Here is a 115,343-nt window from a genome sequence, read left to right as displayed (position 1 = left end):
GCATATTCAATAATAGTAACTGGCGCATCAACATCTCCTTCAAATCTATCCTTAACTTTTCCTGGACGAAGAAGTTCAGCAACTGAAACTGTTTCACTTTCACTCGCTGAAGCGATTGTTACATTAATCTGCGTAATCATAACAAAAATGAAAACTGTCACAAAAGACAAAAACGAACGACGAACTATCATAAACAATACTTTTCTTTCATTATTAAACGAATAGAGATTTTATCTCTTATATCTTTAAAAAAAAATAAACAACATCTCACGTTCTTATTTACTATTTTTTTCTGCGACAATGCAACATCCAAGTTGATAAAGAGATTGGTACAAACTCTTATCTTCAATATGCTCAAGCATTTTTTCTACACGTTTTTTATCCTGTTCATTTAAAGCTGAATTTATTTTCAAGTGATCAACAGTTGATATTTGTCTTTGCTCAATCTTTATACGATCAACGGCAACATATCCAAAAAAACCATTAATTCTCTGAATTAATTCACTTGTTTCATGCATCAATTTTAAGGCTGAAAATCCTTCACAAGCCACAATAAGCGTTGCAGGCTGGAAAGAATCATCCTGATTTACACGAGATTTCCAAATAATTTTAAGAGGAATAGCATATTCACCAATGTCGTGACCAACAATCTCCGACCAATGTTCTATAAGCGCCATATTAAGCCCCGTCCGTTTGTGTACAATCGGATCAAGGATTCCAGACATCATCTCAAAAAGAGAATAAAAGTGAGAATTTTGAAACTTTTTGCTCATGCTAACAAAATCATTATCAAATCATAAACAGCACTTTTTTCTACTCCTCAACTGATTATATCTCTAAATTAACCTAAAAATAAATTGTAAAAACGAATAACAATAAAATTTCCGCAATAAAATGCCAAAAATGAACCATAAATAAAATAACATATACTTTTTTCTTTACATTTTTACCATTTCATATGATTGAAAACAGTCATGTATGAGATTTCTGCACATCTCCTTTCTTGGTACGACAAACATCATCGACATTTACCATGGCGTATTACCCCTGAAGAACAGGCAAAAGGAATCCGCCCTGATCCCTATCGGGTTTGGTTATCTGAAGTCATGCTTCAACAAACAACAGTTGAAACTGTTAAACCTTATTTTAAGAAATTTCTAAAACTTTGGCCTAATCTTTTTTCTTTATCACAAGCATCTCAAGATGATATTATGAAAGCTTGGGCAGGTCTTGGTTATTATTCACGTGCACGTAATCTTAAAAATTGCGCTGACCAACTCGTTAAAGACTATAACGGTGAATTTCCACAATCTGTGAAGATATTACGTACTTTACCTGGAATTGGAGATTATACCGCGGCGGCAATTTCAGCAATTGCTTTTAATAATTCCGTAGCAGCTGTAGATGGTAATATTGAGCGTGTTATAACGCGCTTATTTGCTATAACTACCCTATTGCCAAAAGCAAAAACCGAAATCAAAAACAAAACACAAGAAATCATTTCATTAAAACGCCCTGGCGATTTCACTCAAGCTATGATGGATCTTGGAGCAACAATCTGTACTCCACGTAAACCATCTTGCCCAGACTGTCCTCTGCAAAGTTTATGTCAAGCAACAAAAATGCAAGCAGTAGAAATTTTTCCAGTCAAAGCGGCTCCCAAAGAACGCTCATTAAAAACTGGAGCTGCTTTTATAATACTGAATAAAAATAGACAAATTTACTTAGAAAAAAGACACAGTAGCAAACTTCTTGGTGGAATGACTCAAGTTCCTAACAATATTGGAATCAATAACAACAATGGATTAGAAAATGCACCTTTTCCTGCAAATTGGCAATTTAAAGGAGAAATTACACATATCTTTACTCATTTTTCTCTGAAACTTAATGTCTATTATGTCGACGAAATGTGTGTAACGAAATCTAAAAACGGTTGGTGGTGTGACATTCATACTCTAGACAAAGAAGCACTCCCAACCGTTATGAAAAAAGCAATTTCTATAGCGCTTCCTTATTCTTTCAAATAAAAATAACTGTATTTTTAAAAACTAAAAACCCTATTCAAAAAAATACGATATGTAATTGAAGAAAAATAAATTTATTTATGAAATACCACTTTTTAACATTTGTGAACGTATTATCATTCTTAAATCATCTATGGAATTCAATTGTCCATTTTTTTCATAATACCAAAATGTCCAACCGTTACAACTTTGTGAAGCCTGAGCCTTTCTTCCCATCATATGGATAGAACCAGCTTCACCACCACATACAATTGTGCCATCAGCTCTTACAATGGCAGATATTTGTTTCTTTCGATCATAAAGAACCATTCCAGGTTGTAATAAACCTGCTTCAAGCAAACTAATGAATGCTATACGAGGTTCAGCTTTTTTACTATTCAAAATTTCCAATTCCGGTTTAGCTAAAGGTTTAACCGCAGCAATTCTTTTATATGCAGCATCAATATAATGTTGTTCACGCTCAATCCCTATGAAATCACGTCCTAAACGTTTAGCAACAGCACCAGTTGTCCCCGAACCAAAAAACGGGTCTAAAATAACATCACCAGGTTTACTAGAAGCCATAATAATACGTGTTAATAGCGTTTGCGGCTTTTGTGTTGGATGTACTTTACGTCCTTCTTCATCTTTTAAACGTTCAGCACCCGTACACAGAGGAAACAACCAATCTGAACGCATTTGTACATCTTCATTTGCGGCTTTTAAAGCATCATAATTAAATGTGTATTTTTTATCTTTTTGATCTCGAACTGCCCAAATAAGTGTCTCGTGAGCATTTTGAAAACGGCGTCCACGGAAATTAGGCATAGGATTATTTTTACGCCAAATCACATCATTTAAAATCCAAAAACCTAAGTCTTGTAATGCCGTTCCAACTCGAAAAATATTATGGTAAGATCCAATCACCCAAAGTGTTCCATTGGGTTTTAGCACACGGCGACAAGCAAGCAACCACGCACGTGTAAAAGCATCGTAAGCAGCAAAACTTTCAAACTGATCCCATGCATCATCAACTGCATCTACAAGCGAATGATCTGGACGATACAAAGCTCCTTCCAACTGTAAATTATAAGGGGGATCCGCAAAAATAACATCAACTGAATGTTTAGGAAGTTTTTCCAATACCGCAACACAATCTCCTTTTAAGATTTTATTGCGCCATTGTGCCTGTGAAGAATTAGAAACTAAAGTTTTTTGAAAAGAAACAGCCGTCATAAAACACTCAACAAAACAAACTAAAATTACTCTGCCATACAAGATGGTATAAGGATCATCGTTATTTTTTCTATCTTGACAAAATAGGGTAAATGTATCGTTAAGGTGTTTTCAAAATTAATATTCATTTTTACTTTTTTTAATGAACAAAATAATTTTATACAAATACACTCTTATTTTTCTTTCTTTTACAGGAGCATTCACATATGTTTCATTTCATTAATTAATAGAGTAAACTTTTAATCACACCTTTATGAAATAAAAGCCAATCCGTTATTATTTTGATGCAAGGGTTCAAGCCATAAATGACATGTAAAGGAATATTTTATGCCTCAGATAGATCTCGTTATTTTTGATTGTGATGGAGTTTTAGTAGACTCTGAATATCTCGCAGCAAAAATTGGATCGCAATTACTTCAACAAATCGGATATAAAATATCACCCGAACAATTAAGCGAGCGTTACGCAGGACTTCTGTTTGTTGATATTCTCAAAAAAATCGAACAAGAAATAGAAAAACCAATTTCTGCTCATCTCATTGATCAAATGTCAACACTTTTTCGAGCACAAATAAAAACAAAATTACATGCCATCGATGGGACAAGAAAAGCAGTTGAAGCTGTTAAATCTCGCTACCCTTATTGTATTTGTTCTAATGCTATGAATATAGATATAAAACAGATGCTCACCGCTGTTAATCTCTATGATCTATTTGAAAATAAAGTATTTTCTGCACCTGAAGTTGGAACTAGAAAAGCAAAACCTGCTCCTGATGTTTTTCTTTTTGCTGCAGAAAAATTACATATACAGCCCCAAAATACTGTTGTTATTGAAGATTCTGTTCATGGCGTACAAGCAGCAGTAACAGCAGGCATGCGTGTCATTGGATTTACTGGAGGATCGCACAGTTATCTTAGTCATTCCAATGCTCTTGCCGATGCTGGAGCCGAAACGGTTATTGCAAAACATGCTCATTTGCCAGAAGTTTTAGAAGCAATGACAATATGGCAAGACTTATCATAATTAAAAATGACTTCGGTATATTATGATTCAAATATTTAGAACTTTTGCTTATTTAGAAATACAAAATAATCTATTTTAAATATTTAAGATTTACACGCTAATACTCAAAAATTTAAGTATTATTTTTTTCATTGTCTATGAAAATTAATAGACATACTACTACCACATTACCTCTTTTATATTGTTACAGAACTTAAACACATATCTTAACTGGTTTGCTAAAGATCAATGAAAGAAAAATTATGAAATATATTAGCACAAGAGGAGAAGCGCCTAACTTAGGTTTTACTGAAACAATTATGACAGGCTTAGCCAAAGATGGCGGTCTTTATCTTCCAGAAGAATTTCCTTATTTTTCACCTGATATATTACGATCACTCCGCGGCCAATCTTATACGACAATTGCTAAAACCATTCTTTGGCCTTTTGTAAATAATGAAATCGATTATCCTTCTTTTGAAAATATGATTGTCGAATCTTATGCTATCTTTCATCATCCAGAAATCTGTCCATTACAACAAATAGGTTCTGATGAATTCATTCTTGAGCTTTTTCATGGTCCTACTTTGGCATTTAAAGATGTAGCAATGCAATTTCTTTCTCGATTAATGGACCATATCTTGATTAAAGAAAACAAACACGCAACAATTATTGGTGCAACATCCGGTGACACCGGTGGAGCGGCCATACAAGCTTTTTCTGGAAAAAAACACTCAGATATTTTTATTTTATTCCCTAAAGGTCGTGTCTCACCTATTCAACAACGACAAATGACTGTTCATCATAACACAAATGTTCATGCTATAGCAATCGAAGGAAATTTCGATGATTGTCAAGCGCTTGTCAAAGCCATGTTTAATGATCATTTCTTCCGCAAACAAGTAGCCCTCTCAGGAATTAATTCTATAAATTGGGCGCGAATCATGGCGCAAATTGTTTATTATTTTTCATCCGCACTTTCCCTTGGTGCTCCAGATAAACTGGTCTCATTTACTGTTCCTACGGGCAATTTTGGTGATATTTTTGCAGGTTATGTTGCCGCTCGTATGGGATTGCCTATTGCGCAATTAGTCATCGCAACAAACGATAATGATATCCTTGCACGCACATTAACAAGTGGCACTTACGAAACACGTCCCATAATCCATACAACATCACCTTCTATGGACATTCAACTCTCTTCTAATTTTGAACGCTTATTATTTGAAAGTTGCGATCGTGATCCAATATGGATACGCAATGCAATGGAAAAATTAAAACAATCAGGTTATTTTCATCTTAACGAAAAACAACTTAAAAACATTCATACCTTATTTTCAGCTGGTACAAGCAATATTTCTGAAACGGCACAAACAATCGATAATGTTTATAAAGAATGTGGTTATCTTTTAGACCCACATACAGCAGTTGCGCTTAAAGTTGCTCGCGAACACAAACAACCTCAGATCCCAATGATTGTTCTTGCCACTGCCCATCCCGCTAAATTTCCTGACACTATTCAAAATGCTTGTGGTGTAAATGCACCACAACCAGCTTGCCTTGATGGTTTGATGGAATGTGAAGAACACTTTACAAGTCTTGTTAATGATGAAAAGATAGTCAAAAGTTATATCTCTTTGAAATCGCGTGCATCTTATTGAGTTAGCTGGATTATGTAATAAAAGATACTCCAATATCTTTTAGCTATTGGTTTTTTAACGGAGTTGTATATACATGAATGTAGATATCAGTCGCCTTAATAATGGTTTGACTATCGCAACGCATACAATGCCACATATTAACAGTGTATCACTTGGAATATGGATAAAAGTTGGTTCACGCAATGAAACTGATTCACAACATGGCATTGCACATCTCTTGGAACATATGGCTTTTAAGGGAACAGAAAATCGCACCGCCTTTAAAATTGCAACAGATATTGAAGATGTTGGAGGTGAAATTAACGCGACAACGAGTGTTGAAACAACTGCCTATTTTGCGCGTGTCCTCAAAGAAGATGTTACTCTAGCGATTGATATTCTATCTGATATCTTAGTGTGTTCAAAATTTGATGAAGAAGAATTAGAACGAGAAAAACAAGTGATTTTTCAAGAAATTGGTGCAACTTGTGATGTTCCCGATGATATTGTGTTTAACCATTTCACAGAAACAGCTTTTCGTCATCAGCCGCTTGGTCGTTCTATTTTAGGAACTCCACAAGCAATTCAATCATTTACATCTTCTGATCTCCATAACTTTATGAATAAACAATATAGTGCAGATCGGATGATCGTTATTGCAGCCGGAGCAATTCAACATGATCGTTTTGTCCGAGAAGTTGAAAGCCGTCTTGGAACTTTTCGCTCTCATTCAACAGCCCCTCTCATCCCCCTTGCAAATTACGTTGGCGGTGACTTTCGTAAATATCGTGACTTAATGGACACACAGATTGTTCTTGGTTTTGAGGGACGAGCATACCATGCACGTGATTTTTATGCCACTCAAATTCTTTCAATTATTCTTGGAGATGGGATGTCATCACGTTTATTCCAAGAAGTGAGAGAAAAACGTGGGTTATGTTATTCCATTTCTACTTTCCATTGGGGTTTTTCAGATATTGGGCTTTTTGGTATTCATGCTGCAACTGGACAGGAGAAACTAAAAGAGCTTTTCCCTATTATTCTTAACGAACTTTCTAAAGCAAGCAAAAATATTCATATGGATGAACTGCAACGCGCACGAACACAATATCGTGCGAACCTTATGATGTCTCAAGAAGATCCTTCAAATCAAACACATCTCATTGCGCGCCAAATGCTTCTTTATGGTCGACCAATTCCAATATCTGAACTGACTGAGCGTTTAGAACTCATCACTCCTTCAAGATTAACTGATTTAGCAAGCCGTCTTTTTATCAATTCCAACCCAACACTAGCCGCCGTCGGTCCTATTGGTTCTCTCATCAGTTTTGATGATTTAATAACAACTCTTTCCTCAAATATTAAACATTCTTCCTAAAGTAAAAATGAAGAAAAATTATTTCCAAACACTTTAATGTACATTTTGTATAAAATATAATAGTGTGCAGTAATGTATAAACATTGAAATAATAAATTTTTCACAAATATTTCTCTTCATTGAATAAGTTTTGGAAATAGCGACTTTAAAAGCCTTCAAAACTATTCAATCAACATTTCATATGATAAAGAATTGGATAAAAAAAGGTACATCCCATAAAATCTAAAAATGAAGAGCTCGTTTTTTTCTTTTTCATTGATCTGCACAAATGTCTCATTTATTTTTGGATAGTAGCTTGTACCTCATTCAAAAAGAAACAATAACCGCTTATTACAAAGAATAAATTTAAAGATATGAATCTGTTTTCTTAAAAATTGAGTTGATAATTCAATAACCTAAACATTGAGAGTGAAACACTGTGAAGAGTTTGCGTAAAGTAATAGATGTCTTTGTTATAATCATTAGCCTTTTCTTTCATCTTACATCCGCGCAAGCAGTTGAACCAGTGAACATTTCTTCTCAAGATGCTGCTATCGATCTATCAAAAGCTATCGAAATTCATCACACTAATAATTCTATTTTTCAAACAAGTACGGCACCAAGACCAGACGGTATGATATGGCGCATTGAAGTCCAAGCAAAGAATAAAAATTTTGCTGGAAACTGGGCAGTTTTTGCACTTGCAAATCCTACAGATGAACAAATTGATCGCCTTATTGTTGCTCCTCATTATCGCATGGCCAATTCTGGTTTTCTCTGGCCAGATCTTGGATCAGCGCGGATTCAATCCATCACACCAAGTGAAGGTTTTTCTCTTGACCGTCAAGCCAGTGCGAACTCAGATATTTTCCGTATTACCTTGAATCCAGGTTCTATCATCACATTTGTTGCAGAACTTAGCTCGGCAAATCTACCACAAATCTATTTATGGCAACCTGAAGCCTATAAAGATACCCTTAATTCGTACACACTTTATCATGGCATTCTTCTTGGGATCTCAGGTCTTTTAGCGCTCTTATTAACTGTTTTGTTTGTTGTTCGCGGAACAGGTCTTTTTCCTGCAACAGCAGCTATTGCTTGGGCAGTTCTCTTCTATATTGGTATTGACTTCCATTTTTTGAATAAATTCTTTGCAATTACACAAGAAACAGAACCAATTTGGCGTGCAAGTACAGAAGTTGCGCTCGCAGCGACACTTTTCATTTTTCTGTTTACTTACTTACGTCTTAATCATTTGCACTACCATTTTAGCTACGGTGCAATCGCATGGATCGTGGCTCTTTGTGCCGTGGGAACATTTGCTATTTATGATCCAACAAAAACAGCAGGAATCGCTCGCTTATCATTTGGTGTCACAACAATACTTGGCGTTATTTTAATTGGATATTTTTCAATCCGTAATTATGACCGTGCAATCATGCTTATCCCAACGTGGCTGTTAATTATTTTTTGGTCTTTTGGAGCTTATGCATGCATAGCAGGATATTTAGATAATGACATTATCCAATCAGCTCTTGCAGGAGGACTTGTTCTCATCATTCTTCTTATAAGCTTTATTGTTCAACAACAAACTTTTTCTAATAATGCTTTTCATGAAGGAATATTTTCTGATCTTGAGAAACAAGCTCTTGCAGCAAGAGGAGCTGGAAATATTATTTGGGATTGGAATGTAGAACGAGATCGAATCTCTATTCATCCAGATCTAACAGCTCTTTTAGGAGTTAAAGCAAAAAAACTCAACGGTACGATGCATAATTGGATTTCATCCTTACATTATGATGACCGTGAACGTTTTCGCGCTGTATTAGACATCGTTCTTAAAAATAAAAAAGGACGCATTGATCAAACTTTTCGCCTTTCTTTTGGTGAGGGCCACTACCAATGGTTTTCTTTGCGCGCACGCCCAGCGCTGAAAAAAGATGGAAAAATTATCCGTGTTATTGGAACTATCGTCAATATTACCAATCATAAAAAATCTGAAGAACGTCTGTTGCATGATGCAATTTATGATGACTTAACAGGACTTCCTAATCAGCAAATATTCCTAGATAGATTACAAAATTATACTTATTTAGCTAAAGCAAATACAAACATTAGACCAACCGTCTTGATGATTGATTTTGATAATTTTCGTCAAATTAATCGCAAATTAGGTACGATTGTTGGTGATACTGTCCTTCTAATAATTGCACGCCGTTTAAATCGTCTCATTAACTTTCAAGATACTTTATCACGTCTTTCTGCCGATCGTTTTGGGATCATTTTACTAAGCGAAACTGAGCCACAAAAAATTGCAGCATTTGCAAATCACCTGCATAAAACAATCTCAGCACCTATTTCACTTTTAGAACAAAAGATAACTCTTTCAACATCAATTGGCTTAGTTACATGGAACGAAAATAGATCCACTGCCAAAGACATTTTCAATGATAGTGAACTCGCAATGATTCACGCAAAACAAACGGGCGGAAATCATATTGAACCTTTCCGACCCAATTTCCGCATTCTAAATCTTGAACATAATACGATGAAAAAAGATATCCATCATGCGATAAAACGCCATGAAATGAAAATCTTATATCATCCTATTCTTAATTTAGCAAATGGACAAATTATCGGTTTTGAAACGATTGTAGAGTGGCACCATGCTCATTATGGGAATTTAAATGTCTATGATTTTATCAATATCATAGAAGACGAACAAATCATTATGGATTTGGCGCAATTTATCATTAATAACGTAATTATTGACCTTACAAAAATACAAGAAAAATTTTCCTATCACTCTTTCTTCATGTCAATCAATTTACCAAGTGCGGAAATGGTTCATTCTAACTTCATCAGTCAACTGCGTTCTTCTATTCTTCGCAATCCTCTTCAAAAAGGAAGTCTGATGATAGAAATATCTGAAACTGTTTTGAGAAAAAATCCAGAGCAATCAGCTCATTTTTTTGAACAAATTAAAGCTTTAGGAATCAATCTCGCATTAGATAATTTTGGAACAGGTTACTCATCGCTGACTTATCTCATTCGTTATCCTTTTGATATGGTTAAGCTCGATCGTTCACTCATCTCAATTGATTCATCTAAGAAAAAACTCGTTCTCAAATCTATTATCAATATGGCTAAAGATCTGAATTTACAAATCATCGCAGAAGGTGTTGAAAATGAAAAAGAAGCTATTTTCCTACGTAAAGAAGGTTGTCAATATGTTCAAAGTACAATTGTTACTAAACCAATTGCTATTGCAGAATTAATTGCTCTCATTCATAATCATTTTCCTTATAAGAATACAATATAAGAGAAAGCACCATAAATAATTCAAGAAATAGTATATGACTTATGCATGACCTATTTCAGAAACAAGATAAGCTGGATCAATCCCCATACGAATAAGACTTTCATCATATTTATTACAAATATCGCTTTCAAAAAGAAAGTTAGACGATGTAGGGCTAATTAGCCAACCATTTGCAGCAATTTCTGTTTCAAGCTGTCCTGCTTTCCAACCAGCATACCCCAATGCAATCAATGCATGTTTCGGACCTTGTTCACAACTAATCGCCTTTAATATATCAAGAGTTGCAGTAAAATGAATTTTCTCCGAAACAGAAACAGTTGCTTCACAGGTGTAATCATCTGAATGAATCACAAAACCACGAAAAGGTTCAACAGGACCACCATAACATACAGGAAATTTTTTTATCGGTTCAGAAAGATATTTTTTCTGAATGCCATCAATGATGCCAAGTTGCAGCAAAAGATCCGGAAAATTTATGTTATGCAACTGATTGAGAATAATTCCCATAGCACCAGAATCAGAATGAGAACAAATATAGATAACCGAACGTATAAAGCGCTTATCATTCATACCAGGCATTGCTATAAGCAACTGTCCATTCAAAAATCTGTCACGTTGTTTCATGAATTTGATACTCTCTATAATCCGTGCACTCAATAACAATTCAGTTAGTAAAAAAGAAGATAAAGCTCAAATGAAAAAAATTCAAATATTTACAAATCCATACCAAATTACCAATATATTTCACCAACAACTTTTCATAATTTTGAGCATAGTATGCATATTTTTAGGATTATTTAACGTTACTGTTAACGCTCAAGAAAAACAGGAATCACAACTTCTAGCAACACCCTGGTATGAAACAAATGGAAATCGTGTCAGATTAGCCATAACGAAAGTTTCTTCTTCTCAAACAAGAAACGGCATTGTTGAAGTTGAACTCAAACCAGGATGGAAAACGTACTGGCGGAATCCAGGCGATTCAGGAATGGCACCATTTTTTAACTTCGATCAAAAAATTGCTTATGAAATTTTTTACCCAACACCACAACTTTATGAAACAGAAAATGATTGGTCCTTAGGCTATAAAAACAGAATCGTATTGCCTTTTACTGTTTCTGAATCAAGTGAAAACCTAAGTGGTTCTTTTGTTATTGGAATATGTGATAAAATTTGTATCCCTTTTACGATTAACTTTGATTTTTCTCCATCTTCTCCACAAAATAACTATCTCTCCACTTCTTTATTAACACACGCTTTAGCGACTTTACCTCGTAAAGCGCAGAATGAATTTAAAATAAGCGCTGAAAAAGATAATAACACCTTATTTATAAAGGTCCCAAATAACGAAAAAAGCGTCCCTTCTCTTCTCTTTTTAGATGGAGGAGAAATGCAAATTGGACCCACAAAAAAAATAAGAGATCATGAAGAATATACGCTCTTTACGGCTCCCATATATTTTGCAACAGACGAACAAAGCCAAACAATATTTTATACAGTTTCTTTTAAAGATCATGCTTTAAGTGGAACATTCGTAATCAAATCGAACTAATATTTTCAAAAAACTAGATCAGAAAACGCCCATTTTCACGATATTCCGTAATTGCTTTACGTGCGAGCGCATCAGCACGCTCATTATACGGATGACCAGAATGACCCTTCACCCAATGCCACCTGATATTGTGGCGAACACGAGCATTATCAAGTGCTTGCCACAACTCTCTATTTTTAACAGTTTTTTTTGATACTGTACGCCAGTTATTCTTTTTCCAATTGTCAAGCCACGTAGATATTCCGTTGCGCACATAAGTGGAATCCGTATAAAGATCAACAGAACAAGATTCTTTAAGGGCATTTAATGCACAAATTGCAGCAGTCAGTTCCATTTGATTATTAGTCGTGTCAACTGATCCACCATAGAGTTCACGTTCATGCCCATTCCAGCACAAGATAGCTCCCCATCCTCCAAGTCCAGGATTTCCTGAGCAAGCACCATCTGTATAAATTTCAACGACTTTTTGTTGATTGCTCATCAAATTTAAAAACCTAATTCAGTTAATGAATCAACATGACTGAAAAAACAAAGTCTCTGCCAATACTCCAATGGATCTTTTTTCACGACAAAACTACCAGACGGTGTATAAAACCAATCATAAAGGCGCGTCAGAAAAAAGCGTAAAGCCGCACCTCGAACCAATAAAAGAATTGCATTTAATTCTAAAGAAACTAATGGTCTGATTGCTTGATAATGTTTTAATAATTCATGCGCCTTCGTAAGATTGTAAGAACAATCCTTCTCAAAACACCAAGCATTCAAACAAATTGCTAAATCATAAGCCAAAAAATCATTACACGCAAAATAAAGATCAATAATACCAGAAAGCTTATAATTCAAAAAAAAGACATTATCGTTAAATAAATCTGCGTGAATCACACCTGTTGGTAAATCTAACGGCCAATTTTTTTCTAAAAAAGTTAACTCCATATCAATTTTTGATCCGAATATTTTAAACAACGCATCTTTTTTCATTTGGCAACGCTGCCATAATGGTTTCCAAGCGTCAATGGAGAGTGTATTTTTACGTTTAAGTGGAAAACCCTGTCCAGCTAAATGTAAATGCGCTAAGCTCGTACCAACTTCACAACAATGGTATATATTAGGATCGCGAACCCAAGCTCCTTCTAAGAAGGTTACAATAGCAGCAGGACGTCCTGCTAACTCACCAACTATTGTTCCATCATTCTGAAGTACCGGTTGAGGACAAGGAATTCCACGCTGACTTAAATGCTGCATCAAACCACAAAAAAAAGGTAAATCTTTTTTTGAAATACGTTTTTCATACAGTGTTAAAATAAATCTTCCTTGTGTTGTCTGAAGTAAAAAATTTGAATTTTCAATTCCTTCTTCGATGCCTTGATAGGATAACAGCAATCCTATGGAATAATGAGTCAAAAATTTTTTCAACTCATTTTGATCAATATTGGTATGAACTGCCATTATTCTGCTTTTACCTTCAATATTTGTTTTTCATCATTTCCCTGTCTAAAACTATCAGAATGACCATTAACAAACGCCATATCTTGAGGCGTTAAAATAACATTACGCAATTCACGATTCACTAAAAATGTCTCTGTTTCCACAGCGGTTTCAGCTAACTCTATTTTAACATTATAACGTTTACGAAAAGCCATAATAATTTCATCAACAATAATTTGAGGAGCAGAAGCCCCCGCTGAAAGACTAACGACAGAAAGAGGTTCTAAACGCTCAAAATCAATTTCATCAGCACGTTGAACTAAAATAGACTGCCGCGCTCCAAATCTTTCAGCAACCTCTACCAAACGTCGTGAATTAGAAGAGTTTGGCGCCCCAACAATTAAAAACAAATCACTTCCTAATGCTGCTGCTTTCACAGCATTTTGCCTATTTGTTGTCGCATAACAAATTGATTCAGCAGCTGGTGGTTCCAAAGCAGGAAAACGCCGTTGTAAAACATCGAGTATTTCTGCCGTATCTTCGATAGAAAGCGTTGTTTGCGTTACAAATCCCAATTTATTCGGATCATTTGGCTGATAATGCAAAGCATCTTCAACTGTTTGAATTAATGTAACCGATTCTTTTTCAAGTTGTCCCATTGTTCCAATAACTTCAGGATGTCCAGAATGACCAATCAATATAACATGACGTCCATAACGTTGATGCCGTATTGCTTGCTTATGAACCTTAGAAACCAATGGACATGTTGCATCAAGATAAAACAAATTATAACGACGCGCTTCTTCTGGTACGGACTTTGGAACACCATGCGCAGAAAATATAACAGGCTGGCTATAATGTTCTTCTGGAATTTCATTCAGTTCTTCAATAAAAATGGCCCCTCGCTGCTGTAATCCTTCTACTACGTAGCGATTATGGACAATTTCATGACGAACATATACTGGAGAACCATATTTTTTTAATGCAAGAATAACAATTTGAATAGCACGATCAACTCCTGCACAAAATCCACGTGGACTACAAAGACGCATTGTTAAAGAAGGAAGTGCAGACATGATTTATCCTTATATTTCTGTGGCGTTTACTTCACCACCACATAATTATTATTATGTTCTACAAAAGTAGGAGCAAAAGAAAAAATAAAATCACATTTCCCATCGAAAAAGCAGGACACTTTTACATCATACTCTCTTTGCATTCTACTGATATGAAATTTTATTGAAATTATTCAAAGTTGAAAAAAATATAAAATAAGAAATTCAATCAAAAGAACTCCAAAAATAGCAGTCAAATAAAACACAGAAAATAAAAACATTTTCTTTGCTATAAAAACAGTGTCACTCTGTGTATTTGTTTTCCACAAACGATAAGCGAGATAAACAAAAATAATCCCTAAAATTGTTGAAAAAATACCATAGATAACTCCTGCAAACCCTAAAATATAAGGCCCAATGGCACATATTGCCATTATAATAGAATAAATTAAAATTTGTTTTTTGGTTGAATTTTCACCTCGCACATTAGGCATCATAGGAATATTTGCGGCATCGTAATCCATAGATGAAAATAAAGAAAGGGCCCAAAAATGCGGAGGAGTCCACATAAAAATAATTAAAAACAATAGAAAGCTTTCAACATTCACTGTTCCTGTCGCAGCAGCCCACCCGACCATCGGAGGAAAAGCTCCAGCTGCTCCACCAATAACAATATTTTGTGGAGTTATACGCTTCAGCCAAATTGTATAAATAACGACATAAAAAAATATTGTAAAAGCAAGAAAAACAGCTGCAAACCAATTAATGAAAATTCCCATCACTACGACTGAAAACGTAGAAAGAATTAAACCAAAAATACACGCTTTCTCTCGGCTAATTTTACCAGTCGGAATGGGACGATTACGAGTACGTTTCATCACTGCATCAATGTCAGCATCATACCACATATTCAGTGCTCCTGCACCACCTCCTCCCACAGCAATACACACAATCGCCAAAAAACCACGAAATAAGCTCATAGAAACAGGAGCCATCAGTAATCCTACTAAGGCTGTAAAAACAACAAGCGACATCACTCGTGGTTTCATCAATGTGATATAATCATAAATATCAGCAACGGGTGGAATCGATTGACCGTTTTCTGCTGATAATTCTCCTGAAACAGACATTACCCTAAAGAACCTTTTCCATCTGAGTCATTCACAAAAAAAACCTTTTATTACATGAAAATGACAAATTAATCTTAGAGTATTTTTGAGAACATACAAAACACCATCTGCACACATTCATTAAAAACAGATAGAAGCGTTTGCAACAAAAACACATTTGTAAAATCAATATTCTTCTTGATATCACAATAAATATCTTACAAAAACAGAATAGATTCTATCGATAGTTAAAAAAAATCTTAAAAAATTTTGCTTCAAAACACACTGCTTTTTCACTTTTCTTCTGTTATTTTGCAGATACATTGATATATTTGGGAAGGTTTGCATTTTATGTTATACTGTTAACTTAATAAATTTACTTTTCATAAAAACCTGTGCATGAGAGTGTAATGATAATTCGGATGCAATTCTCTACAATACTTCATCATTTTCTAAGAACAACCTTTTTTATTGGTATTGCTACTTATCTATTTTATAATATTTTTATTAATCATGCTCTTGCACAAATATCGGATATGCAAAATATTCCTACGCCAAAAACTTACGGTGCTTGGACAAAAATTTGCTCCTTACCACCAGGAACCCCTAATATACAATGCGAGATTGTACAAGATATACGAACACAAGATCGTAGAGATATTACTTTTCGCGTTGCATTTTTCAAACTCCCTAAAAACCAAGGAACGTTAATGCGTGTTTTTGTTCCTATTCGAGTTGAATTACGTCCTGGTGTTGGACTCAAAATCGATAATAAAGATATGGAGAAAATAGAATATCGTCGTTGTTTAGGCGATGTTTGTATTGCTGAATCTCTTATGAAAAAAGAAACCCTAAGACCTTTTTTAGAAGGAAAAATAGCAACCTACTTTATCTTTACAACTCCTGAACAAGGTGTCGGAGGTGTCCTTGATCTTAACGGTTTTCGTGACGCTTATGACGCTTTATCAAAATAATCAAAAGGCATACAAAAATGTTAACGAATGAACACATTTAATAATTTTGTTGTAATTTTTTAAAATAAGAAATGTAGTATCCCAAATAAAATAGGATAACCATCATGAGATCACTGATTGACCAATTTGATATTCCTTCATCAAAATTGCAGTTGCTTGTAGAAGACGCGCTTCATAATGCTGATGATGGTGAACTTTATCTTGAATATACAGAAAGTGAAACTCTTTTATTTGATAATGGCCAACTCAAAAATGGTTCATTTCACCAAGATGTAGGATTTGGCTTACGTGTTGTTTCTGAAGAAGCCACAGGATATGCTCATTCTGGCGAATTATCAGCTGCAGCGCTCAAACGTGCGAGTGACGCAGCTAAAGCTGTTACCTATAATCACACAGGATCTTATAGTGTAGCTCCTCAAAAAACACATAAAACTCTCTATCAACCAAACAATCCTCTCAATACTCCATCTTTTGAAGAAAAAAGTGCTCTTTTACAAAAAATTGATGCTTATTTACGCAATAAAAATGATAAATTGCATCAAGTTACCGTAGCTCTTTCTGGCTCACTACAACATGTTGAAATCCTACGTGCTAATGGTTACTTTGCTCGTGATATCCGTCCTCTTGTACGACTTTCTATCTCTGTTGTTGCAGCAAATGGTAATCGGCGTGAGAGTGGTTTCTACGGATGTGGTGGACGACAGGACTTTAGCCAATTTATTAGTGAAGAAAATTGGAAAACAGCTGCTGATGAAGCCCTTCGCATGGCTCTCGTAAACTTAGAAGCAGAAGCAGCACCCGCAGGAACATTTGACGTTGTTTTGGCTAATGGATGGCCTGGTGTTATGCTCCATGAAGCTGTTGGACATGGTTTGGAAGGTGATTTTAACCGCAAAAAAACGTCAGCTTTCTCTGGACTTTTGGGGCAACAAGTTGCAGCAAAAGGTGTTACTATTGTGGATGATGGAACAATTCCTCAACGCAGAGGATCTCTCACCATAGATGATGAAGGAACACCATCAGGTCGCAATATCCTCATTGAAGATGGAAAATTAGTTGGTTTTATGCAAGATCGGCTTAATGCTCGACTTATGGGTGTTAAGCCAACAGGAAATGGACGGCGTGAATCCTACGCACATATACCAATACCACGAATGACAAATACAATGATGTTAGGAGGAGATAAAACGCCTGAAGAAATTTTATCTTCTCTTAAAAATGGTATCTATGCTGTTTCATTTGGCGGAGGACAAGTAGATATTACCTCTGGAAAATTTGTATTTGAATGTACAGAAGCTTATCGAGTGGAAAATGGTAAAATTATAGCACCAATCAAAGGTGCAACTCTTATTGGAAACGGACCAGATGCTATGAAACGAGTTACAATGATTGGCAATGATAGCAAACTTGATAATGGCATTGGAATGTGTGGGAAAGCAGGTCAAAATGTTCCTGTTGGCGTCGGACAACCTCATTTACGAATTAATAATATGACTATCGGTGGAACAGAATTAGGATAAAATAAATTGAACAAGATTCATTTGAAATTTACTAAAATAATTCAAATGAATTGTTCAGTTTAAACTAAAGTTTCCAGCCCGTTTTCTTTTTACGTTTGCTCAAAGTTGCAACAATTTCAACATGAGGGGACCATAAAAACTGATCGATAGGAATCACTTTTTCAATTGTGTATCCTCCTGAAACAAGAATAGATACATCACGAGCAAATGTAACAGGATTACATGAAACCGCTACAACACGTGGTATTGTCGCCTTCGCTAGCTCATTGACTTGTTCTTTAGCACCAGCGCGTGGAGGATCAAAAACAACACTATCAAAACGCTCAAGTTCCTCTACAGAAAGAGGACGACGGAATAAATCGCGTTTTTCACAAGTAACTGTTTTTAAACCAGAAGCAAAACGTACTGCTGCTTCTAAATTTACTAATGATGCTACATCATTCTCAACAGCATGAACATTCATCCTTTTAGCCATCCGTAAAGTGAAAGTTCCTACTCCAGAAAATAAATCAACAGCATTCTTTGCTTTTTCTAAATGAGATAAAATAATATTTCCCATATTATTTTCTGCTTCACGAGTCGCTTGAAGAAAACCATGAGGAGGAAGTACAACATGCACATCTCCAAAAGAAATTAATGGTTTTTCTTGTTCAAAAAAAATTTCACCTTCAACAGATAAACGTGTAATTTCACTAGAAAGAGCAATCTGTATTATTTTCTGACGAATAACCTCATTGCGAACAATACAACCGCTCACCGCAACATCAAGACCATTTTCAACAGACGTGATCATCATTCGAAACCGTTTAGTGTCATGACTTAAAAGAGCACATATTTCTCTGATAGTATCTAATTTCAATATAATCTCTGAACGTGTCACTGGACATTCTTCAATAACTACAACGTCATGAGACAAATAACGATTAAAACCAATAATACAACCTTCTTTTGTTTTAGAAACTGTTACCGTAATTCGCCGTCGACTATGAGTTTCACATTCAATTAAAGGAGATACAGTGACATTAAGTCCTCGTTGCTTCAGCATATCAACAACCAATTGCCTCTTCCAAGAACGATAAGCATCAGCATGCCAATGTTGAAGCATGCATCCTCCACACCTCTCAAAATGTTGACAAAGAACATCAATACGTTCTAGTGATCGTTTTTTTAATGTAGTGCGTATCTTCTCTGTCTCATGAGAAACAACTTCAACGATCTCTCCTGGTAAAGTAAAAGGTACATAAACTAAGCCTTGTGGAGTTTTAGCACAACCAATACCGTTTGCTCCGATATGGTCAATGATAATATCGTTATTCATATTATTGTTTTTCCCCGAATAACAAATATTCTATATTACCATCACTCCCCGTAATGGGTGAAGGAAGTAAACCTTTTGCAACCCACCCCTCTTGCAGATTTAACCACGTAAAAAGTTCCTCAGCAGTTTTTTGGGCCACTAATGGATCTTTCAATATCCCTCTTTTACCAATATCTTTTCGACCAGCTTCAAACTGAGGTTTAACCAACAAAACTGCTTGCGCTCCTTTCTTTGCTAAAGATAAGGCAGATGGCAACGCAAGCTTAAGAGAAATAAAACTGACATCTGAAACAATGAGATCAATTTCATGACCGTTCAAATGTTCCTTCTTTAAATTTCTAATATTTAAACCTTCTAATAATGTTATCGCATTATTATTGTTTAATAAACGAACATCAAACTGATGATGGCCAACATCAACCGCAATAACATGAGCCGCTCCGCGTTCTAAAAGAACTTGTGTAAATCCACCTGTTGATGCACCAATATCAATAGCCGTCACTTGAGATGTTACAACTGGAAACACATCAAGTGCTCCAATCAATTTTAATGCAGCACGCGAAACATAATGCTGTGCTGGATCATCAACCATAATTTCCGCTTCTTCAGAAATCATTTGCCCAGCTTTAAAAATTATCTTCCCATCAACTTGAATTGTTTTCCTCATAATCGCATCACGTGCTCGAGAACGTGTTGGGAAAAAATTTTTCTCAACCAAAAGAACATCAAGCCTTTTCGTAATTGCCATATTATACTCGGATTTTTTGTATTGTTCGAATTTTACGCCCCAAAGCTGTTAAAACAGTATTGATAATACCTGTTGAATCAAGTCCAATACGTGACAGAACTTTATCTGGCAAACCTTGATTTAAATACTCGTCAGGAAATGTTAAAGTGCGAACTTTTAGGCCATGGTCTAACAATCCTTCTTGCGCCAAAAATTGTAATACATGCGCTCCAAATCCTCCCATTGCACCTTCCTCAATTGTCACTAATATTTCATGTTCGCGCGCTAAACGACGGATCAAATCCTTATCCAAAGGTTTAGCAAATCGTGCATCTGCAACAGTTGCAGATACACCTTCTGTCTCTAACTCATCAGCTGCTTTTAACACTTCAGATAACCGTGTTCCAAAGCACACCAATGCGGCTCTATTTCCTTCACACAAAATGCGCCCTTTACCAATTTCAAGAATCTCTCCTCGCTGCGGCAACTCTGAACAAACACCATTACCGCGTGGATAGCGAAAAGAAATAGGACCTTGATCATAGACTGCTGCTGTACGCACCATATGCATCAGTTCAAGCTCATCAGAGGGAGCCATCACAACAAACTCAGGAAGAGTTGCCAAAAAAACAATATCATAACTTCCTGCATGCGTTGCACCATCTGCACCAACAAAACCAGCTCGATCAATTGCAAAACGTACTGGTAATCTTTGAATAGATACATCATGAACAATCTGATCATAAGCACGCTGCAAGAAAGTCGAATAAATAGCAACAAAAGGTTTATACCCTTCACACGCAATACCCGCAGCGAAAGTCACCGCATGCTGTTCAGCAATGCCAACATCAAACATTTTTTCAGGAAATTTTTCAGAAAAAGCATCAAGACCTGTTCCCGTTGGCATTGCAGCTGTTATAGCAACAATTTTATCATCATGACTTGCTTCTTCGATTAAAGCTTTTGAAAACACTTTCGTATAAGAAAAAGTATTGCTTTGCGTTTTAACCTGCTTTCCTGTAATAACATTAAAGCGATTAACACCATGATATTTATCATAAGATGCTTCTGCAGGCGCATAACCTTTTCCCTTACGCGTTACTACATGCACTAAAACAGGCCCATTGGGATATTCGCGAACATTTTTCAAAACAGGCAGTAAATGTTCCAAATTATGACCATCTATCGGCCCAACATAGTAAAATCCAAGCTCATCAAATAAAGTTCCTCCAACAAAAAAACCCCGCGCAAATTCTTCGGAACGACGTGCCTTATCTGAAAAAAATCTTGGTAATTTCTTGTTTAAACCTTTTAATTTTTCACGTAAACTACGATAAGAAGGGCGGGAAACTAACCGTGCGAGATGCGCACTCATAGCACCAGTGGGAGGTGCAATGGACATATCATTATCATTCAGAATAACAATTAAGCGTGCATCTAAAGCACCAGCATTATTCATCGCCTCATAGGCCATCCCAGCAGACATTGCGCCATCACCGATGACCGCAATGATGTTGCGTCTTTCTTCTTTTTTCAAAGCACTGGCTATTGCCATACCAAGACCTGCAGAAATCGAAGTAGAAGAATGCCCCGCACCAAATGGATCGTACACACTTTCTGAACGTTTCGTAAATCCCGACAACCCTCCCTCTTGACGTAATGTCCGAATTTTATCTCTACGCCCCGTCAAAATCTTATGAGGATAAGCTTGATGACCAACATCCCAAATAATTCTATCATCAGGTGTATTAAAAATATAATGCAATGCAATAGTAAGCTCAACAACTCCAAGTCCCGCGCCAAGATGTCCCCCTGTAATAGAAACAGTATCAATTGTTTCGGCGCGCAACTCATCCGCTAGCTCCACCAAAGCAGATTCAGGCAATGCTCGCAAATCTTCTGGCAAATAAATACGATCAAGAAGTGGCGTTAATGATCGAGACAAATCAAACTCCTTAGCTTAAAAATAATGAGATGATAAATATACGCTCTGAACCACTTTCATGCATAGCATTGTGCATTTTTCATTAAAAACCCTTATTTATCCAAGCTTATCTATCAACTTTCTTTTGTTTTAACTTATTTTATAAGAAAAAACTGCTAAAAATTACTGTCTATATACTCAGTTGCTTTGTCTCTTAAGACTAAATCAATAAAATTATTTAACATCACTCAGAATCAAGTGGCTCTAAACCTTCTGGATGACCTTCATCTGAAAGCTTAATTTTTTCAACTTTAGTTTCAGCCACTTTCAACAATTTCTCACAGTGCTTTTTTAAAGCTTCACCACGTTCATAAATATCAATTGACTGCTCTAAAGGAACATCCCCACGTTCCAAATTTTCAACAATTAATTCAAGCTGCTTAAGCGCTTCCTCAAAGCTTAATGTTTTAATATCTTCCTTTTTTATCTCTTGTTTCATGTAATCCTCATAAAGTATGGATCTTGGATATACGAATCCCAAAACTTTCTAAATCAACATCATCATTGCCTTTAAAAGCATAAACAATAACAGAGCGAATGCCTAAAGATTTCAGAATTTGTGCTCCTAAACCACTTTTTTGCCATTCTTCTCCACGTTTAACTGCTTGTCCATGTTTTTCTAATTCACTTATTTCCATGACCTGATCACCAATACATGATTGGACATCAACAGATTTCTTCCGTAAATAAACACATACCCCGCGTTTTTCTTTTTCTACCATATGCTGCATCATAATAATCATATTCGATGATTGACCAAAAATATCATTGATAATATTCTCGTGATAAAAACATACTGGAATATCTTCACCCTCATGGATATCACCAAAAACGATTGCAATATGCTGAAGCATTTCCCAAGGAAGCTTATAACTTTGAGCGACAGCCGAACCTATAGAAGTTTCAATCTGCATAGCTCCAACCTGCTGGATGATCATCTCTTTACGCTGACGATATGCAATGAGATCAGCAACAGTTATAAGATGCAATCGATTATCTTGTGCAAATTTTGTAACCTCATCTCCATGTTTAATACTACCATCATCATTAACTAACTCTCCAATAACACCAACAGGTGGTAAATGAGCTAATTTGCATAAATCAACAGCTGCTTCTGTATGACCGGAACGCAAAAGAACGCCTTCTTCATGAGCAATCAAAGGGAAAATATGTCCAGGGCGAGCAAAATCATGAGCACAGGCATTAAAATTAGCAAGATTGCGAACTGCCAATGCACGGTCATATGCTGAAATTCCTGTTGTTATACCATATTTATAGTCAACAGAAACTGTGAATTGAGTCCCATGCACTGCATCATTATCACACACCATAGGAGTGAGACCCAATCGCTTAGCTTCCTCTTTTGACATAGGCGCGCAAACAATTCCTGATGTATGACGAATGATAAATGCCATTTTTTCTTCTGTACAATGAACAGCAGAAACAATTAAATCACCTTCATTTTCACGATCATCGTCATCTCTTACGACAAGAACTTCACCGCGTTCAAAAGCTTGAATAGCAGAAACAACTTTTTCCTGATCGTAGGCCATATTTCACCTTTTTATTTAATATAATCAATCTGCCCACGATGCCTTTAGAGAATGGTCAGCAACAATGCAAGTAATGATCACTTCACCAATAATCAATACGTCAACAACATAAATCCCAACACATGGATCGTCACGCTTCCTCATAACAATCACCTACATCGTTACTTTCGACAAAATCGAATAATGAGAGGTCACAATAAATATAAATCATGTCGTTTTTGTTATGAAATATACAATCATTAATTATCTACTCGCTTCTTAAGCACTTCCTCATAGAAAGTGATTAAGAAAGTAGCGTGTTTCTAACACTTCTTGTTTACATTTCAAAGCATTAATTAGCGCTAAAAATGATATAATAGCCAAGCTGAACAATCATTTTTATCAAGAATTATCATTCCTTGACATAACGTTCATCAAATTGCTTTTAACAGATAAAATTTCTAGAACTATGTTATTCTTTGATGACAGAAATATCCGGTGCATCAACAGCTTTCATGCCAATAACATTATATCCCGAATCCACGTGATGAATCTCACCTGTAACAGAACGAGATAAATCTGAAAGAAGATATATGGCAGAATCACCTACTTCTTCAATTGTCACCGTACGACGTAAAGGAGAATTATATTCATTCCATTTAAGGATATAACGAAAATCTCCAATACCAGAAGCAGCTAATGTCTTGATTGGTCCTGCCGATACAGCATTAACGCGAATATTTTTAGGGCCCAAATCTACAGCTAAATACTTCACACTCGCTTCGAGTGCTGCTTTAGCAATCCCCATTACATTATAATGAGGCATAACTTTTTCTGCACCATAATAGGTTAGCGTTAAAATTGAACCACCATTTGTCATTAATTTTTCTGCTCTCTGAGCAAGAGCCGTAAATGAATAAACAGAAATATTCATTGTCATCATAAAATTTGATTCGCTGACATCAATATAACGACCACTGAGTTCATCTTTATCAGAAAACCCGATTGCATGAACTAAAAAATCAAGCTTGCCCCACTTTTTTTCTATTTCACTAAAAACCGCATCAATCGATGCACTATCGGAAACATCACAATGACCACAGACGATTCCCCCAACCTCTTTAGCTAAAGGCTCAACACGTTTTTTCATTGCCTCACCTTGATAAGTAAAAGCAAGCTCTGCTCCTGCTGCACTCGCAGCTTTAGCTATCCCCCAAGCAATAGAGCGATTATTGGCCAACCCCAAAATTAGACCACGCTTGCCGTGCAACAAATTATTATTAGCCATTAGCACTGTCCTATTTTTACTTGAAATCAACATTATTTACTTGCCTATGACATAGGTCAACTTTTTCTTCAAGTAATTGGTTTCAAATAAAACAAAAATTACGTTTCTACACAAATTCAAATTAATTTTCCTGCATTTGCAAAAACTGCTGTAAAGCGACGTCTTTGTTCTCCGGTAGCATAATACGAACGTGTACATAAAGATCGTCTCTTTCTCCGCTTTTTAAAGGAAGCCCTTTTCCCTTCAAACGCAAAACGCGATCAGAACTTGACCATGCAGGAACTGTCAAAACAACACGTCCCTCTAAAGTTTCAATTTCTTTTTTTGCACCCAAAACTGCAGACTTAAGAGAAACCGGTAAATCAAGATGGAGTGCTCGTCCTTCAACTCGAAAACGAGGATGCTTTTGAATATGAATGGTGATTAAAGCATCTCCTGATTGACCATACGCTACTTTTTCTCCTTGACCTTTTAAACGAATAGTTTGTCCTTCTTCAACATAAGCTGGTAATTTAATTTTTACTTTCTTTCCATCAGAAAAAACAGCTTCGACTTTTTCTGTCCCAACAATTTGCTCCAATGTAACAGAAAGGTTAGCACGGACATGCGCTCCTTGTTGAGGTCGATTATATTGTGTGGAATTTGAAAAGCCTCCTCCTCCAAACAAATCACGAAAAATATCACTTGCATCAAAATCAGCCCCCCCTGAAGAATTAAAATCAAATCTCCTTCCTCCTTCTGAAAAAGGATTTTGTCTATTTCTAAAATTTCCTCCGGCACCGTAAGCGTGATGAAATGATTTTCCTTCCGCATCAATTTCACCACGATCAAATTGTGCTCTTTTATCTTCATCACCTATAATTTCATAAGCCTGATTAATCTCAGAAAACTTTTCTTTAGCTCTAACATCATCCCTATTATGATCGGGATGATATTTCTTGGCCAATTTTCTGAATGCAGATTTAATCTCTTGCGGTTTTGCAGTGCGCTGTACACCTAAAACCGTATAGGGATCACGCATGTTACCCTCTCTTTAGCGTTTCGTTTTTTTAATATTAATTCATCTGTTATTAAAGATCATTTATTGTTTCATCAATCTATTTAATGGAGTAATTTTTACTTTATCTATATGTCTATAAAAGTATAGAAATACCAGATGGAATAAATATTTTTATATCTAATATACAGCGTTTTACCTTATGCAAAAGACAAAACATAATCGAAAAGCCAGAAAAACATACGATATCATTAATTTTTCAATAAAAGAGAAAAACTTTACTCTTTAAATAACACAAAATTCAAATAACTAATTTAAGCTAGCGAGCATTCGAAATATCTTATGAACAATCAAATACAGAAAAATGATGACTTGATGCAAACACAAGAGCCTTTTACACTTTTCTCAAATTGGCTTGAAGAAGCAACAAAAAATGAAATAAATGATCCTAATGCAATGGCATTAGCAACAGTTGATGAAACCGGACTTCCTAATGTTCGCATGGTTCTACTTAAAAACTTTAGTTCAGAAGGATTTGTTTTCTATACCAATTATGAAAGTTGTAAAGGACAAGAAATTTTAAAATCTATGAAAGCATCTTTGTGTTTTCATTGGAAATCGCTGCGCCGTCAAGTCAGAATTAGAGGGATTGTTGAAACAGTCACAAACGAAGATGCAGACACATACTTTCAATCACGACCTCGTGAAAGTCAAATTGGTGCATGGGCATCCAAACAATCTCAACCATTAAAGAACCGTTCTATTCTCACAAAAGAAATTGCGAAATATACGGCACGCTATGCAATAGGCAATATCCCTCGTCCGCCTTATTGGTCTGGATTTTGTGTTAAACCTCTTTTTATAGAATTCTGGTGCGATCGCTTATTTCGATTACACGACCGCTTACTTTTCACACGTAGTTCCATTGAACAAAACGATTGGAAAAAACAAAAGCTTTATCCTTAATTTTCTATTCTTTTAAATTCTAAAATAATGTGCTTTTTCTCTCTACAGCAGTACACTGTTTATTTTATACTCACTATTATACGGTTTTATCTTATTGATTCATATCATCATCCAAATGCCTCCACATACTAAACCCGCAAAAACTATAAAACCAACGAATGAGTTAGATTTAAATAGTTTTAAGCATTGTGAAGCATTATTTATATCCAGTACTTTAATTTGAAAAATCATGTGGAGACTTGCCACTAAAAGACCAGAGAAACTCAAAATAGAAACCTGTGCAAGATAAAATGCTAAGCTTGCCATTATAATAAAACCACCATACAAAAATATCAATGCACACTTAGTTCTCTTTCCAAAAAGGAGAGCTGTGGAATGAACACCAACCATAATATCATCTTCTTTATCCTGATGGGCATAAATTGTATCATATCCAATTGTCCACAAGATTGATCCTACATAAAGAACAATTGGTGCCCAGCTCAAACTGCCGTACACGACAGCCCACCCCATTAACGCACCCCAATTAAATGCAACACCTAAAAAAAATTGAGGCCAATCTGTTACACGCTTCATAAAAGGATAAAGTGCAACAGCAACCAATGATGAAAGACCTAAAAAAAAGCTAAACTTATTAAACTGTAATAAAACGCCCAATCCCACAAGACATTGTATAAGTATAAAAATTTTTGCTTGAATTCGACTCACTTGACCTGCTGGTAAGGGGCGAGAACGGGTTCTTGCTACCTGCGCATCAATTTTTTGATCAATAAGATCATTCCACGTACAACCAGCACCTCGCATCGCAACAGAGCCTAAAAAGAAAAGAAAAAGATACCAAATCCAATTTCCTACCATTGAAAAATAAGACATTTGAGGCGTTTTATAGGATAAAAAAGCCATAGTTGTTGACCAAAAACAAGGCCACATCAACAACTTCCACCCAATAGGTCTGTCCCAACGCGCCAATTGAGCATAAAACCATAAAGAACAAGGCAGCAAGCTATAAACCCATTGTTTTGAGGATGCATCCATCACTCTTCCTTGTTGTTCACAGGATTGAACCTGCAAAATATTTTTGCTCTTTTTCATCAAATATTTTCACCTTTAATCTTGCAGTAACAACATTTCATTCTTATGACAGAAGAACTGATTTAATCATCTTTTATGATAGGAGCAAGAAATGAATGTTCTTCTTATCGGTTCCGGTGGACGAGAACATGCTTTAGCGTGGAAAATTGCTGCATCCCCTTTACTCACAAAATTATATTGCGCTCCTGGCAATCCTGCAACAACGGAATTTGGTGAAAATATTGATTTAAACATTTATGATCATGTTACGATCATTGATTTCTGTAAAACACATTCTATTGATCTTGTGATTGTTGGACCAGAAGCGCCGCTAGTTGCCGGTTTAACAGATGCGCTTAATGCCGCTAACATTTATGTCTTTGGACCGAGTCAAAAAGCCGCTCAATTAGAAGGTTCAAAAGGATTTACCAAAGACTTGTGTTGTAAAAATAACATTCCTACAAGCACCTATCAATGCTTTCACAACGCTCAAGAGGCTAAATTCTATATTCATCAACAAGGTGTCCCTATTGTTATTAAAGCGGATGGTTTGGCTGCTGGAAAAGGAGTCGTTGTTGCTATGACAATGGAAGAAGCCTTTGATGCTGTTGATTCTTGCTTTCAAGGAAGTTTCGGTGATGCAGGAAGAAAAATTGTTATTGAAGACTTTCTTGAAGGAGAAGAAGCAAGTTTCTTCTGTCTGTGTGATGGGAAAACTGCTATCCCCTTTGGAACAGCACAAGACCACAAACGTGTTGGTGACGGTGATACTGGAGTGAATACGGGTGGTATGGGTGCCTATTCACCAGCTCCAGTGATGACAGAAGAAATGGTCAACCGTACACTCAAAGAAATTGTAGAACCAGCCTTACGTGGTATGAATGAAATAGGTGCTCCTTTTAAAGGGATTCTCTTTGCAGGATTAATGATAACCCAAAAAGGGCCTGAATTAATTGAATTTAATGTACGATTTGGTGACCCAGAATGTCAGGTTTTAATGATGCGTTTAAAAGATGATATTCTTCCTCTTTTTCTTGCAGCGGCCAAAGGAAATCTCGAAAATCAGCATATACAGTGGTCTGAAAAATCTGCTTTAACAGTTGTCATGGCTGCTAATGGTTATCCAGTTTCTCCTCAAACAGGGAGTATTATTCGTAACCTTGATGAAGTGAAGCATCTCTTTCCAGATGTCCAATTTTTTCAAGCTGGAACAGCTTTATGTAATGGAGAATTAATCGCCAAGAGTGGACGTGTTTTAAACATCACAGCATTAGGAGAAACTATTACACTTGCACAAAAACGCGCTTATGAAGCTGTAGATTCTATTGATTGGCCACAAGGTTTTGTTCGAAGAGATATTGGATGGCGTGCTATTGCACGAGAAACCTAAATTTTTAAATTATCTGAGCTATTAATTTTAAATAACACAATAAGAAAAATATTCAATTTTTCTTACACAATTGGTTATTGCTGCACATAAATTCAGATCTTAATGCTATTGTATATATTATTCCTTACCCATTACCATAATACACACAATGTAACTCTTTTTCATTGCATGATGACAAAAAACAAAAAAATATCATTTCTGTTTTGATGATTATCTTCACATCATAATATTTTTCCGGGGTTCATAATCCCTAAAGGATCGAATGTTTTTTTTATCGTTTGCATCACTTCCAAGGCAACAGGTGATTTAAAAGTACGGAGTTCTTTTTTCTTAAGCTGCCCAATTCCATGTTCCGCTGAAAATGTTCCTTGATAGGACATCGCTAAACAATGAATACGAGAATTCATTTGCGACCATAATTGTAAAAACTCTGCAGTATCGGCTCCAACCGGCTGCGTAACATTATAATGGAGATTCCCATCACCCATATGACCAAAACAAACTATCTGTGCACCGGGTACAATATCTTCTACGATAAGAGCAGCTTCTGCGATAAAATCAGGAATAGAAGAAATAGGGATTGCAATATCATGTTTGATTGATCCCCCTGCCAATTTCTGTGCAGGTGACATATCTTCTCGTAATTGCCAAAAAAAATCTTGCTGTTTTAATGATTGTGCAATAATCGCATCCTCTATCACAGCATTTTTTAAAGCTTCATCTAAAATAACATGTAAGATTGACAATGCTTCATTTTCACTGCGTGATGATGAGATATTCATTAACACATACCACTCATGTTCATGATCGAAAGGAGATTTTACACACGCCTTATAATTTAAAGCCATTTGTAAACTCAATTTTCCCATTAGCTCAAAACCGGTTAACAATGCTCCTCCATAGCATTGCGCAAGAGTGAAAAGTTCAAGAGCTTGAGTTGGACTGTGCAAGCCTACAAAAGCCACCGCTTTTCCTTTTGGTTTTGGAAAAAGTTTTAAAACAGCCGCTGTAATAACACCCAAAGTTCCTTCTGCTCCAATAAAAAGGTCTTTCAAATTATAGCCGCTATTGTCTTTTTTAACAAAACGGAAATCATTCAAAATACGCCCATCAGGCAAAACAACTTCCAGACCAAGACAAAGTTCACGCATATTTCCATAAGCCAAAACAGCTGTTCCCCCCGCATTAGATGAAAGATTTCCTCCTATCTGACAAGAACCTTCTGATCCCAAAGAAAGAGGGAAAAAACGCCCTATCTCGTCTGCTTTTTCCTGTAAAGTATGTAAAATAACACCTGCTTCTACGACAACAAAATAACTCTCCGGATTAATCAATCGAATTTTATTCAAACGCTCCATCGATAAAATAACATTGCATCCGCTTTCATCTGGTTGCTGAGCTCCCACAAGACCAGTATTTCCTCCTTGAGGAACAATCGGCGTACGCGTTTGGCTAGCCAAATGCATAATCGATGAAACTTCTAGCGTCGAAGACGGCCGTAAAAGCAACGGCGTCTTTCCATGAAAAAGTTTACGTTCTTCACACAAATACGGTGCTATCAATTTTTGATCTGTTATTGCATATTCAGAGCCTACAATATTTCTGAAACGTTCAATCAAATCCTGCTTCATCCTTATTTTCTCCTCGGTGCAGCAGCACGAATTAAACGATCATTAATCGCTTCACCCAAACCATTAAATGGGATGGGTTCTACAGCAATACATTTTACTTTCAATGAATCTAATTGTTCCATATATTGAAATAAATGATATGCGGCTTCTTCCAACTGACCCTTAACACTCAGATTTAAAACAGATACAGCATTTTCAACACCTGCAACACGTTCAGGTCCAAAGGCCAAAAGTGCCTCACCACTTTCCACTTTTTTCACATTCAAACGCACCGCGGCATCGGGCGCATAATGCGATTTTAACATACCGGGAGCTTCTATTGCATCCTGCTGTTTCAACCGTTTTAAAGGTTGTTCTATTACTTTTTCAATTGCCTCAATCGTTATTCCTCCCGGACGCAATAAATAAATACTATCATTACAAACCTTAAGAATTGTTGATTCAAGTCCTATTTTTGCAGCACCATCATCAATAATCAAAGGAACTGATGTTCCCAAAGACTTCAACACAGATTCAGCTGTCGTTGGACTAAGTCGTCCTGATTGATTTGCACTAGGTGCCGCTAAAGGGCGACCAAAATGTTGAATAACCTCTGCAAAACCACCTCTTGGAAAACGAACAGCTAATGTATTAAGACCCGCAGTTGTTAAAGGATGAATATTATGATTCTCTTTTAAAGGTAAAACTAACGTCAAAGGTCCTGGCCAAAATGCTTCCATTAATCGATATGAAAGGAAATCTATTTCCACATAATGTTCTGCCATCGCAATACTACTCACATGAGCAATAAGAGGATTAAATGGCGGTCGTTTCTTTGTCTCAAAAATAGAAGATACAGCTTTTCCATTTGTTGCATCAGCCGCTAATCCATACACAGTTTCTGTCGGTACAGCGACTAAGTGACCTTGTTTTAGGATCGTCACTGCTTTTTTTATTGAAATGTTACTAAGAGGAAGAATTGTCATAAAATATCATCTTTATAACGCTGTTTAATTGGTGAAAAACTATAACGGTGTAATCCTATAATAGGCCCATATTGATCAATTGCCGCACGATGCTCTACCGTTGCGTACCCTACATGTCTTTCTAAGCCATAACCTTTATAGACTTGTCCAGCAGATTTCATCATTCGATCACGTGTTACCTTAGCAATAATAGATGCGGCAGCTATTGAAATTGAACGCTGATCACCTTTAATCAAAGCTGTCACTGGGCATGGCAAATTGGAAGGAATATCACGCCCATCAATAAGCGCATAATGGACAGGTACTGCAAGCCCTGCAATACAACGCTGCATTGCTTCTAAAGTTGCTTGTCTAATATTCAACCGATCAACTGTACGCGCACAAAGACTGACAATTGAAATCGCTAATGCACTTTGCAAAATCTCGTAATAAAGTTTATTTCGCAGCCGAACAGAAACTTTTTTTGAATCATTGATTCCTTCAGGAATATGATCTTTATCCAAAATTACTGCCGCTGTTACCACCGGCCCAGCTAATGGACCTCGTCCAACCTCATCAACACCTGCTATATTTGAAAATCCTTGTTTATGTAAATCCAATTCGCACGTAAAATCCGGCTGAAGAGGTAAATTAAACGCTTTTGATAAATCACGAATATAACAAGACATGTATATATTTTTGCACCATCATTCATTTTTTGCAATTTTTACAAAAAAAGTAGCACCCGATAATAAGGAGCTGTTTTATTGCTTTCTTCAATAAAATTAAAACAATTAATTTTTACCTGATATAATAAAAAACCTTTAAAAAAAATAGATTTATACATTAAGTATAATGATACGCTAAATGCTTATTCATTATATCATGATAAACTTCCTAAAGTCATAACAGGCTTCACAAACCAGTCTGGATACGTCGATTTTATACGACAAGCAGCGCTCTGTGCTTCTTCTTGATCTTTGAAAATACCAAAACATGTTGCACCTGAACCAGACATACGAGAGAAAAGAGAACCACTTTTGTCTAATACATATAAAACTTCATTCAACCGAGGCGCAATTTTTAATGCAGGAGCAAAAAGATCATTACGCGTTTCTCGTAAAAATTCAACCAATGAATCAACTGTTTTCAAAGCGGTTTGATCAATTTTTAAAGGAGAATATTGATGCTTTTCTAAACTCTTAAAGATATCCCGTGTTATAATTTGTTGACCATGATTAACCAAAACCATTGCCAGAGGACACGCATCCTTCAACCGCGTTATCTCATTACCAATTCCTTGAACAAAAAATGGCTGCCTATACTCTAATGCCAAAAAACACATCGGCACATCAGCACCAAGCACTAAACTCATTTCTGCTAATTTTTCGCAAGAACAATCAAGATTCCATTGCTCACGTAAAACATGCAAAACACCAGCTGCATCACCTGATCCTCCCCCAATACCTGAAGCAACAGGTAATGTCTTGACAAGCCGCAAAAGAGAAGGCTTAGCTCTTTGAGGAAAAGTTTTGCACATCAAATCACGTGCACGAACAGCTAAATTATTTTTTTCATAAGCAGAAATTTCATGAGAAAAAGAACCTGTTACAATAAACTGATCCTTTTCACAATTTGTATGACCTATACAATCACCACTAAGACTAAAATAAACTAAGCTTTCTAAACGATGATATCCATCTTCACGTTGCCCTACAACATGCAAAGCTAAATTCAACTTAATGGGTGTGGAAACATAAGCCCATCCCTTAAGAGAATCTCGTACTATTGATGTCATTTTATGTAGTATTCACCAGTATCTGGATCTTGCACTAGCGTTCCTTTTACATCTGTGTGCGATTTAACTTCTGCATTGCAGATACGCTGAAGCATTCGCTGTAAATGATTTTTCAATGCATAAAAAATATAAAAAGCGATTGCAGAAATAAAACTTAATAAAATTAGCTGTCTCATTTCAAATTACTTCTTTTTATCGATAAGATTAAAGCAAACTCCCAAAACAAATGGCATTTATTATACAGAATAACCTATTATATCAATAAACTCAATTTAATCATAAACCATAACGCTGCCAAAGTGCTCGCTCTTCTGCAACTAACAATGCATTATCAACCGCAGCATGAACCATATCAGAAGCTACACCTAAAGATTTCTTAGGCTCAAAAAAGCTTTTGGCAGGAGAAATTAATTTAAGTTTTGCCTTATGACCAAACTGTTGTTTAACAACAGAATATACATCACCTAAACCATCAACCAAACCAAGCTCAGCACCTTTCATTCCTGTCCAAAACATTCCTGTAAAAATATCTGGATCATTTGATAATTTGTCTGCGCGCCGTTCTTTTACCAAATCGATAAAAGTCTGATGAACTTCAAGTTGCAAAGATTTTAAATGTTCAATTCCCATTTTTTTCTCTGGTTGAAACGGATCCAAGACAACTTTATTTTTTCCTGCCGTATAAACACGACGCTCTACACCAATTTTTTTTAAGAGTTCAGGGAAACCAAATGACGCTGAAACAACTCCTATAGAACCAACGATAGAAGACGGATCAGCAAAAATTTTATCCCCAGCACAAGCAATCATATAGCCACCCGATGCTGCAACATCTTCAATAAATACCAGAACCTGTTTCTTATTTTCATCAGCCAAACTACGAATACGTTGAAAGATAATATGAGACTGAACAGGTGAGCCTCCAGGAGAATTAATGACAAGAACAACAGCTGGAGCAGTGTTATAGCTAAAAGCCTTTTCTAAAAGGTTTGCACACTTACTTATTGACAATGTACGAGACGTCAATGACGTCGAATCCATAATCACTCCGTGAAGGCGCACAACTGGGATTTCAAATTTACTAGAACGGAAACAACACGAAACAATCTTCTTTATACAACCTTTCAAAATAAAACCTTTCTATATAAAAATTTCAAAATATAATTTACTATTTAAAAATTTCCCACAGACTTATACGTCCATTATTAATAGCATCAATCTGTGGTGAAAAAGCATGACCATCCCCATCATGTATCGTTAATGCTGGACATACGGATAAAGCAGCCTTACTGCCTCTCTTTGCATGAAATAAAACACGAATTGCTGCTGCTTTAGCACGAGAATGAATAGGAATAATGCATATATTACCAAAACGTCCTTCTAAAGAACACAAAATTCTTGTCAGTGATCTTGGACGTGCAATTAATCCTAGATATCCCCCTGGTTTAACAATTGCTGCAGCACTTCGCAACCAACTGTCGAACATAGATTCAGACATAACATGCGCTTCAATTTTTTGTTTATCAGACGTTTTACGATCTTTAGGGCTATTAAAAGGCGGGTTCATAATCGCAAAATCAAAAGAATTATCCATCAAACCCGCTTCTATACGCGCTCTCCCTTTTAAAGTAATATCTGCTTCTAACAAACAAATACGGTGAGCTAGTTTTCTATTTTGTTTTAGCATAAGGGTTTTTTTAGCATAATGTATCATAAAAGATGATCGCTCTACTAATGTGACATGAGTCTCGAAACAGCGCGAGGCAACAGCTAATCCTGCTGCGCCAGCACCCGCACCTAAATCAACAACTTTTCCTTTAAAGTGAGTGGGAATTAAACCAGCAAGCAACATAGCATCTATACCAGAACGATGTCCACATGAACGCGGTTGAACCAAATAAAACTTACCACGATGAAAGCCATCTATCGTTTCATCATTATATTCCACCGCTCTATTGATAGATGAAACCAATATAAACCTCTCATTATCTGTATCTGTCTTTTTGTAATCTTAAATTATTGCATTTTAACATTCGCCACAATTTATAATATAATATTGTACAGACATAAAAAAATGTTTTTAAAAACTTTCGCTTCAAATCGGATCAAAGCTTGAGTCAAAACTAATCCCCCTCTATGTTAGTTACAAGTGTAAACTTAAATTTGCATATGTTCATTTAAAATACTCTAGGAGTCAACACATTGATTGCCGCCACAAAGCCGGATCATAAAAAAGATAATCAAATTTCTCTCCAATCTCTAATCAATCTTACCAAAGATGATATGGAGCGTGCGAATCAACTTATTGTTTCTATGGCCAAATCGAACGTCGAAATGATACCTGAAATCTCTAATCATCTGATTTCATCAGGTGGAAAACGGCTGCGTCCAATGATCACATTAGCTGCTGCTTATATGTTTGGTTATCAAGGTGATGGACATATACAACTCGCAACATCTGTTGAATTTATGCATACAGCAACTTTATTACATGATGATGTCGTTGATGAAAGTAATTTGAGACGAGGAAAACCTACTGCACGAATGATTTGGGGCAATCAAGCCAGTGTTCTTGTTGGTGATTTTCTTTTAGGTCAAGCATTTAAAATGATGGTCAACGTTGGTTCTATGGAAGCACTCTCTGTTTTAGCACATGCTGCAGCAATTATTGCGGAAGGAGAAGTTATGCAACTTGCTGCTATGAAAAATTTAGAAACTCATGTTTCAGATTATCTTAAAATTATTAACGCCAAAACAGCTGCATTGTTTTCAGCCGCAGCTGAAGTTGGACCTATTATTTCTGGCTACGGATGTAATGAACGTTCTGCATTACGTGAGTATGGTACATCATTAGGGTTAGCTTTTCAATTAATTGATGACGCCCTCGACTATAGTGGGAATGCTCAGCAACTAGGAAAAAATATAGGAGATGACTTCAGAGAAGGTAAAATTACCATGCCTGTTATCCTCTCATACACACGCGGTAATACTCTAGAAAAAACATTCTGGAAACAAGCTTTTGAAAACGGTGTCAATAATGATGAAGCCTTCAAACACGCACAATATTTAATGGAAAAATATGACAGTCTAACAGACACGATAGAACGAGCACGTATTTATGGGAAACACGCGACTGACGCTCTTGCACCAATGAAAGATGGTCTTGCCAAAAATGCATTAATTGAAACGATTGATTTTTGTATCGCACGGGTGAACTAAGTTATTTACAAAAAAAGCAGTATTTCCCAACAAAATGATCGAATATAATCTACAAATCATACAATCAATTGATTAGCTGAAAGAGGATTAACTCTATGCGCAATACAAGAACCACCCGCTTTTTTATCTTTTTTCTTGCGGGGAGCATATTCATGTTTTCACCAGCCTACAGCAAAATTGATAAAGAAATTCAGACACAATCATTCGCTGGCGCCTATCTGGCTGGACGAATTGCAAATCATGAAAACAAAGCGCATCTTGCCATTGATTATTTTAAACAAGCACTAACCTATCAACCTCATAATACTGAAATACAAAAAGAACTGCTGGAAATAATGCTCTATGTAGGTTCATTTAAGGAAGCTGTTAAACAAGCTAAAAAATTGGAAGGAGCAGGTATTAGCACTCCATTTGTTTCTTTAACACTTGCTGTAGAGAATCTCATACGAGGCAATTACAAACGCGTTAAAATATCGCCACAATCTCAACAATCTCCTTCTATTAATAACCCAATATCTGAGCTCATAGAAGCTTGGGCTACGTTTGGATCTGGAAAACAATCAACAGCAATAAACACTCTTGAAAAACTTATAGGACCATCCTGGTATAATCTTTTTATACATTATCACCTTGCACTCATGAATGATTTAGCAGGACATACGCAAGCGGCAGAAAAATATTTTCTTCAAGCGTTACACAATAAACAAGGAGCTGCCATAGCTCATGATACCTATGAACATATTATTATCGCCTACGCTTCATTTCAGCTCCGTCATAAAATGCGCAATAAAGCTATTCAAACCATCCGACAAGGCGAAAAAATATTACCAAATCGAGAAACACTCAAAAACATTCGAAAAGAAATTGAAAAAGGTGCTCATTTAAAAAATCCTATTACAACACCTCAACACGGTGCTGGTGAAGTATTGTATGGTTTTGGGACAGCTCTCAATCATCAAAACTCAGAACGAATTGCACGTATTTTTCAACAATTATCTTTAATCCTCTACCCCCAAAATGATGCAACACTTTTTCAATTAGCAAATATTTCTGCAAAACTGAGCGACCCTTATCAAGCGATTCAACTTTACCGCACCTTACCCGCTCGTTCTCCTTACTATAAAAATGGCCAATTGCAACTTGCATTAACTCTTGCCGATAATGACAATCATCCGGAAGCAATTCAATCTTTAATATCATTACAGAAAAAGTTTCCTAATGATCGTTATATTTCTATAGCGTTAGCGGCTATTTATATGCAAAATAATGACGTTGCATCAGCTGTTAAAACAATGAATCGTGCCATTATTCAAATCAAAGATTTTCAAAAAGAAGATTGGAAACTTTTTTATCACCGCGGGATTGCATTTGAACGTTTGCAGCAATGGGCGAAAGCTGAAGCTGATTTACGAAAAGCCCTTGAATTTTTTCCTGATCAGCCACAAGTCCTTAATTATTTAGGATATTCTCTTATTGATCGTAATCAAAAGCTAGAAGAATCACTGCAAATGCTTCAAAAAGCTTCTACGCTCCAATCTCACGATGGATACATTCTTGATTCTTTAGGATGGGCTTATTATAAGCTTAAACAATATAACCAAGCAGTTCAAATACTGGAAACAGCTGTTAAATTACTCCCTGAAAACTCAACTCTTAACGATCATTTGGGAGATGCTTATTGGCAAGTTGGGCGCAAACGTGAAGCCATCTTTCAATGGCAACATGCTATTGACGGAGATCCAGAAAATCCAGAAGAAATTAAGAAAAAATTGAAATTTGGTTTGCAATAAACAGCAATGCTTGAGACAACGAGACTTGACGATAATCATGCAAAACAATAAACACTCATAGATGATAAAAATTTTGTTTTTATCATCTAATCCAATATTCGTTACCTGTTCATCAAATAAAAAAAGAGTATAGAGTGTGAGCTTACCTGAATATCTAGATCCTAAACGCTCTTTTCAAGGACTTATTTTAACCTTACAAAATTACTGGGCACAGCACGGATGTACAATTCTACAACCCTATGACATGGAAGTAGGAGCTGGAACTTTTCACCCAGCTACCACACTGCGTTCCCTAGGACGACGCCCTTGGAAAGTGGCATATGTCCAACCTTGTAGGCGCCCAACAGATGGTCGATATGGCAACAATCCAAACCGTTTACAACATTATTACCAATTTCAAGTTCTGCTCAAACCTTCCCCACCCAATCTACAAGAACTTTATATTGAATCTCTACACGCCATCGGCCTTGATACAAAACTACACGATATCCGCTTTGTTGAAGATGATTGGGAAAGTCCAACACTTGGAGCTTGGGGGCTGGGATGGGAATGCTGGTGTGACGGAATGGAAGTGACTCAATTCACTTATTTTCAGCAAATTTGTGGTTTTGAATGTGATCCTGTGCCAGGAGAACTCACTTATGGACTTGAACGTCTTGCAATGTATCTCCAAGGTGTTGACAACGTTTATGATCTTAATTTTAATGGTTTAGAAGGAAAAGATCGTGTCAATTATAAGCATGTTTTTCAACAAGCAGAATGCCAATATTCAAAATACAATTTTGAATTTGCTGATACCGATCTTTTGCATCAACATTTTATCGATGCAGAACGCGAATGTGAATCTCTTCTTGAACAAGGAGGAACATATAAAGAAGCTAAGATATATGGAAAACATGATGTATATTTACACCATGCCTGTGTCTATCCGGCTTACGATCAATGTATTAAAGCGAGCCATATTTTTAACCTTTTGCAAGCACGAGGCGTTATCTCTGTAACCGAACGGCAAAATTATATTTCTAAAATTCGCAACCTTGCATGCCGCTGCGGACAAGCTTTTTTATCAACGCGAGAAAGTCAATATGATGGAACAACTATATCCTAAAGGAGATGTTTAATGGCTGAGCTTCTTCTTGAACTATTGAGCGAAGAGATTCCTGCGCGAATGCAACGTAAAGCGGCGGCTGATCTAAAAAAATGCGTTACTGATAAACTTGTTGCTGCAGGTTTAAGCTATGAAAAGGCTGATGAATATTGGACACCTCGTCGATTGACTTTAAATATACGTGGCCTTTCAACACGTTCAAAAGATATTTATGAAGAACGGAAAGGGCCAAGCACACAAGCACCACAAAAAGCGATTGATGGTTTTCTACGCACTGTAGGTTTCAAAGATATTTCTGAAGCAGATATTATTCATGATAGCAAAAAAGGTGATTTTTATGTTGCCAAAATTATTCAAAAAGGGCGACAGACAGAAGATATTCTTGCGAATATTATCCCTCAGATTATTCATAATTTTCCATGGAAAAAATCGATGCGTTGGGGAGATCAAACTGGAACATTGAAATGGATTCGTCCTTTGAAAAACATTCTTTGTATCTTTGGGCCAGAAAATGGAGAAATGCAGGTTGTTCCTTTTAACGCTAATCTTTTAAAAAATAATAATGATTCTTTAAAAAGTAATAATTTGACCTATGGTCATCGCTTTTTAAGTGATGGCAAACCAATCCAGATCCAACAATTTAAGGACTACACCGAAAAACTTAAAAAATATAACGTTATTCTTGATGCCGAAGAACGAAAAAATATTATTGTATCAGAAGCCCAAAAGCTTTGCATTGAAAAAGGCTTAGAACTTGTTGAAGACCCTGCTCTCTTAGAAGAAGTTGCAAATCTTGTTGAATGGCCTGTTGTTCTTATCAGTCATTTTGATGAATCTTTTCTTGAACTCCCTTCAAAGGTCATTCGCCTAACTATTCGAACAAATCAAAAATGTTTTGTCACCCGTGAGCAAGGTGAAAAAACAAAACTTTCCAATCATTTTATTCTTGTTTCCAATATTCGTGCAAATGACGGAGGAGAAGCGATTGCCAACGGCAATCGCAGAGTTGTACAAGCGCGTCTTTCTGATGCACTCTATTTTTGGCAAAAAGATAAAAGCACTTTATATGATTTTCAAATGTTAAAACTAACGTATCGTGATTTGAATAAACATTTTGATAAAGACAATCAAAGATATTTGAATGATAAACAACTTCAATTTTTAAATGAATTACAATTGTGTTCTGAAAAATTCTCTCTTGATCTGAATAAACCTCTTGATCAACGTTTAGCTCTACTTGACCATTTGGAAGTCACGTTCCATGCTCAATTAGGCACACAGGGTCAACGAGTAGAGAGAATTTCAGCGTTAGCAGAAAAAATTGCACGTGATCAGGAGAGAGATCCTCAATTGGCAAAACGCGCAGCAATTCTTGCAAAAGCTGATTTGCAAACGGAAATGGTCGGTGAATTTCCAGAATTGCAAGGATATATAGGTAGACAATATGCTCTTTCCCAAGGAGAAGATCCACATGTGGCGCAAGCCATTGAAGATCACTATCAACCTTTAGGACCAACGGACGATATTCCAGATCATCATCTTTCTGCAACAGTTGCATTAGCCGACAAGATTGACACACTCGTCAGCTTCTGGTGTATCAATGAAAAACCAACAGGTTCCAAAGACCCTTATGCTTTAAGGCGTGCCGTACTTGGAGTTATTAGGATTGTACTTTCAGGTGTTCTCCAAGAAATAAGCTTAACGCCTCTCTTTAATGAAGCACTTAGTCTTCTAGTGAAACAAAATATACTCGAAGATAATTTAGGCATATCTATAGAACCTGAATTTTCAGAAAAAGCAAAAACTACTTTAGAAGATTTATTATCCTTTTTTCATGAGCGCTTCAAAGATTATCTCATAAATGAAGGGATACGTTATGATGTTATTGAAGCAATTTTATATGAAGATTCTAGTAATTTTTTACATATCAAATATAAAGCTGAAAAACTGAACGCTTTTGTTCAAACAGCTAATGGCCATGACTGTTTATCTGCTATAAAACGTATTACCAACATTCTTGACAATAAATCTCTTTTTATTACAAAAAATCCAGGAGATTTCGAAACAAACAAGATTAATCCAAAATTGTTTATAGCAGAAGAAGAAAATCAACTATATCAAGCATTCGAAGCAACATCTGAAAAACTATATGAGTTTTTCGATACAGCAAATTTTGACGGTCAGCTTGAATCTTTAGTTCTTCTTAAAGAACCTATCAATTCATTTTTTAACGCCGTATTAGTGAATGATAGCGATTCTGACGTTCGATTCAACCGCCTTGCTCTTCTTAAAAAGATAGACCAGAAAATATTGGGAATTGCAAAATTCTCAAAATTAGTAATATAAAAAAAACATTTTTTCGACTAAAAAAGCGATAGAAATCAATTTCTATCGCTTTTAATTCTCCTCATTTAAATAAAATAAATTTCAAAAAGTGCTATCGATCATTTAAAATAATACACACTCTTAACATCATGTAAGATTGTTCGACACATAAAATTTCATCATCAATCTATGCCACAACTCAACACATCTACAGAAATAAAATCAGGAACTTTTCATCACTTTCTGCCAATGAACACAAGCTATGTTCAAACAATTATTTTCTCATTATGACTATTTTCATTGATTATATGTCGAGAATATTGATGAAACTGTCTACAAAAACCCTAAAAAAGAGCTAAACTTTTAAGAAAAAGACTCTTTAAAAGCAAAGAGCCTCCCTTCCCTAAAAATATCTCAAGAGTTATTTTAATGTAAGTGAATTTTCATTTTTGCCAGGGACTCTTTAATAAGATTATCTGCTTTCTCAGAATCTAACTCTTGAGCAATGAGCGTACGCGCAGCAGACACGGCCAAATCAATAGCAGATGATGATACCATCCGAATTGCATCTGCTTCCGCTTGAGCAATTTTTTGCTCCGCTAACTGATTGCGATTCTTTATATATTTTTCTGCTTTTGCACGCGCTTCAGAGATTATGACTTCAACTTCATGTTTAGCTGCTGCAATAATTTCTTGAGCATCTTTTTCTGCCTCTATGCGCTTCCGCTGATATTCAGCCAGCACTTCCTGAGCTTCCTCACGAAGACGAAGCGCCTCATCAAGTTCATCCTTGATCCGCTTTGCCCGCGCATCTAAACGCTGAATAACCATTTCTGGAATTTTGAAATAAACCAAAAGACCAAGAAAAATAACTAATCCAACCAAAGCAAAAAATGTATCTGTCATCTTTATTATCCTTAATAGCTTACAGCTTTAACAGCTGAGCTAACAGATTCTTTACTAACATCAACATCAATCAATTTTTTAATAATTTCAGGCGTTACTTCCTCTGCAATTGCTCCAACACTTTTCATTGCTTTGTCTCGAATCTTAGCTATTTGATCTTCAGCATCTGCCAGTTTTTTTTCTAAATTCTCTTCAAGCTCTTTTCGTTTAAGTTCAGTTTTTGTTTTGATTTCATCCCTTGCTGTTTGAGCAATAATATGAGCTTGCACACGCGCCTCTGCTAATGCCCGCTCATATTCTTCAACAACAGCATCTGCTTCTTGCTTCATACGCATTGCTTGATCTAAATCAGATGCAATTCTGTCTCGACGTGTCTCAATAACACCGCCAATACGTGAAACAATTACACGCGAAATAAAGAGGTAAAAAAGCCCAAAAGAAATAACGAGCCAAAAAAAATGTGAACTAAAATGTGAAAGATCAAAAGGCGGAAACACACGACTTGCATGCTCCGCCGCATCCTCAATACGCTCTACAAGTGTTTCAGTGGCTTGTGCATAGGCGCTAGAAACAAACATCTTATTTTCTTCCCCAAACAACTCAACCGAAGTTTTAATATTTAAAGCTTTATAACAATTGATGAATCTTTCTTCCACAAAGAAGCATCAAGGGATGTCTGCTCTCTGTAAAAAGAATAGACATACCCTTTCAATAGCAATTAAACTGCAAAAAGAAGCAAAAGAGCAATAAGTAACGAAAAAATACCCAAAGCTTCTGTCACAGCAAAACCGAAAACTAAACGACCAAACTGACTATCTGCTGCCGATGGGTTCCGTAGCGCTCCAGTAAGATAACTACCGAAAATATTTCCAAGACCCAAAGCCGTCCCCGCCATACCAAAACACGCAAGACCAGCGCCAATATATTTTGCTGCAAGTACCAATTCCATATTATTCTCCTTTAAAGCGAAATTGCATTGTGTGGCGAATACCCACCAATTTTATTAATGTCCCGGATGAACTGCATCATTGAGATACATACACGTTAAAACTGTAAAAACATAAGCTTGAAGAAACGCAACCAAAAATTCAAGAGCAGTAATTGCAACAGTCATCATAAGCGGCAAAATCGAACCACCCACACCTATAACTCCCATCCCAATCATTGAGACAATAAAACCAGAAAATACCTTGAGTGTAATGTGACCAGCAAGCATATTAGCAAACAAACGAAGTGAAAGACTAATAGGACGAGAGAAGAAGGAAATCACTTCAATCATCGTTACTAACGGCAAAATAATCACAGGAACCCCACTGGGAACAAACAATCTCAAGAAACTAATTCCATGTTTATAAAAACCATAACCAATTACCGTCAAAATAACCAACATTGCCAATGAAAAAGTAATCATAATTTGAGAGGTAATCGTATAAAAATAGGGGAAAAGACCGATAAAATTAGCAACCAAAATAAAAATAAATAACGAAAAAACCAGAGGGAAAAATTGCATTCCTTTCACACCAGATGATTCGCGCAGCATTGATGCAACGAACTCATAGGCCATTTCAGAAACAGATTGCATCCGCGTTGGTACCAACCCACGACTCGATGATGAAACAAAAAGGAAAATTGAAGATAAAACAACCGTAGCAACTATAAAAAGCGATACATTTGTAAATGAAAAATCCATATTTCCTACAGAGATATGAATCAGTCGTGAAATCTCGAACTGATGAACAGGATCCGAAGCATGTGATGTCACTTTAACCTCATTTATTGGATCTGTCGATCCCTTTATCTTGGCGCGAAGCGCCACGTTGCCCTAACCGGCTAGGAGCAATATGCCCCACAGACCGAAGAATACTTAATACACCAGCAGCAAAACCAAGAAAAAGAAAAAATATCAATCCCCACGGTGATGAATCTGCTAGTTTGTCAACTCCCAACCCCAAAACAATGCCAACAACAATACTCGCCAGAAATTCACTAGATAGCTCAATGGCACGCGCCATTTTCTTTTGTTGTTCTTTTCCTTCCTCCTTAGTTTCTGTCTTCTTTAATGCTTTTTGACGCATTAAAGCTAACCCCAATTTTCGACTCCGGCATGTTAAATCCTCTGATTGACAATAACCTTCTTTTTCTTGTCTTTCAGCTTCTTTCTCTGACATAATGGGTTCATTGTCTTTCTCCATAAGTGTCTTCCTAACCCGAGCGAAGCCAAAACACATTTTACAAAATTGCGCGCAGCATATTGTGACCAATTTTATTCGTCAAGCTGCCAAAAAGAATCTACCACAAGGATTTTCACCAAAAAATAAAACAATCATGAGTTTCGCAAAATATATATCTCAACTTTATCAACTTTAGCTATCAAAAAAACTAAAATAAACCACATATTATTAAATCATAAGAACATGTTGCTTAATTACCATAGTATATTGATTAACTCACTGTCGTTTCTGTCATTATCCTTCCCATAACAGTCGGTATTAACAAAACAAAATTACATTTCATATAAACTTTTAAAAACACGTAAAAGCTACCTTTTTTTTGCATATTTTGCAAAGGGATTATCAGATGCTTTTAATGACAAACGAATTGGAACGCCCAGTATATCAAACGCATCACGCAGCTCATTAGAAAGATAACGTAAATATGATTGAGGCATGACATCAGGCCGCGAACAAGAAATCACAAACCCAGGAGGACGTGTCTTAACCTGTGTTATATATTTAACCTTCAATCGACGTCCGGCAATCGTAGGTGGAGGATGACGCGCAACAACAGACTCAAGCCAACGATTAAGCTTTCCTGTAGAAACACGACGATTCCACACACGATGAATCATTGTTATATTTTCCATAAGCTTATCAATCCCTTGACCATACTGGCCTGACAAAGGAACAGCTCTCAAACCACGAATTTGAGGGAGAAGACGCGCACATTTTTCATACAACTCAGCCAATGTTTCTTGGCGATTGTGAATAAGATCCCATTTATTGAAAGCAATAATAGGAACCCTGCCTTCGCGAATCACAAGATCAGTAATTTGTAAATCTTGCTTTTCAAAAGGCATCGTTGCATCAAAAACAATCACGACAACTTCTGCAAAACGAATCGAACGTAATGTGTCTGCAACAGAAAGCTTTTCTAACTTTTCCTGAATTTTTGATTTTCGACGCAAACCTGCAGTATCAAAAAGTCTAATATGACGATTACGCCATTCCCAATCAACGGCTATAGAATCGCGTGTGATACCTGCTTCAGGCCCAGTTAGCAAACGATCTTGCTTCAACATAGTGTTAATAAGTGTCGATTTTCCTGTGTTTGGGCGTCCTGCGACAGCAATTCGAATCGGTTTATTTTCATCGTAAGCAGGAATATCTTCTGTTAAGTTATCAATATCATTCTCAAAAGATATAGATTGTAAAGCAATGTGTTTTCGCTCATTCTTTTTCTCAAAAGCTTTCTTTTCCCCAACAGCATTCACAATTGCATCACGAAGATCTGTAAGACCCAAACCATGTTCAGCAGAAATTAAGCACGGTTCGCCTAAACCTAATGACCAAGCTTCATACTCGCCTCCTATAGCTGCTTTTGACTCAGATTTATTCGCAACAAGCACAATCGGTTTTCCTGATTTGCGAACAAGTGACGCAAAATTCAAATCGCTTGGCGTAATTCCATTTTTTGCATCAAAAACAAACAAAATGAGATTCGATTCATCAATAGCAGCCTGCGTTTGAGAACGCATACGCTTCTCAAGTGTATGATCACTTGCATCTTCCAAACCAGCCGTATCAATAATATCAAAACGTAAATCTTGAAGTTTTGCAGCATGAATACGTCTATCTCGCGTCACACCAGGCTTATCATCAACTAAAGCTAACTTTTGTCCAACCAAACGATTAAATAGCGTCGATTTTCCAACATTAGGTCGGCCAATTATAGCAATGGTAAGGTTCATTCATTTATTCCTTATTGGCCTTACCTTCAGCCTGAATGAATTCAAGCATAATCTTTGCCCGATCTGTTATTTTTAACTCTAATGCATTTTCTTCAGAAATTTTCCGAAAATAATAAAGCGCTTCATCTATCTTATTTTCTTTGTAAGCAGCTAAACCTAAGGCCTCTCTTGCAGACATACGCATAAAATCAATATCATTCGCCATATTGCCGACACGTTTCTTTACATCTTCAAATGTACCTATATCAACTAGAATATAAGCTGCTCGAATCTGTGCGACTTTCCGCAATATTTGCGGTGCTTTTTCATCCGCTGCAACAACATCGAATACTTCCACCGATTTTTCAGCAGCTCCTTGTTCCATCAACAAAGAAGCTTCACGTAAACGAGCAAGAAAAGGATACACCCCAAAATCAGATTCTTTAACCTTTTCTAATTGTTTCATTGCTTCATCAAAACGACGAGAATCTGCCAAATCAAAACTTTCGATCAATGTATCACTAACACGACCAGCTTTATTCATTTGCATATGATGGTAGACTTGGTAAACAATTACCGCTGATACGAAAATAATAATTCCAGTGATAATCAAAAAACCATAACGTTTCCAAAAAGATAAGACTTTTTCTTGACGAAACTCCGCATTTACTTCAGCAATAAAACTATCATACGACATATATATATTACCTTGAAAAAAATTAATAGTTGCACTTTCGTACATAAATGAACAACGATAGCACCTTATCCACCTAAAAATCTCTCAACCTTTAGTTAAGAAACATAAAACCAACACATCTCCATACCAGCGTGTATTTCTACACTTATCTCTCAGCTAATACAACAGCTTTTATCTATTGATATTATTATCAAAGAATACAAATTAATATAGAAATATATAATATATTTATGCTCACTTAATTATTGAGTTAAAATAATAATACAGTGCTCAGTTAAACTTATTTATTACAATAACAAAAAACATAAAGAACAAAATACTCGTGTTGGATCATATAAAGTCAACACCTGCACATTTTTTGTTACAGTGTTCTATAATTATAAAAATATATTTTTTCATTTTTCTTTCATTGTATTGGAAATGTTCTGTAATATACGTTTACAAGATCTAACGATCATTGTAATGGCCAAATCCACATTAACATTGGAACTGCAACCACTGCTACTAAAACAGCTAACGGTGCACCAAATCGTAAATAATCACTAAAACGATAACCACCTGGCCCCATCACCAACATATTACATTGATGTCCAATAGGTGTGAGAAACTCGCACCCAGCACCAATTGCAACCGCCATTAAAAAAGCTTCAGGTTTATAATGAAGAGAATGAGCAAAGCTTGATGCAATCGGAGCAACCATCATCACCGTTGCAGCGTTATTTAAAAATGGCGTTACAAGCATTGCTGTAATCAACATAAGCGCTAAAGCTCCAAATGGTGGTAAAAATACAGCAATTTGACTAAGCCAATGCCCAATGAGATCCGTACTTCCTGTTTTTTCTAATGCCTCACTCACGGGAATAAGAGCTGCTAATAATATCAGTATTTGACCATCCAAAGCCTGATACAAATCACGCGCCGGAATAATTCGAAAAACAACCATCGCAGCAGCAGCAGTAAAGAAAGAAAACGCAACAGGAACAATTTGCAAAGCAGTCAAAACAATCGCTACAAATAAAATAGACAGCGATAACAAACCATACCGTAAATTCCCGAACATAATATTGCGTTTTGCTAAAGGAAGACATTTCAGTTCACGCAATAAATTCGGAATAATCGTCTCTTTCGCCTGTAAAACGATCACATCTCCAAAACGAAAAATAATGTCTCCAAATTTTTCTCGTATTCTTTCATGTTGACGACTTAATGCAAGCAAATTTACATCATGGCGATCAAATAGCGAGAACTTTTTAACATTCATTCCAATGAGAGGTGAATTATGTGTAATGACTGCCTCAATAACATCAATATCACCATCTTTATCTCCCGCAGAAATAGCACGACCCATAGAAAATTCTAAACGAGCAGAATTAATGACACTATCTAATCCTGTATGCGAGCCTTCTAACAACACAATATCTTTCTCAGATAAAATAAAGTCTGGAAACGGAGAAATAGATACATTATTTCTAATAACTTGAATAACCATGACTTCACCGCTTGACGGCTTAACAAGATCCATAATAGTTTTGCCAACAATCGAAGAATTAACTGGAACACGAATTTCTGAAATATAATTACGAATATCAATCGCATCATCAAATGATACACCTGAACGCACACGGGCAGGCAAACGCCAAGAAAAAAATACCAAATACAAAAAACCAACAGCAGCAACTACCGCACCCACTGGAGTAAAATCAAACATGGTGAAAGAACTTCCCACCAAACGTTCTCGCATAGCTGAAATAACAATATTCGGCGATGTGCCAATTTGCGTCATCAGCCCTCCAAGCAAAGAACCAAACGACATTGGCATCAGAAAGATGGATGGGGAAACTTGAGAACGACGAGCAAACTGGAAAGCAATTGGAAGCATAATAGCTAAGGCACCAATATTTTTAACAAATGTTGATAATAGCATCACAGTAATAACTAAAAAAGCTAACTGGATTCGTATCGATTTCACATCAGGCCATATCCGTTGAATAATAAATTCCATCACACCAGAACGCGAGACAGCTGCACTCACCACAAATACACTTCCCACAATAATGACAATATCATTGCTAAAACCGCTAAATGCTTCCTTTGGACTAACAAGACCGACAATACAGGTAATCAACAACGTACAAATGGCAACAATATCATAACGAAAACGGTCCCAAATAAAAACAACCATCATAAGACCGATGATAGAAAAAGCCATTATTTGATCTTCTGTCACGATACCCCTCTCTCCTTATTAATCCACAATGATCTATAACACATTTATTTTTTTAACGCTTTCTATCATACGCGACAATATAAAACCCAATGTAGCCAATATATTAAATGATAGAGAACAATGATCAATATACTGCTTTTTTTATTTCTTCTCACAGTTCTTTTGTAAATACATAACGCTTTGACAAAATTCGCAACTACAAAAAATTATGATAGTTGATACTTATCAAAAAAAAGACTAAAAATATTCCATTGATAATTATAAAAGAAACAGACAAATAAACAGATATTAAATTGGTGCACATCATCTCTTCAATATCTCTTTTCCCCCAAAAGGTATTTATTTACGCTCTCAATACATAGTGATAAAATTGAAAGAAGAAATAATGGTCAATTTTAATTATGAACATGAAAATCATAAAAAATACTGGTTAACGTATATTATTGGATTTATTACTATTTTTGCAATCATATTTGCTGGTGGGTTTTATACAGTTAAGCCTTATCTCGACAAGTTTGTTAAAAAAGAAATAGCACGTCGTTCTATCAATGCAGAAAAAACTGAAATTAGTATTGCTGGAAAAATCAACTTAAAAAATGTTATTATCCCCACTCCAGAAAACATATCACTTAAAATTGGTGCCATTTCAGGTCGTCCTCCTATTTCTTTTATTCCTGGAACTTTTACACTTTACGATGTTGACTTAAAAAAAAATAACTTTCACGTACAAATCCCCCAAATTTCTTTCAATAATGTATTTTTAAAAGAAAAAAATACCGAAATTACATCTCGTCTTTTGCAATTACTTATGCGTATTGACGTCGCATCAACTTTTGCACCAGAGATATTATTTTCCATTAATCATGAGAATAAACAATCTGAAACAATCACCATAAATAATTTTCATCTTTCTGGTTTAAAAAATGGCCATATTCGTTCTATTTCAATCAAAAATATAATCACCAATGTAAACCTAGCAACAACAATTACCAACACACCCAAACCAACATTTTTAGTAGCTAAAAGCGATACAATAAAAGCTCATAATATTGACATTGGATATACCTATTCTCTCTTTAATGAAAAAAATAATGCCTTTCATCAAGATAAAACCGTTACTGGCCCCATTGCACTGGAGAATGTAATCATTGATATTTTTGAAGGAGAAGAAAAAAATGCTTCTTTTTCTTTTAACAAATTTAAAACATCCGGCCTCAAAATGAGACCCTTCGAACAATCTCCGAAAAAACTTGTTCAAGATTATTTTAATGCAAAAAATACCAACAATAAAGAAGCCACAAGACAAGTGCAAAGCGCTATTCTTATAAATGGCCTTTCCGCGATTACCTCTGTTGATGCTCAAATTGATAAAGCAATTATTGATAACCAAAAATTTAAAGCAACACTTGAAACATTTCAATTCAAACCAAGCCAATGGCAACAAACCATACCAAGAAAACTTTTTGTATCTCTCAATAATCTTTTAATTTCCTCTAAAGAAGTAGAAAAAAGAGATGGAAATTCTCTTGAAAATATAGATTTTAAACACATTAATTTTTCAGGAGAACTTGATGCTTCTTACAATGAAAAGGAACGTGTGCTGCTTCTTAACGCAATCTCTTTTAACATCAAAGATTTGGGATCAGGGAAAATATCAGCTAAAATAACTGATGTGGATCAAGCGCTCTTTTCTGGTCATAAAAATGCAATGGCGTTAGCTTCTCAAGATCTTAATATAACCGAAATTAACCTACGCTATACGGATACTGGCCTCTTTGATAAACTTTTTTCTTATCTAGCTCAGAATTTGGGTGACAACACGCATGATTTAAAAAAAGAGTTATATGATGATTTCTATTTAATGATGACGCAAAGCCCTCAATTTTTGTTAAAAGATCGTGATCAAGCTGCGAGTATTTCAAAATCTCTTGGTGATTTTGCTAAAAATCCACAAACGTTAATTATTACAATAAAAGCAAAGGATAGCAAAGGTCTTACCATTAATGATCTTGAGACTGCCCTAAAAAATAGTCTCTCAACAGCTTTGAGCAAAGTCAATTTAACGATCAAAAATGAAATGTCCCATTGAAAAATGGGATATTTAAAAAATCTTTTTTGATATAATAATCACTTTCACTCCTGTTTTTTTCATGTATATGAAACCATATCAACGACACAAACAAGAATATGCAAATCATATGTATTATCAGAGATAACTTTTGATATTTGGAGTTACTTTATGACGGATTCATCTTCAAATCGCTTACAAAATCGCGCTTCTCGTATTACCAATCGCGCGCTTTCTGCCATTGAACGTTTTCTTCATATTGAAGCTCTAAGCGGTATTGTTCTTTTATTTGCAGCCGCAGCAGCACTTATTTTTGCTAATTCTGAATATGCTTCTTTTTATGAGGCTTTTTGGCATACCCAGCTTGGTTTTAACCTTGGTCATATTACTGTGTCAAAAGATTTACATTTTTGGGTTAATGATGCTCTTATGACTATATTTTTTCTCGTCGCAGGTATGGAAATCAGACGCGAAATTCATGAAGGTGCTCTTGCTAATCTCAAACAAGCAACTCTACCAATTATTGCAGCAATAGGTGGGGTTTGTCTGCCGGCAATTATTTATCTTAGCCTTAACTTAAATGGTGGTCATATTTATGGCTGGGCAGTACCGACTGCTACTGACATTGCTTTTGCTCTGGGGATTCTCGCTCTTCTTGGAAGAGCAATTCCTACAAATCTTCATGTTATCCTTCTATCACTCGCAATCATTGATGATATTATTGCTGTTCTTATCATTGCCTTTTTTTACTCAAGTAATCTTGATCTCAATGGTTTACCATTAGCAGCATCAGGAATTGTTTTAGTGTTATTCTTTCAATGGATTGGTTTTGCATCAGCATGGCTCTATATTTTACCTGGTGCCATTATTTGGTGTGGTTTGCTGATAACTGGGATTCATCCATCTCTTGCTGGTGTTATTTTAGGCATGATGACTCCAGTCTTACCTAATCGTAATTTCGTCGCTTTACTCACAACACTCAGTAATGCAATTAAGACGCTTCAAGAAAAAAATACCAAAACAGACCTCCATCATATCTCAACAACATTGAAAAAAATGAGTAAAGGACAACGCGATGCAATTGCGCCTGTAACACGCATTCAAAAAGCACTGCATCCATGGGTAGCATATGGTATCATGCCAATTTTTGCCTTTGCAAATGCTGGTGTTAGTTTTGCAAATTTCGATCTCTCTTCTAATACATCATTTCTCATTGTTGCTGGCATTATTGTTGGTTTGTTTATTGGGAAACCTCTTGGAATTATTACCGCTAGCTATCTAGCTGTTAAATCAGGCTTATGTCGACTTCCTCCTAATACAACATGGGCTGGTATATTACTTATTGGATCGTTAGCAGGAATTGGTTTCACAATGTCTATCTTCGTTTCAATGCTTGCTTTTAAAGATATCGTCCAGCTTGATTCTGCAAAAATTGGTGTTCTATGCGGATCCGGTCTTTCTGCTTTTTTTGGTCTCGGATATGGATTAATTTACATTAAAAAAAATAAAAAAAGCGTATAACCTATCTCATTCCAAGGAAGTAATCTTGAAAAACATTTAAACTAAGCTCTTTTTCAAAGAGATTAGTTTGCTTATTAGAAAAAAGAGAACAAAATAAAAACTCTTTCACTTTCAAATCTAAAATCAACTCAAATAAGTGCAAATACATATCCACTTGAGTTTCTATTAGAAACTTATTTCACTGTAAAAAGAACAGACATTTAAAGTTATTGAAGTTTAAAAAGTTCTTATTCTTTATCAAGACCATATACAGCATGCAATGTTCTAACCGCAAGTTCAGTATAGACGCTGTCAATCAAAACAGAAATTTTAATCTCCGAAGTCGTTATTGCTTGAATATTAATACCTTTTTCAGCCAAAGCTTTAAACGCTGTAGCGGCTACCCCTGCATGACTACGCATACCAATACCAATAAGAGAAATCTTTGCAAGACCACATTCAAACTGAAGAACATCAAAGCCTATTTCTTTACGATTTTTTTTCAAAAGTGAAACAGCTTTATCAACATCAGCTGATGGTACAGTAAAAGTCATATCTGTTGTCGAACCATCTTCAGAAATATTCTGTACGATCATATCAACATTGATGCGCTCTTCAGCTAAAGGGCCAAAAATTGCTGCAGAAACACCTGGACGATCTGCAAGCCGACGCAATGAAATTTGTGCTTCATCTTTTGCAAAAGCAATACCAGTAACATTCTGTTTTTCCACGATTTCATCCTCATCGCAAATAAGTGTTCCAGAAAAATTAATTGAATCATCCATACTCACAGCATCAGGACTTTCAAAACTTGAGCGTACAAATGTACGTACTTTATGAACCATTGCCAATTCAACAGAACGAACTTGCAAAACTTTTGCTCCAAGAGAAGCCATCTCAAGCATTTCTTCAAAAGCTACTTTTGGCAAACGACGCGCTTTAGGTTCTATTCGCGGGTCGGTTGTATAAACACCATCTACATCTGTATAAATATCACACCGATCCGCTTGTAAAGCTGCTGCCACTGCAACAGCACTTGTATCTGACCCGCCACGTCCCAAAGTAGAAATCCGATTATCTGGATCTAATCCCTGAAATCCAGCGATAACCGCGACCTGACCTTTTTGTAAACACTGTACTAAAAAAGATTCGTCAATATCTGTTATCCGCGCACCACCATGTGCGTTATCTGTATAAATAGGAATTTGCCAACCGAGCCACGAACGTGCACTCACTCCCATCGATTGAAGTGAAATCGCTAATAAACCTGCTGTTACCTGTTCCCCAGAAGCAACAACAACATCATATTCACAAACATCATACACTGGTGAAGTATCTCGTGTCCACTCAACCAGTTGGTTGGTTGTACCAGCCATAGCTGAAACAACGACTGCAACTTCATTACCTGCATCCACTTCTCTTTTAACATGCCGCGCCACATTACGAATGCGCTCAACATCTGCAACAGATGTTCCACCAAATTTCATAACAATACGCGCCATCTATGAGACTCTTACATTTTTTACGTCAAACAACACATGAGTAGAATAAAGTTCTACTCATTATAAAGATTATTTTTCGACATAACTAATATCTATCATTTTATCAAGTCTAGGATACTTATCTTAATTTATACTTGACTTTAAAAGAAAACCACCTGAACTTAATCAATGAAAAATGGAAGGGAAACGGTATGATGGATGCAACACAAACAACAATCGATCAGAACGAAATTGAACATTTTTCACGAATTGCCGCCGAGTGGTGGGATCCTCAAGGAAAATTTCAGCCACTTCATAAGTTCAATCCAACACGCCTTGCTTATATTAAAGAAAAAATCTGTCTTGCATTTGATCGTGATCCTTTTTCACTCACACCTTTTGAAAGTTTGAAACTTCTCGATATTGGATGTGGAGGTGGTTTGTTATGTGAACCAATGGCACGTCTTGGAGCCACTGTCGTGGGAGCTGATGCGGCACACACTAACATTGAAGTTGCAAAAATCCATGCAGCTCAAAACAATCTTTCAATTGATTATCGTACAACCACCGCAGAAATACTCGCAAATGAAGGTGAACAATTTGATATCATCCTCAATATGGAAGTTATTGAACACGTTTCTGATGTTGACCTTTTCTTATCATCAACAGCAAAAATGCTTAAACCTCAAGGACTTATGTTTGTATCAACACTCAACCGTACATGGAAAGCATGGGCCTTAGCTATTGTAGGCGCTGAATATATTTTACGCTGGCTTCCTCAAGGAACACATGACTACAAAAAATTTATCAAACCCCAAGAACTTAAAAATTTCTTATTCAAAAATACTCTCTCTGTTATCGATGAAATTGGAGTTACTTACAATCCATTACATGATAACTGGAATCTGTCAAACAATATGGATGTTAATTACATACTGCTTGCAAAACGATTTGAATAAATAGAGTGAAAAACAATTATTAAGCTTCTTGCAGCAAACGATCAAGCTTACCAGAAGAATCTAAAGCATAAAGATCGTCACATCCACCAACATGATATTCACCAATAAAAATTTGCGGAAATGTATTGCGACCATTCGCTCGCTCTATCATTTTCTGGCGAAGAGAAGTTGAAGCATCAATATCAATGTATTTTATGCCTTTTTTATCAAATAAAGCGCGTGCTTTTGCACAATAAGGACAATTAGGTCGTGTATATAGTGTAATCTCTTTCATAATCTTCTCCAGTACTTTTTCTTCATATAATAGATTTTAATGATCTCTCAAGAATTAAATACAGTATTATCTTTTAATACACGCGAAAATGTTAAAACATCAACTTGTCGTGCACCTGCTTGTTTTAATATTGTAGCCGCTGCACTTACTGTTACGCCTGTTGTTAAAACATCATCAACCAATAATACAGAGCAATCTTTTATAGATTGTTTAAATTTATCAGGAATTTGAAAAGCGTTATGCAAATTTTTCTTTCGTTCTGTAGCAGATAAACCAACTTGCGGACGCGTATATCGGCAACGAAAAAGCCAACCAGGTTTAAAAGGTTTATCTTGTTTCTTTGCAATATAACGAGCCAACTCAGCAGATTGATTATAACGTCTCCAGAAGAAACGACGAGAATGTAAAGGAATAGGAATGATGATATCACAGTCATCAATCATATCACGCCCCGCAAACATCATCCAATCTGCCATAAACCGTGCTAATTCTATACGATCACCGTATTTCAATCGTACAATCAAAGATCGCGCTAAACCTTTATGAACAACAGCTGAACGAACACGAGAAACAAGATAAGAACCTTGGATAGCTTCACCACTGAGAAAGCCATCTCCCATATCGTAAGCAAAGGGAGTTCCAAGAATAGGACAATAAGGTTTGGTTATAAATTGAAGATTATTCCAACAATTCGCACACATGGTTCCCCAAGAAGAAACTCTTGTTTTACATCCAGGGCAAGTTGGTGGATATAAAATTGCTGTAAAAAACTCAATATATTTGCTCAATATACTTTTACTATTCACAACAAGTATCCCTAAAGTATGTTTTTGATAATTTTTAATTTATAATTTATAATTTCAGAGGAAAAAAACTTTCACATTTTCAGATTTATACAATTTAGTTTTTCAAAGACTGTCATTTTTTAAAAATCTAAGTTTTTTACAGCATAAACTTGACATAACCTGCATTCAATGAACCCATAGAAAAATAACATTTTAAATAGAAAAAAGCTTAATGATATGTCACACCCTTTAATTTTCGATCACACACTTATCGAACAATTTCGTAAACGTGCTTTCAAAAAAGCAACAACAGGGTGTGACTTTTTATTATCTTATGTAGCTGATGATCTCTATAAACGAATCTGTACAGTTAATCGACAATTCACATTAGCTCTGGATCTCCACGGACACACGGGTCTTGCCGCGCAAGCCTTAAAAAAATCTGGGAAAATTCATTCCATAGAATACGTTGAAACCGATCCTCTTTACCAGAACCGTGGTCAAAAATTTCATTTGCGTCACCGAGAATTTTTGAATTTACCTCAATGTTATTGTGATTTAATTGTTTCACTTCTTTCATTACAATTAACCAATGATACACCTGGAGTTCTCAGCCAAATAAAACATATCCTCAAACCGGATGGGTTATTGCTTGCTGCTATGGCTGGAGCTGGCACGTTACAAGAACTTCGTGAGTGTCTAATGCAAGCAGAAATCGAAATTTATGGTGGTGCTAGCCCAAGAATTTATCCTTTTGCCGATATTCGCGATGCAGGAGCCATTTTACAGCGTGTTGGATTTGCTCTCCCTGTAATTGATGTTGAAGATATCACTATCCGTTATAATACAATGTTTGATCTCATGCATGACCTTAAAGCTATGGGAATGCAAAATGCGCTCGTTAATCGCTCAAAACGCCCCATATCAAAACGCTTTTTCCTTCGTGCTGCTGAAATTTATGCAAAACGATACAGCGATCCCGATGGTCGTATTCGTGCAAGTTTCTCTTTCATTTGGCTCTCCGGTTGGGCTCCTCATAAAGATCAACAAAAACCTATGCAGCCAGGCTCAGCGCAGATATCTCTTGTCGATGCCTTAGAAAAACAGAAAAAATAAAAACGAAGAAAATATAACTTCAATATCAAATCATTCTTCAAAAATGCTTTTATCCATCGTCCGTAGTATCTGACTTGTCATCGTTCCAGCCAACATCGAGCCATTTACATTAAGAGCTGTACGCCCCATATCAATTAAAGGCTCAACCGAAATTAAAATAGCGACCAGAGAAACAGGTAATCCCATCATCGGCAACACAATCAATGCAGCAAAAATAGCACCCCCTCCAACGCCTGCAACACCAACAGAACTTAATGTTACAACACCAACAAGAGTAGCAATCCAGATAGGATCTAGGGGATTAACCCCAACAGATGGTGCTATCATGGTTGCAAGCATTGCAGGATAAAGACCAGCACAACCATTTTGTCCTATTGTTGCACCAAAAGAAGCTGAAAAATTTGCAATGTATTGTGGTACACCAATCCATTTTGTTTGTGCTTCAATATTCAAAGGAATACTCGCAGCACTTGAACGACTACTAAAAGCAAATGCTAAAACAGGAAAAACCTTTTTAAAAAAGCGAAATGGATTAATTCCTAATATACCAAGTAATACACTATGCACTCCAAACATGAGAATGATGCCCACATAAGAAGCCACAACAAAAACTAGTAATTTTAAAATCTCTGCAATATTTGAAGTTGCTGCCACTTTAGTCATTAGTGCAAAAACCCCATAAGGTGTTAAAGAAATAACAATCCGCACCAAACGCATAATCCAAGATTGCATAACCTGAATCAATGAAATAACTCTCTCTCCTGTATCTGGATCATCCCTCTTTAAAACAAGAGCTGCAGCTCCCAAAAATGCAGAAAAAATAACAACACTAATAATTGATGTCTGCTTCACTCCACTTAATTCAGCAAATGGATTTTGAGGAATAAATGATAAAATCATTTTCGGTATATTTATATCTTCAAGTCGAAGCGCTTGATTTCCAAAAATATCAGATACATTTGTCTTGCCATGCATCAAGTCATTTGCTGTCAATCCAAAAAAATTAACTACTAAAATACCAACCAATGCAGCAAAAGCAGTCGTAAAAAGTAGAATTGAAATTGTTATGAGACTAATTTTTCCAACAGCATAAATGGAATGCACATGAGCAACCGCTGAAACAATAGAAATAAAAACTAATGGCATAACAATCATCTGTAATAATGACATATAACCATCTCCAACAATGCTAAACCATTCAATGGATTGTAATAAAATTGGTTCGTTGCTTCCATAAATAAAATGTAAAACACTGCCAAGAATTAGACCCGTAACAAGTCCCAACATAACACGCAGAGAAACGCTCCATTTTGTTTTTTTAACTTGGGAAATCCATACTAGAACAATAATAAAGATAAATATATTAATAAAAAAACCAAATGTCATCGTTTATGCTCACAATTACTGTATTTAACATCGAAAGAACTACATAAATTAAATAGATCTTCAATATGTGAAAATAAAATATCAAAGACTACTATATTTCCACACAATCATTATTAATGATTTGCAATAAAGAAGAAAAATTATTTATTCAATTTTATGTAAAATAACATAAAAGTTAAAATAATATATTCTTGATTACATGTGTAAAACTTATTGCTAAAATAAAATACTTTTTAACGCAGCATATATAATATAAGAATTACTACAATATCTCAATGTCAAATCACACACAAATAATTGTCGGATTTGTGCATGATATAAAACACTTAATATCTATTATGTCTTTTTTATAAAAAAGACATATCAAAATACAGTACTTGATATTTTGAACAGTTCTCTTCTGTAAAAAGCATTAAAGAAGGTTTTTTTTCAATATCTGAACCAATGGCTTATCAGCATCAGGCATCTGATATTTATCAAGATCATCAATTAAAACCCATTTTAAGTTTTGTCCTTCTCGTCCTTGTGGGATCCCCTCATAAGAATGACAAATATACAATGGCATTAATAAGTGAAACTTTTCATAGGCATGACTGGAAAATGTTAAAGGTAATAAGTTATTCGATTGGACATAAATACCAAGCTCTTCTTCTAATTCACGAACCAACGATACCTCTGGTGTTTCACCTTGCTCAACCTTTCCACCAGGAAACTCCCATAAACCAGCCAATGATTTTCCTTGAGGTCGTTCTGTAAGCAAAACTCGATTATCTCGATCTAATAACGCACAAGCAACGACAAGAAGCAGCGGTTTTTTTATATGCATATCAATCTCCAATAGAGAGAATGAGTACCTTTTTCTGCCATAAGTATCTTATTAAATAAAAACAAAAAATGACCCACCTTACCCTTCAAACAAAGAGCATATCATATTCGAAATTCTATTATCTCAAATTAACTTCTATAATCACCATTAATTGCAACATATTCTTTCGTCAAATCACAAGACCAAACTGTTGCCTGACCATTTCCGAGACCAATATCAACACGAATTGTAATGTGTTTATTTTTCATATAAGCATCAACTGTTGCTTCGTTATAATTAGGATCACGCTCTCCATTGAAGGCAACACGATGTTCTCCAAACCAAATCATTAACAAATCGCGATCTGCAGGAACACCGGCTTTGCCAACAGCCATCACCACACGTCCCCAATTAGCATCTTCACCCGCAATCGCTGTCTTTACCAATGGTGAATTCGCGATTGAAAAAGCAATTATTTTAGCATCTTTATCTGTTGTTGCACTCGTCACATTAACTTCAATCAAATGGCGTGCACCTTCACCATCGCAAACAACTTGCAAAGCAAGATCACGCAAAAGCTCATTCAATTGCTGTAAAAATATTTGATAACGCGGGTCGTTTTTACTAGTTAGACGAGGTAAATCTTTCTTTGCTTTTCCTGTTGCAAACATCATTAATGTATCTGATGTTGAAGTATCACTATCAACAGTAATAGAATTAAAGGACCCGCAAACTGCTTCCGATAACATAGATTGCAAGATATTCGTGTCAATTGCCGCATCACTCACCACAAAAGACAGCATCGTTGCCATATCTGGTGCAATCATACCAGCACCTTTTGCAATTCCATTAATGGTAATAAATTCTCCTCCACAATCAAAACGACGCGTCGCAAGCTTTGGAAAAGTATCCGTTGTCATAATAGCTCTTGCAGCTTCCAACCAATTGTCTTCTTTTGCTCTAAGAGCCATATCCGGCAAAAGATTGACAACACAGGATTCATCCATTGGTTCACCAATAACACCTGTGGAAGCTATAAAAATTTCATTTTCTTCAACCTGCAAAATTCTCGCTGCAGCATGAACTATTGCATTTGTTGTTTGCTTACCTTTACGTCCTGTAAAAGCATTTGCATTTCCAGAATTAACAACAACACCTCTAGCAACTCCATGAAAAAGCGATGCACGACAATGATCTACAGGAGCAGATGGACATTTTGATCGCGTAAAAACACCTGCTACATTTGCAGGTTCATCAAACACAATAAAAAGTAAATCAGTACGATTTTTATATTTTATCCCAGCTTCAGCAGTTGCCATTCGCACACCAGATAAGAGCGGAAGATCTTGTATCATTTCTGGCAACAAAGGAGAAACTCCAGCGACCTTCACATATTCCTCCACCAAAATAATCAAAACTTAATACAATAAAATGATGATTGAGCTATTTGATCGATAAAAAAATCAAATAGCTCAACTTTGACAAATATTATTCTTCTTCATCTTCATCAGATGTTTCCCCAGGAAAGGAACCATCATTGTCATTAAGAGATTGCATGAGTTTAGCAATATCCGCATCAGGATATTTTACATCTACTGTATCACGCAACTTCATTATAAGCGTTTGATAACGCTCTCTTATCAATTGAGTACGTAATACTTCTTTAACATCTTCAAAAGTAGGAGGTTGCTTTACGCGACGATCTTCCACCTTGATAACATGCCAACCGAATGGACTTTCAACAGGTTTTTTGGTGTATGCACCTACTTTCAAATCAAACGCAGCATCTTCAAAAGGTTTAACCATTTGACCACGAATAAAATAACCAAGATCACCACCTACTGCAGCTGAACCATCCGTTGAATCTTTCTTAGCTATTTCTTCAAATTTTTCTCCCTTACTCAAACGTTTAATAATTGCTTCTGCTTCAGCTTTCGTTTTAACCAAAATGTGTCGCGCTTTAATCTCATCTTCTTTAGGGAAAGCCGCAATCTCCTTTTCATAAAGAGTTTTTAAATCAGTATCTGTAATTTTATCAACAACAGCCTCTTTAAAATAAAGCTGTTGAAGAACATTATCACGCATGATGGTCATACGTTTATCAAAAACTTCTGTTTTATCGATGTTTTTCTCAAGTGCAGCTTTAACAAGCGCTCGCACATCCACATAAGCTTTCAAAACAGTTATACGACGTTGCGCATCAGGAAGGCGTGCTAAATTAGGGTTTATTTCAAGAGCAAGCTCATCTAATTGTCCCGCTGTAATGCTTTTTCCATCAATAACTGCCATAACGTGAGAAGGTGCAAAAGACTTCATCGAAGCTTTTTCTAAAGTCTTTAAATCATCCGATGCAGATTTCACATTCTCTTGAGCCACCACACCTAAACTCGTGCTCACTAATAAAGTTGACGTCAAAAGCAGCGTGGTAAAGTTAAATTTCATAAATATACTCCTTAAGAATTAATGCGCGCTCAAAATTCAAATTGCTTTCGCTTTATCCTCTAAACAATAGATAAATAAATTAATATTTGTACTTTCAAAGCTATAAAATTTACTCATCTACTTTATTCCACTTGAATAAGTGAAAATATGATAATATAAAAACTTATTGTATCATACCCTAAATTATTCCAGACCAACAAATAATGTTATTAACATTGACATAGCGAATTTCGCTCCTTATTTCTATTTTTGAAGTACGCACCAAAAAATAATAAAACATCTGGATTAGATTGTGTTAAATATCTTGAAAGATGTAAATTATGGGTGCAATGTGTTAAAGTGCTCAATAAAAAGAACAATATGAATTTAAGGAAAGGACCAGGAATGGTCAGTTTAGGTGTACTTGCGCGTAAATTTTTTGGTTCGACTCATGAACGACGTCTCAAACCTCTTTACAAAAAAGTTGTGCAAATTAATGCATTAGAAGAACAATTTCAAAAATTAAGCGATTCGCAACTTTGCCAAAAAACCGAAGAATTTCATCAACGATTAATTGCAGGAGAAACTCTTGATTCTCTTTTGCCAGAAGCTTTTGCGACTGTGCGTGAAGCTGTAAGGCGTGTTTACAATTTACGACTTTTTGACGTGCAGCTCATTGGTGGAATGGTTCTTCATAACCGCAGTATTGCTGAAATGCGGACCGGAGAAGGTAAAACGTTAACGGCAACCCTGCCAGTTTATCTCAACGCACTAGAAAAAAAAGGTGTTCATGTTGTAACGGTTAATGATTATCTTGCAAGTCGTGATGCCGAAACTATGGGAAAAATTTATAGTTTTCTGGGTTTAACAACAGGAGTGATACTTCACGATCTCGACAATAATGCTCGAAAAGAAGCTTATGCCTGTGACATCACCTATGCAACAAATAATGAACTTGGTTTCGATTATCTGCGTGATAATATGGCTTTCGATTCTAGCCAAATGGTTCAACGCGGGCATCATTATGCAATTGTTGATGAAGTGGATTCAATTCTTATTGATGAAGCTAGAACTCCTCTTATTATCTCTGGTCCTTTAGAAGATCGTACCGATTTTTACAATTTTATTGATCAATTTATTTCTCACCTCACATCAGAAGATTATGAAATAGATGAAAAACGAAAAACAACAACTTTTACTGAAATTGGTGCAGAAAAAATTGAGAAAATGCTCGATGAAGTTGGACAACTTAAAGGCAATAATCTCTATGACATAGAAAATGTTGCTATTGTCCATCATCTGAATAACGCTTTAAAAGCTCATAAACTATTTAGTCGTGACAGAGACTATATTGTTCGTAATGGTGAAGTTGTTATCATTGATGAATTTACAGGTCGAATGATGCCAGGTCGACGTTATTCTGAAGGTTTGCATCAAGCATTAGAAGCCAAAGAACATGTTGCTATTCAACCAGAAAATCAAACACTCGCTTCTATTACTTTCCAGAATTATTTTCGTATGTATAAAAAATTATCTGGAATGACCGGAACTGCAATAACAGAAGCAGAAGAGTTTGGTAATATTTATGAGCTTGAGGTTATTGAAGTTCCAACAAATCTACCCGTGCAACGTCTCGATGAAGATGATGAAATTTATCGAACGGCAGAAGAAAAATATCGTGCCATTGTCCGCGATATTCGTCAAGCTCATGAAAAAGAGCAACCTATCCTTGTTGGGACAACTTCTATTGAAAAATCAGAACAATTAGCAGAACGCTTACAAAAAGAAGGTATTACTAATTTTAAAATCTTAAATGCCCGCTATCATGAACAAGAAGCATATATTATTGCACAAGCAGGTGTTCCTGGAGCTTTGACAATCGCCACCAACATGGCAGGACGTGGGACAGACATACAGCTTGGTGGCAATGTGGAAATGCGGATTCGACAAGAATTACAGGATTTTCCCGAAGGTCCTGAACGAGATGCTAAAATCGAAGAAATTAAGAAAGATGTTCAAACGCTTAAAGAAAAAGCGTTATCGGCTGGTGGTCTTTACGTTATTGCAACTGAACGTCATGAAAGCCGTCGTATTGATAACCAGCTCCGCGGTCGTTCTGGCCGACAAGGAGACCCTGGTCGCTCAAAATTTTTTCTTTCTCTTCAAGACGATCTCATGCGCATCTTTGGTTCAAATCGGATGGGAACAGTCTTACAAAAACTTGGGTTAAAGGAAGATGAAGCTATTATTCATCCATGGATTAATAAAGCACTTGAAAAAGCCCAAAAAAAAGTCGAAGCGCAAAATTTTGAAATTCGTAAAAATTTATTAAAATACGACGATGTTATGAATGATCAGCGCACAGTTATTTTTGAACAGCGTATGGAAATCATGAACGCAGAAGATCTAACTGAAATGATCCATGGAATGCGTGATGAAATCATTGAAGATTTAGTGGAAGCTTATATTCCTTCTGGAACATATTCTGAAAAATGGAATGCAACAGCTCTGCAAGAGGAATTGCAACAGATTTTTAATCTTGAACTTCCTGTGAGAGAATGGGTAAAAGAAGACGGCATTGCTGAAGAGCAAATTTTCAAACGTATTTCAGATGCCATCATAGAATTTGAGAAAACGCGTACTGAACATTATCCTAAAGAATTGATAGTCTATATTCATAAAACTATATTACTTGAAACTATCGATATGCTATGGCGCGAACATCTTGTTAATTTAGATCATTTGCGTTCCATTATTGGTTTTCGTGGTTATGGACAACGAGATCCGCTGAACGAATATAAAACAGAATCGTTTGAACTTTTTCAAACTATGCTGAAAAATTTGCGTAGAAATGTTATTTTTAAACTTATGCGTTTTGAAATTGCTCAAGCTCCTGTAGAACAAATAATGCCTGAACAAAACGACCCTCAAAGCTCTACCTTAAATCATCAAAGTGAAGAAGATAATCAAATTTTTTGGGCACAAACACATGAAAGTACGTTCGTTCATCCAACAGAACGTGATCCTAATAATCCAACGACATGGGGAAAAATTGGACGGAACGAAATTTGTCCTTGTGGTTCAAGAAAAAAATATAAACATTGTCATGGGGCTTTCATTGCATAAAGCAAGCAATTAAAATGAATAAAAAGAAGAATTATGAAAAAGAATTACGTGCTTCTGGTTTGAGAATAACACGCCAGAGGCGTGTTATTCTTGATGTTTTAACTGATACAGATGATCATCCAAACGCATTTGAAATTTTTCAACGGGCTAACAAAATAGATCACACTATTTCCTTATCAACTGTTTATCGTACTATGAAAACATTAGAAGAAAATGGAACCATTCACCGTCATGCCTTTAGTGGAGGGCCATCTCGTTTCGAGCAGGCAGATGGCCAACATCATGACCATCTCATCGATATAGATACAGGAAAAATCATTGAATTTCAGTCAGATCTTATCGAAAAATTACAAAAAGAAATCGCTAATTCTCTAGGCTATGAAATAATACACCATCGCCTTGAACTTTATGGGAAAAAACGCAATTCTTAAATTAATCATATCATTTTAGACGAAGTTATTTTTAAAACTTATAATTTTTATTGGCAAGAGTGTGTTTCTACTTTATCACCTTTTCTTTACAAAAAACTATAACACTACTAATCTTTAACATCACAGAATAAATTGTACGCATATTATCATGGTTTCTTTACCGCAAAATCGTATAGATCAAATTGAAAAGCGCTTTGAAATAATTGAAAGTCAAATGGCTGAAAATCCAAATGCAGAAACTTATGTAAAACTAGCTTCTGAATATTCCGAATTACAGCCTGTAGTTTCTTCTATACGAGCATTAAATGCTACTTATCAGGAAATAAAAGAACTTGAAACCATTATTCATGATCCACAAACAGAAACAGAAATGCGTAATCTTGCTCAAGAAGAATTACCATTATTACGCCAAAAAATTGAACAACTTCAACAGGAACTTCAGCTTCTTCTTTTGCCGAAAGATAGCGCCGATGAAAAAAGCGCTATCATCGAAATTCGAGCAGGAACTGGTGGATCAGAAGCCGCACTTTTCGCCGGTGATCTATTTCGCATGTATGAGCGTTATGCAAGTATTCATAATTGGAAAGTTGAAATTGTTTCACTCAGCGATGGTGAAATTGGAGGTTATAAAGAAATTATTGCAACTATTTCAGGGAAAAGTGTTTTTTCTAAATTAAAGTTTGAATCAGGCGTTCACCGTGTACAACGCGTTCCTGAAACAGAAACAAACGGACGTATTCATACATCAGCTGCAACTGTTGCTGTCCTCCCAGAAGCCGAAGAAATTGACATCGAAATTCGCCCTGAAGATATCCGCATTGATACAATGCGCGCATCTGGAGCCGGTGGACAGCATGTCAACACAACAGATTCAGCTGTACGTATCACGCATATTCCTACAGGGATTATGGTCGTTCAAGCAGAAAAATCGCAACATCAAAACCGAGCACGTGCACTTCAAATTTTACGCGCGCGATTATTCGACATGGAACGACAAAAAATAGATAATGAACGCTCAGAATCTCGTAAAACTCAAATCGGCTCTGGGGATCGATCAGAAAGAATTCGTACTTATAACTTCCCACAAGGACGCGTTACTGATCACCGGATTAATCTCACTTTATACAAACTTGACCGTGTCATGGAAGGAGATCTTGATGAGTTTATTAATGCGCTCATTTCTGATCACCAAACGATGCTTCTTACAGAAATCAATAATAACGGATGAGTGATCATTTTCTAGAAAAAACGATTAGAAAAACACAAAAAAGATTGCAACATCAAGGAATTGCTGAATCTCACCTGTGTGCAAAGCTACTCATTGAGTGGATAACAGGAACGAATGCAACAGACAGAATTCGAACCCCAAATATGTGTCTTTCTTCTGAGCAAATTATAAAATTAGAGGAAGCAATAAAGCGACGCATCGCTGGAGAACCCGTTCATCGTATTATTGGAATACGGGAATTTTATGGTATACCGTTTTTTCTGTCTCGAGACACATTAGAGCCTCGCCCTGATACAGAAACACTCATCGATCTCGTTTTACCAATTTTAAAAAAACATGTAGAAAAATCAGAAAAAGCAACATTTCTTGATATGGGAACAGGAAGCGGTGCCATTGCTATTGCCATTCTCAAACAAATTCCAAAAACCTATGCAACAGCCATTGATATTTCTGAAGATGCTTTAAACACAGCCACAAGAAATGCAGAATATGCAAATGTTGCCGATCGTTTTACACCTTTTTTGAGTGATTGGTTTAATTCTGTCACCGATAAGTTTGATCTCATTATTTCCAATCCACCCTATATTCCAGAAAAAGACATAAAAAATCTTGCAAAAGAAGTGCGTCTCTATGATCCATTACGCGCTCTTATCGGCGGAAAAGATGGTCTTGATTTCTACAGAAAACTTGCTCATCAATCAGCAAACTATTTACAAGAAAAAGGCTATCTTGCTATTGAAATAGGCTATTCTCAAAAAGAAGAAGTCTGCAATTTATTTGAAAAGAATGGATTTAACTGCTTAAAAATACGCGAAGATTTAAATGGAATTCCTCGCGCACTTCTTTTTGCATACACTCCTTAAAAAGCCCAATCTTCATCCTCGGTTGCAACTGCTTTTCCAATAACATAAGAAGAGCCAGAACCTGAAAAAAAGTCGTGATTTTCATCAGCATTTGGTGATAAAGACGCTAAAATAGCAGGATTAACACGACAAACTTCAGGTGGGAAAAGAGGTTCAAAACCCAAATTCATAAGTGCTTTATTTGCATTATAATGAAGAAAGACCTTAACATCTTCTGTCAATCCAATCGTATCATAAAGACCTTCAGTATATTTGCATTCAATATTATAGAGATCAAATAACAAATTAAAAGCAAAGTCCTTTATTTCCTGTTTTTTAGCCTCATCAAGTTTTGCAAACCCTAATTGAAATTTATAGCCGATATAATAACCATGAACAGCCTCATCACGAATGATAAGCCTAATTAAATCAGCTGTATTGGTTAACTTGGCACGACTTGACCAATACATAGGTAAATAAAAACCAGAATAAAATAAAAAACTTTCAAGCAAAGTCGAGGCAATCTTCTTTTTGAGCGGATTATCTGCCTCATAGCGTTCAAGAACTAATCTTGCTTTTTTTTGCAGATAAGGATTTTCTTCCGACCATCGAAACGCATCATCAACCTCTACGGTCGAGCATAAAGTTGAAAAAATAGAAGAATAAGAACGTGCATGAACCGCTTCCATGAACGCAATATTCGTCAAAACAGCTTCTTCATGCTCTGTTACCGCATCAGCCATAAGTGAAATAGCTCCTACAGTATTTTGAACTGTATCTAATAAAGTCAATCCTGTAAAAACACGAATAGTTAGTTTTCTCTCTTCCTCAGTTAAACTTGCCCATGATGGAATATCATTAGAAAGAGGAACTTTTTCAGGTAACCAAAAATTGCCTGTTAAACGGTTCCAAACTTCCAGATCTTTTTCATCATGTAGCCTATTCCAGTTTACAGCGCTCACAACTGGATTTTTTGTTGAAATCTTCGTCATCTCTTCATCTCCTAAAGGCTACACGAAACACAGCCATCAACTTCTGTTCCACTCAACGCCATTTGCCGCAACCGGACATAATAAATACTCTTGATACCCTTTTTCCAAGCATAAATTTGTGCACGATTAATATCACGTGTCGTCGCCGTATCAGGAAAAAACAACGTTAATGAAAGACCTTGATCAACATGCTGCGTAGCTGCAGCATACGTATCAATAATTTTCTCTGGCCCAATTTCATAGGCATCTTGATAGAACTTCAAGTTCGTATTATCCATATAAGGAGCAGGATAGTACACGCGCCCAATTTTCCCTTCTTTACGAATTTCAATCTTTGAAGCAATCGGATGAATAGAAGATGTCGCGTGATTGATATAAGAAATAGATCCTGTAGGCGGTACGGCTTGAAGATTACGGTTATAAAGTCCATACTGAATAACCAATTCTTTAAGTTCGTGCCAATCTTTTTGGTTCGGTATAACGATATTATAGCGTTCAAAAAGCTCACGCACAAGCGAAAATTCTGGCTTCCATTCTTTCTCAATGTATTTTGAAAAGAAACAGCCATCTGCGTAAGCTGATTTCTCAAACCCTACAAACATTTCTTTACGTTCGCGTGCAATCAAATTGGAAGCTCGCAATGCATGATATGTCACTGTATAAAAATAAATATTAGTGAAATCAATTGCTTCTGGAGATCCATAATAAATCTGTTCCCGCGCTAAAAAGCCATGCAAGTTCATTTGCCCTAACCCAATTGCATGACTTTCAGAATTGCCTTTTGCAATAGAAGGAACACAAGCAATATTACTCATATCAGAAACAGCCGTAAGAGCACGAACAGCCGTTTCTACTGTTTGTCCAAAATCTCTACTTTCCATCGCTTTTGCGATATTCATAGAACCGAGATTACACGATATATCATTGCCAATAGTACGATATGTTAAATCCGTTTCCAGTTCACTCGCTTCACTCACCTGTAAAATTTCTGAGCATAAATTGCTCATACTAATACGACCCGCTATTGGATTCACTCGATTAGCCGTATCTTCAAATAAAATATATGGATAACCCGATTCAAACTGAATCTCTGCTAATGTCTGAAAAAAAACACGCGCACTTATTTTCTTTTTACGAATCTTCGGATTATCAACAAACGATCGATAATGCTCTGTCAAAGAAATATCGCTAAAAGGCTTTCCCATGACCCGCTCAATATCATAAGGTGAAAATAAATACATATCTTCATTATTCCGCGCAAGCTCAAAAGTAATATCAGGAATCACAACACCAAGCGAAAGAGTCTTTATCCTGACTTTTTCATCAGCATTTTCGCGTTTCGTATCTAAAAATGTCATAATATCTAAATGATGTGCGTGCAAATAAACGGCACCCGCACCCTGTCGCGCACCTAATTGATTAGCATAAGAAAATGAATCTTCTAATAATTTCATCACAGGCAAAACACCAGATGATTGATTTTCTATCCGCTTAATTGGTGCACCCGCTTCTCGCAAATTTGTTAGACAAAGTGCTACACCGCCACCACGTTTAGAAAGCTGCAAAGCTGAATTAATCGAGCGCCCAATCGATTCCATACTATCTTCAACACGCAATAAAAAGCATGATACCAATTCACCTCTCTGCTTTTTCCCCGCATTTAAGAATGTCGGAGTCGCAGGCTGAAACCGTCCCGTAATAATTTCATCAACTAAATTTTCAGCAAGAGATTTATTTCCTTGCGCTAAATATAAAGCTACAAGACAAACACGGTCTTCATAACGCTCAAGATAACGTTTACCATCAAAAGTCTTCAGTGTATAACTGGTATAATATTTAAACGCACCCAGAAAAGTAGGGAAGCGAAACTTAAATGCATAAGCACGCTTAAAAAGCCTTTTTATAAAAGAAAAGTCATACAACTCAAATAATTCTTTTTCATAATAACCTTCTTCTATTAGATAATCTATTTTTTCCTTTAAATTATGAAAAAAAACCGTATTTTGATTAACGTGCTGCAGAAAATACTGCCGCGCAGCAAGCCGGTCCATATCAAATTGAATATGGCCATTTTCATCGTACAGATTCAACATTGCATTCAATGCATGATAATCTGTAACGTGATCTGATTCCTTCAGCCGCTCTGTCACCGTTTCCACAACTTTTCCAATCTTTATTAACTTATCATCATAATTTTGAACTATCGTAACTCTAATTTTCGTATCGTTTCCAAAATTTTTCTAATCCTTTTTTGACACACATGACATCCTCGTCAGTTCCTCGCAATTCAAAGCGATAAAGACAAGGGATAGAGCATTTTTCAGAAATAATTTTGCTAGCTAAATTATAATTACAACCAAAATTACGATTTCCACCACCAATGACACCGCGAATTAATTCGCGATTTTTTACTTCATTAAGAAAATGAATAACTGCTTTTGGTACAGCCATTCTACCTTCACCATCTGCATAAGTAGGAACCACTAACACATAAGGTTCATGAATCAACGCAGATGGGTTTTTTTTATCAATTTTAAACAATCTTTGATCAAGTCGAGAAACAAAATGCGCAGTATTACCCGTTACACTCGAATAATAAGCAATGAGACTCATTAGCCACAAAGACCGCTAATCATGTCTGGCCTGAAACCAGACCAATGATTTTCACCACAAACGACCACAGGAACCTGACTATACCCAAGAGATTGAACAAAACTATATGCTTGTTGATCACGAGAAATATCAACGACGCTATACTCAATACCCTTAGCATCAAAAGCGCGGTAAGTAGCGGTACACTGAACACAAGATGGCTTGCTATAAATCGTAATCGGCATTTTTTCTGACTCCCTCATATTTCAAAAATCAACTCTAAAAAGAGCTAATTATAGCGTTTATCAATCTTCCAAAATAATAAAATCAGTAACTGCGCACAAAATACGTGCAAGTACATTCTTACAAAAAGAATAAGCAGCTACTGTATCAAACTTTAAGTCCCCGCATCCCAACAACCATGACATATACATAACATGATACGAAATTAGTGAGATCTACAACTCAAATGAACAAATTCTCACTTACAACACAATCCCTTGCCAATACTTTCCCCTACTATTTTGAATAAACTCATTACAAAAATAGATTGCCTAACGGACTATGCAATTCATTTCCAATACCTGAGTTAACCCCTCTCTATCGCAAAAGCTTAAATTCACAATAAATACAAAACCATTTTCTTAAAGCATAAAAAATGTTTCAATCGAACTGCCATTTTGTACGACTCAACCACAACTGCCTCATCACGGAGCTGCAGTTTGAGCAATAGATACACAAAAAAATTACACGCACCTAATCCCTAAGAACTGAAGACTCATACTACATATGGTATAAATCTTAGGTATTTATACCATAAATATACACCATTTCGTCAAGAACAATTCAAATACTATTTTTAATTTTCCACGACCTTTTCATTGAAATGTGTAACTCTTCAAAATATATGTAATAATATAACGTTTTTTGTTTTAATGATTGATAAATGTAATAATATAACATAACATTTTAAGGAAAAAGATAAAGATGGTGTCATGATGAGCTTATGTTTTGAGAATGTAACATTGGGCTATTCTAATAGAATAGCGATAAAGGGCTTTTCAGCAAAACTGGCATCAAGCTCACTCATAGCAATAACTGGAAACAATGGTTCTGGGAAGTCTACATTACTTAAAGCCATTGCTGGATTGCTCAAACCTACCAATGGGAAAATTATAAAACAAACAAAAAGCCGGATTGCTTATCTTGCTCAGCAATGCGATATTGATCGAACATTTCCAATCACTGTAGAAGCACTCGTGAAAACAGGGTTATGGTCTTTTTGTGGATTGTGGAAAAGCCAACGCTCTTATCAAACTAAAATTCAAAATGCCTTAGAAACTGTTGGACTCGTCGCACAAGCTCATCATTCACTTGATACTTTATCTGGTGGGCAGCTACAACGTGCACTTTTTGCACGGATCATTGTACAAGATTCTGATATCATATTGCTCGACGAACCTTTCAATGGAATAGATCGCAAAACGCAGAACGAGCTTCTAAAATTGATTACTCATTGGCAACAACAAGGGCGGATCGTCCTCACAGCGTTGCATGATCCATTCATCGTTCAAGAAAATTTTTCACATATGATTCATATCGATAACCAACGTGCTTTTTATGGAGAGACAACAATGTTTCTGAACGCTAAAAATCATTATACTACACCTGCTCTTGTTTCTCGTTTTCCTTATGACAACTCATACAAAAACACTTTTCCAATTAATGATTCTGTTCAGAATAGGTTATAATACGTGTATTCCTTTTTCTTTGCTCCTTTTATTGATTTCCAGTTTATGCAAAATGCCTTAATAGGTTCTATTCTTTTAACCATTAGCGCTTGTCCTATTGGAGTATTTTTGATGCTACGTGGTATGAGCTTAACAGGTGATGCGATGTCTCATGCCATTCTTCCAGGTGTTGCGACCGCTTTTCTTTTATGTGGTTTTTCTCTTATATCTATGACCATAGGAGGTATTGTAGCCGGTATTATTGTAGTATTAGCAACAACTTTAATTTCGCGAAATAGCTTTCAAAAAGAAGATGCATCAATGACAGTCTTCTACCTGATGTCATTAGCCGCAGGTGTTATTATCGTTTCATTAAAAGGGTCAAAAGTTGATTTGCTTCATCTCTTATTTGGTTCAGTACTTTCGATTAATACACAAGCTCTCTGGTTAATTGCAGTCATTATGGTTATCACAATAAGCAGTTTGTGCATTTTCTGGCGTGCTTTTGTACTCGAAAGCCTTGATCCGTTGTTATTTAGATCTCTCTCTCCATTAGGAAAATATGCTCATATTTTATTACTTGGACTAATGGTCTTAAATTTGGTTGGAGGATTTCAATCATTAGGAACATTATTATCAGTCGGCATTATGATGATTCCAGCCATTGCAGCTCGTTTCTGGTTATCACATCTTGGCTATATCTGCGTACTATCCATCATTTTTGGAATCATTTCCAGTGTATTTGGTCTTTTACTTTCCTTCCACATATCTTTACCCTCTGGTCCCGCTATCATTATCGTTGCAGGATTTATTTACCTCCTCTCTTATCTCATAAGCCCACACGGGCTTTTCGCAGCAAGATTTTCTCACCTTTTTTGCCGTCTATTTAATCATAAGAAAAAATATGTATAAACTTATTCAATATCTCATTCTTCTCAATGCTCTTTTATTTCCATTTTCTGCTATCGCACATAAAGATATAAAGGTTGTTGCCAGTTTTTCTATTCTTGCAGATTTAGTAAAAAATGTAGGAAAAGATCGTGTTTCTATCACTACTTTTGTTGGATCTGATGAAAATACCCATATTTATGAACCAACACCCAGAGATGCTCAAGCTCTTAAAAATGCGCATATTATTTTCATTAATGGACTTCACTTAGAAGATTTTATTCATCGCCTTATCACAGCAACCAATACAAAAGCACTTCTTGTTGAAACAAGTGCCAATATCCCTCTTCTTAAAAAACAAGATCACCAAATCGGACATCATCACAAAAACAATACCGATCCTCATGCTTGGCATACTATTCCTAATGTTAAAATCTATATTAAAAATATTACTACTTCTCTTTGTAAAATTGATCCAGAATCATGTGGTGTCTACAATACAAATGCTAATGCATACATTCAAAAGCTCGACGCGCTGCACAAAACAATCACGACACAAATTGCTGCCATTCCAAAAGATAAACGAATAATTATCACATCTCATGATGCCTTTGATTATTTTGCCCATGAATATGGATTTACTATACTTGCTCCTGAAGGTGTCTCAACAGAAATTGAAGCAACAGCAGCAAATGTTGCCAAACTTATACAACAAATAAAAACTAATAATGCATCTGCACTCTTTGTTGAAAATATCTCTAATCCACGTCTTATAGAACAAATTGCAAAAGAAACAGGTTTAAAAATAAGTGGAACACTTTACTCTGATGCTTTATCTAAAGAAAATGGTCCTGCTGCGACATATCTCGATATGATGCAACATAATGTCACCACCATCATTAATGCAATCACAAAACACTGACACACGAAACTATAGTGATAATATAGACAAATATTTTTGATCACATCACTGAAAAATTATAAATATATATATTACAAAGACTTAATTTTAAAATAATAAACCACAATACTGAATCGTATTATTTAAAATAACACATACTACTTTTAGTTTTAATTACACCATATGGAACATCTTTTATTTGAATAATACTTTAATCTTATTATCCATTATTTAATTTGTAACGAATCTCGTTAATATATAGTCGTTCTAAAAAGAGTAAAACTGATAAACCTGAACAAATTCATTTGACCTTTTCATGTATCATGTTTAAATGAGCAGGTATATTTCTGAAAGAGAACCGTATGACATATTCACTGAGTAATATTGTAATCTAGGGGAAATTGTGTTCCGTCAATTCAGAAGAGGAAAATCATGAACTGCTTTTATCTTTCCACAATAGCATTAACACTGGCTATGACGACAGCAACAGCAAGTCTTGCACAAACAAAAATCAGCTTCTGGCATTCGATGAGTGGCGCTCTCGGGAAACAAACCGAAAGCCTAATTCAAGAGTTTAATGCAAGTCAATCTAAATATGAAGTTGTCCCTTCATTTCGCGGTGAATATGAAGAAGCTATGGTTTCGCTTATTGCAGCATTTCGTGGAAAGCAACAACCTGTTCTTGCACAAATCTATGAAATTGGAACTGGAACTATGATGGCCGCAAAAGGTGCGGTCTATCCAGTTTATCAGCTTATGGATGACACAAAGCAAACATTGAATATTACAGATTATCTCCCCGCTATTAGTGAATATTACTCTGATACAAAAGGGCAAATGTTATCAATGCCATTTAATGCTTCAACGCCAATTCTTTTCTATAATAAGGACATTTTTCAAAAAGCAGGTTTAGACCCAGAACAACCCCCAAAGACTTGGCAAGATATTGAAAGTTTTTCAAAAAAAATTCTTGATAGTAAAGCAGCAAGTTGTGGTTTTACCATGGCGTATGCTGCTCAATGGATTGGGATAGAGAATTTTTCAGCCTATCATAATGTCTCTTTTGGAACAAAAGAAAATGGGCTTGGGGGGCTAGATGCAGAGCTGAAACTTAATGGACCTTTACAAGTGCGAATGTGGACTGATCTCAAAAAGTGGTCAGATGAAGGCATTTTCCGCTACGGTGGTCCAGCTGGTGCATTAGATGCAGCACCAATGTTTATGGCACAAAATTGCGCAATTTTTATACAATCTTCAGGATCGCAAAGAGGGATTGTTTCAGAAGCTCAATTTAATGTTGGATTTGGTATGTTACCTTATTATGAAGATGTACAAAATGCGCCGCAAAACTCAATTATTGGTGGTGCTTCTATTTGGGTACTGAAAGGTCACACATCCGAAGAATATGCGGGTGCAGCAGCTTTTCTTAAGTTCCTTTCAAAAACAGAACAACAAGCTAAATGGCATCAAGCAACGGGTTATCTGCCCATAACAAAACCAGCTTATGAACTCAGTAAAGAACAACATTTCTATGATGAAAATCCAGGTGCAGATATTGCGATTAAACAAATAAATCTCAATCCACCAACAATTAACTCAAAAGGAATAAGATTTGGTATTTTACCACAAATTCGTTCCATGCTTGATCAAGAACTGGAAGCTGTTCTTAATGGTTCAACAACGCCTCAAAATGGTTTAGATAAAGTAGTTGAACGTGGAAATAAGCTTTTAAGAGAATTTGAAAAAGCTAATCATTAGATTCTATGATTATTATTCAATTAAAAAACTCAGCATCAAAAGTTGAGTTTTTTAATTTCTGGTTTAACCCTTTTTTCTAAGCTTCTTATCTAAAAAGAGCTCAACACATGCAAACAAAACATGCATACTTTCAAAAGATTTTACTCCCTTATTTACTACTTTTTCCTCAATTGGCTATAACTTTTTTGTTTTTCTTTTGGCCTGCAATTCAAGCCATAAAATCGTCTTTTGAACGCGAAGATCCTTTTGGTTTTTCTAAAACTTTTATTGGGTTTGAAAATTATGTAACTATTTTTTCTGATCCAGCTTATATACAGTCATTTATGACAACAGTCATATTTTCTGTATCTGTTACTGTAATTTCAATGACCTTATCACTTCTCTTAGCTGTCTGTGTTGATCGCGTTATTCGCGCAAAAAAAACTTATACAATATTTTTACTTTGGCCTTATGCTGTTGCTCCTGTATTGGCAGGCATATTATGGTTATTTATTTTTCATCCAACGATTGGAGTTCTTCCTTTTCTTTTAGAGGAAATAGGAATTATATGGAATCATCGTGTTAGTGGAACTCAAGCAATGATTCTCATCGTCATTGCTGCAAGTTGGCAACAAATTTCTTACAATTTTCTCTTTTTTCTTGCTGGTCTTCAATCTGTTCCGCGTTCTCAAATCGAAGCAGCAGCCATTGATGGTGCTAGCCCTTTTAAAAGGTTTTGGACTGTAGTTTTTCCGCAAATTTCACCAACAACTTTTTTCCTGCTCATTGTCAATATCCATTATGTTATGTTTGATACATTTGGTATTATTGATCACATAACATCTGGAGGACCTGCACGTGCAACAAGTACACTTGTGTACAAAATCTATGAAGATGGTTTTAAAAACCAAATAATCGGTGCATCAGCAGCACAATCAACAATATTAATGCTCATGATTATTGTTTTAACATTCGTCCAATTTCGCTGGATTGAACGTCGCGTACAATATTAGGAGAAGAATTATGGTTGAAAACCGACCATTCTTAAAATTTCTAACTCATTTTACTCTAATTGTGGGTATTATCGTTATCTGTTTTCCAGTTTATGTAGCCATTATTGCTTCCACTCATAGTTCATCAGCATTTAGTTCAGGAACTTTGCCTCTACTTCCTGGCAATCATGGTTTAGAAAATTACAAAATGATCTTTGGTGATGGTCTTATGCAACGTGGTCTTCCAAATCTTTGGCCACTCCTAATGAATTCATTCATCATGGCTATCGGTATCAGTATAGGAAAAATTATTATTTCACTCTTCTCTGCTTATGCAATCGTTTATATGCGCTTTCCTTTCCGTAAAACTGCTTTTGTACTTATTTTTATCACATTAATGTTACCCATTGAAGTGCGCATCATTCCAACATATGCCGTCGTCGCACAATTAGGAATGATCAATACTTATAGCGGAATGATTATTCCATTAATTGCATCAGCAACCGCTACTTTTTTATTTCGTCAGTTTTTTCTAACTGTACCTGATGAACTCTTAGAAGCTGCTCGTGTCGATGGAGCAGGACCATTTAAATTTTTTAAAGATATTCTTTTACCTCTCAGCAGAAATAACATTGCTGCTTTATTCATTATCATGTTCATTTATGGATGGGTACAATATCTTTGGCCGCTTATTGTAACAACAGACCAAAACCACCAAACCATTCTCGTTATCCTGAAACAACTCATTGTGGAATCACTTCAACATGATCCTCAGTGGAATATCTTGATGGCTGTGTCGGTCGTTGCCATGGTGCCGCCCGTTCTCATTGTCATCTTCATGCAACGGCTTTTTGTCAAAGGCCTCATTGACGCGGAGAAATAAAGCGTGGCTACAATTCAATTATCTAATATAAAAAAACAATATGACAACGGTGTTTCAGTCATTAATGATTTAAATCTAACAGTCGCTGACAGTGAACTATTAGTTCTTGTTGGTCCTTCTGGATGTGGAAAATCAACCCTATTACGTATCATTGCAGGGCTTGAACGAATTACTTCAGGAGAACTCTATATTGACAATGAATGCGTTAATAATTGTGAGCCAGCTGATCGCGATATTGCTATGGTTTTTCAAAATTACGCTCTCTATCCACATATGACAGTCCGTGGAAATTTAGAGTATGGACTAAAAAATAGAAAAACACCGAAAGAAGAAATTAATAAACGCATCACACATGCTGCAAAACTTCTAAAAATAGAAGCATTTCTTGATCGTAAGCCTCGACAATTATCAGGAGGACAGCGTCAACGCGTTGCTATGGGACGCGTTATTGTACGACAACCACGTGTCTTTCTTTTTGATGAACCTCTTTCAAATCTTGATGCAAAATTGCGTTCTCAAATGTGTGTTGAAATTAAGACACTCCAGCGTTCCTTAAAAACAACCAGCATCTATGTTACACATGATCAACTCGAAGCAATGACACTTGCTGATAGAATCGTTGTTATGAATAAGGGATGTATCGAACAAATTGGAACTCCAATGGAAATTTATGATACTCCAGCAACAACCTTTGTTGCTGATTTTATTGGTTCTCCTTCTATGAATTTTCTTGATCGTCACCTCTTAGAGCAACATTTAAACAATTCATTTTTTTGCAGCCAAGAGACAGATCTTTTAGCATTTAGACCAGAAGCTATCTTATTAGGAGAACACCCAGACAAAGGACCTATTTTTCATACGCAAATAGAACTCATCAAGCCTATAGGAACAGGTTGTCACGTTATAACACGTTGGAATGATGTAATTTTTACTATAGAAACAAAAGAGCGCATAACAAACGACTATGGACAGAAATTATGCTTCACTGTCGCTCATCACAATTTTCATACTTTCAACAAAGCAACAGGAAAAAGAACACAGCCCATAAAATAAAAATTTGAATTTTGAAATTTTATGGATAAAAAGATTTAGCTATTTATTACCTTCAGCTTTGTTAAAACATACGTTCTTATACTATATTAATTATTTTTTGTAGATTCATACAGATCATTTTAACTTTTGTGAACGTAATTGCAAAGCAAGATCAGGTTGATCTGTTGTGATGTAATGCACTGGCATCTCAAGCCAATGTGATAAACGAGCAACTCCATTTATTGTCCAGACACCAACAGTAAAACCAGCATTAAGAGCAGATTCAAGACATTTTTGAGAAACAATAGAACCATACAAACTTAAATCAGAATATCCCCATTCTTTCCATTGAGAAAGATGAAGAGAGAGATCACCTTCTAAGCAATCAATACATGGACCAGACGGTATTCCTGCCTCAATAAAAGGACGAAGACTTATTGCATCAAAACTAATTGCAGAGACTCGTTCTTCTAAGTTTCGATTCTTTATAAGCTTAAGCGCTTTTTGAGATAATGTATATTCACGTTCAGAAACACCAGATGTTTTAATTTCAAGATGAAGTGCTACATTCGTTGGCGCTAAAAGATCCAATACTTCTTCTAATAAAGGAGGTGGTTCAATGCTGCCTTTCACACAGATTTTCTTACGCATTTCATTATCGAGGTCATGAATATATCCTGTTTTTCCAACCAGTTGCTCCAGACCAAAATCGTGAAATACAACCACTTCACCGCTTTTAAGGAGATGAACATCGCACTCAATTTCATCAACTCCTAATGCAATTGCATGACGAAATGCTGAAAGTGTATTTTCAGGATAAAGACTAGCACCACCACGATGAGCAACAATTTTTGGCTTAGGCATAATAATTCCCTACTTCTGAAGTTCCAACAATACCAAATACAACACCATCGTATATAATACCTCAAATAAACAATGATAAAATCTATAATTGTTTTTCTGATTTTATAAAATGCTGCATCGCAAAAACTATGATCTTAAGAGACTTCACATAACTTCAGTTATTCCCACTCAATCGTTCCAGGTGGTTTTGAAGTTACATCATAAACAACACGATTAATTCCCCTCACCTCATTAATAATACGCGATGCAGCTTTTCCCAAAAATTCCATACTATATGGATAAAAATCAGCCGTCATACCATCAACAGATGTTACAGCACGAAGAGCACATACAAATTCATAAGTGCGTCCATCCCCCATAACACCGACAGTTTGCACAGGAAGAAGAACAGCAAAAGCCTGCCAAATTTTATCATAAAGACCTGCTTTACGAATTTCATCAAGATAAATAGCATCCGCTTCACGCAAAATATCCAATTTCTCACGCGTGACTGCACCAGGACACCGAATTGCAAGCCCTGGCCCTGGAAACGGATGACGCCCGATAAATTGCTCAGGTAATCCTAATTCTCTTCCTAATGAACGTACGTCATCTTTAAAGAGTTCGCGCAACGGTTCGATGAGTTTCATCTTCATTCGTTCCGGTAACCCCCCCACATTATGGTGACTTTTAATTGTTACCGCGGCGCCAATAGCTGAAACACTTTCAATAACATCCGGATACAGTGTTCCTTGCGCTAAAAATTCTGCACCTCCTATCTTTTTAGTTTCTTCTTCAAAAACTTCGATAAAAAGGCGACCTATTATTTTACGCTTTTTCTCTGGATCTGTCTCACCTTGCAATGCATTCATAAATAGATCAGTAGCATTAACATGGATAAGGGCTATATCGTAATTTTTACGGAATAATGTAACAACCTCTTCTGCTTCATTTTTACGCATCAATCCATGATCTACAAAAATACATGTCAATTGATCTCCTATTGCTTCGTGCAGTAATACGGCAGCAACTGATGAGTCAACACCACCTGAAAGACCACAAATAACACGACTTTTCCCAACCTTTTCACGAATTTCGGTAATCGCTTGATCACGAAAAGCCGACATGGACCAATCACCTTTAAGACCAGAAATTTTATGTACAAAATTATGTAAAAGTTTTGCACCATCTGGTGTATGAACAACCTCAGGATGAAATTGCACAGCATAAAAACGCCGTTTTTCATCAGCAATCGCAGCATAAGGAGCGCCTTTTGATGTGCCAATGACACGAAACCCCTCCGGCAAAACTGTCACACGATCCCCGTGGCTCATCCATACTTGATAAGACGACCCCTTTTCCCAAACGCCATCAAAAAGTGGACTTTCTTCTATAACCTCTAAAAAAGCGCGCCCAAATTCACGTTCATGCTCAGCTTCAACTCTTCCACCAAGTTGAACACACATCACCTGTTCACCGTAGCATATCCCAAGAACGGGAATACCCGATTCAAAAATTTCCATTGGGATCCGTGGCGAACCGTCATCAACCGTCGAATAAAAACTTCCTGATAAAATAATCGCTTTAGGTTTGATTCGCTTCATTTCTTCTAAAGCCAATTGAAATGGAACAATTTCAGAATAAACCCCCATTGCTCGTATTCTTCGTGCAATAAGTTGCGTAACTTGTGAACCAAAATCAATGATAAGGACAGTATCTAAATGTGGTATACTCATAAAAACCCAATCAATAATTGCATAAAAATAAATAATAAAATCTATTATCTAATATCTGTCTCTTTTCACAAGCCCATGAGCAATGAAAAAACACTATTTTGATAAAATTTAAAATAAAAAACATAAACTGTGTACTAATGCTTTTTTTGCAAAATAGCGAGAAAAAAGCCATCTGTCTTTGTTTTTGCTGGTGATAAAGTTAGACCATAATTTGAAAATGTCGGCTGCACAGGCGAAAGACTAAAATGTTTTTCCCATAATGCGCGCATATTTATTGGATAAAAGTCGGAATGCTCTTGAAGAAAACGAGAAATTTGTTCTTCATTCTCATCGAAAAACAGAGAACATGTAATATAGATTAAGCGCCCATCTGATTTAAGATAGGATAATGCCTCATTTAAAATAGTATGCTGCTCTTCTTGACGTTTTTTTACCTGTTCCAATGTTAAACGCCATTTTGCATCTGGACGACGTCGCCAAGTTCCTGTTCCACTACAAGGAGCATCTAACAAAACGATATCCATCTGTCCAATTAATGGTTTGAGTTCTTCTACGTTCACCCGTGATTGAGCATTACGAATACCAGATCGCCGAAGACGATCAAAAATAGGAGCTAAACGCGCTTTATCTGTATCATACGCATAAATTTGTCCTTTATTGCCCATATCGGCTGCTAAAGCCAATGTTTTCCCTCCAGCGCCTGCGCAATAATCTAATATTTGTAATCCTGCTTTTGCTTCAACAAGATGAGAAACGATTTGAGATCCCAAATCTTGTATCTCAAAATGCCCCTTTTTAAACGCAGGCTCAATTTGAACATTCGGGTGACGATTCAACTTTTCAATTGGTGAAATCCTTAATGCCTGTCGAAACCATGAAAAAGATTGAGCTTTTGTACTAGCTAATTCCTTGAGAACCTTTTCTGATGTTGCTTTCAAACTATTCACTCGTAAATCTAAAGGAGGACGTGTTGCTAAAGCTTCAGCTTCAATAATCCAATTTTTAGCAAATACTGGAGAGAGATGAGCCTGACACCACTGAGGAATATCACCTCGAATATAATCTGGCGCATCCACCAATTGGCGTTGCTGCCATGATTGACGTTGCCGAGCTCCTAATAACGGTAAAGCAAAACGATCTCCGTCTAAAAGACTATCAATTTGTTCAATCGTCATCGAACAAAAATCTAGCAAAGCACCAAAAACGATATCTCTCATATCGTCACTTTCCATACGCCATTGCAACGAATAACGTCGTCTTAAAACATCATAAACAATTGTACCAATTGCTGCACGATCATTTGATCCAGCAAAACGATGGGAAATTCCCCAATCTTTCAAAGCTTCGCTTGCAGGACGATGCCGCATGTTGATCTCTTTTAGAATATCTACCGCCGCTTGCAAACGCCCACCCAACCGCATTCATTACTCCTATTTATAATATTCTAAGAATAAAAACAGTGTTCATCAAAATAGTCATGCCTATCATTTTTAAAAACATAAATAAACTTTTTCGACAACTCTTGGAACAACCATTTCGCGTGACCGTTTGTTCTACACTGACATATGCCAGATTATTTAAAAGGAGAAAATAGAATGAATACTTATAATCATGAGAAAACAATGTCACATAAAGACAATCAAAATAAAATGCCATCAAGCAAAGACAAAAAACCTACCCACAGTGATCATGCAAATAATCACAAATATTCATCAAAATTAGAACGGAAAAATACAAGAAACTAATTTTTTCGCTTCATATAACTAATGGAAAGAATTGGATATTCACATCCAATTCTTTCTTGTGTATATCTGATTTTATTACATAGATACACAATCCCAAAGATACTTTTATCTCACTAAAAAATAACCTCAGATCATCTATTTCATTAAACAGGACCACAATAATTGGGACTCTCTCTCGTAATAGCAACACCATGTGTATGGCTTTCATAAAGACCTGCATTCGTAATGCGAACAAACGTAGCTTTTTCACGAAATTCACATAAATTCTTTGCTCCCACATATCCCATAGAAGCACGCAACCCACCAGCGAGTTGATGTAAAACTGAAGCTATAGCTCCTTTATAAGCGACTTGACCTTCAACACCTTCTGGAACTAATTTCAATTCATCTTGAACTTCAGCTTGAAAATAACGATCCGCTGATCCTCTCGCCATTGCACCAACAGATCCCATCCCACGGTAAGCTTTAAAAGATCTTCCTTGATAAAGGTAAACTTCACCAGGACTTTCTTCCGTTCCAGCCAAAAGAGAACCAATCATTGCAGCACTCGCTCCTCCTGCTAATGCTTTTGCAAAATCCCCCGAAGCCTTGATCCCACCATCCGCAATAATCGGAATTCCTGCTTTATCTGCAATTTCTGCAGCTCCCATAATAGCTGAAAGCTGAGGAACACCAACACCTGCAACAATTCGCGTTGTACAAATAGAACCAGGCCCAATACCAACCTTTACTGCATCCGCACCACTATCAATCAACGCCTGAGTTGCTTGTGGAGTCGCAACATTTCCAGCAATCACAACTGTCGAAACTGCCATTTTTTTAATACGTTCAACAGCTTCTAGCACACGCTGAGAATGTCCATGAGCGGTATCTATGACTAATACATCAACTCCTGCATCAATTAATCGTTCAGCACGCTCAATGCCATCATTCCCTACACTACTGGCAGCTGCAACACGTAAACGACCTTGAGAATCTTTAGCCGCATTCGGATTCAATTGTGCTTTTTCAATGTCTTTCACTGTCACTAAACCAACACAGCGATTTTGTTCATCCACAACTAATAATTTTTCAATACGGTGATGATGAAGTAAATATTTTGCTTCATCCAGTTGAACATTTTCACGCACTGTGATCAAATTTTCATGCGTCATCAATTCATAGATTTTTTGTTTTGGATCCGATGCGAAACGCACATCTCTATTAGTTAAGATACCAACAAGCCGACCAGAGCATCCACCTTTAGTACTATCTTCAACAACTGGAATCCCCGAAATACCATGAAAGCGCATTAAAGCTTTTGCTTCTTCAAGTGTCGCATTTGGCCCAATTGTAACAGGATTGACAACCATACCCGATTCAAACTTTTTGACTTGACGAACTTCTTCAGCTTGCTCTACAGGAGACATGTTCCGATGTATAACACCAAGACCTCCAGCTTGAGCCATCGCAATTGCCAAACGCGATTCTGTCACAGTATCCATTGCAGCAGAGAGTAATGGCAAATTCAACTCAATATCAGCAGCAATCCGCGTTTTAAGATCGACTTGGTTAGGCATAACAAATGAATGACCCGGCTGTAACAACACATCATCAAAAGTCAGTGCCAGTGCACCTGTTTTTGTTTCAACAATTTTTGCCATGATCACATTCCTTAAAATAACAGAATACTGAAAACAGCTGTGATATAACTGCTGTTCTCATAAATTGAGAATTGACAATGAGTTATGCCATGTCACTAACAAAATGAAAAGAGTAATAAATATTTTTCTTGTATATGATTTATATAATCTATAATTGTGATTCAATAGGCAACCAGCTTATTATCTTTGCAAATGTGCGACGCCAAAAATTACTTTCTGGTTCAAAATCGACACTCTGTTGTTTTTCATTTTCGATGAAATCCCAATAAATGCGATTGTTATTGCCAAGACGTAAATGATAACTCATTTCACCTGTTGTTTCTTCAGAAAAAAGCAAATCTAACCGCGCTGTAATTGGTGCACATTCAAACAAAATTCCCATCTCTGTATTCAACGACGCAGATCGAGGATCAAAATTAAACGATCCAATAAAAGCAGTTTTATGGTCGATTAAAAAAGCTTTCGCATGTAAACTAGCTTTATTTGATCTAAACAACTGTAATTTATGCGTTCCTCCATCCGGTTTTAACTCATAAAGTTTAACTCCACTTTTTAATAAGGCCTTACGATAAGGCATGTAACCGCCATGGACAATAGCTACATCAGTCGCAGCCAAAGAATTTGTGAGAATTTTTACATCAACACCTTTTGAAACCAGACTACTAAAATGTTGTGTGCCTTCTTTACCAGGAATAAAATAAGGTGATGTAATCTGAATCGTTTTTTGAGCACCTCCAATAACCTGTGAGAGGCCTGTCATAAGCCAATTCCCAGCTTTTTTACGCAATGCTTTTTCTGGAGGATCAGAAAGAACATCAACTTTATCAGCAAGAAATAATCGTTTCCCTGCTTGAATAAAATATTCAAAATTGAGATGTTTATTAATATAGTCCAAATAAACTTCTGCCGCTTTTGAATGACGAAATGCATATAACTTAGATCTCCAATTGCCAAGATCACTTGCATTTTCAGGAACGACTAAAGTATGAATCGGCGAAGCAACAGCGCTATTCCAAAAATTATCAAAGACAGTTTCCACTTTTTTAACTGATGGACCAATTAACATAAGATCTAAATCTCGAAAATTCGATTTGTTACTTGCGCCCAAATAAGAATCCGCAAGATTTCTTCCTCCCACAAAAGCAACTCGTCCATCCACAATAAAAGCTTTATTATGCATTCTCCGTGTTACAATAAGAGCACGCAATATAATCTCTAAACCACGGCGTAGTCCACCATTCCGAGTTTTTCCGGGATTAAACATTCTAACTTCAATATTAGGATGCTTATCAAGAGCAATATAAGCTGGATCACGCCCTTGTGCATTAATATCATCTAAAAGAAGACGTACCCGAACTCCACGATCAGCTGCTTCCACCACTTCACTCAATAATAAACGCCCTGTTAAATCATCATCCCAAATATAATACATCAAATCAAGACTACGTCCTGCCTGTGATGCTCCTACAGCACGAATACCAAAAGCATCTAAATTACTAACAATAAGTGAAAGAGCATCTTTATCGACCCCTAATCCATTCTTTTCTTTTGCCAATCGGCTCACTATACGATCAAGCTTTGTTTCATCTTCTTTAACATGAAACGCATAAGAGCATTCACCTCGTGGACTTTGTGAAAAACAGCCATAGATGTATATTGCTAGCATACATGCAAGAGAAAAAAATATGATAAAACAGATAAAAATGTATAAGAGAGACAAAGAGATAAACTTTCTATGTTTTTACAGTCTATTGCACGCCCATAAATACGAATTACACTATCAAAATCAATGATTTTATCATTCAAATTACATAAAAATAAAATGCACACTCAATTATTGAACAACGTTAATACAATCTACATAAAATGTTCAAAGCTTTCGGGCTATAATAAAATGTAAAATAATATCTCTTATTGCACAATGTAATACAAAGCTGCAAATTGAACAAACAACTACAAATGACAAGCTTTTACAGTAAGTTATGCTCTCTTTTAAAAGACATATGAAGAAACATCATTTATGTTCTCGATGATTTTTTGTTTTTAATTCTTCCATTTTACGATAAAGCGTCGAACGTCCTATACGTAAACGTCGAGCAATTTCACTAACGTGTCCTTTATAATATTTAACCGCTTTATCGATAATATCACTCTCCATATCAGAAAAAGTGCGAACATGCCCATCAGCATTTAAAAATTGTATTGATTGCTGTTCAGTGCACTCTTGAATATTACCATGAATAATCTTTTGAGAGTCAACACTAGGGTTTGCGATTAATTGAGGAAAATCTCGAACAGTTAACAAAGGCCCTTCACTGAGGGAAATTGCACGAAATAAAACTTTTTCAAGTTCATCACAATTTCCCGGCCAATCATATTGCATAAGTAATGCGATTGCCGACCCTGACAAACCATGAACATGTGACCGCCCTGTTTCAATAACAATGCGGTCAATTAAATATTGAGAAATTTCCGGAAGATCATCCCTCAATTCACGTAAAGCAGGAACATTGATAGAGAGTTGAGAAAACTGCTCAAATAAATTGCGTAAAAAAAAGTCTTCTTTAACTAAATATGAAAGTCGCGATGTTGAAATAGCAATAATACGAAAAAAAGAACTTTTATTCTTTATAATTTCTTCTCTTTCTCTCAAATAATGCACAAAACGCTTTTGCTGCATAAGCTCAAGCTTATCAACATCACATAAGCAAACCGTACCCTTTTCTAAAGAAGAAACCAATGGTAAAAATTTTTCATGCCAAAAACGATTTTCCTCTTCTGGATCAATAATAGCTGAACATTGAAAACGGATAAAAGGTGCTTCTGAAAACCGACTTTCACGATGAATAATGTGTGCTAATGTTTCACGTCCAGTTCCATTCTCACCTTCTATCAAAAGATTCTGTGAAGAACTTGCTGCTCTCTTTAATTGTTCTAAAACAATCTGCATAGCTTTACTTTTCTTATAAAGATCAGAAAACCACCAATAACTTTCATTTTGTCGCCAAATATAACGAACTTCACTCTCTAATGCCGAAACATGTGCAAGATTATTCAAAGTTGTTCTCAAGCGAAGCGGCGTAACTGGATAAATCCAATAATCAACTGCTCCAGCTTTTAAAACCTTATGCAGAAATTCTTCATTTTCTTGTTTTGCGAGAACAATAACAGGAGCCGAAACTCCAGCTGCTTTTATCGTTTTAATGACATCACTCACACTTAAATCACTCATTGCAACATCAAGCAATGCAAGCGTAATATTTTTACGTCTATATAAAAGATCAATCGTACGAAAACTATTTTCTGCTTCAATGACACGATAACCAAAACCTCGAAGTATAGCCGAAAGCTCGATACGTCTTCCATAATCTTCACATGCAACAAGAATAGGACCAATCATAACTCCGATAATCTCCTTTGAGACTATTAAGCATATTAATATGGAAATCGTTGCAATTTATAAAAGTATATTTTACACATCATACTTTATAAATTAACTCCATCAAATCCTTAATTAAATACAACATTAAGGCATTTTTTTAATTATTTTCTTTTTTATTGATTTTCTTCAAAAGTCTTATATTGACTAATGCAGTAAATTAACAATTTTGAAAAGCAGAATAAAAAATAGATAGAGAAACAAATGAAGAATACCTTCCGTAATTTATATCTTATAATCGCCGCTTTTTTGTTAGTAGCTTGCAGTTTTTCACAAAATTACGAACAATATTTATCTGTACACAATAAATCATCTGGCATTAATGGCGAATGGATCGATGAAAATGGTATTATTTCTTCTTTTTACAATGGTATATTTGAAACACGCGCCGCAGATACAAATGAAAAATTATCAGAAGGAACTTACACCTATATCAATTCCCAGCATGTAGAAATTGAAATTCATTCGATTCTTCGTGGAACAATATCCCAAGTCAATTGCTCAATCTCGAATAATGCCACACAACTTATTTGTACACCGCGTTCTGGCTTGCAATTCGTCCTTAATCGCAAAATTTAAAAAATTGAATATGATTTATTCTTTTGATAGAACTACAGTATAAAGTCATAAAAACATTGCAACAATTGCAATTTGAAAAAAATCTGTAATGTATTATGGAACATACATAACCAATGTTTCTAAATAATATTCTATTAAGAGTCTGTTCTTAAAGATTAATACTATTTTATCACTCAATCATACATTCCATCGAATACTCACACACACTAACTCAAATAGCACCAATGCGCAAAAGATCGTGAAAATGAACAATCCCTACGGGCTTTTTATCTTCAACTACAAAAAAAGCGCCAATATGATGGTCATTAATAAACGCTGTTGCAGCACTTACCAATGTATTTGGATTGACAATTTTAGGATCTCTTGTCATCACTTCATCAACATGAAATTTTGATAAATCACAATGGATATTACGTGCAAGATCACCATCTGTCACAATCCCAATCAATTCACCTGTGTGATTGACAACTCCTACACAACCAAAATGCTTTTGAACTAAAATGTTCATGGCTTCAGTCATAGATACACCTTGCATGACCAAAGGCAGACTATCTCCTTGATGCATAATATCGCGGACATATTTAAGATTGGCTCCAAGAGAACCACCAGGATGATAAATCTTAAAATCCGTCGCAGTAAAACCACGCATTTCTAAAAGTGCTACAGAAAGTGCATCTCCCATTGCTAATTGCATAACAGTTGAAGTTGTCGGGGCAAGCCCATGAGGACAAGCTTCTTCTATTTTAGGTAACAACAACACAATATCTGCCTGTTGTCCTAATATGGAATGTTCACCTGATGTCATCGCAATAAGCGGTATACGAAAACGCGCAGCATAATTTATAATACCGCCTAATTCCGTAGTTTCACCAGACCACGATAAAGCAAGGATAACATCATCAGAACTAATCATACCAAGATCGCCATGATTAGCTTCTGCAGCGTGAACAAAAAAAGCAGGCGTTCCTGTTGATGCTAAAGTTGCAGCAATTTTTGTACCAATATGCCCACTCTTACCAAGTCCAGTAATAATCACATGACCTTTCGCATTCTTAATCGTTTGAACAGCTGCACTAAATGAGGAATGGAGATCTTTACTCAAAGCGATTTCAAGCGCTTCAAGCCCTTGTTTTTCACTCGCAATGGTTTTCAGCGCTGATGTAATCGCGTTCTGTAAAAAAAACATATCAGAAGATTGTGTAATCATGACAACATTTGATAAATGAAATCAATAAAGAGATCCATATCATTTTTCAATTTTAACGGTTTCAAGTAAATTTTTTAATGAAGCAGACACCTGCTGATGCATATCCTCACGCGCTAGAGCAAAGGCAACATTTGCTTCAATAAAACCCGTTTTAGATCCACAATCAAAAGTGTATCCATTTAATTGAAACCCAAAAAAATCTTGTTCATTTGAAAGATGAACCATAGCATCTGTTAACTGAATTTCATCTCCTGCTCCTTGTTTTTGATTAGAAAGAATACCAAAAATCTCTGGTTGTAATATATAACGCCCATTGATATATAAGTTGGATGGAGCAGTTTCTTTCGTTGGTTTTTCTACCATTTCTGTAATTTTGAAACCGTTTTCAACTTCTTTACCTTTCCCAACAATACCATATTTATGAACTTCTTCAAAACTGCATTCCTGAACAGCAACAATATTTCCTCTCCCTATTTTTTCATAAAGACTGATCATCTCGGAAAGGCAACCCCTTTCAGCCTGCATCACCATATCCGGTAATAACAAAGCAAAAGGTTCATTTCCAATTAACTCACGTGCACACCATAAAGCATGCCCAAGACCTAAAGGTTCTTGTTGCCGGGTGAAAGAAGTCATTCCTGGTAAAAGTTGCAAATTTTGTAAATATTCAAGTTCATCTTTTCGACCACGTTTTTCAAGTGTCGTATATAATTCAACTTGCATATCAAAATAATCTTCTATAACGGCCTTATTGCGTCCAGTGACAAAAATAAAATACTCAATCCCCGCTTCACGTGCTTCATCGACAACATATTGAATAACCGGTTTATCAACAACAGGGAGCATTTCTTTAGGAATTGTTTTCGTTGCTGGTAGGAAACGTGTGCCAAGGCCTGCTACAGGAAATACTGCTTTACGAATTTTACGCACCCACACCCTCCTAAAAAAACATACCGTTTTCTCATTTTATCATTATCTTAACTAAAATGATCAAAAAAGATATTCTCTCAAATGAATTGCCATTATAACGAGAAAGACCAAGATGCAATAAAGACATTGATAAGAACACTGTTTAATGGACATAATTCGGTTTTTTCTTATCTTGACAACATCTTTTCCTAAACCAAATACAATTAAAATTACGCATATTTAAATGTCGTAAATATTGAGGGGTGAAAAATGAAAAAAGCAGGATTAAATCTATTTTCCTTCTTGAGCAAGTTAATCAATCGTAACATCTTTATCCTTAGCTTCATATCTATTCTTTCTTTTTTCTCAATATCTACTCCCTCTTTCGCGCACTCTAATGATGATTTTCAGCGCTGGATTCAAGAATTCAAAAAAACAGCTTTAGCTAATGATATTTCGTCCTCCACATTTGAGATGGCTTTTAAAACAGTGCACACAATAGACCCAGAAGTTTTAAAAAGAGCAACACATCAACCAGAATTTATTGATTCTTCATGGAGTTATTTTGATAATCGTATTCATGATCTCGCCATTATGGAAGGAAAACGTCAACACAAAAAATGGGAAAAATGGTTACACAAGATTGAAGAACGTTTTGGTGTTGGCCGAAATATTCTCCTCGCTATTTGGTCATTAGAAAGCAATTATGGAAAAATCTTAGAAAATAAAGGTGTAATGCGTGATACCATTCGTTCGCTTGCAACCTTAGCTTATGCCGATCCCAAACGTGCAAAATATGCACGAACACAGCTTATTGCAGCCATGAAAATTTTGCAAAGCGGTGAAATTCATCGTTCGCAACTCACTGGATCTTGGGCTGGAGCATTAGGACATACACAATTTATTCCAAGCAGCTATCTCGCTTACGCTGTTGATATGGATGAAGATGGGCATCGCGATATTTGGACATCAATTCCAGATGCACTCGCAACTGCTGCTAATCTACTCCACATGAATGGTTGGCAATCTGATCTACATTGGGGAGTTGAAGTCAAATTACCAAATGGAACAAAGTTCCCTGAAGAGTGGCTCTCTTTTGAAGAATGGGAAAAACTAGGTGTTAAGCATGCACATGGAAAGCCTTTTTCTTCTCCATCTGCATTAGCAAAATTGAAATTGCCCGATGGACTAGAAGGACCTGCATTTTTAGTAACAAAAAATTTCTTTGTTATTAAACGATATAATAATGCAGACCGTTACGCTTTCGCCGTTGCGCTTTTAGCTGATCGTATTGCAGGACATCCCAAATTAGTACAAGATTGGAACCGCCCTTTTAAACCCATTACCCATCAAGAACGGATAGAATTGCAATCGCGTTTAACTGCGCTTGGTCATTATACAGGAGAAATTGATGGAAAAATCGGAACAGCTTCTAAGAAAGCCATTAAAGCTTTTCAGTTGCATCACGGTTTAGAAGCAAATGGTTACCCAAGCTATGAGGTTCTTTCCCTTATCAGAAAAAAATAAGATGGAGCAAAGTGCTTGTATCGTTCTCATTTAATCTCTTTGATTTTTTTGATAATTTCAACGCTTGCATTTTGCATTACAGAATTATCTGCAAACCCTGTGCACAACTTTTTCGAATTGTTATTCAATCATAAAAATCGCGAGCAAGCACAACAACAACCAATGACAGAAAAAAATATATATAAACCACAACTAAAAACTGCAACACAACAAACAATACAAAAGCCAAAAAAGGACAATGCAAAACGAATTCTCGTCGTAGGAGATTTTGTCGCTTCCGCCGTTGCTTCTGAACTTAAGAAACTTTCTGCTGATAATGTCAATCTTATCATTATAGATAACACCGTACCAGCTTCAGGTTTAGTACGTACTGATTACTACTCTTGGAATGATAATATTGTTCATCTTATTCAGAAAAACAATCCTGATGTCATTATCATCATCATTGGTGCCAATGATAACCAACCACTCACGACATCCGATGAAATACTCAATCCTTCTCAACCAGAATGGATCAATATTTATAAACAAAGAGTTATTAAAATGACTGAAAATCTTGATAACTCTGGAAAACCATGGATATGGGTAGGGCAACCTGTTTTTAAGAGTCAAAATCTCACACAAAAAATGAAAATTTTGAATGAACTCTATGAAAATGTAACAAAAGCAGCAAGAGGGCGTTTTGTAGATATTTGGCGTGGTTTTACTGATCAACAAGGTCAATTTTCTTTCTCAGATGATAGTGCGAACGGTAAAACAATTCAGCTACGAACCTCTGATGGTACTAATTTTACTTCTCAAGGAAAAAGAAAACTTATTTTATATTTAGAGAAACCGTTGGAGACGATTTTAAATTTTGACATATTCTCTCATAACAATACGTCTTTCACTACACTCAATATTTCAAAATCTATACAAAAACAATACAGCACAAAACGTCAATCACCCATAAGTCTTGACGAAATGGCAAAACAAAACACTCATTTACTTTATACAATAGACCAAAGTCTGATACCACAACCACGGAACTATAAAAACAACGCTCCAATGAATAGAGCTGATAATTTTTCTTTGCCACAGCATTTTTAAAAATACTAAAATTAAATTTCAAACAATCTGAAAAACAGAGATGAAACTCAATTATTTATAATCAAAATTATCAAACGGTGTGGCACATACCACACCGCTTTTATTATAGAAACATTATACTAACAATCCACGCTTTTTAATCATTGCTTCTGGTGAAGGTATACGTCCTCGGAATTCTCTATAAAGTTCTTCTGGATCAGAACTTCCTCCAGCCGAGTAAATAAAACGCTTCAAACGATCAGCAAGCTCTTGATTAAAGACATCACCCGTTTCTTCAAAAGCTTGAAATGCATCAGCATCAAGTACTTCCGACCACATATAAGAATAATAACCAGCAGCATAACCATCACCTGAAAACACATGTGCAAAATGTGCAGGACGGTGACGCATAACAATGGTACTTGGCATTTTCAATTTATCCAGTTCCTCATTTTCAAATATTGTTGGATTGGATATTGCCGCTCCCTGGTGTAACGCCATATCTATTAACGCTGAAGAAAGAAATTCAACAGCATAAAAACCAGCATTAAATGTTCGCGCTGACAAAATTTTATTCATCAAATTTTGTGGTATAGGATCACCTGTTTTTACATGCGTAGCATATGATTGTAATATTTCTGGTACAGTTAGCCAATGTTCATAAAGCTGAGAAGGAAGTTCAACAAAATCGCGTGGAACCGATGTTCCTGAAACAGATGGCCATTTTACATCAGAAAGCAAACCGTGTAATGCATGCCCAAATTCATGGAAAAGTGTTCGTGCATCATCAAGAGACAAAAGAGCTGTTTCTCCTTTTGGAGGTTTAGCAAAATTACAAATATTGTAAATAATGGGTTTTTGTCCATGATCTAACTTATGCTGAGATTGTAGAGCACTCATCCAAGCACCAGATCGTTTTGAAGAACGAGCAAAATAATCACCGATAAAATATCCAAGGATACTTCCATCAGATTTTCTTACTTCCCACAAACGTGCGTCAGGATGCCAAAGCGCAATATCAACTTTTTCTTCAAATGAAATTCCAAAAAGTCTTCTTGCTACCGAAAAAGCTGCTTCAATCATGCGATCAAGCTGAAAATAATGTTTAACTTCAGCTTCACTGAAAGAAAATTTTTCTGTACGCAATTTCTCAGCATAATAACGCCAATCCCAAGCTGCTAAAGATTCATTACTTCCTTTATTTCTAGCTAAATCTTGTAATTCAGCTTGTTCGGTAATAACCTTAGCTCGTGCTCGTTCCCACACAGGTGTGAGTAAATTCATAACAGCATCAACATTCTTAGCCATCGTATTATCAAGTTTTAAATCTGCAAAAGATTGATAACCTAACAATTGAGCTTTTTCATTTCGAAGAGCAATCGTCTCAACAATAATCTCTCGGTTATCATTATCATTACCATTTTCACCTCGTTTAGACCAAGCTGTAAAAGCTATTTCACGCAAATCACGACGATCAGAAAATTTTAAAAAAGGTTCAACAATAGAACGCGCTAATGTTAATCCATAAACATCATCCCGACCTTTTTCACAGGCAATTTCCTTCATCGCAGCAATGAGATCTTCAGGTAAACCAGATAAATCTGTTTGTTCTAAAAACAAAACCCATTCAGCTTCATCTTTTAAAACATGCTGAGCAAAGGTAGCCCCTAAAAGAGAAAGTCTTTCATCAATTTCAACAAAACGCTTTTTACTTTTTTCATCAAGTTGTGCACCATTACAAACAAATTTTTTCCACCACAGTTCAATGACGCGTGTCGTTTCACGATCATACATACCTTGCTGAGATTGCGTATAAAGAGCATCCATCTTCGCAAAGATTCTCGGATCCATCATAATTTTTGAGGAATAATGAGAAAGCTTAACAACAAATTCTTGTTCCAATTGTTGTATCAATGCATTGCTATGTGCACCTGAACGCATAAAAAATATTGCACAGACACGATCAAGAGCTTTTCCCAAAAGTTCAAGAGGTTCCAAAAAATTTTTAAGTGTTGGTGGTTCTGGAACAATCGCAATCGCCTCTATTTCTGCTTCCGCTTCTTGAAGAGCGTGTTCAAAAGCAGGTTTGAAGTCGTCATCATCTATTGAAGTAAAATCAGGAAGACCTGCAAATCCCTTCCAATCCAACACTGCCTTTTTTGCCATAATATTTATCTGTCTCCACTATAAGCTTAAAAAATTATTATCAATTTTCTACTCTAAACGATATGATCACAAATGACCGCACGCAAAACAAAATTTCTAATCTATGTTTTAATATACATCATAAGAAATGAAATATTAATTTATAATAAAAAATGTATAAAGGTCAAAATGCCATTCATTGAATAAATACAGCGTTTATAGCTTGCGCTTTGTCCTTGATTTGATTAAAAATACCCACAATTGAAAGGAACTTGTTCTTAGTTTTTTATAACTTTGATTTACCTTATCTAATTTATCTTAATCCATATATCTGGATCCAAAATTCTCCAACCTTTTGGAAGGCGTTGTATCATGACTGAAATCAAAACAACCTTCGACTTTGAAAACTTTTCTCCTGAAACTCTTGCCGAAGAATTAAAAAATTACCATTTTGCTGATTCAATCGATATAATCAATGGTCTTGATATCATGGAACGTGTAACTATCTTAAGCCTTTTGCCGCTTGATTACACGATTGAGCTTTTTGACAAGCCAGAACTTGAACAACCTGCTGCCATTCTTGAACTTCTTCCTATTAATCGCTCTGTTGAAATTCTTGATGGTATGTCCGCAGATGCTGCTGCAGACGTTTTTCAAGAAATGGACAAAGAAACACGCACACGCCTTTATGCACTCCTCAATCCTTTAACACGAACTGAATTAAAAAAACTCACCAGTTATCCCGATCATACCGCTGGTGCATTAATGACAACAGAATTTATAGCCATTCCTGCAAACTGGACTGTAAAACAAACTTTAGATCATATTCGTGATGTTGAACGAACACGTGAAACAGTTTACACAAGTTATGTTATTGATCCCAAAACAGGAACACTCTTAAAAGCCGTTTCGCTTCGTACCCTTATTCTTGCCTCTCCTGATGATCAAATTTTAAATGTCTCTACACATGACACACCTATTACAATATCACCTTTTACAGATCATGAAGATATTGCACGTCTTTTTCAGCGCCATGACCTTCTTTCTGTTCCTGTCATTGACAACGATAACCACGTCATCGGTATCGTAACAGTCGATGACGTTCTTGATACTATGGTCGATGAAATGAGCGAAGATGCTTATAAATTTGGGGGGATGGAAGCTTTAGACAAGCCTTATATGCAAATTAACTTTTTTGGAATGATGAAAAAACGTGGAGGTTGGCTTGCCTTACTTTTCATTGGTGAAATGTTAACAGCAAGCGCTATGCAATATTTTGAAACAGAACTTGAAAAAGTTATCACTCTTACACTTTTTATTCCTCTCATCATGAGCTCGGGAGGAAACTCCGGTTCACAAGCAACATCCCTTATTATTCGTGCGTTGGCTTTACGTGAGCTAACATTGAAAGATTGGTGGAAAGTGATCATGCGTGAGATCCCAACAGGAATATCTCTCGGCCTCATCCTCGGAATTATTGGTATCATGCGTATTGCTCTCTGGCAGAAACTTGGTATCTATAACTATGGTGAACATTGGATTTTCATTGCCATAACAGTCGGAACAGCATTGGTAGGAATTGTAACATTCGGTTCCTTATCTGGTTCTATGCTTCCCTTTATCCTCAAACATTTGAAATTCGATCCTGCGAGCGCTTCAGCTCCCTTTGTTGCAACGTTAGTGGATGTTATGGGAATTATAATCTATTTTTCTGTTGCTTCTCTCATTTTATCGGGTACACTCCTCTAACGCAAAGAAACTCATTCAATGCAATCCAAAATCGCTTTAATCTATAAAAAACAGATTGCATTGTTTTTTCTTTCAACTCATACTCTAATATGAAAAACATATATGCAGTGTATGCAAATATATTTCTCAAAATATATAAAGAGATAAAAACGCACAAAAATTTCTTTAATAATTTATAAAAAAAGTTCTTCCTCTTTCCAAATTATAAAAAAAAATGTACAAGACTTCAAAGTGCCAGATAAGGAATATAAAAGCCTTAACTTAAATGAATTTCACTAAACGAGAAGAAAAAATTATGCAATTGCGGAATATTGCCATCATTGCTCACGTTGACCATGGTAAAACAACACTCGTAGATGGGCTCCTTAAACAATCAGGAAACTTCCGAGATAATCAGCGTACTAGCGAACGTATGATGGATTCAAATGATATTGAAAAAGAACGCGGTATTACAATTCTAGCAAAAGCAACATCTGTTGTTTGGAAAGATACACGGATTAATATTGTCGACACTCCTGGTCATGCTGATTTTGGTGGAGAAGTTGAACGTATCCTCAATATGGTTGATGGAGCCATTGTTCTCGTTGATGCCGCTGAAGGTCCTATGCCACAAACAAAATTCGTCGTCGGGAAGGCACTTAAAGTAGGACTACGTCCCATTGTTGCCATCAATAAAATAGACCGACCCGATGCACGTGCCGATGAAGTTATTAATGAAGTTTTTGATCTTTTTGCAGCTCTCGATGCAACTAATGAGCAACTTGATTTTCCCATTCTTTATGGATCGGGTCGCGATGGATGGATGGCTGAAACTCCTGAAGGACCAAAAGATCAAGGATTAAGTCCCTTATTCGATCTCGTGATCCGCCATGTCCCTACCCCAACTATTGCTGAAGGACCTTTCCGCATGATCGGGACTATTCTTGAAGCAGATCCATTTTTAGGACGAATTATTACTGGGCGAATTCATTCAGGATCTATAAAATCCAATCAAAATGTTAAAGTTCTGGGACAAGATGGAAAACTTTTAGAAACGGGACGTATTTCAAGGATTTTGGCATTTCGTGGATTAGAACGCCAACCCATTGAAGAAAGCTCTGCCGGAGATATTGTTGCAATCGCAGGATTACAAAAAGGCACTGTAGCTGATACTTTCTGTGATCCTTCAGTTAATGAACCTCTTATGGCTCAGCCTATTGATCCACCAACTGTTACAATGAGTTTTCTCGTGAATGATAGCCCTCTTGCTGGAACAGAAGGAGATAAAGTAACAAGTCGTGTTATTCGTGATCGTTTATTAAAAGAAGCAGAAGGAAATGTAGCTCTTAAAATTGAAGAGTCTAATGATAAAGACTCCTTTTATGTTTCAGGACGTGGTGAATTACAACTTGCTGTTCTCATTGAAAACATGCGTCGTGAAGGATTTGAGCTTAGTGTTTCACGTCCACGTGTTGTGATGCACAAAGATGAAAATGGAATAACTCTTGAACCAATCGAAGAAGTCGTGATCGATGTTGATGAAGAATACTCTGGTACAGTCGTCCAAAAAATGTCAGAACGAAAAGGAGAAATGGTAGAATTACGCCCTTCTGGCGGAAATCGCGTCCGCCTTGTCTTCTACGCACCAACACGAGGATTAATTGGTTATCAATCTGAACTTCTGACCGATACGCGTGGAACAGCAATAATGAATCGTCTTTTCCGCGCTTATGAACCTTATAAAGGAGAAATTGGTGGCCGAACCAATGGTGTGATGATCTCAAATGATAACGGTGAAGCTGTTGCTTATGCACTTTTCAATCTAGAAGATCGTGGACCTATGGTTATCGACGCTGGTGTTAAAGTCTATCAAGGTATGATCGTTGGTATCCATTCCCGAGATAACGATTTAGAAGTCAACGTTTTAAAAGGAAAAAAATTAACCAATATGCGTGCAGCTGGTAAAGATGAAGCTGTCAAATTAACGCCTCCTATTAAAATGACATTAGAACGCGCCTTATCTTGGATACAAGATGATGAACTTGTTGAAGTGACTCCAAAAAATATTCGTTTACGAAAACTTTATCTAGATCCGAATGAACGAAAACGTTTTGAAAAAACACGTTCATCAGCTGTAACCTAATAATAAATTATTGAGCCTCGATTATATCGAGCTCAATTTTGCTTCGAAAAGGATATTTACATGAATATTAAAGAAATAGCTGTAGGCAAGAATCCACCCGAAGATGTAAACGTTATCATCGAAGTATCTTGTGGTGGTCAACCTATAAAATATGAGATGGATAAAAAATCTGGTTTTTTATTTGTTGATCGCTTTCTTCATACCCCTATGTTTTATCCTGGAAATTATGGATTTGTGCCACATACACTTTCTGATGATGGCGATCCTATTGATGTTCTCGTCTGTAACACACGTCCACTCATTCCAGGATGTGTCATTAATGTTTGTCCAATTGGTGTTCTCATGATGGAAGACGATGGTGGAAAAGATGAAAAAATCATTGCTATTCCCACCCCTAAATTAACTAAAAGGTATATCAATATTCACGATTATACTGATCTTCCTGAAATTACATTAAAACAAATTGAGCATTTCTTTGGACATTATAAAGATCTTGAACCTGGAAAATGGGTCAAAATTGAAGGTTGGCGTAATAAAGACTATGCACGTGAATTAATTAAGCAAGCCATTAAACGTAATAAATAATTAAAAAACAGAAAGTTTCTCTTTGAAAAAAGCCTTTTTAAAAAGGCTTTTTTTAATTCTCTTTGCACAAAAACTTTAAAGAAAGTAATATCTGTTCTAATTCTTCTAAAGATTTTGAAAAACGAAGTTGCTTATAACGTGATGTTGTACCACTCTTAAGAGAAATATAAGAAGATGGAATCTTCCATTGCTTTGCTAAAAATTTAATTAATGCTTTGTTAGCCTTCCCATCTTCAGGGACAGCGCGAAGATGTATAATAAGATATTGTTTTCCATCATCCCTGCTTTCAATTCCCACTATCTTATCAACTGACGCTTTGGGAGAAAGGCGTACAAATAATATCAAGCCACTTGCATCAATTTGATAAAACATCTGGATCTATTTTGTCTAATATCTTTACATTTATAACAATAAACCTGCATACGCACGCCACATAAAGATACGAATAAAGTAAATAATAATAAACACCACAATAGGCGAAATATCAATTGCTCCAAGATTAGGCAAAAAGTATCGAATACGACTCAAAACTGGTTCTGTAACCCGATACAGAAAGTTCCCAATGATAGCGATAAAACGATTACGTGTATTCACAATATTAAATGTATAAAGCCAAGAGAAGATGACATTAATAATCAAAATATTAATATAAATACTGAAAATAAGATCTATTACTCGAAGCAACGCGTAGATCATTCTTTATTCCTTGAATCTATTAACAAAGCGAACAATGGCTTCACATTTCTAAACTAATACTTCTTTTTTGATAGGAAAAGATAACCTTTTATGCTCTGCTACATATTATCAATATAGCGCCCGTAACAATACATATTTTAATGGAAAAGGGATTGCTCAAACCACAAACAACACTCAGCATAAAGAACCCCTGAAAAATCCAAAATATAACCCTTTACACAGTTATTGATTTTTTCTGTGATGGCCTTTTTAAAAAAATAATCTGAATTAAAAACGGCCTTTAAGGCCGTTTACATAATTATTTCTGTAACGCTGCCAAACGATTAAGTGCATTACTAAAACCATTGAGCTGAACGAAAAAATCATTCAACGTTGGTTCACCTGGAATCGCAGCTGTCATTACTAACTTCAATCGCTTTCCAGAACGTAAAGCTGTCACAAAATTTTTGTCAAAAGCTACAGGAACGATACAACCCGTTGGAACACAGGTTCGAATACTGGTTTCAATAATAGCCTTTCCATCATCGACCTGTAAATTAATAGGTTTAGAAACCAAAATATTAAAAGGAACAACCAGCTCACCAGAAACCATACCATCAGAATTAAGCACAAGATTCATAGCCAAAACGATACGATTCTGATCATTAACTTCTTGTCGATTTATAAAACAAACCTTCCTATCTTCTTGTATCCCACAATTAACGCTCCATAACCCATAAGTCTCGGAGAGAGAAGAGGCTCCATTCGGCAATGTTGCTGCAGGAGGTTTAGCATTTTGCGCAAATGCAGAAAAGGGAAAGCTTAAAAAAGCAGAAATTACGCAGAAACTCAGTAATTTTTTCATTTTATATTCCAATTCTATACAAGTAAAGATCACTCTCTTTTTATGATCAAGAACCTATGATATAACGCATCTTCATAAAAAAAAACAGCCTTTTACCAAGAATATCAATTTTATAAAAGCTTAAAACTATTTTGAAATTCATTCACAACTTTTATATAAACATGTTTCTTAAAAGAAATAACAATTGAAGGAAGTGTTTTTATATCAACCCATTTCCATCGATCAAACTCTGCTTTATGATTGTCTGGTGGCGGATTAATAGCAATTTCAGACAATTCTCCCATGAATTGAAAAGAAAACCATTTTTGCATTTGACCACGATATTCATTACTGAATGAGCCTTCAATTAACTCTTGAGGAAAATCATAATAAAACCAATCTTGTGCTTCTTTAATCAATTTCACTGATCGAATACCAGTTTCTTCATAAAGTTCACGCCGTGCTGCATCTAATGGTTGTTCACCTTGATCAATACCCCCTTGAGGTAATTGCCAACACTTGGATGGCTCATTACTCAGGTGAGGAGACTTTATCAAACGGCGGCCGACCCCTACCTTTCCCTCATGATTAAATACAAGAATTCCAACACATTTTCGATAGGGAAGCATTGTAACATCAACAACTGTACCCATTTAACGATCTCTTAAAAGACGTGAATAAACATAAATCATTAATCTGCTCTCTTACTTTAAAATATCTTTTTTAGAATCTGGTGGAAACGCTGCATTAGCCGTTTCACCTCGCAACAATTTATAGGCTGCATTTAATTGAATATCATCTTTCGGATCTTTTGGAACGAATGCAGCAGAGCCCGATCCTTTTTCATTTTCTTGTTTTCCTTTAATATGACCCTTTAATTCAGACTCACCAAGTTTTACATCATATCCTTTATATTTCTCAGGCAGCGGCTGCTCTACAATAATATCTGGTGTAATTCCTGTCCCTTGAATTGATGTCCCAGCTGGTGTGAAATAAAGCGCTGTTGTCAAGCGTAAAGCACCATTTTCACCTAAAGGAATAATCGTTTGAACAGAACCTTTTCCAAAAGATTGTGTCCCTAAAATTGTCGCACGACGATGATCTTGTAAAGCGCCTGCTACAATCTCAGCAGCACTTGCTGAACCTCCATTAATGAGCACAATGAGGGGTTTTCCATCGATCATATCTCCTGGTTTAGCATCAAATCTCATCACATCATTTTTCTTGCGACCACGCGTTGATACAACCTCTCCTTTGTCAAGAAAAACACTTGAAACATTAATCGCTTGCTCCAACAAACCGCCTGGATTGAGACGTAAATCAAGAACATACCCTTTGAGATTATTTTTAGGGATTTTAGACTGAATATCTTTAATTGCAGCCTGAAGATCTTTAAATGTTTGTTCAGAAAACTGGATTAGTCTTAAATATCCAATATCATTTTCAACGCGATATTTAACAGCCTTCACCTTAATGATATCACGGATCACTTTGACTTCAAATGGCTTATCAACACCAGAACGGATAATTGTCAACGTAATTGGGGTTCCAACTGTACCACGCATTCTATTGACAGCTTCATTCAATGTCTGACCATGCACTTGTACGCCATCAATCTTTGAAATAAGATCTCCCGCTAAAATACCCGCTTTTGAAGCAGGCGTATCATCCATCGGAGAAACAACTTTAACAAGGTTTTTTTCCATAGTCACTTCAATACCAAGACCCCCAAATTCTCCTTTAGTAGAGTCTCGCATATCTTTGGCTTCTTCAGCATTCATATAAGCTGAATGTGGATCGAGTGATGAAAGCATACCATTGATAGCATTTTCAATAAGTTTTTTGTCATTTGGAACCGTTACATATTGTGCACGCACCCGTTCAAAGATATCACCAAAAAGTGCTAATTGTTTATAAATATTCCCTTCATCATTCGCCGCAACAGTCTGCACCGAAATCATTGCACTAGCGCCGAGCAATACCCCAGCAACCAAACAAATAACTTTACGAATCATTTTGGTTCCTTCTCGATTTTTTAGTTCGCCACCAAGGTGTCGGATTCACAGGCTTTCCCCGCTTTCGAAACTCAATGTAAAGCATTGGAGCGCTTTTGCCTATATCCAATGCAGCAGTGTTCGCAATAAATTGTTCACCCATTCGTCCAAGAGGTTCTCCTGCAAAAATAATTTGTCCCTGTGTTACATTAATTTTAGCCATCCCTATAAGAACAATGTGATAACCCTGCCCAACATTGAGAATAATTAATTGTCCATAAGAACGAAAGGGACCTGCAAAAGCAACAATAGCACGAGCCGGTGCAACAACCACAGCATCTGGTTTTGTTTCAATCATTTCACCAAATCGCATCATCGTATGTGAATTGCCATTTAACCGTTGAATTTTCTTTCCTGCAACAGGAAAAAACAAAGATCCCTTTTGACTTTCAAAATTAAATCGTTCGAGTAACTGCACATTCGTTTGCGTTTGTGTTAAAGAATGAGAACTCATTTGTGACTGATGTTCAAGTTCTAAAATTAACTCTTCTAACGATCGAGCTTTTTTAACAAGATCAATATTTTTTTGTTTCTGTTCTAAAAGTTCTCTTTCTGATTTTTTTTGTAATTTTGTTTTCTCATCAATTAATAATTCTAAATGTTTCCGCTGCTCAGCTTGATTTTGCATTTTTATTTTTAAAGATTCATATTCTTCTGTAATTAAATAACTTAAATGGGTTAACTCTTTAAGACTTGCTGTTAAAGTTAATGTTTTTTTTTGCATGTCTGGGATAACAGCTCCTAGTAAAACAGAACTGCGAATAGAAGCAAGCACATCTTCTGGACGAGCCATAAGTGCAGGCGGTGGATTTAACCCCATTCGCTCTAAAATAGCTAAAACTTCTGCAAACTCAACTTGACGATTTTGTAATTTTTGACGCGCACGCATCTGTTGTTCTATTAATTTCTTAAGTTTTTCTTCCCTTTCAGCAATATCATGCGCAACATCACGTTCTTCTTTGGCAATTTTAATTAATTCATCAGTCAAAGTATGCTGATCTTTTTTTAAACGATCAACCTGATTTGTAAGAAGTGAAACACGATCCTTTGATATAGAGATATTTTGGTGAATCTCTGTCAACATTTTATGTATAGATTCACGACTTGGTCTCTCTTCAGCATATAATACAGATGAAAAAAGCTCCATGCCTAATGCCAACACAATGGATACTATACATCTTTTATACACACAAAGCCATTTCATTTGCTCGACCGTAAAACTCAATCACATACACCACACATGCTTTAAGTCATATCACCTAAAACAATCTTAACTAAAATCATATTTAAATGTACAAATAAGTACTAAAAGCTAAATGATAATATCAATACTTATTAATAATTATCATAATGAATAAAGCTATGCTGTGAACAATATACACATACCTCTTAGTTTATGACTTCATCATCAAACACCAAGAAAAAAAATCTTCACAACTTTTTACTTGCCTTTAAGTAACTCATAAACCGCTATTCAATTATAAATATCTTCGCCACAAAAAAATATTATTGTCCTATAATGGACAAAAACCACTATATTCATTCTTTATGTGTAATGCCTATTAAATAAACTAATCGTTTCTTGAAAAAAATTAAAAAACTTCTGCCTCTTTCAATTAAGCATTTATTGATTATCCCAATATGACTTTTGATGTTTTTACGTTTTTTCAAGCAAAAGATTATAAAATCAATATTAATTTTCTCCAATAAAAACTGACTTTATATTATCCCAATCCGAAGTCTGCCACATTTTTTCTAAATTATAAAAAGCGCGCGTTTCTGGATGAAAAAGATGGACAATAATATCTCCTGTATCAATTAATACCCAATCACCGTTAGTCAGTCCTTCCACTCTTGCTGTACCATACTTATTATCTTTCCAAGTACATAACAAATGATCAGCAACAGCTGTAACATGACGTTGCGAGCGCCCTGAAGCAATAACCATATAATCAGCTAAAAACGATTTGCCTTTAATATCAATAGAAACAATATCTTCTGCTTTTGTATCTTCTAAACTGCTCAGAATAATTTTGAGACTATCAGCAGAAGAAAAAAACTCATCCTCTACCAAAGCAATATTGCGGGAGTGTTTTTGTGAAACGCTTTCCAGAGTAATACCCTTTCTTATGATTCAATAATATAAAAAACTATTCTCAATAGGATTGCAAAATCCTATACAATGTTCAAGAAAAATTATTCTCTTTCAATCGAAGCTTTGTTGAGGACTGAAAAGATAAAGGTCCATGCAAATAAGTCCAAACTGGTGGTTTCATAAAAGGTAACAATTTGCTTTCTTTTTCATCTAAACGAGAATAACGATAAGTTTGTGCCATAGGAGAAGACAGTGCAGCCATACGTGCAAATGGACGATCAATAATCGCAATAGGAAGTTTCAATACAATATTACGCCATCGACGCCAAAGATGAAATGTCGCCAAACTATCAGCGCCCATAACCCACACAAAACGCACTCCATGATAATGAGCAAGAATATAAGAAACTGTTTCTATTGATGCTGTACTCCCTATCATTTTTTCAAAACCTGTTATACGAATTTTGGGATGGTCAACAAGCTCAGAACTTAATTGTATTCTTTCCTGTAAAGAAAGTAAGTGAGCACAATTTTTTAAAGGGTTTTTCGGCGTTACCATCCACCATAACTGATTGAGCTGTAAACGCTGAATTGCAGTCTTTGCCACAAGAAGATGACCCGCATGCGGTGGATTAAATGACCCTCCAAAAAGACCAACAATATTAGATCTTTCAACGTAGGGCATACGATTTTCCCATTGAAAAATTGTCTTTTTCAAGGCCGAACCTGCCCATTTCCTCGGATATGATATTGAAATGATGTCAACTGTTCAACACCTATAGGCCCGCGCGCATGCATTTTCCCTGTTGCGATACCAATTTCTGCTCCAAAACCAAATTCACCTCCATCTGCAAATTGTGTCGATGCATTATGAAGCAAAATTGCTGAATCCAAACGGTTAAAAAATATATTCACTACTTCCATATCCTCAGCGATAATTGATTCAGTATGTCCTGATGAATAACGTTCAATATGCGCAATAGCTCCCTCAATACCATCAACTGTTTTAACAGAAAGAACTGCATCAAGATATTCACACGACCAATCCTCTTCTTTTGCTAGTTTTGTTTCTGGCATTAACAAAACAATATCTTCTGTCGCGCGAATCTCACACCCTTTATCTCGTAAAGCAGTTAGAACAGGCAGAAATTTTTTAAATTCCTTACGATCAATGAGAACTGTTTCAACAGCTCCACACACACCTGTACGTCGTAATTTCGCATTCAACACAATATCACGTGCCATCTCTAAATTGGCTGATTGATCAATATAAATATGACATAGACCTTCTAAATGCGCAAAAACAGGAATACGTGCATCCGATTGAACACGAGCGACAAGATTTTTTCCACCACGAGGAATAATCACATCAATCGCTCCATCCAAACCTTTAAGCATTTCACCAACAGCATTACGATCTGTTGTCTGAACCATTTGAATAGAATCTTGAGGAAAACCAGCCTGCTCTAATCCTTTTACCAATGCAGCATAAAGAGCCTGCGCAGAATAAAAGCTATCCGATCCCCCTCGCAAAATTGCAGCATTTCCAGATTTTAAACACAAAGCACTTGCATCAATTGTCACATTTGGTCGACTCTCATAAATAATGCCAATCACACCAAGAGGCGTCCGTACACGACTTATATGAAGCCCATTTGGCCGTGTCCACTCACCAATCACTTGTCCAACAGGATCAGGCAAACAAGCTATCTGACGAACACTCTCTATTATTGCACGCAAACGCGCTTGATTTAACTTGAGTCGATCAATCATTGCTTCTGTCAAATTATTCTGAACGGCATTTGCTAAATCTTGATCATTCGCATATAAAATTTCAGTTGATTGAGCTTCTATGTTTAAAGCTATCATTTCTAATGCATTTCTTTTTTGTTCATCAGAAACAGTAGCAAGTCTCAGAGCTGCATGTCGTGCTTTTTTCCCTATATTTTTCATCTGTTCTTCTAAAGTCATGTGATCATCAAAGTCCAAAATACAAAAATAGTTTTTTTCAAATAGGAGAAGTCAAACAGCGTAATACCATATCATTGCGATGCACCATAGCAGAATGTGGTTCACATCCAAGAAGAGATTTTATTTCTTCACTTTTACGCCCCATAATAATCATAGCCTCATCTTTATCATAACTCACAAGGCCACGAGCAATCTCAATTCTTTTTTGATCAATAATTGCAACTGTATCTCCACGCTGAAATATGCCCTCAACAGCTATAACACCTGCGGCTAATAATGACTTACCAGATTTAAGTGCATTAACAGCTCCTTCATCAATCATTAAAATACCAGCTGGCTCTAAATTCCCAGAAATCCACGTTTTCCAAGCATTAACCGGTTTTTCACTTGCAGCAAAAAAACTTCCACGCTCCCCACGATCAATTGCGGCAAGGGGATTCATACGTTTACCAGAAGTAATAATCATAGCCGTTCCTGCAGAATTAGCTATTTTTCCAGCCTCAAGCTTTGTTTTCATACCTCCTCGTGAAAATTCTGAAGCAGCAACTCCTGCCATTTTTTCAATATCGCTTGTAATTGATGCAATAAAAGGAACAAACTCCGCCTGCGGATCTAAACGAGGAGACTTCGTATAAAGACCATCAATATCTGATAAAAGAATCAATAGATCAGATCCCATCATTGTTGCAACACGCGCAGCTAAACGATCATTATCACCATAACGAATTTCACTTGTTGCCACAGTGTCATTCTCATTAATAACAGGCACTGCTCCAAAGCGTAAAAGTGTATTGATTGTAGCGCGTGCATTAAGATAACGTCGACGTTCTTCGGTATCAAAAAGTGTGAGTAAAATCTGACCCATCTTTAACCCATTTTGAGATAGAACATCCCCATAAGCCTTAGCGAGTTCAATTTGACCTACAGCAGCACAAGCTTGACTCTCTTCTAATTTTAAAGACCCGGTAGAAAGATGAAGTAACGTTCGCCCTAAAGCAATTGCACCAGAAGAAACTAATAAAATTTCAACTTTTTTTTGGTGTAATACTGCAATATCAGTGATCAAACTTTTAAGCCATTCAACACGTAAGCCTGTTTGAGGATCAACCAAAAGAGCAGAACCAATTTTAATCACAATGCGTTTGTATTGCTCAAGTTTCTGCAATCCCACTGCCATTAATCAGCCCTATTCATCCTCATTAACATCACTTTCACATGCTGCTTCAATAACATGTGCAATAGCACGCAGTACATTTTCTAAACCTTCATGACTCACTGCAGACAACATCATCACAGGTTGACCCGTGACCTTCTGCAGAATCTCTTGCTTGGCTTTGCGTTCTTCAACAGAAAGAGTATCTATTTGGCTTAAAGCAACAATTTCAGTCTTATCACTCAAACTATTACCATACGCTTCAAGTTCATGACGAACAATTTGATACGCTTTAGCGACATCTTCTTCTTGAGAAGAAATTAAATGCAGCAAAACACGGCAACGCTCGATATGTCCTAAAAAACGATCCCCAATTCCAATACCTTCATGAGCACCTTCAATCAAACCTGGGATATCAGCTAAAACAAATTCACGAGCATCAACACGTGCAACACCAAGATGAGGGTGCAAAGTTGTAAAAGGATAATCCGCAATTTTTGGTTTTGCTGCTGTTACTGATGCTAAAAATGTTGATTTCCCAGCATTTGGCAAACCAACAAGCCCTCCGTCTGCAATCAATTTTAAACGGAGCCAAAGTGCGCGTTCTTCTCCACTTAAACCTGGATTTGCGCGACGAGGTGCTCGGTTCGTAGATGTCGTAAAATGAAGATTACCAAAACCACCATTCCCACCTTTTGCAAGACGATAACGTTGACCAACTTCTGTCAAATCACAAATCAACGTTTTATTATCTTCTTCAAAAATTTGTGTTCCAACTGGCACTCTAAGGATAATATCATCACCCTTAACACCTGTCATATTACGCCCTTTACCATGCCCTCCTGTTTTAGCTCTAAAATGCTGCTGATAACGATAATCAATCAACGTATTAAGCCCATCAACAACAAGAGCCCAAACATCACCTCCTCGCCCTCCATTCCCTCCATCAGGACCTCCAAATTCTATAAACTTCTCTCGACGAAACGAAACCGCTCCTGCTCCACCATCACCAGAGCGAATATAAACTTTAGCCTGATCAAGAAATTTCATAGAAATACCTACTTCAAGGAATCAACCTTACTTATTTTATAGAAAATATATTCACTTTACCAGCTTTTCACCCTAAACAAAAAATGCACATACTGTTATCAAAAACTCTTCAAAATCTTGTATTGTAATTCAAAACACAGCTCCATATTTTTTTAATATAAGTTCTTATTGCTTTATATCTCTTCCTTTAAAATTAAGTGCTAGGAGATAAAGTTCAACAGATTCTGCTCGACTTGCAGGCGGCTTAACGTGATGAACTGTTTTAAAATTCTGTTTTAATGTCGTAAGAAGAGAATTCTCTGCTCCTCCTTGAAAAACTTTTGCTAAGAAATGTCCACCAGGTTTAAGAACAGAAATAGCAAAATGAGCAGCGACCTCACATAAATAGATTGTCCTCAAATGATCCGTTTGACGATGACCGGTTGTTGGTGCTGCCATATCAGAAAGAATAACATCCGGATTTGTCCCCAAAGCATTCATTAATTGCTGTGGAGCATTATCATGCAAAAAATCCATTTCCAGCATTATAACTCCGGGCAGAGGCTCCATAGGTAAATAATCAATACCAACCACACTAGGGTTTTGATCATTCGATTGTACTAAATGCGCTGCTACCTGACACCAGCCTCCTGGTGCCGCTCCTAAATCAATGATTTTTTGACCTTTCTTGAGCATTTTATAGCGCTCATTAATTTCGATCAGCTTATAAGCAGAACGTGAACGATAACCATCCATTTTTGATTGATGAACATAAGGATCATTCAAATGTCTTTCTAACCACCGACGCGATGATGCTTTAATCACTCCTGCTTTTTTTCTCACCCGCTGGTATAATGCATGCGATCCTGAACCACCACGTCCACCTGTTGATGTTGTTTTTTTCATACTCTCTTATTATCTCCACGTTTTAATCACTTCCGGCGCTTGAAATATCTCTTTTATAAGAATTCCATACGCCATCATGCAACATCAACTCGATCACAATTCCTTCTTTAACCCCACGATCAGCAACTCTTAATCGCTGACAGGGCCAAGTTTCTAAAATCACTTCTAAAATTGCACACCCTGCTAAAATAAGATCTGCTCTCGCACGCCCAATACAGGGATTTTTAGCACGCTTTTTTATATCCCATGACAACAAACGTTTCGTTAGAAGAGTAATGTCAGTGCTTTTCATCCAAAGACCATCAATTTTCTTCCTATTGTAATGTTTTAAATTAAGATATACTCCAGCCAAAGTCGTAATTATTCCAGAAGTTCCTAAAAGATAAAATCTCGAGCTTTGCACTAAAACTTCTAACTTATAGCGGTCTGAAAAATTATTTAAAAGAGCTCGGACATAATTTTTCATGTTCTCGAAATCATCTAAACTAACGTTCTGTCCTCCAAAACGCTCAGCAAGTGTCACAACACCAATAGGAAGAGATGTCCAAGCAGTAATTTTCTCAGTCAAATACAAAGAACACTTTTGAGAAACGTCAAGAAGCACAATTTCTGATGATCCACCTCCAATATCAAAAAGCACAATCGCCTCAGCACTTGGCTCAACTAACGCACTACACCCTAAAACAGAAAAACGCGCTTCCATTTCTCGATTGATAATTTCTAATTCTAGGCCAGTTTCATCTAAAACTCGCTGAATAAAATATTGTCCATTTTCTGCAGAGCGACAAGCTTCTGTTGTAATCAAACGCGAACATTTGACATAATTTTTTTCTAATTTTAAACGACAAATTTTTAAAGCCTCAATTGCACGATCCATAGCTTGAGGATTAAGATAACCGCTATTTCCCAACCCCTCTCCCAATCTTACAATACGCGAAAAAGTATCAACGACTTGAAAATGCCCAGGCACACAGGGAGAAGCAATAAGAAGGCGACAATTATTGGTTCCTAAATCAAGTGCTGCATAAAGAGGAGAAGTTTTTAATTGAGAAAAACGTGTCACAACAGATGTTTTTTTAGTTTTTGTTTTGACATTCAAAATCATTCAATCACACAATTCATTTGTTATATCCAAAATTGAGTAGACTCTTATTTTGATTGCAATGCCTTTTTTGGTTACAGTTCTTTTTACCAGTAGAAATAGAACAGATCTCTATCTGCAATAAAAAAGAATCATGATTCACATTCCTATCATAATGACTGCACAAGCTTCTCATACTTGCACTATTTGCCTTTCTTTATTTTTATTTGTTTGAATCATAATATACAGAGTTTATTTTGTACCCTCTAAGTATCTTTTATTAACTAAGCAAATGCAAAAATTATTCTATTAAATTATTAACCTTAAATAACAGTGCCGCACGGAATAATTAATAGAAAGACAATATGATAGCCTTTTTTTATCTGACTATCTCTTTATTTTATATCAAAATAAATGCTAAAAAGAAGGATATTATGAGATAATAATCATTAATGAATCGAAAAATTCAAAGAAATATTTTTTAACTCTATTTATAATTTAAATTTAAATAAAAATTTTTACAGATCACGTTAAATATATAAATTTTAACGACTTATCAAAATATTTGTTTTGATTTTTATTGTACTCAAAACGGATTATTATAACTTAATATTTACAAAAAGTTCTCTCATCTAAGAAGAGATTTTTTCTTCATCGCATACAAATGCCCAAGGATTGCGCGATTAAGAACTCAAAAAATTACACTGTTTATTCTCATAAAGAAGAAATTGCTTCTCTAAGCCCCTTAAATGGTGCAATAAAAGAGATTATTTCTCCCCCTTTAATTTGATAAGAAATACGTACATCTTTATCCTCCTCTATTTGTTTTGTTAAAATAGATTCTACAGGAAGTTGCGCTAAACAAACTGTTTGGCTGCATTGTTTATAACGAACATAAATCGGTTTTTTAACACCACTTATAAATATCTTAATAGGAACATCCGTATCAGCTTTTGGCAATGTTCGTAACAGCATGACCGGTTTACCATTTTTCGTCGTAACAAGAGACCAACTAAAAATAGTATTATCTTTTTGGTCATGGATAGTTTGAGTTACATTACATATACCCTGTTTGATGGTTTTATTTTCATCACAAATCAAAGTCCAATTATGAAATTGAGCAATAATCCGACGCGTTTCACCTGGAATTCCACGAGGAACAGACAATTGTGGTGGATGGACTGTATAAATATTTTCTTTTTCATTAGCACGGCTTTCGCCCTTGCCTAATAAGACAAGGGCGAAAGCAAAATATACTATGATATTACAATTTTTTATCATTAGTTTTATTAATTCAAAGTTATGCTAATTCCTGCACCTATACCAAAATGTCCTCCTGAACTGGTTACAGACAAATTAGAACGGATATTTCCATTTTCAGAAGTATAACCAGCACCAAAAGCAAGTGCAGATTGACTACGCCAGAAACCACTACCAAACGCAATACTTAGTTTTCCTGGTGTATCGTTATAACGTAAGTTAGATACTGCCAAGCCAACAGCTGCAGCTTGCCTTGCTTCATTTTGCACGGCTTTAATATCATAACTTAAAGCACTAAACTTTTCATCAACATACTGTTCAGTTTTCTTAACAACCTCATCCATAGATTCATTCAAGAAATGATTCATTGTTTCATCTATTTTGTTGTCAGTGTACTGCATCAGTTCTTCACGAGTTTTATAAAGTTGACCACCATTTACTGCTTCTTTTGAGTCTTCAGCAATTTTTCCATCAGCAAGATTGTCAATGACAACAGGTTCACTTTCATTATCACCATTTAGCGTGCTATCAACACCGTTATCTCGTGATTTTGACACACCCTGTAAAGTGATTTTACCAGTTTTGTTGCCCTCTTCATCTGTATCGTAATGAACAGATGCAGTCGACATACCAGTTAATTGATTCTGCACATCGTCTTTCAAATCATCGAACTTGCTGTCAACTTCTTTTTCAAGATTATCGACCTTGCTGTTAACTTCCTCAAACTTGCCGTTAACTTCCTCAAACTT

101 protein-coding genes (1 of these 101 running past the window's edge) are annotated in these 115,343 nt (G+C 36.1%); 35 read left to right on the top strand and 66 right to left on the bottom strand.

Annotated features, from left to right (window positions below; all coding sequences use genetic code 11):
* Both NPY00_RS03350 and NPY00_RS03345 read right to left on the bottom strand, forming a co-directional pair.
* Positions 1-191 carry the beginning of a DsbA family protein gene (locus tag NPY00_RS03350; protein ID WP_269020661.1) on the bottom strand. 451 nt of this gene lie to the left of the window's left edge, so 191 of the gene's 642 nt are visible here — the first part of the coding sequence; it begins with the start codon at positions 189-191; its stop codon lies beyond the left edge, outside the window.
* Between the two features lie 84 nt (positions 192-275).
* On the bottom strand, positions 276-773 hold the full coding sequence (locus tag NPY00_RS03345) for a DUF721 domain-containing protein (protein ID WP_269020660.1): 498 nt from the start codon (positions 771-773) through the stop codon (positions 276-278).
* Between the two features lie 201 nt (positions 774-974).
* Here NPY00_RS03345 and mutY point away from each other — a divergent pair, with 201 nt between their 5' ends.
* The gene (gene mutY, locus NPY00_RS03340) at positions 975-2,027 is read left to right on the top strand and encodes an A/G-specific adenine glycosylase (RefSeq protein ID WP_269020659.1); all 1,053 of its coding nucleotides are present in this window, start codon (positions 975-977) and stop codon (positions 2,025-2,027) included.
* A gap of 75 nt (positions 2,028-2,102) precedes the next feature.
* Here the strand turns inward: mutY and NPY00_RS03335 are convergent, their stop codons facing one another.
* Complete coding sequence (locus tag NPY00_RS03335) at positions 2,103-3,239, bottom strand: site-specific DNA-methyltransferase (RefSeq protein ID WP_269020658.1); 1,137 nt, start codon at positions 3,237-3,239, stop codon at positions 2,103-2,105.
* 327 nt (positions 3,240-3,566) lie between these two features.
* Between NPY00_RS03335 and NPY00_RS03330 the strand changes: the two genes are divergently transcribed.
* The 4 genes from NPY00_RS03330 (at position 3,567) to NPY00_RS03315 (ending at position 10,560) form a co-directional block, all read left to right on the top strand.
* Positions 3,567-4,262, top strand: coding sequence for an HAD family hydrolase (locus NPY00_RS03330; protein ID WP_269020657.1), 696 nt, complete (start codon positions 3,567-3,569; stop codon positions 4,260-4,262).
* A gap of 242 nt (positions 4,263-4,504) precedes the next feature.
* The gene (gene thrC / locus NPY00_RS03325; protein WP_269020656.1) at positions 4,505-5,902 is read left to right on the top strand and encodes a threonine synthase; all 1,398 of its coding nucleotides are present in this window, start codon (positions 4,505-4,507) and stop codon (positions 5,900-5,902) included.
* Positions 5,903-5,975: 73 nt separating this feature from the next.
* The gene (locus tag NPY00_RS03320) at positions 5,976-7,259 is read left to right on the top strand and encodes a M16 family metallopeptidase (protein ID WP_269020655.1); all 1,284 of its coding nucleotides are present in this window, start codon (positions 5,976-5,978) and stop codon (positions 7,257-7,259) included.
* A gap of 418 nt (positions 7,260-7,677) precedes the next feature.
* Positions 7,678-10,560 carry an EAL domain-containing protein gene (locus NPY00_RS03315; RefSeq protein WP_269020654.1) on the top strand — a complete coding sequence of 961 codons (2,883 nt, stop codon included), beginning with the start codon at positions 7,678-7,680 and terminating at the stop codon, positions 10,558-10,560.
* 39 nt (positions 10,561-10,599) lie between these two features.
* On the opposite strand, the gene NPY00_RS03310 is transcribed toward NPY00_RS03315, so the two are convergent.
* Positions 10,600-11,184, bottom strand: coding sequence for a YqgE/AlgH family protein (locus NPY00_RS03310; RefSeq protein WP_269020653.1), 585 nt, complete (start codon positions 11,182-11,184; stop codon positions 10,600-10,602).
* A gap of 70 nt (positions 11,185-11,254) precedes the next feature.
* Here NPY00_RS03310 and NPY00_RS03305 point away from each other — a divergent pair, with 70 nt between their 5' ends.
* Positions 11,255-12,112, top strand: a complete 858-nt coding sequence (locus NPY00_RS03305; RefSeq protein WP_269020652.1) for a protein-disulfide reductase DsbD domain-containing protein — start codon at positions 11,255-11,257, stop codon at positions 12,110-12,112.
* 13 nt (positions 12,113-12,125) lie between these two features.
* Here NPY00_RS03305 and rnhA read toward each other — a convergent pair whose 3' ends face one another.
* The 4 genes from rnhA to cyoE form a co-directional block, all read right to left on the bottom strand.
* Positions 12,126-12,593, bottom strand: coding sequence for a ribonuclease HI (gene rnhA / locus NPY00_RS03300; protein ID WP_269020651.1), 468 nt, complete (start codon positions 12,591-12,593; stop codon positions 12,126-12,128).
* Between the two features lie 5 nt (positions 12,594-12,598).
* Positions 12,599-13,558 (bottom strand): homoserine kinase, encoded by a 960-nt coding sequence (locus tag NPY00_RS03295; protein WP_269020650.1) that lies wholly within the window; start codon positions 13,556-13,558, stop codon positions 12,599-12,601.
* Positions 13,558-14,613 carry a 4-hydroxy-3-methylbut-2-enyl diphosphate reductase gene (ispH, locus tag NPY00_RS03290; RefSeq protein ID WP_269020649.1) on the bottom strand — a complete coding sequence of 352 codons (1,056 nt, stop codon included), beginning with the start codon at positions 14,611-14,613 and terminating at the stop codon, positions 13,558-13,560. Before ispH ends, NPY00_RS03295 begins: the two co-directional genes overlap by 1 nt.
* A gap of 173 nt (positions 14,614-14,786) precedes the next feature.
* On the bottom strand, positions 14,787-15,722 hold the full coding sequence (gene cyoE / locus NPY00_RS03285) for a heme o synthase (protein WP_269020648.1): 936 nt from the start codon (positions 15,720-15,722) through the stop codon (positions 14,787-14,789).
* Between the two features lie 401 nt (positions 15,723-16,123).
* Here cyoE and NPY00_RS03280 point away from each other — a divergent pair, with 401 nt between their 5' ends.
* Positions 16,124-16,675 (top strand): invasion associated locus B family protein, encoded by a 552-nt coding sequence (locus NPY00_RS03280; RefSeq protein ID WP_269020647.1) that lies wholly within the window; start codon positions 16,124-16,126, stop codon positions 16,673-16,675.
* 104 nt (positions 16,676-16,779) lie between these two features.
* Positions 16,780-18,195: a metalloprotease TldD gene (gene tldD / locus NPY00_RS03275; protein ID WP_269020646.1), complete on the top strand. Its 1,416-nt coding sequence runs from the start codon at positions 16,780-16,782 to the stop codon at positions 18,193-18,195.
* Between the two features lie 64 nt (positions 18,196-18,259).
* Here the strand turns inward: tldD and NPY00_RS03270 are convergent, their stop codons facing one another.
* From NPY00_RS03270 to NPY00_RS03240, 7 genes are all read right to left on the bottom strand, one after another.
* Positions 18,260-19,513 carry a class I SAM-dependent RNA methyltransferase gene (locus tag NPY00_RS03270; RefSeq protein WP_269020645.1) on the bottom strand — a complete coding sequence of 418 codons (1,254 nt, stop codon included), beginning with the start codon at positions 19,511-19,513 and terminating at the stop codon, positions 18,260-18,262.
* A 1-nt stretch (position 19,514) separates the two neighbouring features.
* The gene (locus tag NPY00_RS03265) at positions 19,515-20,261 is read right to left on the bottom strand and encodes a TlyA family RNA methyltransferase (protein WP_269020644.1); all 747 of its coding nucleotides are present in this window, start codon (positions 20,259-20,261) and stop codon (positions 19,515-19,517) included.
* A 1-nt stretch (position 20,262) separates the two neighbouring features.
* Positions 20,263-22,185, bottom strand: a complete 1,923-nt coding sequence (dxs, locus tag NPY00_RS03260) for a 1-deoxy-D-xylulose-5-phosphate synthase (protein WP_269020643.1) — start codon at positions 22,183-22,185, stop codon at positions 20,263-20,265.
* Between the two features lie 223 nt (positions 22,186-22,408).
* Entirely contained in the window at positions 22,409-22,663 is a 255-nt protein-coding gene (locus NPY00_RS03255; RefSeq protein ID WP_269020642.1) for an exodeoxyribonuclease VII small subunit, read from the bottom strand.
* A 7-nt stretch (positions 22,664-22,670) separates the two neighbouring features.
* Positions 22,671-23,777 (bottom strand): 3,4-dihydroxy-2-butanone-4-phosphate synthase, encoded by a 1,107-nt coding sequence (gene ribB, locus NPY00_RS03250; protein WP_269020641.1) that lies wholly within the window; start codon positions 23,775-23,777, stop codon positions 22,671-22,673.
* Between the two features lie 451 nt (positions 23,778-24,228).
* Positions 24,229-25,044: an enoyl-ACP reductase FabI gene (gene fabI / locus NPY00_RS03245; protein ID WP_269020640.1), complete on the bottom strand. Its 816-nt coding sequence runs from the start codon at positions 25,042-25,044 to the stop codon at positions 24,229-24,231.
* A gap of 121 nt (positions 25,045-25,165) precedes the next feature.
* Complete coding sequence (locus NPY00_RS03240; protein ID WP_269020639.1) at positions 25,166-26,065, bottom strand: J domain-containing protein; 900 nt, start codon at positions 26,063-26,065, stop codon at positions 25,166-25,168.
* Positions 26,066-26,383: 318 nt separating this feature from the next.
* Between NPY00_RS03240 and pdxH the strand changes: the two genes are divergently transcribed.
* Positions 26,384-27,007 (top strand): pyridoxamine 5'-phosphate oxidase, encoded by a 624-nt coding sequence (pdxH, locus tag NPY00_RS03235; protein ID WP_269020638.1) that lies wholly within the window; start codon positions 26,384-26,386, stop codon positions 27,005-27,007.
* 99 nt (positions 27,008-27,106) lie between these two features.
* Here the strand turns inward: pdxH and ubiA are convergent, their stop codons facing one another.
* The gene (ubiA, locus tag NPY00_RS03230) at positions 27,107-28,099 is read right to left on the bottom strand and encodes a 4-hydroxybenzoate octaprenyltransferase (protein WP_269020637.1); all 993 of its coding nucleotides are present in this window, start codon (positions 28,097-28,099) and stop codon (positions 27,107-27,109) included.
* Between the two features lie 91 nt (positions 28,100-28,190).
* Here ubiA and purD point away from each other — a divergent pair, with 91 nt between their 5' ends.
* Positions 28,191-29,468 (top strand): phosphoribosylamine--glycine ligase, encoded by a 1,278-nt coding sequence (gene purD / locus NPY00_RS03225; protein ID WP_269020636.1) that lies wholly within the window; start codon positions 28,191-28,193, stop codon positions 29,466-29,468.
* Positions 29,469-29,689: 221 nt separating this feature from the next.
* Here purD and NPY00_RS03220 read toward each other — a convergent pair whose 3' ends face one another.
* The 7 genes from NPY00_RS03220 to NPY00_RS03190 all read right to left on the bottom strand — a co-directional run bounded on the left by NPY00_RS03220 (position 29,690) and on the right by NPY00_RS03190 (position 35,813).
* A complete protein-coding gene (locus NPY00_RS03220; protein ID WP_269020635.1) occupies positions 29,690-31,099 on the bottom strand; it encodes an FAD-binding oxidoreductase in 1,410 nt (469 codons plus the stop codon).
* Positions 31,100-31,101: 2 nt separating this feature from the next.
* Positions 31,102-32,064 carry an L-threonylcarbamoyladenylate synthase gene (locus tag NPY00_RS03215; RefSeq protein WP_269020634.1) on the bottom strand — a complete coding sequence of 321 codons (963 nt, stop codon included), beginning with the start codon at positions 32,062-32,064 and terminating at the stop codon, positions 31,102-31,104.
* A complete protein-coding gene (locus NPY00_RS03210) occupies positions 32,061-32,732 on the bottom strand; it encodes a ribonuclease HII (protein WP_269020633.1) in 672 nt (223 codons plus the stop codon). Before NPY00_RS03210 ends, NPY00_RS03215 begins: the two co-directional genes overlap by 4 nt.
* A 194-nt stretch (positions 32,733-32,926) precedes the next feature.
* Positions 32,927-33,841, bottom strand: coding sequence for a 4-(cytidine 5'-diphospho)-2-C-methyl-D-erythritol kinase (locus NPY00_RS03205; protein WP_269020632.1), 915 nt, complete (start codon positions 33,839-33,841; stop codon positions 32,927-32,929).
* Positions 33,838-34,017, bottom strand: coding sequence for a hypothetical protein (locus tag NPY00_RS03200; RefSeq protein WP_269020631.1), 180 nt, complete (start codon positions 34,015-34,017; stop codon positions 33,838-33,840). Before NPY00_RS03200 ends, NPY00_RS03205 begins: the two co-directional genes overlap by 4 nt.
* Positions 34,018-34,117: 100 nt before the next feature.
* Positions 34,118-34,882 carry a S49 family peptidase gene (locus NPY00_RS03195; protein ID WP_442864026.1) on the bottom strand — a complete coding sequence of 255 codons (765 nt, stop codon included), beginning with the start codon at positions 34,880-34,882 and terminating at the stop codon, positions 34,118-34,120.
* Between the two features lie 127 nt (positions 34,883-35,009).
* A complete protein-coding gene (locus NPY00_RS03190; RefSeq protein ID WP_442864025.1) occupies positions 35,010-35,813 on the bottom strand; it encodes a tRNA1(Val) (adenine(37)-N6)-methyltransferase in 804 nt (267 codons plus the stop codon).
* A 230-nt stretch (positions 35,814-36,043) separates the two neighbouring features.
* On the opposite strand from NPY00_RS03190, the gene NPY00_RS03185 reads away from it, so the two are divergent.
* The 4 genes from NPY00_RS03185 to glyS all read left to right on the top strand — a co-directional run bounded on the left by NPY00_RS03185 (position 36,044) and on the right by glyS (position 42,304).
* Positions 36,044-37,060, top strand: a complete 1,017-nt coding sequence (locus tag NPY00_RS03185; RefSeq protein WP_269020629.1) for a polyprenyl synthetase family protein — start codon at positions 36,044-36,046, stop codon at positions 37,058-37,060.
* A 95-nt stretch (positions 37,061-37,155) separates the two neighbouring features.
* Positions 37,156-38,850, top strand: coding sequence for a tetratricopeptide repeat protein (locus tag NPY00_RS03180; protein WP_269020628.1), 1,695 nt, complete (start codon positions 37,156-37,158; stop codon positions 38,848-38,850).
* 136 nt (positions 38,851-38,986) lie between these two features.
* Positions 38,987-39,958, top strand: coding sequence for a glycine--tRNA ligase subunit alpha (locus NPY00_RS03175; protein WP_269020627.1), 972 nt, complete (start codon positions 38,987-38,989; stop codon positions 39,956-39,958).
* Between the two features lie 12 nt (positions 39,959-39,970).
* The gene (gene glyS / locus NPY00_RS03170; RefSeq protein WP_269020626.1) at positions 39,971-42,304 is read left to right on the top strand and encodes a glycine--tRNA ligase subunit beta; all 2,334 of its coding nucleotides are present in this window, start codon (positions 39,971-39,973) and stop codon (positions 42,302-42,304) included.
* A gap of 405 nt (positions 42,305-42,709) precedes the next feature.
* On the opposite strand, the gene NPY00_RS03165 is transcribed toward glyS, so the two are convergent.
* The 8 genes from NPY00_RS03165 to NPY00_RS03130 form a co-directional block, all read right to left on the bottom strand.
* Positions 42,710-43,189, bottom strand: a complete 480-nt coding sequence (locus tag NPY00_RS03165; RefSeq protein WP_269020625.1) for a F0F1 ATP synthase subunit B — start codon at positions 43,187-43,189, stop codon at positions 42,710-42,712.
* An 11-nt stretch (positions 43,190-43,200) separates the two neighbouring features.
* Positions 43,201-43,767 carry a F0F1 ATP synthase subunit B gene (locus tag NPY00_RS03160; RefSeq protein WP_269020624.1) on the bottom strand — a complete coding sequence of 189 codons (567 nt, stop codon included), beginning with the start codon at positions 43,765-43,767 and terminating at the stop codon, positions 43,201-43,203.
* A 140-nt stretch (positions 43,768-43,907) separates the two neighbouring features.
* The gene (locus NPY00_RS03155) at positions 43,908-44,138 is read right to left on the bottom strand and encodes a F0F1 ATP synthase subunit C (RefSeq protein WP_269020623.1); all 231 of its coding nucleotides are present in this window, start codon (positions 44,136-44,138) and stop codon (positions 43,908-43,910) included.
* A gap of 54 nt (positions 44,139-44,192) precedes the next feature.
* Positions 44,193-44,951: a F0F1 ATP synthase subunit A gene (locus NPY00_RS03150; RefSeq protein ID WP_269020784.1), complete on the bottom strand. Its 759-nt coding sequence runs from the start codon at positions 44,949-44,951 to the stop codon at positions 44,193-44,195.
* Between the two features lie 7 nt (positions 44,952-44,958).
* Positions 44,959-45,381: an AtpZ/AtpI family protein gene (locus NPY00_RS03145; protein WP_269020622.1), complete on the bottom strand. Its 423-nt coding sequence runs from the start codon at positions 45,379-45,381 to the stop codon at positions 44,959-44,961.
* 347 nt (positions 45,382-45,728) lie between these two features.
* Positions 45,729-47,156, bottom strand: coding sequence for a ribosome biogenesis GTPase Der (gene der, locus NPY00_RS03140; RefSeq protein WP_269020621.1), 1,428 nt, complete (start codon positions 47,154-47,156; stop codon positions 45,729-45,731).
* Between the two features lie 4 nt (positions 47,157-47,160).
* Positions 47,161-47,832 carry a tetratricopeptide repeat protein gene (locus tag NPY00_RS03135; RefSeq protein WP_269020620.1) on the bottom strand — a complete coding sequence of 224 codons (672 nt, stop codon included), beginning with the start codon at positions 47,830-47,832 and terminating at the stop codon, positions 47,161-47,163.
* A gap of 454 nt (positions 47,833-48,286) precedes the next feature.
* Positions 48,287-50,059, bottom strand: a complete 1,773-nt coding sequence (locus tag NPY00_RS03130) for an SLC13 family permease (protein ID WP_269020619.1) — start codon at positions 50,057-50,059, stop codon at positions 48,287-48,289.
* 385 nt (positions 50,060-50,444) lie between these two features.
* Between NPY00_RS03130 and NPY00_RS03125 the strand changes: the two genes are divergently transcribed.
* Both NPY00_RS03125 and nhaA read left to right on the top strand, forming a co-directional pair.
* Positions 50,445-52,148 (top strand): hypothetical protein, encoded by a 1,704-nt coding sequence (locus NPY00_RS03125; RefSeq protein ID WP_269020618.1) that lies wholly within the window; start codon positions 50,445-50,447, stop codon positions 52,146-52,148.
* A 150-nt stretch (positions 52,149-52,298) separates the two neighbouring features.
* Positions 52,299-53,648 (top strand): Na+/H+ antiporter NhaA, encoded by a 1,350-nt coding sequence (gene nhaA, locus NPY00_RS03120; protein ID WP_269020617.1) that lies wholly within the window; start codon positions 52,299-52,301, stop codon positions 53,646-53,648.
* A gap of 227 nt (positions 53,649-53,875) precedes the next feature.
* On the opposite strand, the gene NPY00_RS03115 is transcribed toward nhaA, so the two are convergent.
* Positions 53,876-55,129, bottom strand: coding sequence for an aspartate kinase (locus NPY00_RS03115; RefSeq protein WP_269020616.1), 1,254 nt, complete (start codon positions 55,127-55,129; stop codon positions 53,876-53,878).
* Positions 55,130-55,320: 191 nt separating this feature from the next.
* Here NPY00_RS03115 and ubiG point away from each other — a divergent pair, with 191 nt between their 5' ends.
* Positions 55,321-56,067, top strand: a complete 747-nt coding sequence (gene ubiG / locus NPY00_RS03110) for a bifunctional 2-polyprenyl-6-hydroxyphenol methylase/3-demethylubiquinol 3-O-methyltransferase UbiG (protein ID WP_269020615.1) — start codon at positions 55,321-55,323, stop codon at positions 56,065-56,067.
* A gap of 19 nt (positions 56,068-56,086) precedes the next feature.
* Here the strand turns inward: ubiG and grxC are convergent, their stop codons facing one another.
* Positions 56,087-56,341, bottom strand: coding sequence for a glutaredoxin 3 (grxC, locus tag NPY00_RS03105; protein WP_269020614.1), 255 nt, complete (start codon positions 56,339-56,341; stop codon positions 56,087-56,089).
* A 47-nt stretch (positions 56,342-56,388) separates the two neighbouring features.
* The gene (locus tag NPY00_RS03100) at positions 56,389-57,156 is read right to left on the bottom strand and encodes a ComF family protein (protein ID WP_269020783.1); all 768 of its coding nucleotides are present in this window, start codon (positions 57,154-57,156) and stop codon (positions 56,389-56,391) included.
* 207 nt (positions 57,157-57,363) lie between these two features.
* Between NPY00_RS03100 and NPY00_RS03095 the strand changes: the two genes are divergently transcribed.
* On the top strand, positions 57,364-58,242 hold the full coding sequence (locus NPY00_RS03095; protein ID WP_269020613.1) for a class I SAM-dependent methyltransferase: 879 nt from the start codon (positions 57,364-57,366) through the stop codon (positions 58,240-58,242).
* A gap of 30 nt (positions 58,243-58,272) precedes the next feature.
* Here NPY00_RS03095 and NPY00_RS03090 read toward each other — a convergent pair whose 3' ends face one another.
* The 4 genes from NPY00_RS03090 to NPY00_RS03075 all read right to left on the bottom strand — a co-directional run bounded on the left by NPY00_RS03090 (position 58,273) and on the right by NPY00_RS03075 (position 62,875).
* The gene (locus NPY00_RS03090; RefSeq protein WP_269020612.1) at positions 58,273-59,628 is read right to left on the bottom strand and encodes an L-cystine transporter; all 1,356 of its coding nucleotides are present in this window, start codon (positions 59,626-59,628) and stop codon (positions 58,273-58,275) included.
* A 412-nt stretch (positions 59,629-60,040) separates the two neighbouring features.
* Positions 60,041-60,454, bottom strand: a complete 414-nt coding sequence (mutT, locus tag NPY00_RS03085; protein ID WP_269020611.1) for an 8-oxo-dGTP diphosphatase MutT — start codon at positions 60,452-60,454, stop codon at positions 60,041-60,043.
* A 128-nt stretch (positions 60,455-60,582) separates the two neighbouring features.
* Positions 60,583-61,788, bottom strand: a complete 1,206-nt coding sequence (argJ, locus tag NPY00_RS03080; protein WP_269020782.1) for a bifunctional glutamate N-acetyltransferase/amino-acid acetyltransferase ArgJ — start codon at positions 61,786-61,788, stop codon at positions 60,583-60,585.
* 133 nt (positions 61,789-61,921) lie between these two features.
* On the bottom strand, positions 61,922-62,875 hold the full coding sequence (locus tag NPY00_RS03075; protein ID WP_269020610.1) for a peptidylprolyl isomerase: 954 nt from the start codon (positions 62,873-62,875) through the stop codon (positions 61,922-61,924).
* A gap of 384 nt (positions 62,876-63,259) precedes the next feature.
* On the opposite strand from NPY00_RS03075, the gene secA reads away from it, so the two are divergent.
* From secA to prmC, 4 genes are all read left to right on the top strand, one after another.
* Positions 63,260-65,980: a preprotein translocase subunit SecA gene (secA, locus tag NPY00_RS03070; RefSeq protein WP_269020781.1), complete on the top strand. Its 2,721-nt coding sequence runs from the start codon at positions 63,260-63,262 to the stop codon at positions 65,978-65,980.
* Positions 65,981-65,994: 14 nt separating this feature from the next.
* On the top strand, positions 65,995-66,411 hold the full coding sequence (locus NPY00_RS03065) for a Fur family transcriptional regulator (RefSeq protein WP_269020609.1): 417 nt from the start codon (positions 65,995-65,997) through the stop codon (positions 66,409-66,411).
* A gap of 148 nt (positions 66,412-66,559) precedes the next feature.
* Positions 66,560-67,639 carry a peptide chain release factor 1 gene (prfA, locus tag NPY00_RS03060; protein WP_269020608.1) on the top strand — a complete coding sequence of 360 codons (1,080 nt, stop codon included), beginning with the start codon at positions 66,560-66,562 and terminating at the stop codon, positions 67,637-67,639.
* A complete protein-coding gene (gene prmC / locus NPY00_RS03055; RefSeq protein WP_269020607.1) occupies positions 67,636-68,502 on the top strand; it encodes a peptide chain release factor N(5)-glutamine methyltransferase in 867 nt (288 codons plus the stop codon). Before prfA ends, prmC begins: the two co-directional genes overlap by 4 nt.
* On the opposite strand, the gene nrdF is transcribed toward prmC, so the two are convergent.
* The 4 genes from nrdF to nrdH all read right to left on the bottom strand — a co-directional run bounded on the left by nrdF (position 68,499) and on the right by nrdH (position 72,310).
* Positions 68,499-69,473, bottom strand: coding sequence for a class 1b ribonucleoside-diphosphate reductase subunit beta (nrdF, locus tag NPY00_RS03050; RefSeq protein ID WP_269020606.1), 975 nt, complete (start codon positions 69,471-69,473; stop codon positions 68,499-68,501). The genes prmC and nrdF overlap by 4 nt on opposite strands.
* Positions 69,474-69,484: 11 nt before the next feature.
* Entirely contained in the window at positions 69,485-71,566 is a 2,082-nt protein-coding gene (gene nrdE, locus NPY00_RS03045; RefSeq protein ID WP_442864028.1) for a class 1b ribonucleoside-diphosphate reductase subunit alpha, read from the bottom strand.
* A 118-nt stretch (positions 71,567-71,684) separates the two neighbouring features.
* Positions 71,685-72,086: a class Ib ribonucleoside-diphosphate reductase assembly flavoprotein NrdI gene (nrdI, locus tag NPY00_RS03040; protein ID WP_269020604.1), complete on the bottom strand. Its 402-nt coding sequence runs from the start codon at positions 72,084-72,086 to the stop codon at positions 71,685-71,687.
* Positions 72,086-72,310 (bottom strand): glutaredoxin-like protein NrdH, encoded by a 225-nt coding sequence (gene nrdH / locus NPY00_RS03035; protein WP_269020603.1) that lies wholly within the window; start codon positions 72,308-72,310, stop codon positions 72,086-72,088. Before nrdH ends, nrdI begins: the two co-directional genes overlap by 1 nt.
* Positions 72,311-73,063: 753 nt before the next feature.
* Here nrdH and NPY00_RS03030 point away from each other — a divergent pair.
* The 7 genes from NPY00_RS03030 (at position 73,064) to NPY00_RS03000 (ending at position 80,249) form a co-directional block, all read left to right on the top strand.
* Positions 73,064-73,816, top strand: a complete 753-nt coding sequence (locus NPY00_RS03030; RefSeq protein WP_269020780.1) for an ABC transporter ATP-binding protein — start codon at positions 73,064-73,066, stop codon at positions 73,814-73,816.
* Between the two features lie 3 nt (positions 73,817-73,819).
* The gene (locus tag NPY00_RS03025) at positions 73,820-74,707 is read left to right on the top strand and encodes a metal ABC transporter permease (RefSeq protein ID WP_269020602.1); all 888 of its coding nucleotides are present in this window, start codon (positions 73,820-73,822) and stop codon (positions 74,705-74,707) included.
* On the top strand, positions 74,700-75,605 hold the full coding sequence (locus tag NPY00_RS03020; RefSeq protein WP_269020601.1) for a metal ABC transporter solute-binding protein, Zn/Mn family: 906 nt from the start codon (positions 74,700-74,702) through the stop codon (positions 75,603-75,605). The genes NPY00_RS03025 and NPY00_RS03020 overlap by 8 nt, the downstream gene beginning before the upstream one ends.
* 411 nt (positions 75,606-76,016) lie before the next feature.
* Positions 76,017-77,342, top strand: coding sequence for a sn-glycerol-3-phosphate ABC transporter substrate-binding protein UgpB (gene ugpB / locus NPY00_RS03015; protein ID WP_269020600.1), 1,326 nt, complete (start codon positions 76,017-76,019; stop codon positions 77,340-77,342).
* Between the two features lie 107 nt (positions 77,343-77,449).
* Entirely contained in the window at positions 77,450-78,334 is an 885-nt protein-coding gene (ugpA, locus tag NPY00_RS03010; protein WP_269020599.1) for a sn-glycerol-3-phosphate ABC transporter permease UgpA, read from the top strand.
* A 10-nt stretch (positions 78,335-78,344) separates the two neighbouring features.
* A complete protein-coding gene (gene ugpE / locus NPY00_RS03005) occupies positions 78,345-79,196 on the top strand; it encodes a sn-glycerol-3-phosphate ABC transporter permease UgpE (protein WP_269020598.1) in 852 nt (283 codons plus the stop codon).
* A gap of 3 nt (positions 79,197-79,199) precedes the next feature.
* The gene (locus NPY00_RS03000; protein ID WP_269020597.1) at positions 79,200-80,249 is read left to right on the top strand and encodes a sn-glycerol-3-phosphate import ATP-binding protein UgpC; all 1,050 of its coding nucleotides are present in this window, start codon (positions 79,200-79,202) and stop codon (positions 80,247-80,249) included.
* 114 nt (positions 80,250-80,363) lie between these two features.
* Here NPY00_RS03000 and NPY00_RS02995 read toward each other — a convergent pair whose 3' ends face one another.
* From NPY00_RS02995 to NPY00_RS02970, 6 genes are all read right to left on the bottom strand, one after another.
* Positions 80,364-81,092: a glycerophosphodiester phosphodiesterase gene (locus tag NPY00_RS02995; protein WP_269020596.1), complete on the bottom strand. Its 729-nt coding sequence runs from the start codon at positions 81,090-81,092 to the stop codon at positions 80,364-80,366.
* 158 nt (positions 81,093-81,250) lie between these two features.
* Entirely contained in the window at positions 81,251-82,807 is a 1,557-nt protein-coding gene (guaA, locus tag NPY00_RS02990) for a glutamine-hydrolyzing GMP synthase (RefSeq protein WP_269020595.1), read from the bottom strand.
* A gap of 134 nt (positions 82,808-82,941) precedes the next feature.
* Positions 82,942-84,228, bottom strand: a complete 1,287-nt coding sequence (locus NPY00_RS02985; protein ID WP_269020594.1) for an RsmB/NOP family class I SAM-dependent RNA methyltransferase — start codon at positions 84,226-84,228, stop codon at positions 82,942-82,944.
* A 467-nt stretch (positions 84,229-84,695) separates the two neighbouring features.
* Positions 84,696-86,195: an IMP dehydrogenase gene (guaB, locus tag NPY00_RS02980; RefSeq protein WP_269020593.1), complete on the bottom strand. Its 1,500-nt coding sequence runs from the start codon at positions 86,193-86,195 to the stop codon at positions 84,696-84,698.
* A 148-nt stretch (positions 86,196-86,343) separates the two neighbouring features.
* The gene (locus NPY00_RS02975) at positions 86,344-87,915 is read right to left on the bottom strand and encodes a phospholipase D family protein (protein ID WP_269020592.1); all 1,572 of its coding nucleotides are present in this window, start codon (positions 87,913-87,915) and stop codon (positions 86,344-86,346) included.
* Between the two features lie 294 nt (positions 87,916-88,209).
* Positions 88,210-89,595, bottom strand: a complete 1,386-nt coding sequence (locus tag NPY00_RS02970) for a sigma-54-dependent transcriptional regulator (RefSeq protein WP_269020591.1) — start codon at positions 89,593-89,595, stop codon at positions 88,210-88,212.
* A gap of 243 nt (positions 89,596-89,838) precedes the next feature.
* Between NPY00_RS02970 and NPY00_RS02965 the strand changes: the two genes are divergently transcribed.
* Positions 89,839-90,213, top strand: coding sequence for a hypothetical protein (locus NPY00_RS02965; protein WP_269020590.1), 375 nt, complete (start codon positions 89,839-89,841; stop codon positions 90,211-90,213).
* 211 nt (positions 90,214-90,424) lie between these two features.
* Here NPY00_RS02965 and NPY00_RS02960 read toward each other — a convergent pair whose 3' ends face one another.
* The gene (locus tag NPY00_RS02960) at positions 90,425-91,420 is read right to left on the bottom strand and encodes a KpsF/GutQ family sugar-phosphate isomerase (RefSeq protein WP_269020589.1); all 996 of its coding nucleotides are present in this window, start codon (positions 91,418-91,420) and stop codon (positions 90,425-90,427) included.
* 39 nt (positions 91,421-91,459) lie between these two features.
* Positions 91,460-92,350, bottom strand: a complete 891-nt coding sequence (galU, locus tag NPY00_RS02955; RefSeq protein ID WP_269020588.1) for a UTP--glucose-1-phosphate uridylyltransferase GalU — start codon at positions 92,348-92,350, stop codon at positions 91,460-91,462.
* Between the two features lie 249 nt (positions 92,351-92,599).
* On the opposite strand from galU, the gene NPY00_RS02950 reads away from it, so the two are divergent.
* Both NPY00_RS02950 and NPY00_RS02945 read left to right on the top strand, forming a co-directional pair.
* Positions 92,600-93,856 (top strand): lytic murein transglycosylase, encoded by a 1,257-nt coding sequence (locus tag NPY00_RS02950; protein ID WP_269020587.1) that lies wholly within the window; start codon positions 92,600-92,602, stop codon positions 93,854-93,856.
* A 162-nt stretch (positions 93,857-94,018) separates the two neighbouring features.
* Positions 94,019-94,945 (top strand): SGNH/GDSL hydrolase family protein, encoded by a 927-nt coding sequence (locus tag NPY00_RS02945; RefSeq protein WP_269020586.1) that lies wholly within the window; start codon positions 94,019-94,021, stop codon positions 94,943-94,945.
* 114 nt (positions 94,946-95,059) lie between these two features.
* Here the strand turns inward: NPY00_RS02945 and NPY00_RS02940 are convergent, their stop codons facing one another.
* The gene (locus tag NPY00_RS02940) at positions 95,060-97,090 is read right to left on the bottom strand and encodes a M3 family metallopeptidase (RefSeq protein WP_269020585.1); all 2,031 of its coding nucleotides are present in this window, start codon (positions 97,088-97,090) and stop codon (positions 95,060-95,062) included.
* 351 nt (positions 97,091-97,441) lie between these two features.
* Here NPY00_RS02940 and mgtE point away from each other — a divergent pair, with 351 nt between their 5' ends.
* The 3 genes from mgtE to ppa all read left to right on the top strand — a co-directional run bounded on the left by mgtE (position 97,442) and on the right by ppa (position 101,525).
* On the top strand, positions 97,442-98,818 hold the full coding sequence (gene mgtE / locus NPY00_RS02935) for a magnesium transporter (protein ID WP_269020584.1): 1,377 nt from the start codon (positions 97,442-97,444) through the stop codon (positions 98,816-98,818).
* 295 nt (positions 98,819-99,113) lie between these two features.
* Entirely contained in the window at positions 99,114-100,940 is a 1,827-nt protein-coding gene (gene typA / locus NPY00_RS02930; RefSeq protein ID WP_269020779.1) for a translational GTPase TypA, read from the top strand.
* A 60-nt stretch (positions 100,941-101,000) separates the two neighbouring features.
* The gene (gene ppa, locus NPY00_RS02925; RefSeq protein ID WP_269020583.1) at positions 101,001-101,525 is read left to right on the top strand and encodes an inorganic diphosphatase; all 525 of its coding nucleotides are present in this window, start codon (positions 101,001-101,003) and stop codon (positions 101,523-101,525) included.
* A gap of 52 nt (positions 101,526-101,577) precedes the next feature.
* Here ppa and NPY00_RS02920 read toward each other — a convergent pair whose 3' ends face one another.
* The 15 genes from NPY00_RS02920 to NPY00_RS02850 all read right to left on the bottom strand — a co-directional run.
* On the bottom strand, positions 101,578-101,898 hold the full coding sequence (locus NPY00_RS02920) for a DUF167 domain-containing protein (protein ID WP_269020582.1): 321 nt from the start codon (positions 101,896-101,898) through the stop codon (positions 101,578-101,580).
* Positions 101,899-101,928: 30 nt separating this feature from the next.
* Positions 101,929-102,222 (bottom strand): YggT family protein, encoded by a 294-nt coding sequence (locus NPY00_RS02915; RefSeq protein ID WP_269020581.1) that lies wholly within the window; start codon positions 102,220-102,222, stop codon positions 101,929-101,931.
* Positions 102,223-102,520: 298 nt separating this feature from the next.
* Positions 102,521-103,066, bottom strand: coding sequence for an invasion associated locus B family protein (locus NPY00_RS02910; protein ID WP_269020580.1), 546 nt, complete (start codon positions 103,064-103,066; stop codon positions 102,521-102,523).
* A 110-nt stretch (positions 103,067-103,176) separates the two neighbouring features.
* Positions 103,177-103,698, bottom strand: coding sequence for an RNA pyrophosphohydrolase (locus tag NPY00_RS02905; protein WP_269020579.1), 522 nt, complete (start codon positions 103,696-103,698; stop codon positions 103,177-103,179).
* 51 nt (positions 103,699-103,749) lie between these two features.
* Positions 103,750-105,060 carry a S41 family peptidase gene (locus tag NPY00_RS02900; RefSeq protein ID WP_269020578.1) on the bottom strand — a complete coding sequence of 437 codons (1,311 nt, stop codon included), beginning with the start codon at positions 105,058-105,060 and terminating at the stop codon, positions 103,750-103,752.
* Positions 105,050-106,303, bottom strand: a complete 1,254-nt coding sequence (locus NPY00_RS02895) for a murein hydrolase activator EnvC family protein (RefSeq protein WP_442864027.1) — start codon at positions 106,301-106,303, stop codon at positions 105,050-105,052. The genes NPY00_RS02900 and NPY00_RS02895 overlap by 11 nt, the downstream gene beginning before the upstream one ends.
* A gap of 489 nt (positions 106,304-106,792) precedes the next feature.
* On the bottom strand, positions 106,793-107,233 hold the full coding sequence (gene rsfS, locus NPY00_RS02890; protein WP_269020778.1) for a ribosome silencing factor: 441 nt from the start codon (positions 107,231-107,233) through the stop codon (positions 106,793-106,795).
* Positions 107,234-107,285: 52 nt separating this feature from the next.
* Complete coding sequence (locus NPY00_RS02885; RefSeq protein ID WP_269020576.1) at positions 107,286-107,879, bottom strand: nicotinate-nucleotide adenylyltransferase; 594 nt, start codon at positions 107,877-107,879, stop codon at positions 107,286-107,288.
* A 29-nt stretch (positions 107,880-107,908) separates the two neighbouring features.
* Positions 107,909-109,165 (bottom strand): glutamate-5-semialdehyde dehydrogenase, encoded by a 1,257-nt coding sequence (locus tag NPY00_RS02880; RefSeq protein ID WP_269020575.1) that lies wholly within the window; start codon positions 109,163-109,165, stop codon positions 107,909-107,911.
* 37 nt (positions 109,166-109,202) lie between these two features.
* Complete coding sequence (gene proB, locus NPY00_RS02875; RefSeq protein ID WP_269020574.1) at positions 109,203-110,342, bottom strand: glutamate 5-kinase; 1,140 nt, start codon at positions 110,340-110,342, stop codon at positions 109,203-109,205.
* A 9-nt stretch (positions 110,343-110,351) separates the two neighbouring features.
* On the bottom strand, positions 110,352-111,368 hold the full coding sequence (gene obgE / locus NPY00_RS02870) for a GTPase ObgE (protein WP_269020573.1): 1,017 nt from the start codon (positions 111,366-111,368) through the stop codon (positions 110,352-110,354).
* Positions 111,369-111,533: 165 nt separating this feature from the next.
* The gene (locus tag NPY00_RS02865) at positions 111,534-112,253 is read right to left on the bottom strand and encodes an RlmE family RNA methyltransferase (RefSeq protein WP_269020572.1); all 720 of its coding nucleotides are present in this window, start codon (positions 112,251-112,253) and stop codon (positions 111,534-111,536) included.
* Positions 112,254-112,275: 22 nt separating this feature from the next.
* Positions 112,276-113,358 carry a Ppx/GppA phosphatase family protein gene (locus tag NPY00_RS02860; RefSeq protein WP_269020571.1) on the bottom strand — a complete coding sequence of 361 codons (1,083 nt, stop codon included), beginning with the start codon at positions 113,356-113,358 and terminating at the stop codon, positions 112,276-112,278.
* A 690-nt stretch (positions 113,359-114,048) separates the two neighbouring features.
* Positions 114,049-114,615 (bottom strand): invasion associated locus B family protein, encoded by a 567-nt coding sequence (locus tag NPY00_RS02855; RefSeq protein ID WP_269020569.1) that lies wholly within the window; start codon positions 114,613-114,615, stop codon positions 114,049-114,051.
* Positions 114,616-114,623: 8 nt separating this feature from the next.
* Positions 114,624-115,343, bottom strand: a 720-nt coding sequence (locus NPY00_RS02850; protein ID WP_269020567.1) for a YadA-like family protein, incomplete at its 5' end; no start/stop codon positions are given.

The sequence above is a fragment of the Bartonella sp. F02 genome (assembly GCF_026929975.1).
Lineage (GTDB): Bacteria > Pseudomonadota > Alphaproteobacteria > Rhizobiales > Rhizobiaceae > Bartonella.
This window is presented reverse-complemented; position numbering and strand designations above follow the sequence as displayed.

Bases quoted from the DNA above. Each gene is read 5' to 3' on its own strand.
- NPY00_RS03345 (WP_269020660.1), bottom strand. From the start codon at position 773: ATGAGCAAAAAGTTTCAAAATTCTCACTTTTATTCTCTTTTTGAGATG.
- mutY (WP_269020659.1), top strand. From the start codon at position 975: ATGTATGAGATTTCTGCACATCTCCTTTCTTGGTACGACAAACATCAT.
- NPY00_RS03335 (WP_269020658.1), bottom strand. From the start codon at position 3,239: ATGACGGCTGTTTCTTTTCAAAAAACTTTAGTTTCTAATTCTTCACAG.
- NPY00_RS03330 (WP_269020657.1), top strand. From the start codon at position 3,567: ATGCCTCAGATAGATCTCGTTATTTTTGATTGTGATGGAGTTTTAGTA.
- thrC (WP_269020656.1), top strand. From the start codon at position 4,505: ATGAAATATATTAGCACAAGAGGAGAAGCGCCTAACTTAGGTTTTACT.
- NPY00_RS03320 (WP_269020655.1), top strand. From the start codon at position 5,976: ATGAATGTAGATATCAGTCGCCTTAATAATGGTTTGACTATCGCAACG.
- NPY00_RS03310 (WP_269020653.1), bottom strand. From the start codon at position 11,184: ATGAAACAACGTGACAGATTTTTGAATGGACAGTTGCTTATAGCAATG.
- NPY00_RS03305 (WP_269020652.1), top strand. From the start codon at position 11,255: ATGAAAAAAATTCAAATATTTACAAATCCATACCAAATTACCAATATA.
- rnhA (WP_269020651.1), bottom strand. From the start codon at position 12,593: ATGAGCAATCAACAAAAAGTCGTTGAAATTTATACAGATGGTGCTTGC.
- NPY00_RS03295 (WP_269020650.1), bottom strand. From the start codon at position 13,558: ATGGCAGTTCATACCAATATTGATCAAAATGAGTTGAAAAAATTTTTG.
- ispH (WP_269020649.1), bottom strand. From the start codon at position 14,613: ATGTCTGCACTTCCTTCTTTAACAATGCGTCTTTGTAGTCCACGTGGA.
- cyoE (WP_269020648.1), bottom strand. From the start codon at position 15,722: ATGTCTGTTTCAGGAGAATTATCAGCAGAAAACGGTCAATCGATTCCA.
- NPY00_RS03280 (WP_269020647.1), top strand. From the start codon at position 16,124: ATGCAATTCTCTACAATACTTCATCATTTTCTAAGAACAACCTTTTTT.
- tldD (WP_269020646.1), top strand. From the start codon at position 16,780: ATGAGATCACTGATTGACCAATTTGATATTCCTTCATCAAAATTGCAG.
- NPY00_RS03270 (WP_269020645.1), bottom strand. From the start codon at position 19,513: ATGAATAACGATATTATCATTGACCATATCGGAGCAAACGGTATTGGT.
- NPY00_RS03265 (WP_269020644.1), bottom strand. From the start codon at position 20,261: ATGGCAATTACGAAAAGGCTTGATGTTCTTTTGGTTGAGAAAAATTTT.
- NPY00_RS03255 (WP_269020642.1), bottom strand. From the start codon at position 22,663: ATGAAACAAGAGATAAAAAAGGAAGATATTAAAACATTAAGCTTTGAG.
- ribB (WP_269020641.1), bottom strand. From the start codon at position 23,777: ATGGCCTACGATCAGGAAAAAGTTGTTTCTGCTATTCAAGCTTTTGAA.
- fabI (WP_269020640.1), bottom strand. From the start codon at position 25,044: ATGGCTAATAATAATTTGTTGCACGGCAAGCGTGGTCTAATTTTGGGG.
- NPY00_RS03240 (WP_269020639.1), bottom strand. From the start codon at position 26,065: ATGCGTGATCCCTATACGGTTTTAGGTGTACAGCGCACTGCAAAACCG.
- pdxH (WP_269020638.1), top strand. From the start codon at position 26,384: ATGAACAATCAAATACAGAAAAATGATGACTTGATGCAAACACAAGAG.
- ubiA (WP_269020637.1), bottom strand. From the start codon at position 28,099: ATGAAAAAGAGCAAAAATATTTTGCAGGTTCAATCCTGTGAACAACAA.
- purD (WP_269020636.1), top strand. From the start codon at position 28,191: ATGAATGTTCTTCTTATCGGTTCCGGTGGACGAGAACATGCTTTAGCG.
- NPY00_RS03220 (WP_269020635.1), bottom strand. From the start codon at position 31,099: ATGAAGCAGGATTTGATTGAACGTTTCAGAAATATTGTAGGCTCTGAA.
- NPY00_RS03215 (WP_269020634.1), bottom strand. From the start codon at position 32,064: ATGACAATTCTTCCTCTTAGTAACATTTCAATAAAAAAAGCAGTGACG.
- NPY00_RS03210 (WP_269020633.1), bottom strand. From the start codon at position 32,732: ATGTCTTGTTATATTCGTGATTTATCAAAAGCGTTTAATTTACCTCTT.
- NPY00_RS03205 (WP_269020632.1), bottom strand. From the start codon at position 33,841: ATGACATCAATAGTACGAGATTCTCTTAAGGGATGGGCTTATGTTTCC.
- NPY00_RS03200 (WP_269020631.1), bottom strand. From the start codon at position 34,017: ATGAGACAGCTAATTTTATTAAGTTTTATTTCTGCAATCGCTTTTTAT.
- NPY00_RS03195 (WP_442864026.1), bottom strand. From the start codon at position 34,882: ATGGATTCGACGTCATTGACGTCTCGTACATTGTCAATAAGTAAGTGT.
- NPY00_RS03180 (WP_269020628.1), top strand. From the start codon at position 37,156: ATGCGCAATACAAGAACCACCCGCTTTTTTATCTTTTTTCTTGCGGGG.
- glyS (WP_269020626.1), top strand. From the start codon at position 39,971: ATGGCTGAGCTTCTTCTTGAACTATTGAGCGAAGAGATTCCTGCGCGA.
- NPY00_RS03165 (WP_269020625.1), bottom strand. From the start codon at position 43,189: ATGACAGATACATTTTTTGCTTTGGTTGGATTAGTTATTTTTCTTGGT.
- NPY00_RS03160 (WP_269020624.1), bottom strand. From the start codon at position 43,767: ATGTTTGTTTCTAGCGCCTATGCACAAGCCACTGAAACACTTGTAGAG.
- NPY00_RS03155 (WP_269020623.1), bottom strand. From the start codon at position 44,138: ATGGAATTGGTACTTGCAGCAAAATATATTGGCGCTGGTCTTGCGTGT.
- NPY00_RS03145 (WP_269020622.1), bottom strand. From the start codon at position 45,381: ATGGAGAAAGACAATGAACCCATTATGTCAGAGAAAGAAGCTGAAAGA.
- der (WP_269020621.1), bottom strand. From the start codon at position 47,156: ATGAACCTTACCATTGCTATAATTGGCCGACCTAATGTTGGAAAATCG.
- NPY00_RS03135 (WP_269020620.1), bottom strand. From the start codon at position 47,832: ATGTCGTATGATAGTTTTATTGCTGAAGTAAATGCGGAGTTTCGTCAA.
- NPY00_RS03125 (WP_269020618.1), top strand. From the start codon at position 50,445: ATGGTCAATTTTAATTATGAACATGAAAATCATAAAAAATACTGGTTA.
- nhaA (WP_269020617.1), top strand. From the start codon at position 52,299: ATGACGGATTCATCTTCAAATCGCTTACAAAATCGCGCTTCTCGTATT.
- NPY00_RS03115 (WP_269020616.1), bottom strand. From the start codon at position 55,129: ATGGCGCGTATTGTTATGAAATTTGGTGGAACATCTGTTGCAGATGTT.
- ubiG (WP_269020615.1), top strand. From the start codon at position 55,321: ATGATGGATGCAACACAAACAACAATCGATCAGAACGAAATTGAACAT.
- grxC (WP_269020614.1), bottom strand. From the start codon at position 56,341: ATGAAAGAGATTACACTATATACACGACCTAATTGTCCTTATTGTGCA.
- NPY00_RS03095 (WP_269020613.1), top strand. From the start codon at position 57,364: ATGTCACACCCTTTAATTTTCGATCACACACTTATCGAACAATTTCGT.
- NPY00_RS03090 (WP_269020612.1), bottom strand. From the start codon at position 59,628: ATGACATTTGGTTTTTTTATTAATATATTTATCTTTATTATTGTTCTA.
- mutT (WP_269020611.1), bottom strand. From the start codon at position 60,454: ATGCATATAAAAAAACCGCTGCTTCTTGTCGTTGCTTGTGCGTTATTA.
- argJ (WP_269020782.1), bottom strand. From the start codon at position 61,788: ATGATACAAGATCTTCCGCTCTTATCTGGTGTGCGAATGGCAACTGCT.
- NPY00_RS03075 (WP_269020610.1), bottom strand. From the start codon at position 62,875: ATGAAATTTAACTTTACCACGCTGCTTTTGACGTCAACTTTATTAGTG.
- secA (WP_269020781.1), top strand. From the start codon at position 63,260: ATGGTCAGTTTAGGTGTACTTGCGCGTAAATTTTTTGGTTCGACTCAT.
- NPY00_RS03065 (WP_269020609.1), top strand. From the start codon at position 65,995: ATGAATAAAAAGAAGAATTATGAAAAAGAATTACGTGCTTCTGGTTTG.
- prfA (WP_269020608.1), top strand. From the start codon at position 66,560: ATGGTTTCTTTACCGCAAAATCGTATAGATCAAATTGAAAAGCGCTTT.
- prmC (WP_269020607.1), top strand. From the start codon at position 67,636: ATGAGTGATCATTTTCTAGAAAAAACGATTAGAAAAACACAAAAAAGA.
- nrdF (WP_269020606.1), bottom strand. From the start codon at position 69,473: ATGACGAAGATTTCAACAAAAAATCCAGTTGTGAGCGCTGTAAACTGG.
- nrdE (WP_442864028.1), bottom strand. From the start codon at position 71,566: ATGTTGAATCTGTACGATGAAAATGGCCATATTCAATTTGATATGGAC.
- nrdI (WP_269020604.1), bottom strand. From the start codon at position 72,086: ATGAGTCTCATTGCTTATTATTCGAGTGTAACGGGTAATACTGCGCAT.
- nrdH (WP_269020603.1), bottom strand. From the start codon at position 72,310: ATGCCGATTACGATTTATAGCAAGCCATCTTGTGTTCAGTGTACCGCT.
- NPY00_RS03030 (WP_269020780.1), top strand. From the start codon at position 73,064: ATGAGCTTATGTTTTGAGAATGTAACATTGGGCTATTCTAATAGAATA.
- NPY00_RS03020 (WP_269020601.1), top strand. From the start codon at position 74,700: ATGTATAAACTTATTCAATATCTCATTCTTCTCAATGCTCTTTTATTT.
- ugpB (WP_269020600.1), top strand. From the start codon at position 76,017: ATGAACTGCTTTTATCTTTCCACAATAGCATTAACACTGGCTATGACG.
- ugpA (WP_269020599.1), top strand. From the start codon at position 77,450: ATGCAAACAAAACATGCATACTTTCAAAAGATTTTACTCCCTTATTTA.
- ugpE (WP_269020598.1), top strand. From the start codon at position 78,345: ATGGTTGAAAACCGACCATTCTTAAAATTTCTAACTCATTTTACTCTA.
- NPY00_RS02995 (WP_269020596.1), bottom strand. From the start codon at position 81,092: ATGCCTAAGCCAAAAATTGTTGCTCATCGTGGTGGTGCTAGTCTTTAT.
- guaA (WP_269020595.1), bottom strand. From the start codon at position 82,807: ATGAGTATACCACATTTAGATACTGTCCTTATCATTGATTTTGGTTCA.
- NPY00_RS02985 (WP_269020594.1), bottom strand. From the start codon at position 84,228: ATGCGGTTGGGTGGGCGTTTGCAAGCGGCGGTAGATATTCTAAAAGAG.
- guaB (WP_269020593.1), bottom strand. From the start codon at position 86,195: ATGGCAAAAATTGTTGAAACAAAAACAGGTGCACTGGCACTGACTTTT.
- NPY00_RS02970 (WP_269020591.1), bottom strand. From the start codon at position 89,595: ATGATTGGTCCTATTCTTGTTGCATGTGAAGATTATGGAAGACGTATC.
- NPY00_RS02965 (WP_269020590.1), top strand. From the start codon at position 89,839: ATGAAGAATACCTTCCGTAATTTATATCTTATAATCGCCGCTTTTTTG.
- NPY00_RS02960 (WP_269020589.1), bottom strand. From the start codon at position 91,420: ATGATTACACAATCTTCTGATATGTTTTTTTTACAGAACGCGATTACA.
- NPY00_RS02950 (WP_269020587.1), top strand. From the start codon at position 92,600: ATGAAAAAAGCAGGATTAAATCTATTTTCCTTCTTGAGCAAGTTAATC.
- NPY00_RS02945 (WP_269020586.1), top strand. From the start codon at position 94,019: ATGACAGAAAAAAATATATATAAACCACAACTAAAAACTGCAACACAA.
- NPY00_RS02940 (WP_269020585.1), bottom strand. From the start codon at position 97,090: ATGGCAAAAAAGGCAGTGTTGGATTGGAAGGGATTTGCAGGTCTTCCT.
- mgtE (WP_269020584.1), top strand. From the start codon at position 97,442: ATGACTGAAATCAAAACAACCTTCGACTTTGAAAACTTTTCTCCTGAA.
- typA (WP_269020779.1), top strand. From the start codon at position 99,114: ATGCAATTGCGGAATATTGCCATCATTGCTCACGTTGACCATGGTAAA.
- ppa (WP_269020583.1), top strand. From the start codon at position 101,001: ATGAATATTAAAGAAATAGCTGTAGGCAAGAATCCACCCGAAGATGTA.
- NPY00_RS02920 (WP_269020582.1), bottom strand. From the start codon at position 101,898: ATGTTTTATCAAATTGATGCAAGTGGCTTGATATTATTTGTACGCCTT.
- NPY00_RS02915 (WP_269020581.1), bottom strand. From the start codon at position 102,222: ATGATCTACGCGTTGCTTCGAGTAATAGATCTTATTTTCAGTATTTAT.
- NPY00_RS02910 (WP_269020580.1), bottom strand. From the start codon at position 103,066: ATGAAAAAATTACTGAGTTTCTGCGTAATTTCTGCTTTTTTAAGCTTT.
- NPY00_RS02905 (WP_269020579.1), bottom strand. From the start codon at position 103,698: ATGGGTACAGTTGTTGATGTTACAATGCTTCCCTATCGAAAATGTGTT.
- NPY00_RS02900 (WP_269020578.1), bottom strand. From the start codon at position 105,060: ATGATTCGTAAAGTTATTTGTTTGGTTGCTGGGGTATTGCTCGGCGCT.
- NPY00_RS02895 (WP_442864027.1), bottom strand. From the start codon at position 106,303: ATGAAATGGCTTTGTGTGTATAAAAGATGTATAGTATCCATTGTGTTG.
- NPY00_RS02885 (WP_269020576.1), bottom strand. From the start codon at position 107,879: ATGCCCTACGTTGAAAGATCTAATATTGTTGGTCTTTTTGGAGGGTCA.
- NPY00_RS02880 (WP_269020575.1), bottom strand. From the start codon at position 109,165: ATGACTTTAGAAGAACAGATGAAAAATATAGGGAAAAAAGCACGACAT.
- proB (WP_269020574.1), bottom strand. From the start codon at position 110,342: ATGGCAGTGGGATTGCAGAAACTTGAGCAATACAAACGCATTGTGATT.
- obgE (WP_269020573.1), bottom strand. From the start codon at position 111,368: ATGAAATTTCTTGATCAGGCTAAAGTTTATATTCGCTCTGGTGATGGT.
- NPY00_RS02865 (WP_269020572.1), bottom strand. From the start codon at position 112,253: ATGAAAAAAACAACATCAACAGGTGGACGTGGTGGTTCAGGATCGCAT.
- NPY00_RS02860 (WP_269020571.1), bottom strand. From the start codon at position 113,358: ATGATTTTGAATGTCAAAACAAAAACTAAAAAAACATCTGTTGTGACA.
- NPY00_RS02855 (WP_269020569.1), bottom strand. From the start codon at position 114,615: ATGATAAAAAATTGTAATATCATAGTATATTTTGCTTTCGCCCTTGTC.